102 protein-coding genes and 1 tRNA gene (2 of these 103 only partly in view) are annotated in these 113,307 nt (G+C 61.5%); 71 read left to right on the top strand and 32 right to left on the bottom strand.

Translation table 11 applies throughout. The annotated features are described in order from the left end of the window. The 3 genes in view from ACQ4WR_RS12495 to ACQ4WR_RS12485 are tightly spaced (at most 16 nt apart) and all read left to right on the top strand, a layout consistent with a single transcriptional unit that may run on beyond the window. Positions 1-620, top strand: the 3' portion of a protein-coding gene (locus ACQ4WR_RS12495; RefSeq protein WP_436487571.1) for an MgtC/SapB family protein. 121 nt of this gene lie to the left of the window's left edge; 620 of the gene's 741 nt are visible here — the last part of the coding sequence; its start codon lies off the left edge, out of view; its stop codon occupies positions 618-620. Positions 621-636: 16 nt separating this feature from the next. Then, complete coding sequence (locus tag ACQ4WR_RS12490; RefSeq protein WP_436487569.1) at positions 637-1,224, top strand: DUF924 family protein; 588 nt, start codon at positions 637-639, stop codon at positions 1,222-1,224. Between the two features lie 9 nt (positions 1,225-1,233). Next, positions 1,234-2,076: a Rossmann-like and DUF2520 domain-containing protein gene (locus ACQ4WR_RS12485; protein WP_436487568.1), complete on the top strand. Its 843-nt coding sequence runs from the start codon at positions 1,234-1,236 to the stop codon at positions 2,074-2,076. A 10-nt stretch (positions 2,077-2,086) separates the two neighbouring features. Here ACQ4WR_RS12485 and ACQ4WR_RS12480 read toward each other — a convergent pair whose 3' ends face one another. Further along, positions 2,087-3,571 carry a sensor domain-containing diguanylate cyclase gene (locus ACQ4WR_RS12480; RefSeq protein ID WP_436487566.1) on the bottom strand — a complete coding sequence of 495 codons (1,485 nt, stop codon included), beginning with the start codon at positions 3,569-3,571 and terminating at the stop codon, positions 2,087-2,089. A gap of 233 nt (positions 3,572-3,804) precedes the next feature. Here ACQ4WR_RS12480 and ACQ4WR_RS12475 point away from each other — a divergent pair, with 233 nt between their 5' ends. Next, on the top strand, positions 3,805-4,167 hold the full coding sequence (locus ACQ4WR_RS12475; protein WP_102292761.1) for a hypothetical protein: 363 nt from the start codon (positions 3,805-3,807) through the stop codon (positions 4,165-4,167). Positions 4,168-4,340: 173 nt separating this feature from the next. On the opposite strand, the gene ACQ4WR_RS12470 is transcribed toward ACQ4WR_RS12475, so the two are convergent. Further along, positions 4,341-4,922, bottom strand: a complete 582-nt coding sequence (locus ACQ4WR_RS12470) for a putative pterin-binding protein (RefSeq protein WP_102292760.1) — start codon at positions 4,920-4,922, stop codon at positions 4,341-4,343. 225 nt (positions 4,923-5,147) lie between these two features. Between ACQ4WR_RS12470 and ACQ4WR_RS12465 the strand changes: the two genes are divergently transcribed. After that, on the top strand, positions 5,148-5,729 hold the full coding sequence (locus ACQ4WR_RS12465; protein WP_436487564.1) for a porin family protein: 582 nt from the start codon (positions 5,148-5,150) through the stop codon (positions 5,727-5,729). 71 nt (positions 5,730-5,800) lie between these two features. Here the strand turns inward: ACQ4WR_RS12465 and ettA are convergent, their stop codons facing one another. Together ettA and rarD are read right to left on the bottom strand one after the other, a co-directional pair. Beyond that, entirely contained in the window at positions 5,801-7,468 is a 1,668-nt protein-coding gene (ettA, locus tag ACQ4WR_RS12460; RefSeq protein WP_436487562.1) for an energy-dependent translational throttle protein EttA, read from the bottom strand. Positions 7,469-7,563: 95 nt separating this feature from the next. Beyond that, positions 7,564-8,454, bottom strand: coding sequence for an EamA family transporter RarD (gene rarD / locus ACQ4WR_RS12455; RefSeq protein ID WP_102292757.1), 891 nt, complete (start codon positions 8,452-8,454; stop codon positions 7,564-7,566). A gap of 237 nt (positions 8,455-8,691) precedes the next feature. Here rarD and ACQ4WR_RS12450 point away from each other — a divergent pair, with 237 nt between their 5' ends. Both ACQ4WR_RS12450 and ACQ4WR_RS12445 read left to right on the top strand, forming a co-directional pair. Next, positions 8,692-10,569, top strand: coding sequence for a potassium transporter Kup (locus ACQ4WR_RS12450; protein ID WP_436487560.1), 1,878 nt, complete (start codon positions 8,692-8,694; stop codon positions 10,567-10,569). 156 nt (positions 10,570-10,725) lie between these two features. After that, positions 10,726-11,187 carry an FKBP-type peptidyl-prolyl cis-trans isomerase gene (locus ACQ4WR_RS12445; RefSeq protein WP_102292755.1) on the top strand — a complete coding sequence of 154 codons (462 nt, stop codon included), beginning with the start codon at positions 10,726-10,728 and terminating at the stop codon, positions 11,185-11,187. Positions 11,188-11,254: 67 nt separating this feature from the next. Here the strand turns inward: ACQ4WR_RS12445 and ACQ4WR_RS12440 are convergent, their stop codons facing one another. Genes ACQ4WR_RS12440 through ACQ4WR_RS12430 form a run of 3 tightly spaced genes read right to left on the bottom strand, consistent with a single transcriptional unit; the run spans position 11,255 to position 13,348 of the window. After that, positions 11,255-11,926 (bottom strand): Dph6-related ATP pyrophosphatase, encoded by a 672-nt coding sequence (locus ACQ4WR_RS12440; RefSeq protein ID WP_436487558.1) that lies wholly within the window; start codon positions 11,924-11,926, stop codon positions 11,255-11,257. Further along, positions 11,923-12,399, bottom strand: a complete 477-nt coding sequence (locus tag ACQ4WR_RS12435; protein ID WP_436487556.1) for a GNAT family N-acetyltransferase — start codon at positions 12,397-12,399, stop codon at positions 11,923-11,925. Before ACQ4WR_RS12435 ends, ACQ4WR_RS12440 begins: the two co-directional genes overlap by 4 nt. 40 nt (positions 12,400-12,439) lie before the next feature. Then, positions 12,440-13,348 carry a LysR family transcriptional regulator gene (locus tag ACQ4WR_RS12430; protein ID WP_436487554.1) on the bottom strand — a complete coding sequence of 303 codons (909 nt, stop codon included), beginning with the start codon at positions 13,346-13,348 and terminating at the stop codon, positions 12,440-12,442. Between the two features lie 108 nt (positions 13,349-13,456). Here ACQ4WR_RS12430 and ACQ4WR_RS12425 point away from each other — a divergent pair, with 108 nt between their 5' ends. Continuing rightward, positions 13,457-14,299 (top strand): type 1 glutamine amidotransferase domain-containing protein, encoded by an 843-nt coding sequence (locus tag ACQ4WR_RS12425; RefSeq protein WP_436487552.1) that lies wholly within the window; start codon positions 13,457-13,459, stop codon positions 14,297-14,299. Positions 14,300-14,356: 57 nt separating this feature from the next. Here ACQ4WR_RS12425 and ACQ4WR_RS12420 read toward each other — a convergent pair whose 3' ends face one another. Continuing rightward, positions 14,357-14,782, bottom strand: a complete 426-nt coding sequence (locus tag ACQ4WR_RS12420) for an organic hydroperoxide resistance protein (protein ID WP_035823589.1) — start codon at positions 14,780-14,782, stop codon at positions 14,357-14,359. A gap of 338 nt (positions 14,783-15,120) precedes the next feature. On the opposite strand from ACQ4WR_RS12420, the gene ACQ4WR_RS12415 reads away from it, so the two are divergent. Then, positions 15,121-16,386: a histidine kinase gene (locus ACQ4WR_RS12415; protein WP_102292749.1), complete on the top strand. Its 1,266-nt coding sequence runs from the start codon at positions 15,121-15,123 to the stop codon at positions 16,384-16,386. Further along, complete coding sequence (locus tag ACQ4WR_RS12410) at positions 16,373-17,155, top strand: LytR/AlgR family response regulator transcription factor (RefSeq protein ID WP_436487550.1); 783 nt, start codon at positions 16,373-16,375, stop codon at positions 17,153-17,155. The genes ACQ4WR_RS12415 and ACQ4WR_RS12410 overlap by 14 nt, the downstream gene beginning before the upstream one ends. Before the next feature lie 81 nt (positions 17,156-17,236). On the opposite strand, the gene ACQ4WR_RS12405 is transcribed toward ACQ4WR_RS12410, so the two are convergent. The 7 genes from ACQ4WR_RS12405 to ACQ4WR_RS12375 all read right to left on the bottom strand — a co-directional run bounded on the left by ACQ4WR_RS12405 (position 17,237) and on the right by ACQ4WR_RS12375 (position 24,856). After that, a complete protein-coding gene (locus ACQ4WR_RS12405; protein WP_102292747.1) occupies positions 17,237-18,280 on the bottom strand; it encodes a histone deacetylase family protein in 1,044 nt (347 codons plus the stop codon). A 24-nt stretch (positions 18,281-18,304) separates the two neighbouring features. Beyond that, positions 18,305-19,906 (bottom strand): glutamate--cysteine ligase, encoded by a 1,602-nt coding sequence (gshA, locus tag ACQ4WR_RS12400; RefSeq protein ID WP_436487548.1) that lies wholly within the window; start codon positions 19,904-19,906, stop codon positions 18,305-18,307. A gap of 215 nt (positions 19,907-20,121) precedes the next feature. Continuing rightward, a complete protein-coding gene (prmC, locus tag ACQ4WR_RS12395; RefSeq protein ID WP_436487546.1) occupies positions 20,122-20,952 on the bottom strand; it encodes a peptide chain release factor N(5)-glutamine methyltransferase in 831 nt (276 codons plus the stop codon). A gap of 11 nt (positions 20,953-20,963) precedes the next feature. Further along, positions 20,964-21,434, bottom strand: a complete 471-nt coding sequence (locus tag ACQ4WR_RS12390; RefSeq protein WP_102292744.1) for a disulfide bond formation protein B — start codon at positions 21,432-21,434, stop codon at positions 20,964-20,966. Positions 21,435-21,637: 203 nt separating this feature from the next. After that, positions 21,638-22,714 (bottom strand): peptide chain release factor 1, encoded by a 1,077-nt coding sequence (prfA, locus tag ACQ4WR_RS12385; RefSeq protein ID WP_102292743.1) that lies wholly within the window; start codon positions 22,712-22,714, stop codon positions 21,638-21,640. A gap of 85 nt (positions 22,715-22,799) precedes the next feature. After that, positions 22,800-24,074, bottom strand: coding sequence for a glutamyl-tRNA reductase (gene hemA, locus ACQ4WR_RS12380; protein WP_102292742.1), 1,275 nt, complete (start codon positions 24,072-24,074; stop codon positions 22,800-22,802). A gap of 92 nt (positions 24,075-24,166) precedes the next feature. Continuing rightward, positions 24,167-24,856 (bottom strand): response regulator transcription factor, encoded by a 690-nt coding sequence (locus ACQ4WR_RS12375; protein ID WP_102292741.1) that lies wholly within the window; start codon positions 24,854-24,856, stop codon positions 24,167-24,169. Between the two features lie 167 nt (positions 24,857-25,023). Between ACQ4WR_RS12375 and ACQ4WR_RS12370 the strand changes: the two genes are divergently transcribed. After that, positions 25,024-25,527 carry a hypothetical protein gene (locus tag ACQ4WR_RS12370; protein ID WP_102292793.1) on the top strand — a complete coding sequence of 168 codons (504 nt, stop codon included), beginning with the start codon at positions 25,024-25,026 and terminating at the stop codon, positions 25,525-25,527. Between the two features lie 44 nt (positions 25,528-25,571). On the opposite strand, the gene minE is transcribed toward ACQ4WR_RS12370, so the two are convergent. From minE to metE, 4 genes are all read right to left on the bottom strand, one after another. Continuing rightward, positions 25,572-25,823: a cell division topological specificity factor MinE gene (gene minE, locus ACQ4WR_RS12365; protein ID WP_034752886.1), complete on the bottom strand. Its 252-nt coding sequence runs from the start codon at positions 25,821-25,823 to the stop codon at positions 25,572-25,574. Position 25,824: 1 nt separating this feature from the next. Then, positions 25,825-26,640 (bottom strand): septum site-determining protein MinD, encoded by an 816-nt coding sequence (gene minD, locus ACQ4WR_RS12360; RefSeq protein ID WP_071325832.1) that lies wholly within the window; start codon positions 26,638-26,640, stop codon positions 25,825-25,827. 37 nt (positions 26,641-26,677) lie between these two features. Continuing rightward, positions 26,678-27,427, bottom strand: a complete 750-nt coding sequence (minC, locus tag ACQ4WR_RS12355; RefSeq protein ID WP_102292792.1) for a septum site-determining protein MinC — start codon at positions 27,425-27,427, stop codon at positions 26,678-26,680. A 251-nt stretch (positions 27,428-27,678) separates the two neighbouring features. Further along, on the bottom strand, positions 27,679-30,009 hold the full coding sequence (metE, locus tag ACQ4WR_RS12350) for a 5-methyltetrahydropteroyltriglutamate--homocysteine S-methyltransferase (protein WP_436487543.1): 2,331 nt from the start codon (positions 30,007-30,009) through the stop codon (positions 27,679-27,681). A 118-nt stretch (positions 30,010-30,127) separates the two neighbouring features. On the opposite strand from metE, the gene ACQ4WR_RS12345 reads away from it, so the two are divergent. The 5 genes from ACQ4WR_RS12345 to ACQ4WR_RS12325 all read left to right on the top strand — a co-directional run bounded on the left by ACQ4WR_RS12345 (position 30,128) and on the right by ACQ4WR_RS12325 (position 35,544). Next, positions 30,128-31,036 (top strand): LysR family transcriptional regulator, encoded by a 909-nt coding sequence (locus ACQ4WR_RS12345; RefSeq protein ID WP_102292739.1) that lies wholly within the window; start codon positions 30,128-30,130, stop codon positions 31,034-31,036. A 48-nt stretch (positions 31,037-31,084) separates the two neighbouring features. After that, positions 31,085-31,651 (top strand): phasin family protein, encoded by a 567-nt coding sequence (locus ACQ4WR_RS12340; protein WP_102292738.1) that lies wholly within the window; start codon positions 31,085-31,087, stop codon positions 31,649-31,651. Positions 31,652-31,858: 207 nt separating this feature from the next. Beyond that, positions 31,859-33,037 (top strand): acetyl-CoA C-acetyltransferase, encoded by a 1,179-nt coding sequence (locus ACQ4WR_RS12335; RefSeq protein ID WP_076564895.1) that lies wholly within the window; start codon positions 31,859-31,861, stop codon positions 33,035-33,037. Positions 33,038-33,248: 211 nt separating this feature from the next. Continuing rightward, the gene (gene phbB / locus ACQ4WR_RS12330; protein ID WP_035823615.1) at positions 33,249-33,989 is read left to right on the top strand and encodes an acetoacetyl-CoA reductase; all 741 of its coding nucleotides are present in this window, start codon (positions 33,249-33,251) and stop codon (positions 33,987-33,989) included. A gap of 118 nt (positions 33,990-34,107) precedes the next feature. Then, positions 34,108-35,544, top strand: a complete 1,437-nt coding sequence (locus tag ACQ4WR_RS12325) for a tetratricopeptide repeat protein (protein ID WP_436487541.1) — start codon at positions 34,108-34,110, stop codon at positions 35,542-35,544. Here the strand turns inward: ACQ4WR_RS12325 and ACQ4WR_RS12320 are convergent. Next, on the bottom strand, positions 35,481-36,101 hold the full coding sequence (locus ACQ4WR_RS12320) for a LysE family translocator (RefSeq protein WP_258002777.1): 621 nt from the start codon (positions 36,099-36,101) through the stop codon (positions 35,481-35,483). The two genes, ACQ4WR_RS12325 and ACQ4WR_RS12320, sit on opposite strands and share 64 nt — an antisense overlap. Positions 36,102-36,254: 153 nt before the next feature. Here ACQ4WR_RS12320 and ACQ4WR_RS12315 point away from each other — a divergent pair, with 153 nt between their 5' ends. From ACQ4WR_RS12315 to ACQ4WR_RS12300, 4 genes are all read left to right on the top strand, one after another. Beyond that, the gene (locus tag ACQ4WR_RS12315) at positions 36,255-36,737 is read left to right on the top strand and encodes an Lrp/AsnC family transcriptional regulator (protein ID WP_102292735.1); all 483 of its coding nucleotides are present in this window, start codon (positions 36,255-36,257) and stop codon (positions 36,735-36,737) included. Positions 36,738-36,814: 77 nt separating this feature from the next. Beyond that, entirely contained in the window at positions 36,815-37,771 is a 957-nt protein-coding gene (gene pip / locus ACQ4WR_RS12310; protein ID WP_436487539.1) for a prolyl aminopeptidase, read from the top strand. 112 nt (positions 37,772-37,883) lie between these two features. Then, entirely contained in the window at positions 37,884-38,324 is a 441-nt protein-coding gene (locus ACQ4WR_RS12305; RefSeq protein WP_071325824.1) for a DUF2721 domain-containing protein, read from the top strand. A gap of 46 nt (positions 38,325-38,370) precedes the next feature. Continuing rightward, positions 38,371-38,826 (top strand): hypothetical protein, encoded by a 456-nt coding sequence (locus ACQ4WR_RS12300; RefSeq protein ID WP_092798744.1) that lies wholly within the window; start codon positions 38,371-38,373, stop codon positions 38,824-38,826. 24 nt (positions 38,827-38,850) lie between these two features. Here ACQ4WR_RS12300 and ACQ4WR_RS12295 read toward each other — a convergent pair whose 3' ends face one another. Continuing rightward, positions 38,851-39,450 carry an SRPBCC family protein gene (locus tag ACQ4WR_RS12295; protein WP_102292733.1) on the bottom strand — a complete coding sequence of 200 codons (600 nt, stop codon included), beginning with the start codon at positions 39,448-39,450 and terminating at the stop codon, positions 38,851-38,853. Between the two features lie 172 nt (positions 39,451-39,622). Between ACQ4WR_RS12295 and ACQ4WR_RS12290 the strand changes: the two genes are divergently transcribed. Further along, positions 39,623-41,668: a 2,4-dienoyl-CoA reductase FMN-binding domain-containing protein gene (locus tag ACQ4WR_RS12290; protein ID WP_436487538.1), complete on the top strand. Its 2,046-nt coding sequence runs from the start codon at positions 39,623-39,625 to the stop codon at positions 41,666-41,668. A 59-nt stretch (positions 41,669-41,727) separates the two neighbouring features. Here ACQ4WR_RS12290 and ACQ4WR_RS12285 read toward each other — a convergent pair whose 3' ends face one another. The 3 genes from ACQ4WR_RS12285 to ACQ4WR_RS12275 form a co-directional block, all read right to left on the bottom strand. Then, positions 41,728-43,440 (bottom strand): cation:proton antiporter domain-containing protein, encoded by a 1,713-nt coding sequence (locus ACQ4WR_RS12285; protein WP_436487536.1) that lies wholly within the window; start codon positions 43,438-43,440, stop codon positions 41,728-41,730. A 212-nt stretch (positions 43,441-43,652) separates the two neighbouring features. Continuing rightward, on the bottom strand, positions 43,653-44,774 hold the full coding sequence (locus ACQ4WR_RS12280) for a beta-ketoacyl-ACP synthase III (RefSeq protein WP_436487535.1): 1,122 nt from the start codon (positions 44,772-44,774) through the stop codon (positions 43,653-43,655). Positions 44,775-44,977: 203 nt separating this feature from the next. Then, positions 44,978-46,429: a S41 family peptidase gene (locus ACQ4WR_RS12275; protein ID WP_436487534.1), complete on the bottom strand. Its 1,452-nt coding sequence runs from the start codon at positions 46,427-46,429 to the stop codon at positions 44,978-44,980. A gap of 327 nt (positions 46,430-46,756) precedes the next feature. Between ACQ4WR_RS12275 and ACQ4WR_RS12270 the strand changes: the two genes are divergently transcribed. From ACQ4WR_RS12270 to ACQ4WR_RS12260, 3 genes are all read left to right on the top strand, one after another. Beyond that, positions 46,757-47,335: a hypothetical protein gene (locus ACQ4WR_RS12270; RefSeq protein ID WP_436487533.1), complete on the top strand. Its 579-nt coding sequence runs from the start codon at positions 46,757-46,759 to the stop codon at positions 47,333-47,335. A 433-nt stretch (positions 47,336-47,768) separates the two neighbouring features. Then, positions 47,769-49,841 carry a M13 family metallopeptidase gene (locus ACQ4WR_RS12265; protein WP_102292727.1) on the top strand — a complete coding sequence of 691 codons (2,073 nt, stop codon included), beginning with the start codon at positions 47,769-47,771 and terminating at the stop codon, positions 49,839-49,841. Positions 49,842-50,142: 301 nt separating this feature from the next. Next, on the top strand, positions 50,143-52,212 hold the full coding sequence (locus ACQ4WR_RS12260) for a M13 family metallopeptidase (protein ID WP_102292726.1): 2,070 nt from the start codon (positions 50,143-50,145) through the stop codon (positions 52,210-52,212). A 183-nt stretch (positions 52,213-52,395) separates the two neighbouring features. Here the strand turns inward: ACQ4WR_RS12260 and ACQ4WR_RS12255 are convergent, their stop codons facing one another. After that, entirely contained in the window at positions 52,396-52,959 is a 564-nt protein-coding gene (locus ACQ4WR_RS12255) for a c-type cytochrome (RefSeq protein WP_102292725.1), read from the bottom strand. Between the two features lie 199 nt (positions 52,960-53,158). Here ACQ4WR_RS12255 and ACQ4WR_RS12250 point away from each other — a divergent pair. Then, positions 53,159-53,234: transfer RNA gene (locus tag ACQ4WR_RS12250), tRNA-Arg, on the top strand. 177 nt (positions 53,235-53,411) lie between these two features. Here ACQ4WR_RS12250 and ACQ4WR_RS12245 read toward each other — a convergent pair. Next, a complete protein-coding gene (locus tag ACQ4WR_RS12245; RefSeq protein WP_436487531.1) occupies positions 53,412-53,930 on the bottom strand; it encodes a hypothetical protein in 519 nt (172 codons plus the stop codon). A gap of 482 nt (positions 53,931-54,412) precedes the next feature. Between ACQ4WR_RS12245 and ACQ4WR_RS12240 the strand changes: the two genes are divergently transcribed. The 9 genes from ACQ4WR_RS12240 (at position 54,413) to ACQ4WR_RS12200 (ending at position 61,583) form a co-directional block, all read left to right on the top strand. Beyond that, positions 54,413-55,828 (top strand): replication initiation factor domain-containing protein, encoded by a 1,416-nt coding sequence (locus ACQ4WR_RS12240; RefSeq protein WP_436487530.1) that lies wholly within the window; start codon positions 54,413-54,415, stop codon positions 55,826-55,828. A gap of 58 nt (positions 55,829-55,886) precedes the next feature. Further along, on the top strand, positions 55,887-56,189 hold the full coding sequence (locus ACQ4WR_RS12235; RefSeq protein WP_332870872.1) for a hypothetical protein: 303 nt from the start codon (positions 55,887-55,889) through the stop codon (positions 56,187-56,189). 428 nt (positions 56,190-56,617) lie between these two features. Then, a complete protein-coding gene (locus tag ACQ4WR_RS12230; protein WP_436487528.1) occupies positions 56,618-56,827 on the top strand; it encodes a major coat protein in 210 nt (69 codons plus the stop codon). Positions 56,828-56,838: 11 nt separating this feature from the next. After that, on the top strand, positions 56,839-58,284 hold the full coding sequence (locus ACQ4WR_RS12225) for a hypothetical protein (protein WP_436487526.1): 1,446 nt from the start codon (positions 56,839-56,841) through the stop codon (positions 58,282-58,284). 6 nt (positions 58,285-58,290) lie between these two features. Continuing rightward, the gene (locus ACQ4WR_RS12220) at positions 58,291-58,623 is read left to right on the top strand and encodes a DUF5455 family protein (RefSeq protein WP_436487524.1); all 333 of its coding nucleotides are present in this window, start codon (positions 58,291-58,293) and stop codon (positions 58,621-58,623) included. A gap of 103 nt (positions 58,624-58,726) precedes the next feature. Next, positions 58,727-58,954, top strand: a complete 228-nt coding sequence (locus ACQ4WR_RS12215) for a hypothetical protein (protein ID WP_436487522.1) — start codon at positions 58,727-58,729, stop codon at positions 58,952-58,954. A gap of 22 nt (positions 58,955-58,976) precedes the next feature. Beyond that, entirely contained in the window at positions 58,977-59,990 is a 1,014-nt protein-coding gene (locus ACQ4WR_RS12210) for a zonular occludens toxin domain-containing protein (RefSeq protein WP_436487520.1), read from the top strand. Between the two features lies 1 nt (position 59,991). Then, positions 59,992-61,236, top strand: a complete 1,245-nt coding sequence (locus tag ACQ4WR_RS12205; protein ID WP_436487518.1) for a type II secretion system protein GspD — start codon at positions 59,992-59,994, stop codon at positions 61,234-61,236. A gap of 47 nt (positions 61,237-61,283) precedes the next feature. Continuing rightward, positions 61,284-61,583 (top strand): type II toxin-antitoxin system MqsA family antitoxin, encoded by a 300-nt coding sequence (locus tag ACQ4WR_RS12200; RefSeq protein ID WP_436487516.1) that lies wholly within the window; start codon positions 61,284-61,286, stop codon positions 61,581-61,583. A gap of 63 nt (positions 61,584-61,646) precedes the next feature. Here ACQ4WR_RS12200 and ACQ4WR_RS12195 read toward each other — a convergent pair whose 3' ends face one another. Next, positions 61,647-61,838, bottom strand: coding sequence for a hypothetical protein (locus tag ACQ4WR_RS12195; protein WP_436487515.1), 192 nt, complete (start codon positions 61,836-61,838; stop codon positions 61,647-61,649). 268 nt (positions 61,839-62,106) lie between these two features. Between ACQ4WR_RS12195 and ACQ4WR_RS12190 the strand changes: the two genes are divergently transcribed. The 4 genes from ACQ4WR_RS12190 to ACQ4WR_RS12175 all read left to right on the top strand — a co-directional run bounded on the left by ACQ4WR_RS12190 (position 62,107) and on the right by ACQ4WR_RS12175 (position 65,650). After that, on the top strand, positions 62,107-62,382 hold the full coding sequence (locus tag ACQ4WR_RS12190; RefSeq protein ID WP_436487513.1) for a HigA family addiction module antitoxin: 276 nt from the start codon (positions 62,107-62,109) through the stop codon (positions 62,380-62,382). A 346-nt stretch (positions 62,383-62,728) separates the two neighbouring features. Then, complete coding sequence (locus ACQ4WR_RS12185; protein WP_436487511.1) at positions 62,729-63,694, top strand: ABC-three component system protein; 966 nt, start codon at positions 62,729-62,731, stop codon at positions 63,692-63,694. After that, complete coding sequence (locus ACQ4WR_RS12180) at positions 63,681-63,926, top strand: ABC-three component system middle component 6 (RefSeq protein WP_436487509.1); 246 nt, start codon at positions 63,681-63,683, stop codon at positions 63,924-63,926. Before ACQ4WR_RS12185 ends, ACQ4WR_RS12180 begins: the two co-directional genes overlap by 14 nt. Positions 63,927-63,943: 17 nt before the next feature. Continuing rightward, complete coding sequence (locus tag ACQ4WR_RS12175; RefSeq protein ID WP_436487507.1) at positions 63,944-65,650, top strand: DUF2326 domain-containing protein; 1,707 nt, start codon at positions 63,944-63,946, stop codon at positions 65,648-65,650. 6 nt (positions 65,651-65,656) lie between these two features. Here the strand turns inward: ACQ4WR_RS12175 and ACQ4WR_RS12170 are convergent, their stop codons facing one another. Then, positions 65,657-66,637 (bottom strand): site-specific integrase, encoded by a 981-nt coding sequence (locus ACQ4WR_RS12170; RefSeq protein WP_436487505.1) that lies wholly within the window; start codon positions 66,635-66,637, stop codon positions 65,657-65,659. Positions 66,638-66,954: 317 nt separating this feature from the next. Between ACQ4WR_RS12170 and ACQ4WR_RS12165 the strand changes: the two genes are divergently transcribed. The 21 genes from ACQ4WR_RS12165 to ACQ4WR_RS12065 all read left to right on the top strand — a co-directional run bounded on the left by ACQ4WR_RS12165 (position 66,955) and on the right by ACQ4WR_RS12065 (position 95,828). Then, positions 66,955-67,419 (top strand): helix-turn-helix domain-containing protein, encoded by a 465-nt coding sequence (locus tag ACQ4WR_RS12165; protein WP_436487503.1) that lies wholly within the window; start codon positions 66,955-66,957, stop codon positions 67,417-67,419. 203 nt (positions 67,420-67,622) lie between these two features. Beyond that, a complete protein-coding gene (locus ACQ4WR_RS12160) occupies positions 67,623-67,997 on the top strand; it encodes a VapC50 family PIN domain-containing toxin (RefSeq protein ID WP_436487501.1) in 375 nt (124 codons plus the stop codon). 379 nt (positions 67,998-68,376) lie between these two features. After that, on the top strand, positions 68,377-71,076 hold the full coding sequence (locus tag ACQ4WR_RS12155; RefSeq protein WP_436487499.1) for a TonB-dependent receptor: 2,700 nt from the start codon (positions 68,377-68,379) through the stop codon (positions 71,074-71,076). A 187-nt stretch (positions 71,077-71,263) separates the two neighbouring features. Next, positions 71,264-72,616 carry an MFS transporter gene (locus ACQ4WR_RS12150; protein WP_102292722.1) on the top strand — a complete coding sequence of 451 codons (1,353 nt, stop codon included), beginning with the start codon at positions 71,264-71,266 and terminating at the stop codon, positions 72,614-72,616. 165 nt (positions 72,617-72,781) lie between these two features. Next, the gene (locus tag ACQ4WR_RS12145) at positions 72,782-73,729 is read left to right on the top strand and encodes a glycoside hydrolase family 43 protein (RefSeq protein ID WP_102292721.1); all 948 of its coding nucleotides are present in this window, start codon (positions 72,782-72,784) and stop codon (positions 73,727-73,729) included. Between the two features lie 16 nt (positions 73,730-73,745). Further along, positions 73,746-74,822 carry an aldose epimerase family protein gene (locus ACQ4WR_RS12140; RefSeq protein ID WP_436487496.1) on the top strand — a complete coding sequence of 359 codons (1,077 nt, stop codon included), beginning with the start codon at positions 73,746-73,748 and terminating at the stop codon, positions 74,820-74,822. A 257-nt stretch (positions 74,823-75,079) separates the two neighbouring features. Next, the gene (locus tag ACQ4WR_RS12135) at positions 75,080-76,822 is read left to right on the top strand and encodes an IlvD/Edd family dehydratase (protein WP_034752921.1); all 1,743 of its coding nucleotides are present in this window, start codon (positions 75,080-75,082) and stop codon (positions 76,820-76,822) included. A 12-nt stretch (positions 76,823-76,834) separates the two neighbouring features. After that, on the top strand, positions 76,835-77,827 hold the full coding sequence (gene araD1, locus ACQ4WR_RS12130; RefSeq protein WP_436487494.1) for an AraD1 family protein: 993 nt from the start codon (positions 76,835-76,837) through the stop codon (positions 77,825-77,827). After that, positions 77,824-79,401, top strand: coding sequence for an aldehyde dehydrogenase (NADP(+)) (locus tag ACQ4WR_RS12125; RefSeq protein WP_436487492.1), 1,578 nt, complete (start codon positions 77,824-77,826; stop codon positions 79,399-79,401). The genes araD1 and ACQ4WR_RS12125 overlap by 4 nt, the downstream gene beginning before the upstream one ends. A 77-nt stretch (positions 79,402-79,478) precedes the next feature. Next, entirely contained in the window at positions 79,479-80,246 is a 768-nt protein-coding gene (locus ACQ4WR_RS12120) for an SDR family NAD(P)-dependent oxidoreductase (RefSeq protein ID WP_436487490.1), read from the top strand. Positions 80,247-80,434: 188 nt separating this feature from the next. Beyond that, positions 80,435-82,354 carry a glycoside hydrolase family 97 protein gene (locus ACQ4WR_RS12115; protein ID WP_436487488.1) on the top strand — a complete coding sequence of 640 codons (1,920 nt, stop codon included), beginning with the start codon at positions 80,435-80,437 and terminating at the stop codon, positions 82,352-82,354. A gap of 91 nt (positions 82,355-82,445) precedes the next feature. Then, on the top strand, positions 82,446-83,990 hold the full coding sequence (locus ACQ4WR_RS12110) for an alpha-N-arabinofuranosidase (RefSeq protein WP_436487486.1): 1,545 nt from the start codon (positions 82,446-82,448) through the stop codon (positions 83,988-83,990). 94 nt (positions 83,991-84,084) lie between these two features. Next, the gene (locus tag ACQ4WR_RS12105) at positions 84,085-85,641 is read left to right on the top strand and encodes a glycoside hydrolase family 43 protein (protein ID WP_436487484.1); all 1,557 of its coding nucleotides are present in this window, start codon (positions 84,085-84,087) and stop codon (positions 85,639-85,641) included. An 18-nt stretch (positions 85,642-85,659) separates the two neighbouring features. Continuing rightward, on the top strand, positions 85,660-86,700 hold the full coding sequence (locus tag ACQ4WR_RS12100) for an arabinan endo-1,5-alpha-L-arabinosidase (RefSeq protein ID WP_436487483.1): 1,041 nt from the start codon (positions 85,660-85,662) through the stop codon (positions 86,698-86,700). A 9-nt stretch (positions 86,701-86,709) separates the two neighbouring features. Further along, complete coding sequence (locus ACQ4WR_RS12095) at positions 86,710-89,067, top strand: beta-L-arabinofuranosidase domain-containing protein (protein ID WP_436487481.1); 2,358 nt, start codon at positions 86,710-86,712, stop codon at positions 89,065-89,067. A 165-nt stretch (positions 89,068-89,232) separates the two neighbouring features. Continuing rightward, positions 89,233-90,198, top strand: a complete 966-nt coding sequence (locus tag ACQ4WR_RS12090) for an ABC transporter substrate-binding protein (protein ID WP_436487479.1) — start codon at positions 89,233-89,235, stop codon at positions 90,196-90,198. A gap of 9 nt (positions 90,199-90,207) precedes the next feature. Continuing rightward, entirely contained in the window at positions 90,208-91,749 is a 1,542-nt protein-coding gene (locus ACQ4WR_RS12085; protein ID WP_436487477.1) for a sugar ABC transporter ATP-binding protein, read from the top strand. Beyond that, on the top strand, positions 91,746-92,837 hold the full coding sequence (locus tag ACQ4WR_RS12080; protein ID WP_102292712.1) for an ABC transporter permease: 1,092 nt from the start codon (positions 91,746-91,748) through the stop codon (positions 92,835-92,837). The genes ACQ4WR_RS12085 and ACQ4WR_RS12080 overlap by 4 nt, the downstream gene beginning before the upstream one ends. Beyond that, complete coding sequence (yjfF, locus tag ACQ4WR_RS12075) at positions 92,834-93,808, top strand: galactofuranose ABC transporter, permease protein YjfF (RefSeq protein WP_436487475.1); 975 nt, start codon at positions 92,834-92,836, stop codon at positions 93,806-93,808. Before ACQ4WR_RS12080 ends, yjfF begins: the two co-directional genes overlap by 4 nt. A gap of 5 nt (positions 93,809-93,813) precedes the next feature. Continuing rightward, positions 93,814-94,791, top strand: coding sequence for a glycoside hydrolase family 43 protein (locus tag ACQ4WR_RS12070; protein WP_436487474.1), 978 nt, complete (start codon positions 93,814-93,816; stop codon positions 94,789-94,791). Positions 94,792-94,886: 95 nt separating this feature from the next. After that, positions 94,887-95,828, top strand: coding sequence for a LysR family transcriptional regulator (locus ACQ4WR_RS12065; RefSeq protein WP_102292709.1), 942 nt, complete (start codon positions 94,887-94,889; stop codon positions 95,826-95,828). A 249-nt stretch (positions 95,829-96,077) separates the two neighbouring features. Here the strand turns inward: ACQ4WR_RS12065 and ACQ4WR_RS12060 are convergent, their stop codons facing one another. The 4 genes from ACQ4WR_RS12060 to ACQ4WR_RS12045 all read right to left on the bottom strand — a co-directional run bounded on the left by ACQ4WR_RS12060 (position 96,078) and on the right by ACQ4WR_RS12045 (position 100,679). Continuing rightward, the gene (locus ACQ4WR_RS12060; protein ID WP_436487471.1) at positions 96,078-97,343 is read right to left on the bottom strand and encodes a DUF6445 family protein; all 1,266 of its coding nucleotides are present in this window, start codon (positions 97,341-97,343) and stop codon (positions 96,078-96,080) included. Between the two features lie 115 nt (positions 97,344-97,458). After that, positions 97,459-98,190, bottom strand: a complete 732-nt coding sequence (locus ACQ4WR_RS12055; protein ID WP_436487469.1) for a hypothetical protein — start codon at positions 98,188-98,190, stop codon at positions 97,459-97,461. A 175-nt stretch (positions 98,191-98,365) separates the two neighbouring features. Then, positions 98,366-99,190 (bottom strand): hypothetical protein, encoded by an 825-nt coding sequence (locus ACQ4WR_RS12050; protein ID WP_102292706.1) that lies wholly within the window; start codon positions 99,188-99,190, stop codon positions 98,366-98,368. Between the two features lie 85 nt (positions 99,191-99,275). Continuing rightward, the gene (locus ACQ4WR_RS12045; RefSeq protein WP_436487467.1) at positions 99,276-100,679 is read right to left on the bottom strand and encodes a caspase family protein; all 1,404 of its coding nucleotides are present in this window, start codon (positions 100,677-100,679) and stop codon (positions 99,276-99,278) included. A 172-nt stretch (positions 100,680-100,851) separates the two neighbouring features. On the opposite strand from ACQ4WR_RS12045, the gene ACQ4WR_RS12040 reads away from it, so the two are divergent. From ACQ4WR_RS12040 to ACQ4WR_RS11985, 12 genes are all read left to right on the top strand, one after another. Beyond that, the gene (locus ACQ4WR_RS12040; protein ID WP_436487465.1) at positions 100,852-101,631 is read left to right on the top strand and encodes a hypothetical protein; all 780 of its coding nucleotides are present in this window, start codon (positions 100,852-100,854) and stop codon (positions 101,629-101,631) included. Further along, positions 101,628-102,659 (top strand): hypothetical protein, encoded by a 1,032-nt coding sequence (locus tag ACQ4WR_RS12035; protein WP_436487463.1) that lies wholly within the window; start codon positions 101,628-101,630, stop codon positions 102,657-102,659. Before ACQ4WR_RS12040 ends, ACQ4WR_RS12035 begins: the two co-directional genes overlap by 4 nt. A 25-nt stretch (positions 102,660-102,684) precedes the next feature. Continuing rightward, positions 102,685-103,572: a hypothetical protein gene (locus tag ACQ4WR_RS12030; protein ID WP_436487461.1), complete on the top strand. Its 888-nt coding sequence runs from the start codon at positions 102,685-102,687 to the stop codon at positions 103,570-103,572. Between the two features lies 1 nt (position 103,573). Next, a complete protein-coding gene (locus ACQ4WR_RS12025; RefSeq protein ID WP_436487459.1) occupies positions 103,574-105,187 on the top strand; it encodes a hypothetical protein in 1,614 nt (537 codons plus the stop codon). Beyond that, positions 105,162-106,073, top strand: coding sequence for a glycerophosphodiester phosphodiesterase (locus ACQ4WR_RS12020; RefSeq protein ID WP_436487457.1), 912 nt, complete (start codon positions 105,162-105,164; stop codon positions 106,071-106,073). Before ACQ4WR_RS12025 ends, ACQ4WR_RS12020 begins: the two co-directional genes overlap by 26 nt. A 216-nt stretch (positions 106,074-106,289) precedes the next feature. Further along, positions 106,290-107,315, top strand: coding sequence for a LacI family DNA-binding transcriptional regulator (locus ACQ4WR_RS12015; protein WP_436487455.1), 1,026 nt, complete (start codon positions 106,290-106,292; stop codon positions 107,313-107,315). Beyond that, a complete protein-coding gene (locus ACQ4WR_RS12010; RefSeq protein WP_436487453.1) occupies positions 107,315-108,802 on the top strand; it encodes a sugar ABC transporter ATP-binding protein in 1,488 nt (495 codons plus the stop codon). The genes ACQ4WR_RS12015 and ACQ4WR_RS12010 overlap by 1 nt, the downstream gene beginning before the upstream one ends. Next, positions 108,783-109,790: an ABC transporter permease gene (locus tag ACQ4WR_RS12005; protein ID WP_102295423.1), complete on the top strand. Its 1,008-nt coding sequence runs from the start codon at positions 108,783-108,785 to the stop codon at positions 109,788-109,790. Before ACQ4WR_RS12010 ends, ACQ4WR_RS12005 begins: the two co-directional genes overlap by 20 nt. A gap of 61 nt (positions 109,791-109,851) precedes the next feature. After that, entirely contained in the window at positions 109,852-110,820 is a 969-nt protein-coding gene (locus tag ACQ4WR_RS12000) for a substrate-binding domain-containing protein (protein ID WP_436487450.1), read from the top strand. A 95-nt stretch (positions 110,821-110,915) separates the two neighbouring features. Continuing rightward, positions 110,916-111,968 carry a sugar phosphate isomerase/epimerase family protein gene (locus ACQ4WR_RS11995; protein ID WP_102295420.1) on the top strand — a complete coding sequence of 351 codons (1,053 nt, stop codon included), beginning with the start codon at positions 110,916-110,918 and terminating at the stop codon, positions 111,966-111,968. Positions 111,969-111,977: 9 nt separating this feature from the next. Then, complete coding sequence (locus ACQ4WR_RS11990; RefSeq protein WP_436487448.1) at positions 111,978-113,129, top strand: Gfo/Idh/MocA family protein; 1,152 nt, start codon at positions 111,978-111,980, stop codon at positions 113,127-113,129. Between the two features lie 21 nt (positions 113,130-113,150). After that, positions 113,151-113,307 carry the 5' portion of a 2Fe-2S iron-sulfur cluster-binding protein gene (locus ACQ4WR_RS11985; RefSeq protein ID WP_436487446.1) on the top strand. 140 nt of this gene lie beyond the right edge of the window, so 157 of the gene's 297 nt are visible here — the first part of the coding sequence; the start codon lies at positions 113,151-113,153; the stop codon falls past the right edge of the window.

Below are 113,307 nucleotides of genomic sequence, written 5' to 3'. Positions count from 1 at the left end.
CCTACCACGGGCGCGCGGCGGGCATGCGCACCTACAGCCTGGTGTGCATGGCCTCGGCCGCGCTGACGGTGCTGGGCGGTTATCCGGAATTCTGGTACGGCGGCCATGGCGCCATCGTCGGCAGCGACCCCACGCGCGTCATCCAGGGCATCGTCACGGGCGTGGGTTTCCTCGGCGCCGGCGTCATCATGCGCGAGGGCTTCAATATCAGCGGCCTGACGACGGCCGCCTCGATCTGGGCCTCGTCCGTGATCGGCATCATGGTGGGCATCGGCTTTTATCTGTCGGCCATGGGCCTGGCCTTCCTGTGCGCGATGGCGATGATTTTCCTGTCAAAATTGGAAAACCTGCTGCCCTCGCGCCACGCGGTGGCCATCACCATGCGCTTCAAGCAGGGCTTTATCCCGCGCGAGGATGCGCTGCGGCGCATGGCGGCCAAGCGCGGCTACGACATCGCCGGCGGCTCGCTGACCATCGGCAGCACGGACGGCATGCAGGAGTGGCGCTTTGTCGCCATCGCGCATGGCAGGAACGCGGGCGCCAGCCTGTCGGCCATGTCGGCCGAACTGGCCGCTTTCGACGGCATCGCCGGCTTCCAGCTGTCGCATGCCCGCAATTGACACGCTACCGGGAAGAATGCACATGGACGCACAAGCGCAGGCAGTACTCGATTTCTGGTTTTTGCCAGCGGATAAGCCAGGCTACGGCCAGGCGCGCGCGGAATGGTTCCGCAAGGACGACAGTTTCGACGCGCGCATCGCCGGGCGGTTTGGCGCGCTGATCGACGCCGCCATCGATGGCGGCTTGCGCGACTGGGAAGCGACGCCGCATGGCGCGCTGGCGCGCATCATCGTGCTCGACCAGTTTACCCGCAATGTCCACCGCGCCACGCCGCGCGCGTTTGCCGGCGATGCGCAGGCGCTGGCCCTGGCGCTATTCTTGACCGAGCAAGGGTTGGACCAGCAGCTGCCGCCGATGCTGCGCGCCTTTGTCTATCTGCCGTTCGAGCATGCGGAAGACCTGGCCATGCAGGCGCGCGCCGTCGAACTGTTCCAGCTGCTGTCGCAGGCGCATCCGGGTTTCGAGAGCATGCTCGATTACGCCCAGCGCCACCAGGAAGTCATCGCCCGCTTTGGCCGCTTCCCGCACCGTAACGCCATCCTGGGTCGCGCTTCCACGCCGCAAGAGGTGGAATTCCTGCGCCACCCGGGATCGAGTTTCTAGATTGTTGCCATGAACGTTACCTTGAACATCATCGGCGCCGGCCACGTGGGCCGCGTGCTGGGCCGTTTGTTTGCGCAGGCCGAGGGCACGCAGGGTGGAAAAATCCTGGTGCAGGATGTGCTGACACGCTCGATGGCATCGGCGCAAGCGGCTGTCGCCTTCATTGGCGCCGGCACGCCTGTCGACAGTTATGCTGCCTTGCGCCACGCCGACGTCACCCTGCTGGCCGTGTCCGACGACCAGATCGGCCCCGCCTGCGCGGCCCTGGTGGCGGAAGGGCGCCAGGCGGGCGCCATCGTCTTCCACTGCAGCGGCGCGCTGGCCTCGAACGTGCTGCTGGCGGCCACCCAGGCGGGCGCCTCGGTGGCCAGTGCCCACCCGATCCGCAGCTTTGCCGATCCACAGCAGGTGGCCGCCACCTTTGACGGCACCTTTTGCGGCGTCGAGGGCGACCCGCTGGCGCTGGCCTTCCTCACGCCAGCCTTGATCGCCATCGGCGCGCGCCCCGTGCCGATCGATCCGGCCGCCAAGACCCTGTATCACGCCGCCGCCGTCTTCGCCAGCAATTACCTGGTGACGGTGCTCGACGCGGCCTTGCGCGCCTATCAGGCGGCCGGCATCCCGGAACCGGTGGCACGCGAGCTGGCCCAGCCACTGGTGACGGAAGCGGTGGCGAACGTGTTCCGCCTGGGGGCGGCGCCGGCGCTGTCCGGCCCCATCGCGCGCGGCGATTCGGCCACCGTGCAACGCCAGCAGCAGGCGGTGCAGCAATGGGATGCGTCCACGGGCGAGTTGTACCGCGCCCTGGTGGCGCCCACGCAGGACCTGGCCAGGCGCAAGTCGCGGCGCTGAACTGTCAAGGTCAAGCGGCGTGCACGCGGTTGCGGCCGTGATGCTTGGCCTGGTACAGCGCGCTGTCGGCGCGTGAAAAGAAGGCCGATTCGCTTTCGTCGAGCCGGTATTCGGCCACGCCCAGGCTGATCGTCACGGGCACCTGCGGCGCAGGCATGCCGAAATCGTGTCCTTCGACGGCGGCGCGCAGGTTTTCCGCCACTTCCAGCGCCTGCGCCAGGCTGCAGTCGTTCAGCAGCACCAGGTATTCCTCGCCGCCCCAGCGCGTGACGACATCGCTTGCACGCACGGTGGCGCACGCCACGCCGGCCACGCTGCGGATCACTTTGTCGCCCCACAGGTGGCCGTGGGTGTCGTTGACGCGCTTGAAGAAATCGATATCGAACAGGATGGCCGACATCGGCTGCGCCGTGCGCCGCGACTGCAGCATGGCGCGCTGGAACAGCAATTCCAGCGACTGGCGGTTCAACAGCCCGGTCAGGGCGTCCGTCGAGGCGATGCGCTCGATGCGGCGCTGGTAGCGGTTCACCGTCAGCAAGGTCAGCAGCAATACCAGCAGGGTCACGCCAAAACTGATGGCCAGGTTGAGGAAGAACACGCCCTGCAGCGACTTGACTTCGTCGCTGACATTCTGCTCGACCACCAGGTACCAGCCCAGTTCGGGAATGAAGCGCGAGTTGACGAGGATTTGCGCATGGCCCAGCTGGTAGGACAGGTGCGTGGGCGCGCTCCGCTGGTTGATGATCTGCCCGGCGATGGTATTGACGCCGGGCAGCTTGCGGATATTCCCGTGCCCGTTGCCCATGCTCTTGCCCGACAACACCAGGGTGCCGGCGCCATCGACAAAATAGATATTGCGGTGGAAGCGCGCCTGGTAGCGGTCGATGATGTGGCTCATGGTGGCCAGGGTCAGGCCGATGCCCGTGGCGCCGATGAAGCCGCCGTGGTAGTCATAGACGCGGTGGTTGATGAAGATGGTCATGCTGTCGCGGTTGGCCATGTCCACGTCGACATTCGTCTCATAGTCGCTGTTCTCCATGGCGCGCACGCGGTAGTACCAGATGTCGCGCGTGGCTTCCGGGCTGACGGATTTCAGGGTGCCTTCCGCGTAATAATATTTGCTGCTCTTGTCGGAAACGAGAAAGCTGGTGATGGCGCCGTATTTCTTCTTGACCTCGGCCAGGTAGCGCACGATCTGCGCCGGATCGCGCTCGCCGGCGAGCATCCAGTCGCGCACGAAGGTGTCGTGCGCCATCAGCGAGGAGATGAAGACGGGGCGCAGCATGTCTTTCTGGATTTCTGAATAGATATTGTCGCCCGTCAAAGGCAGGGTCTGGTCGGCGATGCCGTGCTCGATGGCCTTGCGCGAGGCCAGGTAGCTGGCCAGGCTGGTCGCCATGAAGCCGGCCCCGAGGATCAGGGTCAGGAGGATGAGCAGACGGTATTTGATCGACAGAAGACGCATGGAGACGAGGGGAGGGTGGCTGGCGGCCATCTTTACGCAAGCCAAAAGTATGCAGCAGGCCTGATATAGGTGCAATGATATCTAGCCTTATTGGCAATTTATGCTGGCGAACGCGACAAGATAACCACGACTTACCAAATAAAAGTGCCGATTTGTCGACAAAGATGCAAATAAGCAATAAGATTTGACGAGGGGAAGCATCGCGCATCACCCTGTCTTGCTGCCTGTTTCCGGCGCAGGGCGCCACGCGCAAGGAGTGTTGCATGTTATTTTTAAAAAGTACGTCCGTCAGCAAAGCCCCCGGCATTTATGAGGTCGACATCGCCGCTAAGCCACCTGGCAAGACTTTTGGCGTGTTCCTGGCCACCGATCCGGATCACCCGCCGCACGCCTTGCTGAGCCAGTTGAAGGCGCTCGGCTTCGAGAACACCTATAGTTCGCCCTACCTGCACAAGGATGGAGGCAAGGTGCTGGATGTGCATTTCCAGAAAGACGGCACCGATATTTTCAAGGGCTGGAAGACGGACGAGTGTACGCAGAACGTGGAAGCCATCACGGCCCTGTTCCTGGAACACGGCATCACCATCACGCCGCGCGTCATGTCGATGGCGGAAGCCTACGCTTAAACGCCGGTCAAAACCTGCTGCGCCGCGCGCTGTGCGGCAGGCCATGCTCACCGGCTCGGCGCCCCCGTGCTCAAGCACGGCTGCGCTTCGCGGCCACACATCACTGCAGCCCGCTACGGTGTTGCCTGGCGTGGCAAGCTGCCTTAGTCCACCTTAGTCCACCTTAGCCCACCTTAGCCCGCCTCTACGCCGATGTGATACAGCGCCCACGGGCAATGGCTGAAACGTTCGGCCAGGGGCAGCGCCGCCAGGGCCGGGATGCGGTCCGCATCGTGGATGGCCCACAGGGGGCCCAGGCCGCCAAGCGCCATGGCTTGCCCGTCAAGGTGGGTGGCGACGATCACGCGCTGCGTGCGCGCCTGCGCCATGCTCAGCGCCGCCGCATAGCCATCGACGGCGCGCAGCAGCAGGCGCACGGCATCGTCTTCGGGCGCGCCCGCCGCTTTCAATACGTCCACCAGCAGCGGTCCGCGCAAGGCGTGCGCCTTGCCATCGTATTCCAGTGTCGGGCGGATAGTGCGCGCCGGCAAGTTGCTCAACGCCGCGAAGTCGAATGCGCGCGCCCGTTCAAAACTGATCTTTTGCTTGTGCATCATCTGGTCGCGCACGGCATCGAACGGGCCGCGGTTGGGCTTGTCGATGCTGCCCGTGACGGTCAGCAGGGCCGGACCGCGCAGGCCGGCGGGCGCCGCCCGGGCGATGGCGGGCAGGGCCGCGCCAGCGATGGCGGCGGCGAGAAACTGGCGTTTATGCATGCACCTCTCCTGTTGACTGAAAATCGCTAATGGGCTTAAGTCTATCTTAAGTTCGCTCAACGGTGCGCTATTTGCCGTTATTGTCAGTTTGCAATCTCGGCTTACATCTTGTCACAGTTCTTACGCAATGGAGAAAGACGTAGCTTTTTTCGGCTGTTATTGTGTAGTCATCGCACTTCGCTGAACTGCGAATCCAGGCACGTCAACTAATTTGAGAGAGAGAACATGATGAAGAAGAATATCCTGTTTGCAATGATCGCTACCGTTACCGCATTTTCCGGCATGAGCGCCGCGCACGCCGAAGGCGCCTACGTGGGTGCTGGCATCACGGGCAACCGTTATAACTTCGATATTCCTGGCGCCACCAGTGCCGATAACCACAGCGGCTACAAGGCTGGCGGCAAGGTGTTTGCCGGTTATGACTTCGACCAGACCTGGGCCATCGAGGGCGGCTACGCCGATTTCGGCAGCAAGGATTACAGCTACGTCACCGGCGCCGGCAACGGCAGCGTGAAAACGGATTCGCACGGCTACTACCTGGCCGGCAAGGCCACCATGCCCGTGACCGACAAGGTCGGCGTGTTCGGCAAGCTGGGCGTGGCCAAGGTCAAGAATAGCCTGAGCGGTACGGGCCTGTCGACCGGCATCAGCGGCAATGACAAGACGGGCGTGTACGCTTCCGTCGGTGCCCAGTACGCGATCAACGAGAAAGTTTCGCTGACGGCGGAAGTGGAACACTTCGGCAAGAGCGCCGACCAGGGCCACAAGGCTACGGGCCTGGCTTTGGGCGCACGCTACAATTTCTAATGGTTTAGAAATATGCTGAAAAAAAGGCAGTCACCGCGAGGTGACTGCCTTTTTGCCTTCTTAGACGTACATTACGTCGTCAAAGGCTTGTAGCGAATACGTTTTGGTTTCGCGCCTTCTTCGCCCAAGCGTTTCTTCTTGTCCGCTTCGTATTCCTGATAGTTGCCGTCAAAGAAGGTCACTTGCGAGTTGCCTTCGAACGCCAGGATGTGCGTGGCGATACGGTCGAGGAACCAGCGGTCATGCGAGATGACCATGACGCTGCCGGCAAATTCCAGCAGGGCGTCTTCCAGCGCGCGCAGGGTTTCCACGTCCAGATCGTTCGACGGTTCATCGAGCAGCAGGACGTTGCCGCCCATTAAGAGGGTTTTCGCCAGGTGCAGACGGCCGCGTTCACCGCCGGACAGGTTGCCCACTTGCTTCTGCTGGTCCGAACCCTTGAAGTTGAAGCGGCCCAGGTAGGCGCGCGACGGCATCTCGAAACGGCCCACGGTCAGCATGTCGGCGCCGCCGGACACATCTTCAAAGACGGACTTGTTGTCAGCCAGGCTATCGCGGTTCTGGTCGACGATGGAGACGCGCGCCGTCTGGCCGATGGCCACTTCGCCGCTATCCGGGGTTTCCTTGCCTGTGATCATCTTGAACAGGGTCGACTTACCGGCGCCGTTGGGGCCGATGATGCCGACGATGGCGCCTGGCGGCACGGTGAAGCTCAAGTTATCGATCAGCAAACGGTCGCCGAACGCTTTCGACACGTTCTTGAACTCGATGACTTCATTGCCCAGGCGTTCGGCCACGGGAATGAAGATCTCCTGCGTTTCATTGCGCTTCTGGTATTCGTGCTCGGACAGCTCGTTGAAGCGGGCCAGGCGGGCTTTCGACTTGGCCTGGCGCGCTTTCGGGTTCTGGCGCGACCACTCCAGTTCCTTCTGCAGCGCTTTCTGGCGCGCCGATTCCGTCGCTTCTTCCTGCTTCAGGCGGGCTTGCTTCTGGTCCAGCCAGGTCGAGTAGTTACCCTTCCATGGAATGCCGTGGCCGCGGTCCAGTTCCAGGATCCACTCGGCCGCGTTGTCGAGGAAGTAGCGGTCATGGGTGATGGCCACCACGGTGCCGGGGAAGCGCAGCAGGAATTGTTCCAGCCAGTCGACCGATTCCGCGTCCAGATGGTTGGTCGGTTCGTCGAGCAGCAGCATGTCGGGCTTCGACAGCAGCAGCTTGCACAGCGCCACGCGGCGCTTTTCACCGCCGGACAGCACGCCGATGGTGGCGTCCCATGGCGGCAGGCGCAGCGCGTCGGCGGCCATTTCCAGCTGCAAGTTCAAATTGCCGCCGTCGGAGGTCGAAATGATCGCTTCCAGGCGTGCCTGTTCCGTGGCCAGGGCGTCGAAATCGGCGTCTTCCTCGGCGTAGGCGGCGTACACGGCTTCCAGCTTGGCTTGTGCCTCAAACACTTCGCCCAGGCCCGATTCGACTTCCTGGCGCACGGTTTTTTCCGGATCGAGCTGCGGTTCCTGCGGCAGGTAGCCGATGTTCAGGCCCGGCATCGGTACGGCTTCGCCCTGGATGTCGGTGTCGATGCCTGCCATGATTTTCAGCAGGGTCGATTTACCGGAACCGTTCAGGCCCAGCACGCCGATCTTCGCGCCTGGGAAGAAGGAGAGGGAAATATCTTTCAGAATCTGGCGCTTGGGCGGAACGATTTTGCCCACGCGATTCATGGTGTAGACGTAATTTGCCATTAGAAATCTCGGGTGATATACAAAGACGGACAGGATACGGTAAACGCCCGTTTCCGGCCAGCGCTGTGCGCTGCGGAAACGGACCCCATGGGCGGCTAGGCGGCGCTGGCGCTGCGCGCGCGGCGCGACGTCCACAGGCCTTCGGCCGCATACAGGCCCAGCGCCGTCCAGATGACGAGGAAGCCCAGCATGCGTTCCTGCGTGAATGATTCATGGAAGACCCACACGCCGATCAGGAGCTGGCCTGTGGGGGCGATGTATTGCAGCAAGCCCAGCACGGCCAGCGGCAGGCGCCGCGCGCCGGCGGCGAACAGCAGCAGGGGAATGGCCGTGATGGGGCCGGACGCCAGCAGCAGGGCGCGCGTGGCCGTGGAATCCGTATTGACGAAGCCGCTCTGGCCCTGCCAGCCCAGCCACAGCATATAGGCCAGCGCCAGGGGGAACAGAATCAGTGTTTCAAACGACAACCCTTCCAGCGCGCCCAGCGCGGCCGTCTTGCGCAGCAGGCCATAGCCGCCAAACGAGCCGGCCAGCAGCAGGGCGATCCAGGGAATCTGTCCTGCCTGCCAGGTGAGCCAGGCCACGCCGCAGGCGGCCAGGCCGATGGCCAGCCACTGCAGGCGGCGCAGGCGCTCGTGCAACAGCATAAAACCCAGCATGACATTGATCAGCGGCGTAATGAAATAGCCGAGGCTGGCGTCGACCACGTGGCCGTTGTTGACGGCCCAGATATAGATGAACCAGTTGGCCGACAGCAAGAACGCGCTGGCCACGAAGCTGGCCACCACTTTCGGCTGGCCGCGCAGGCTGGCCAGCCAGCCCCACTGGCGGCGGATGGTCAGCACGATACCCAGGAAGAGCAGCGACCAGACCATGCGGTGCGCAAGGATTTCCTGCGGTGCGACCTCATCAATGGCATGGAAGTAGAGTGGAAACAGACCCCAGCACAGGAAGGCGAGGGAGGCGTACAACATGCCTGGATTCATGATGGGGGCGCTGGAGAGTGGTCAGTCTGTCATTATCGCTGAAAACACAGGGGGCTGCCCGGCGCCGCTGGCGAGGCGTAGAATGGCAACAAATCAACGGCCGCAAGCCCGCGCGACATGGCGGAACGGCACAAAACAACGACCTTGGGGCAGCTGCGGAACCATGCAAAAATACTCTTGCTATTTGCTAATACCTATCATATTGTGCGATGCAACAAAACAAAAACGGGTGCAACCTTGACGTCGGAACACAAAAAAAGCGGCCTGGCCGGCATGACCCTGGCCGCCGTCGGCATCGTCTACGGAGACATTGGCACCAGTCCGCTGTACACCCTGAAGACGGTCTTTGACCCGGCCCACGGCCTGGCGCTGTCGCACGACAACCTGCTGGGCATCGTCTCGCTGATCTTCTGGGGCCTGACGCTGATCGTCTCGCTCAAGTACGTGACCCTGGTGCTGCGCGCCGACAACCGCGGCGAGGGCGGCATCATGGCCCTGATGGCGCTGGTGCTGTCGTCCGTCAGCCGCCTGTCGCGCTGGCATTTCCCGCTGATGGTGATCGGCGTCTTCGGCGCCACCCTGTTCTACGGCGACAGCGTGATCACGCCGGCCATTTCCGTGCTGTCGGCCATCGAGGGCCTGGAAGTGGCCACGCCCGCCTTCAGCCCGCATGTGGTGTGGCTGACGATGGTGGTGCTGGTGGCCCTGTACTCGGTGCAGTCGCACGGCACGGCCGGCATCGGCCGCTATTTTGCGCCCATCATGGTGCTGTGGTTCGCCGCGCTGGCCGGCATGGGCGTGGTCAACATCATCAAGTCGCCGCAGATCCTGGCCGCGCTGAACCCGATCCACGCGGCCACCTTCCTGATGAACAACGGCTTTGTGGCCTTTGTCGCGCTGGGCGCCGTGGTGCTGGCGCTGACGGGCGCCGAGGCGCTGTACGCCGACATGGGCCACTTCGGCAAGAAACCGATCCGCATGGCGTGGTTCCTGATCGCCTTCCCCGCGCTGGCGCTGAACTACCTGGGCCAGGGTGGCCTGCTGCTGGCGCATCCGGAAGCCGTCTCGAATCCGTTCTACCAGCAGCTGGGTGCCTGGAGCGTTTATCCACTGGTGATATTGTCGACCATGGCCACCGTGATTGCCTCGCAGGCAACCATATCCGGTACTTTCTCGATGACCAAGCAAGCCATCGCGCTGGGCTTCCTGCCGCGCATGCGCGTGCGCCACACGTCGGAAAGCGAAATCGGCCAGATCTATATTCCCGCCGTGAACTGGCTGCAGCTGTGCGTGGTACTGCTGGCCGTGGTCGGCTTCGGCTCCTCGGAAAACCTGGCCGCCGCCTACGGCATCGCCGTCACTGCCACCATGCTGTGCACCACCATCCTGACCTTCTTCGTCATCCGCTACCGCTGGAAGATGAATCTGGCCTTGTGCTGGGCCGCCACGGGTTTCTTCCTGATCATCGACGTCAATCTGGTGTCGGCGACGGCCCTGAAACTGTTCCATGGCGGCTGGTTCCCGCTGCTGCTGGGTTCGATTCTGTTCATCGTCATGCTGACCTGGAAGCGGGGCCGCCAGTTGGTGTTCCAGAACCTGGAAAAGCACGCGATCCCGCTCGACGATTTCCTTGCCTCGCTGTTCATCGCGCCGCCGCAGCGCGTGCCTGGCACGGCCATTTTCCTGCGCGGCGAAACGGACGGCGTGCCGCATGCGCTGCTGCATAACTTGCTGCACAACAAAGTGTTGCACGAGCGCGTCATTTTCCTCACCGTCTTCATGCATGAAGAGCCGTGGGTGGCGCCATCGGAGCAGGTGCGCGTGGTGGACCTGGGCCACCAGTGCTACCAGGTCAATGTGCACTACGGCTTCAAGGATGAACCGGACATTCCGGCCGCGCTGGCGCAGTGCGCGCAGCAGGGGCTGGACTTCGAGATGATGGAAACGTCGTTCTTCATCGCCCGCCAGACCATCATCTCCACGCCGGGACATGGCATGATGCCGTGGCGGGAGCACCTGTTCGTCACCATGTCGCGCAATGCGCGCACGGCGGCCGACTACTACCAGATCCCGAGCAACCGGGTCATCGAACTGGGCACGCAGGTGGAAATCTAGAGAATGTGGTGCTTGTGCCAATGTTGTATTGGCACACAAGCACCATCGTGCTTACGTCTGCTTACAAATGGGCTACGCGAGTCCTGTTAAACTCCAGCCCGTACCGGTCCGCACCGTACGGGGCCTCAGTCACACTCCAATATTTAAAGGGAAACCATGAAATCGGTATTTCAAAAGATTGCCACGCTCATTTGCGCCGTGGCCCTGGCCGCCTGCGGCGCCGCCGCAAACACGGAAAAGCCGGTCGTGCTTGACCCGAATACGCAAGTGAAAGAGTTTACTTTCCCTGACCTGGTGCCGGGCACCGGCGCCAAAGCGGAAGCGGGCGACACCCTGCGGGTGATCTACACGGGCTGGCTGTACGACGCGACCAAGCCGGACAACAAGGGCACGCAGTTCGACACGAGCCTGCCTGGCGCGTTTCCGTTTCCGTTGGGCAAGGGTCTCGTGATCTTGGGCTGGGAGCGTGGCCTGGTCGGCATGCAGGTCGGCGCTACCCGCCGCCTGTCCATTCCGTATGACCTCGGTTATGGCAAGGCGGGCAAGCCGCCCGTGATTCCAGCCTACGCCGGCCTGGTGTTCGACATCACGCTGGTGGAAGTGACGAAGGCCAAATAAGCCTGGGCATGGCAGGCACCGACAAGGGCGATTCCACGGAATCGCCCTTGTTGTTTTGGGGTCCCGTTCAGGCGGGCGCCAGTTCCTGGAAGTAGTAGGTGGCGCCACCGAGGTTGGCCGGCGCGTCATATTGCAGCACTTGCGTGCGGCGCAGCGCCACCGGGGCGCTGAAGGCGGGACCGTCATACACGAAGGTGTGGAATTCGCCGTTTTCGCCGCAGGCGTCGACGCCGGGCGGCAGATCGGCCAGGAAGGCGGCGTCGAACTCGCGCCCGCAAAATGCACGCGGCAGATGCTGGCCATTGATGCACACGACAATGGCCTTGAAACCGGCGGCAAGAAACTCGTCGACCAGCGCGCGGCGGTCGCCGCCCCACAGTGGCAGGTGCGCCGTCAGGCCGGCGACCGCGCAGACTTTTTCTTCCCAGTCGCGGTGCGGCTGCAGGTCGATGTCGCCAAAGATGGCGTGGTGTATGCCCTCGTCTTTCGCCGCGCGCAGCATGGCGATGAATTGTCCTTCATAGCTGGCCCAGCTGGCGTGATAGCGCCGCAGGCGCGCGCCCAGGCTGGCCGCCTGCGCCTCGAGCAGTTCCGGCGGCACGCCGTGCGAGCGCGACTTGCGGCCATCTTCATCCATGGCCGTGATCAGCAGCGGCACGTCCAGGCCGGCGTTGCGCGCGCGCCACAGGGCCAGGCAGGAGTCCTTGCCGCCGCTCCAGGAAATCAGGGCCGTCGTCATGCCGCCGCTCCCGGCGCCACCGCGCGCAGCATGTCGACGTGCTGTATGCCGTCTTCATCGTACGGCGCGCTGACGGTGACGAAGCCGAACGACTGGTAGAAGCGCTCCAGGTACTGCTGGGCGCCGATGCGGATGGCGTGGCCCGGATGCTGGCGCACGGCGCGCGCGATGCCTTCAGTCAGAAGCAGCTTGCCGGCGCCCGTGGTGCGCGCCTCGGGCGCCGTCAGCACGCGGCCCAGCGACATTTCCACATACTTGGCGCCCGGCGCCAGCACGCGCAGGTAGGCCGCCAGTCGGCGCTGGCCATCGACCGTCTGCCAGCCCAGCAGGTGCATGGCCGCCTGATCGTGGCCGTCGAGGTCCGGGTACAGGCATTGCTGTTCCAGCACGAACACGCGCTGGCGCAAGGCCAGCACCTGGTACAGGTCGTGGGGACCGAGTTCGTCGAACGTGTTCCATTGCCAGCTGATCATGGGGCATCCTTGATTGAGAGTGGCCGTGATTTTACCGGCTTCACGCCGCCGGCGTGGGATAGCGCTGCGCAAACCACTGCTTCAGGTGTTCGATGCAGCGCGTCACGCGGGGCGCCACCAGCTGGCGCGACGGGTAGATGGCGAACAGCGCCAGGCCGGGACGCTCCACCTCGGGGAACAGTTCGACCAGCGCGCCGCTGGCCAGTTCCTCGCGGCAGACGAAGGTGGGCAGGATGCCGATGCCCAGGCCGCGCAGGATCAGGCTGCGCATGAACAGGGTGTTGTTGGTGCGTACCCAGTTCGGCACTTCGATGTCGCTGTGCGGCCCCGCGTGGCGCAGGGGCCAGCGGCTGCCGAACAGGGCGTGGCTGTAGATGAAGCAGCGCTGGCGCGTCAGATCCGTCGGTTCCTGCAATGGGCCATGGCGTTCCAGGTAGGCCGGCGCGCAGCAGATGTGCAGGCGGTAGTCGTGGATGTGACGCGCCACGTAGCTCGAATCGGTGAGCGCGGTGGTGACGCGAAAGCCCAGGTCGTAGTTGGCCGCCGCCAGGTCCACGTATTCATCTTTCAGGTCGACGTCCAGGCGCAAGGCCGGCCAGTCGGCCATGAAATCGGCCAGGCCCTCGGCCAGTTCGCCCACGCCCAAGGTCAGCGGCGCGTTGATGCGCAGGCGGCCCGTCACGTGCGCCGTCGAGTGCGCCACCATGTCTTCGGCCTGGACCAGCTCGTCGAGCAGCTTGCGGCAGTGTTCCAGGTAGGCCGCGCCCGTTTCCGTCAGTGCCAACTGGCGCGTGGTGCGCGTCATCAGGCGCCCGCCCAGCTCCTGCTCCAGCTGGCCGATGCGCCGGCTCACATACGAGGCCGACAGGTCCAGTTCGTCGGCCGCCCGGCGAAAGCTGCCCAGCTCGGCCACGCGGCGAAACAGCTGCATCGCCTGCAATTTATCCATGTGTTGCCTTATTCAGTCGGATTACGCATCAGTGCTGTGCATTATTGATCATTTTTCCGCGATTTGATTCGGAATATGCTGGCGACCTCTCAACAGAAAGGCCACACCATGAAAAAATTACTCATCAGCAGCCTGTTGCTCGCCGCCTTTTCCACCGCCCAGGCGGCCGAGGTCCTCGTCGTGCTGTCGGATGCCAGCCACCTTGAGTTGCGCGACGGCAAGGTCTTCCCGACGGGCTTTTACCTGAATGAACTGATGCAGCCCGTGAAAAAGCTGCTCGATGCGGGCCACACGGTGACATTCGCCACGCCGCTGGGCCAGGCGCCCACGCTGGATGCCGGCTCGGATACGGCCGATTATTTTGCCGGCGACGTGGCGGCCCACGCGGCGCACAAGGCCTTGCTGGACCGGCTGGCGCTGACGCTGCCGGGCCGCTCGCCCGTGATCAGCCTGAAACGGGTGGAACAGATCGGTTACGGCCACTACGCGGCCGTGCTGGTGCCGGGCGGCCACGCGCCCATGCAGGATCTGTTGAAGGATGCCAGCCTGGGTGCCTTGCTGCGCCAGTTCCACGCGGATGGCAAGCCGACGGCGCTGCTGTGCCACGGCCCCATCGCGCTGCTGTCGGCCCTGCCCCGGGCGGGCACGTTTACGGCCGCGCTGCAGGCGGGCCAGACGCCCCCCGCACCGGCGGACTGGATCTACAGCGGCTACCGCATGACGGTGATCAGCAACGAGGAAGAGACGGCGGCGCAAGGCGCGCTGCAGGGCGGAACGATGAAGTTCTATCCGCAGTCGGGCTTGCAGGCGGCCGGCGCGCGCTATGTGCAGAACCGGGCGCCGTGGAGCAGCAATGTGGTGGTCGACCGCGAACTGATCACGGGACAGAATCCCGCATCGGCGCCGGCCCTGGCGGACAAGCTGCTGCAGGCGTTGCAGGTATCTCGCTAACGAAAAATCCCCGGCGGCGCCAGGGCGCGGCCGGGGAGGGAGTGCGTGCAGCAGGGATTACACGATCGTCAGGGTGACGTCGATGTTGCCGCGCGTGGCGTTCGAGTACGGGCACACGATGTGGGCGGCGGCGACCAGCGCTTCGGCGGCGGCGCGTTCCATGCCTGGCAGCGAGATTTTCAGTTCCACTTCGATGCCGAAGCCCGTGTCGATCGCGCCGATACCGACGTTGCCTTCGATCGACAGATCCGCTGGCAGGGCGATCTTGTCGCGGCCGCCGACGAATTTCATGGCGCCGATGAAGCAGGCCGAGTAGCCGGCGGCGAACAGCTGTTCCGGGTTGGTGCCGACGGCGCCATTGCCGCCCAGTTCTTTTGGCGTGGTCAGCTTGACGTCGAGCACATTGTCGGACGAGACGGCACGGCCTTCGCGGCCTCCGGTGGCGGTAGCTTGGGCGCGGTACAGGACTTGTTTGATCGACATGATGATTTTCCTCGGTGAGTTAAATAGTTAACGACTAAATAGTGTGCTACTTTTTCATGGGCTGTCGCCCCAGGATGTCCGTCTGCAGCAGCAATGCCGGCGTCCATGTGCTCAATATATATCGCGCGCTATTTAATTGCAAGCTATTTTATTCGGGCAGCTGCGGCACCTGACAAATCGTCGCGAACACCGCTGCCAAAGCGCAGCAGGTCTGGCCAGCTATATTGAACCTTTATTTTCTTGCCTTTGTCGCCATTAACGGTCTTCCATCGCATAATGGCCACCGCCGCCGGGGGTCTTGATTATGCTGGGCCCACTTCAATACCCAAGGAAAAATCATGACTAGCCTCTTCTTTATCCTGCGCATCACGCTGGCAACGATGCTCACCTACATCATCGCCACGGCTATCCTGGTCGAGAATTTTCTGCGCCATATCTTCGGCCAGACGGAAGGCTTTTTTGTCATCGTCGGCGCGCTGCTGGCCAGCGCCGTCATCACGAATGCGTTCTCGCATGTGCGCCGCGTGCGCCTGATCGCCGGGGCCGTCAATGCCAGCACCCTGTCGAGCCGCCAGCGGCGCCAGATCGAGATTCCGTTCGAGGCGGGCGAGGCATTCGACATGATCGACGCGGCCATCCGCGAACTGCCGGGCAGCGAAGTGGTTGAAAGCGCGCGCGACAGCCTGCAGGTGCAGGCCAGAGTGCGCCGCGCGGCGCCGTACACGGACACGGGCTTGCCGCGCATGCGCGTGCTGGGCTTCCTCGAGCCGCGGCCGAACCAGATCCTCGCCACCGTCACGCCGAATGGCGAAGCGGGCAGCGTGACGCTGATCTGCGAGCCGGCGCGCAATGCCTGGACGGACTGGTTCCTCGTCGACCATGGCAGCAACCTGGAAAACGCGGAAGCGGTGACGCGCGCCATTACCCGCCGGGTGGCGCAGCGGCGCCGCGGCGAACAGGCCGAGGCACGCCAGACGGTGACGGAAAAGGAACTCACGGTGGCCAAACTGAGCCTGCTGCACGCGCAGGTAGAACCGCACTTCCTGTACAACACCCTGGCCAGCGCGCAGCTGCTCACGCGCAGCGACCCGGTGCGGGCCGACGAAATGCTGGGCAACCTGATTTTGTACCTGCGCCACTCGCTGCCGCGCACCGAGCAATCCATGTCGACCCTGGGCACGGAACTGGAGCGGGCGCGCGCCTACCTCGATATCCTGAAAATCCGCATGGGCGCGCGCCTGAACCTGCAGATCGAAGTGCCGCAATACCTGCGCCAGGTGGAGCTGCCGCCGATGATGCTGCAAACCCTGGTGGAAAACGCCATCAAGCACGGACTGGAGCCGAAAAGTGGCGGCGGCACCGTGTGGATCATGGCGCGCAGCGGCAATGGCACGGTGATCGTCACGGTGGCCGACGATGGCAAGGGCTTCAGCGATGACGGCGCCGGCACGGGCATCGGCCTGCGCAATGTGCGCGAACGCCTGCGCCTGACGTATGGCGCGGCCGCGTCGTTTGCCATCCTGGCCAATTTCCCCGATGGCGTGACGGCCACCATCACGGTGCCCGACAGCACGGCGCAAGGAGTCTCGTATGGATCAGCATGAAATGACGTGCGTTATCGCCGAGGATGAAACCCTGCTGCGCGAGGCGCTGGTGGCGATGCTGGGCGAACTGTGGCCGGCCCTGCGCATCGTCGCCGCCTGCGATGACGGCGGCACGGCGCTCGACGCCATCGCGACCCTGCGGCCGGATATCGCCTTCCTGGATATCCGCATGCCGGGCCTGACGGGACTGGAAGTGGCGGCCGGCACCCTGGCCGCCAGCCCCGCCACCCAGGTGGTGTTCGTCACGGCCTACGACCAGTATGCGATCGACGCCTTCGACAAGGGCGCCGTCGACTATGTATTGAAGCCCATCGGGCGTGAACGCCTGCAGGCCACCTTGCAGCGCGTGCAGGCGCGTGCCACGAAGGGGAGCGTCAACGACGGCGCGCTGGCCGGCCTGCTGCAGCAATTGACGAGCGCCTTGCCGGCGGCCGCCAAGTCGCCGCCGCTGGTGTGGCTGACGGCCAGCAGCGGCAAGGATACGCGCCTGATCATGGTGGAAGATATCGCCTATTTTCAGTCCGACACCAAGTACACGGCCGTCATGACGGCGGAAGGCGAGGCGCTGCTGCGCAAGCCGATCCGCGAACTGCTCGACGTGCTCGATCCTGCCATCTTCAAGCAGATCCACCGTTCCACCATCGTCAACATGAAGATGGTGGCATCCGTCACGCGCGATGAAGTGGGGCGCGGCAGCCTGCGCCTGAAGACGCGGCCGGAAACCCTGGCCGTGAGCCAGCCGTTCATGAGTTTGTTCCGGAATATGTAGAGCTGCTAAAGCCGGGGTCAGACCCTCAACACCGCTAACGCCAGGCTCACCGTCAACGTGGACGGGGGGCTGACCCCAGAATTACTCCGCGGTTTCAAAACCCTCAAGCACATTGACCACATTGATGCCCAGTTCCTTCACCGCATAGCCGCCTTCGAGGATGAAGGCGGTGGGCAGATTCAAATGCGCCAGGCGTTCGCCCACGCGCAGGTAGTCGCCGCTTTGCAGGGCGAAGTGCGAGAGGGGATCGCCGACGAAGGTGTCCACGCCCAGCGAGACCACCAGCGCGTCGGGAGCGTACATATTGATGCGCAGGCAGGCCGTTTCCAGCGCGGCGAACCAGCTGGCCGTGCTGCTGCCGGCCGGCAGCGGCAGGTTGACGTTGTAGCCGCTGCCGGCGCCGCTGCCCGTCTCGTCGGCATGACCCAGGTAAAACGGATATTCAGTGCGCGGGTCGGCGTGGATGGAGGCGAACAGCACGTCATTACGCGCATAGAAAATGCTCTGCGTGCCATTGCCGTGGTGGTAGTCGATGTCGAGGATGGCGACCTTGCGGGCGCCATCGTCGAGCAGGTGCTGCGCAGCCAGTGCCGCGTTATTCAGAAAACAGTAGCCGCCGAAGAAATCGCTGCCTGCGTGATGGCCAGGCGGGCGCGTGAGGGCAAACGTGGCCCGCTCGCCCAGGCGCAGCGCGTGGGCCGCGTTGACGGCGCAGTCGGCGCCCGTCTTGGCCGCCGTCCAGGTGCCGGACGTCAGTGGCGTGCCATTGTCCATCGAGTACAGCCCCAGCCTGGCCGTGAAATTCTCCGGTTCGATATCGTGGCGCAAGGTGCGCACGGGCCAGACGGACGGCAAGGCGTCCTTGCCTGCGTTGTCCGGGTCGAGCGCCAGCCAGTCGTGCCAGGCATGGCGCAAGAAGTGCAAATAGCGTGGCGTATGGATGCGCTCGAGCGATGTCAGGGGCACGCCGTGCGGCGTGACGATGCGCCCCAGGTTGCGCCGTCCCAGTTCGGCCACCACCATGTCGGCCCGTTCCGGCGCCTCGAAGCAGGGCACCATCTCGCCGCGGAACCATTCGAAGCGGCCCCGGTGCTGGCCGTGCAGTTCATTGTAGAAGGTCAGCATGGCGCGCGCGCGGGGCAGGCAGGATCAGGTGTGCGAGCACAGGGTGCTGGCGCGGTAGGCGGCGACGAAATCGTCGAAGCTGCCGGCCGGTGCCGCCTCCATGGCGCGCTGCTCGGCCAGCGAGCTTTCCGCCAGCTGGTCGAAATACGCGCTTTGCTCGGGCGTGGGCGGATGCGCGCGGAAGTAGGCCGCATGGCGTTCGCTCTGGCGCAGGCCGAAGGCGGCAAACGAGCCGCCATTGACGCGCAGTTCGGCCAATACCCTGGCCGACGGCGTGGCGTCCGGGTCGGCCAGCTTGACGGCTTGCGCCGCCAGGCTGTCCGCATGCTGCGTGCCGCCGTGGCGCGCGTCGAGCAAGGCCGCCACGGGCGCGATACGCGCCAGCAGTTCCTCGCCCCACGCCTGCAGGGTGATGTCCTCGCCATCGCGGCGCAGGGTGAGGCCCGGCGTGCGGCCTTCCTTCACCGTGCGGGCGAAATTGTTGGTGTAGCAGGCGCTTTGCTCGGCCGAGATGGGGCCGCTGTCGTCGAGCGCGCAGAACAGCAAGAAGGCGTCGAGGAAGCGGCCCGTTTCCAGGCTGATGCCCACCGGCTCGAACGGGTCGACGTCCATGCAGCGCACTTCGATGTACTGCACGCCGCGCAGGCACAGGGCCTGGATCGGGCGCTCGCCCGTGCGGATCACGCGTTTCGGACGGATGGTCGAATAGTACTCATTTTCTATCTGCAGCACGTTGGTGGAGAGCTGGATCCACTCGCCATCTTTTTTCGTGCCCAGCGTTTCGTACGGCGCATATGGGTCGTTGACGGCGTGCGTCAGCGCATTGACGTAGTCTTCCAGGCTGTTCTCGTGCGGACGCAGGCCGGACTGGGCGTCGTTCTGGTAGCCCAGGTCGCTCATGCGCAGGCTGGTGGCATACGGCAGGAACAGGGTGTCGTCGGACAGGGTGTCGAGCTTGTGCGCGCGGCCGCGCAGGAAACCGGCGGACAGGGCCGGCGAAGCGCCGAACAAATACATCAGCAGCCAGCTGTAGCGGCGGAAATTGCGGATCGTCGCCAGATAGCTTTCCGACTGCACGTCTTTCGGCGAGGCAGCTGCCTGCGTGGCGCTGGCGCTGGTCTCCGGGTTGCCGTGCAATACCTGCCACAGCTGTTCGTCGAGCGAATAGTTGTAGTGGATGCCGGCGATGCATTGCATGGCCTTGCCATAACGCAAGGCCAGGCCGCGCCGGTAGACGTGCTTGAGCATGCCCATGTTCGAGCTGCCGTAGTTGGCGATCGCGATGTCCGCTTCGGGCGGCAGCTGGCACGGCATCGACTGGCTCCACAGCAGCTCGTCGCCAAGGCGGCTGTAGGCGTGGCGGTGCACGGTGTCGAGCTTGTCCAGGGTGGTGGCGATGTCGCTTTCCGCCGGCGTGATGAATTCGAGCAGCGCTTCGGCGTAGTCGGTGGTGATTTCAGGGTGCGTCAGCGCCGAGCCCAGGGCGGCGGGGTGGGGCGTGGAAGCCAGATGGCCGGCGCGGTCAACGCGCAGGGTTTCACGCTCGATGCCGCGCAAGCCGCCCAGCAGCGCGCGGTTGGCATCTTCGGTCAGCAATGCCAGGCGGCGAGTCAACAGGTTGGGCAATTTGAGCTTCCTTTCTTGTGCAGCATATAAATAATTTGTGCTGAGATTAACCGAATTTTGGCAAATGCGTCGGCGCCGGCCCAAAAAACGCCGCGTCGCCAGCGTCCGTCCCGGGCAACGGAGACGGCGCTTCGGTCAGGAAATCGCTTGATATTTTAACAAACTGCGGGGGATCTGGCGCGTCGCTGGATCAAGCGCCGCGCACAGGAAGTGGGTCAGCCGAGGCGCGCGCCGCTGACCCGCTCGATGCCGGCCAGGTCGCGCCAGCTCTGCACTTTGCCGTAGCCGGCCTCGGTCAGCAAGGCGCGCACGTGGGCCGCCTGGTCATAGCCGTGCTCCATCAGCAGCCAGGCGCCGGCCGCCAGGTGGCGCGCGGCGCCGGCGACGATGGTGCGCAGGGCCGACAGGCCATCGGCATGGTCGGTCAGCGCGCCGGCTGGCTCGAAACGCAAATCGCCTTCGGCCAGGTGGCGGTCGCCGCTGGCGATGTAGGGGGGATTGGAGACGATCAGGTCAAACTTTTCCGTGCCCAGCGCCTCGAACCAGTCGCTGGCCATGAAGGTGATGTTGACGCCGTTGGCGCTGGCATTGCGGCGCGCCACGGCCAGCGCCGCGCTGCTGACGTCGAGGGCCGTGACGACGGCGTCGGGCCGCGTATGCGCGAGGGCGACGGCGATGGCGCCGCTGCCGGTACCCATGTCGAGCACGCGTCCGCCGGGCGGCAGGCGCTCGAGCGCCAGTTCCACCAGCACTTCCGTGTCGGGACGGGGAATCAGCACGGCGTCGCTGACGGCAAAAGGCAAGCCGAAGAATTCGCGCTGGCCGACGATGTAGGCGATCGGCTCGCCCTGCAGGCGGCGTGCCAGCAAGCCGGAAAGGCGCTCTGCTTCATCGTCAGTGAGCACGCGCTCCGATTGCGTGATCAGGCTCACGCGCGACAGGCCCAGCGCGTGGCCCAGCAGGATGCGGTTGTCGAGCGGGTCGAGCAGCGGTCGGATTTGCAGGGCGCCGACAGTGCTGCCGGCGGGAATCAAGGTTTCTGGCATGGTGCTTTCAATTATTTCTTACGGCGCAACAGGGTCCACAGCAGGCCGATGGCAAAAATGGCGAACCAGACAAATGCCCATTGCGGGATCGACAGGCCGAAAAACGGCTCGCCGGCGCTTTCGCAAGCGCCATAGGATTCAAACATGAAGGGCATGAGTTCGGCCGTGAAGACCTTGTTCAGCGCCGTTTCCACGGGGTCGATGCCGCAGGAAAAGCCGGGGTTGGCCAGCACGTACAGATGCTTGGCGCCCACGCCCAGGCCGCCCAGGGCTGCCAGCAGGCCGATGCCGGCGCCGATTTTGGGCCGCTTCGCGGCCGCGCCGGCCAGGCAGGCGATGCCGATGGCGAGGAACAGGTAGCGCTGGATCACGCACAGCGGGCAGGGCGCCATGTTCATGGCATGCTGCAAATACATGGCCACGCCGAGCATCAGGAAACACAGGGCGGCGATCAACAGGAGGACGGTGCGTGAATTTTTCATGGGCGACACGGTGAGGTGGATGGGGAAAAGCGTTACGCATTCTCGCACAAGGGCCGATTTTTATTGCTTAGCCGCTACTTAAAGCTGTCGGCTTACGCGCTGCGCGCTAAGCCGACCTACAAACTTCAACCCAAAGGCAGAAGCCGGGGTCGGACCCTCAGGGACTCGGCGTCCCCGTCCGACCCCGGCCCTTGTTTTAGGGGTTAATCCCCTAGCGCCGCCAGCAGCTCGGCCTGGTGTTCCGCCGCCAGCGCATTCGTCAGCTCCGTCAAATCCCCATCCATGATGAAGTCGAGCTTGTACAAGGTCAGATTGATGCGGTGGTCCGTCAGCCGGCCTTGCGGGAAGTTGTAAGTGCGGATGCGCTCGCTGCGGTCGCCCGAACCGATCAGGCTCTTGCGCGTGGCCGCTTCCTTTGACTGCTGTTCCCGCAGTTGCACGTCCTTGATGCGCGCGGCCAGCACTTTCATGGCTTGCGCCTTGTTCTTGTGCTGGCTGCGGTCATCCTGGCATTCCACCACGATGCCGGTCGGCAAGTGGGTGATGCGTACGGCGGAATCCGTCTTGTTGATGTGCTGGCCACCGGCGCCCGAGGCGCGGTAGGTGTCGATGCGCAGGTCGGCCGGGTTGATGTTGACGTCTTCGACTTCATCCGCTTCGGGCATCACGGCCACCGTGCAGGCCGAGGTGTGGATGCGGCCCTGCGTTTCCGTGGCCGGCACGCGCTGCACGCGGTGGCCGCCCGATTCGAACTTCAGCTTTGAATACGCGCCATTGCCGACCACGCGCACGATCACTTCGCGGTAGCCGCCCAGGTCGGAATCGGACGAGGACACCAGTTCCACCTGCCAGCGGTTGCGTTCGGCAAAGCGCGTGTACATGCGCAGCAGGTCGCCGGCGAACAGGGCCGATTCATCGCCGCCCGTGCCGGCACGGATTTCCAGGAAGATGTTGCGCTCGTCGTTGACGTCCTTCGGCAGCAGCATGGTCTGCAATTCGCGTTCCAGCTGCGCCATGGTGGCTTTCGCCGTTTCGATTTCTTCCTGGGCGAATTCCTTCATGTCCGGGTCCGCCAGCATTTCCTGCGCCGTGGCGATGTCGTTGCCCGCTTCCTGATAGGAACGGTACAGCGCCACCAGCGGGCCCAGTTCGGCATGCTCGCGCGTCATCTTGCGGTAGCTGTCCATGTTCGACGTGGCGTCCGGGTGCATCAACAGTTCGTCGAGTTCAACCAGGCGGTTCGCCAGTTGATCGAGTTTGGCCAGCATGGATGGTTTCATAGCGATTCGCGGTAGAGAGTGTAGGGATGAAGCAGGCCCGGCAGGCGGGCAGGGTGGCCGCGCGCAGGCGGCCAGCGGGGCGGCGCTAACGGCGGGGGCGGAACAGTTTTGGCAGCAGGGTGGCCAGTTGCTTGCGCTCGTCGCCTTGCGCGTGGTGCAGCGCCTGCTGCGGGCCGTGCAGGAACTTGGCCGTCAAGCCTTTCGACAGCGCTTCCAGGACGGCGTCGATGTCGGCGCCCTTGGCCAGCATCTTGCGCGCCCGTTCCACTTCCATCAGGCGCAGCGCTTCGCTGTTTTCATGCAAATGCTGGATGACGGGCACCATGGCGCGGTCATCGACCCAGCTCATGAACGATTGCACGCGCGTCTCGATGATCGACTCGGCTTGCGCCACGGCCGCCTGCCGGCTTTCCAGGCCCGTCTGCACGACCTTGCCCAGGTCGTCGACCGTGTACAGGAAGACGTCGTTCAGGCGGCCCACTTCCGCTTCGATATCGCGCGGCACGGCCAGGTCGACCATGAACATCGGCTTGTGGCGGCGTGCCTTGATGGCGCGCTCGACCAGGCCCAGGCCCAGCAGCGGTAACGAGGAAGCCGTGCACGAGATGACGATGTCGAACCGGTGCAGCTGCTCCGGCAAGTCCGCCAGGCGGATGGCCTTGCCGCTGAAGCGGTGCGCCAGTTCTTCGCCCCGCTCCATGGTGCGGTTGGCGATGGTGATGCTTTTCGGGTTTTGCGCCGCGAAGTGCGTGGCGCACAATTCAATCATTTCGCCGGCGCCGATGAACAGCACGTTCTGCTCGGCGATCTTGTCGAAGATGCGCTGCGACAGGCGCACGGCGGCGGCCGCCATGGAAACGCTGTGGGCGCCGATTTCCGTGCTGCTGCGCACTTCCTTGGCCACCGAAAAGCTGCGCTGGAACAACTGGTGCAGATACGTGCCCAGGCCGCCCGCCTCGTCGGCCGTGCGGATGGCGTCCTTGATCTGCCCGAGGATCTGCGTTTCGCCCAGCACCATCGAATCGAGCCCGGAGGCGACGCGGAAAGTGTGGCGCACGGCGTCGTGCTGCGGCAGCATATATAAGTGGGGGCGCAGCTCGCTGTAGTTCAGCTGGTGGTAGTCGGCGAGGAAATGCGCGCCCGCGTCGAGCGGATTGGGCACATGGCTGGCCGCATACAGCTCGGTACGGTTGCAGGTCGAGAGGATGGCCGCTTCGTCGTTGTCGCGCAAGTCGATGCGCTGGAACCAGGTGCGCGCCGCCATCACCGCCTGGCCCAGATGCTCAGGCGCAAACGCCAGCTGTTCGCGGAGCGACACTGGGGCGGTGGTGTGGTTGAGGCCGACGGCGAGCAGTTGCATTTCAGGGCTGTTGGGAATTCTTATGCCGACATTATAGCGCTTTGTGCCCGATCTTTGAGCAGTCCGGCTGTTTTCGCCCTGCAGCGCGCCTGTCACCCCCCGAGTTTTTCCAGGCGATAGCCATAACTGTAGACGGGCACCAGGCGGTAGCCGTGTTCCGGTTTCAGCTGCAGCTTGTTGCGCACGCGCGAGACGTGGGTGTCCATGGTGCGCGAAGGCAGGGCCGTGTCGCGCTGCCACACGGCTTCGTGGATGTAGGCGCGCGACAGGGGGCGGCCCAGGTTGCGGAAGAACAGCAGCGCCAGGGCGAATTCCTTGTGCGTCACGTCCAGCACTTCACCGCCCATCAGCAGGCGGCCGGGGCGGGTTTCAAACGTATATTGACCGAATTGCAATTGCTCGGCGCCATTCTGCGCCGGATAGGCCACGCGCAGCAGCGCCTGCGTGCGCAAGGTCAGTTCACTGCGCCGCAGCGGCTTGATCATGTAGTCGTCGGCACCGGCCGTCATGCCCGCCACCACATCGTCTTCGCCCGAGCTGTTGGTCATAAACAACACAGGCGCCTTGGGCGCCAGTTTTTCGCGGGCACGGCGCAGCACTTCGGCACCGTCCAGGTCACTCACATGCCAGTCGAGGATGAGCATGTCGCAACTGTCCTTGCGCAGCTGCCCCAGCATTTCCTTGCCACTCTGAAACTCGTGGCAGGCATGGCCGGCGGCCGTGAGCACCTGGCAGATCAGTTCTGCCTGACTATGGTCGCTATCGAGTACGGCAATTCGCATGATTGGCTGGTATGTGTAGCAACAAACAGACGGTCTGTTCTGCTTATCGTAATGTTAAGGAATGCTCAAGTGAAATATAACAGAGATTGCAACTGTGTCCAGTGAAATCGGCAGGCCCGCCCTTTACGCTACACTTGCCGATACACCCTCAGCGCGGAGAAATGGCGATGCTAGACAACAACACCACCGATTGGACCCTGATACCGGCCAGTCTTGCCGACATCGAACAGGTGCGCGAGCGCTGCCGGCGCCTGGTGCAGCGGCGCGCCATGATGTCGGCCGGCGCCTCGGCCATTCCCATTCCCGGCATCGACCTGATGTCCGATGTGGGCCTGTTTTCCATGCTGATCAACGATATCAACCACGAATTCGGCCTCACGCCCGAGCAGATCGAGCGCCTCAACCCGCAGTTCAAGATGATGGCCTACCGCGCGGCGGTGGGCATGGGCGGCATGCTGGTGGGAAAGCTGGTGTCGCGCGAACTGATTTTGCATCTGCTCAAGCGCAGTGGCGTCAAGATTGCCACCAAGCAGGTGGCGCGCTTCGTGCCGTTTGCCGGCCAGGCGGTGGCGGCGGCGATCGGCTATGCCGTGTTCCGCCAGATCGGCAACCAGCACGTGAATGCCTGCGCCGCGGTGGCGCAGGAGTTGCTCACGGTCAGGCCGAAGTAGCCTGGAGCGCCCATCCCGGGCGTGGCCAGGAGGGGCGTGGTGCATCAGGCGTCCGGCAGGACCACGTTGACGTCGAGCACTTCCAGGTTGCCCTGGCGGTCCAGCGAGATCTTGATGTCGTCGGCATTGACCTTGGTGTACTTGGAAATGACGGCGATCAATTCCTTGTGCAGGGCGGGCAGGAAGTCCGGACCATCGCGTCCGCTGCGTTCGCGGGCGATGATGATCTGCAGGCGTTCCTTGGCCGCGGTGGCCGTCTTCGGCTTGGGGGGGAACAGGAAAGAAAGCAAGGCCATATCACTTCGCCCCAAAAATACGCTGGAGTAATCCAGGCTTTTCATAGTTGGTAAAGCGCAACTCGACATCTTCGCCGAGGAAACGCGAGACCACGTCTTCATAGGCTTGCGCCACGTCCGTGCCCTTGAAATGGATGGCCGGATTGCCCTGGTTCGAGGCAGCCAGCACTTGTTCCGATTCAGGGATGATGCCCACCAGCGGGATGCGCAGGATTTCCTGCACGTCCTGGTAGGACAGCATTTCATCCGATTCCACGCGTTTCGGCGAGTAGCGGGTGATCAGCAGATGTTCCTTGACCGGCTCGCCGCCCGTCTGCGCGCGGCGCGACTTGGCTTGCAGGATGCCGAGGATGCGGTCCGAATCGCGCACCGACGACACTTCCGGGTTGGTGACGATGATGGCTTCATCGGCAAACGTCAGCGCCATCAGCGCGCCATGCTCGATACCGGCCGGTGAATCGCAGATGATGAATTCGAAGCCCATGTTGATCAGGTCGTTCAACACGCGTTCCACGCCTTCTTCCGACAAGGCATCCTTGTCGCGCGTTTGCGAGGCCGGCAGGATGAACAGGTTGTCGCAGTGCTTGTCCTTGATCAGGGCCTGGTTCAGGGTCGCTTCCTTGTTGATCACATTGATCAGGTCGTAGACCACGCGGCGCTCGCAACCCATGATCAGGTCGAGGTTGCGCAGGCCCACGTCGAAGTCGAGCACGGCTGTCTTGTGGCCACGCATGGCCAGGCCAGTGGAAAAACTGGCGCTAGAGGTCGTCTTGCCGACACCGCCCTTGCCGGACGTCACAACAATAATTCTTGCCACAAATAATCCTTTTCAGATATCTCTTGAATTGTGCAGCTTAAGAGCGGTTCACGGGAGTGACCGGATTGACAGAGTGTATATCGATTCTGTCACCAGCCAAACGAATTTGCGCGGGTCCCCGCGCCATTTCTGCAGGGAAACCATCTTCAAACGTGCGGTACACACCGGCGATCGACACCAGTTCCGGTTCCATGGCCAGCGCGAAGATGCGCGCCTGGGCATTGCCCGAGGCGCCGGCCAGCGCGCGGCCGTACAGCGAGGAATACACGTGGATGCTGCCGTCGGCGATGATTTCGGCGCCATTGTTGACGACGGCCGTGATGATCAGGTCGCAGCCGCGCGCATAAATGCGCTGGCCGGCGCGCACCGGCGTGTCAACCACCATCACCTGTGCTTCGGCGCCGGACTGGGCGGCGGCCGTCGGCGTATCCTTCGGGCCATCCTTGGGCGGCGCATCGTCGCGCGTCTTGCCGCTGTCGAGGCTCAGGCCTTGCGCCAGGATGGCCTCATGCATCTCGGCCGGCGCATTGCGCACGGCCACGGCATTCAAACGGTATTTTTTCAGCAGGGCCACCAGGGCGGCCCAGTCGACCGGTTCGCTGCCCGGCGGCAGGGCGGCCACGTCCAGCACGGCCAGGTCGTCCTCGAAAAAGTCCGCCACGCCTCCCGTCATGTCGTGCAAGGCACTATCGAGTGCCTGCGTAGCGGCGCTATGCACAATGGCGGAGACAGCGACGACGGTGGAAATCTTGATTTCGATAGGCTTCTGCGACGGGCTTTTGGACATAAACATTTATCAAAGTGAAACTGCGGCAGGCCGACTTTTCCGTGCGGCAACAATAGAGAGCAGTAAATTTCTTGCATTCTACTGCAAAAAAATCGCCGTCAGGGGCCTGGCGTGTGCTATTCCGCAGGGCAACAGGTACTTCCTGTCAAAAAACCGGGGCGGCGCAACGGAAAACCGCTGCGCCGCCCCGAAAGCCGCCGAGAATGCGCCCTGGCGGCGCTGTCCTGCATCAATTCTGGATCGATCCTGGATCAAGCCGCGCGCATCTGCCGGGCCGCCGCGACCATGTTTTGCAAGGCCGCTTCCGTTTCCGCCCAGCTCCGCGTCTTCAAGCCGCAGTCCGGGTTGACCCACAGCTGGGCCGGTGGAATCACGGCGCTGGCTTTTTGCAGCAGGCGCAGCATGTCGCCGGTGGCGGGGATGCGCGGCGAGTGAATGTCGTACACGCCGGGGCCGATGTCGTTCGGATACTGGAAATCGCCAAAGCCTGTCAGCAGCTCCATGTCCGAGCGGCTCGTCTCGATGGTGATGACGTCGGCATCCATGGCGGCGATCTGCGGCAGGATGTCGTTAAATTCTGCGTAGCACATGTGCGTGTGGATCTGCGTCGCGTCGCCGGCCGCCGAGGCGGCGATGCGGAAGGCGCGCGTGGCCCAGTCCAGGTACGCATCCCACTGGCCGCGGCGCAGCGGCAAGCCTTCGCGGATGGCCGGTTCGTCGATCTGGATGATGCCGATGCCGGCCGTTTCCAGGTCGGCCACTTCGTCGCGGATGGCCAGGGCGAGCTGCAGCGCCGTTGTCGCGCGCGGCTGGTCGTCGCGCACGAACGACCATTGCAAGATGGTGATGGGGCCCGTCAGCATGCCCTTCATCGGCTTGTGCGTCAGGCTTTGCGCGTGGACGGTCCAGGCGACGGTCATGGCGGCCGGGCGCTGCACGTCGCCATAGATGACAGGCGGCTTGACGCAGCGCGAGCCGTACGACTGCACCCAGCCCAGGCGCGTGAAGACAAAGCCGTCGAGCTGCTCGCCGAAATATTCGACCATGTCGTTGCGCTCCGCTTCACCATGCACCAGCACGTCCAGGCCCAGCGCTTCCTGGCGCCCCACGGCATGGGCAATTTCGGCGCGCATCTGCTGTTCGTAGTCGGCGCGTGCCAGCTCGCCCCGCTTGTAACTGGCGCGGGCGGCGCGGATGGCCGCCGTTTGCGGGAAGGAGCCGATGGTCGTCGTCGGAAAGGCGGGCAGCTGGAAGCGCGCGCGCTGCACGGCCTGGCGCAACGGGAAGCTGGAATCGCGGCGGTCGACGGTAGGCGACAGCGTTTGCAGGCGCTGCGTGACCGGCGCACGGTGCACGCGGGCGCTGTCGCGGCGGCTGGCGCTGGCTACGCGCGCGCTGGCCAGCGCGGCGTCATCAGCATGGCCTTGCAGCGCGCCCTTGAGCAGGGACAGTTCCGCCAGCTTTTCCGTGGCGAACGCCAGCCAGGGCTTGATGTCGGCATCGAGCTGCGTTTCCGCCTCCAGGCTGAACGGCACGTGCAGCAGCGAGCACGACGGCGCCAGCCACAGCTGGCCAGTGCGCCTGGCCGCCAGCGGCCGCAGCACGGCCAGGGCGGCGTCGAGGTCGGTACGCCAGATATTGCGCCCGTCGACGATGCCGACCGATAGCACCTTGTGCGCGGGCAGCCAGTCCGTCACGCTGGTCAGTTCATGCGGCGCGCGGATGCCGTCGACATGCAGGCCGGCCACGGGCAGGCGGCAGGTCAGGCTGAGGTTTTCTTCCAGCGGCGAGAAATACGTGGCCAGCAGGATATTCACGCCCACCTGGTTCAGCTGCCAGTAGCTGCTTTCAAAGGCGCTGCGCCAGGCGTTGGGCAAGTCCAGGCCCAGGATCGGTTCATCGACTTGCACCCAGGCCACGCCTTGCTGCTTCAGGCGGTCGAGCAGGGCGCCGTAGACGGGCAGCAATTGTTCCAGCAGGGCCAGGCGGTCGAAGCCGGGTGTCTTCTCCTTGCCCAGCCAGAGAAAGGTGAGGGGGCCGATCAGGGCCGCCTTGACCTGGTGGCCCAGCGCCTGCGCCTCGGCCACTTCCGCCAGCAGCCGTTCGCACGCCAGCGAGAAACGCGTCTGCGGCGACCATTCGGGCACCAGGTAATGGTAGTTGGTGTCAAACCACTTGGTCATTTCCAGCGCATGTTGGCCGCCATCGGGGGCCGCATGGGCGTGCTCGGCCTGACAGCAGCCGGCCTGTTCGGCCTGCACCGCGTGGGTCGCCGCGCCACGCGCCATGGTGAAATAGCGCGACAAGGGCGATTGCTGCGCCTCAAAGTGAAAACGCGCCGGCTCGCAGCCCAGCAGCTGGATATGGCTGGCCATCTGGTCGTAAAAGGCGAAGTCGCCCACCGTGACGTAGTCCAGGCCGGCGTCCCTTTGCTGCGCCCAGTGGCGCGCGCGCAATTGCCGGCCTGTGGCTTCCAGGGCCGCCTCCGGCAGTTCGCCGCGCCAGTGGCTTTCCAGCGCGAATTTCAGTTCGCGCGCGGCGCCGATACGGGGAAAGCCAAGAATGTGGGTGTGAACGGTCATGATGTCATCGAGATTTAATGTGGATGCGCTAGAGTGTGCGGCAATCTGATCTATAATCAAAACGAAACCTTTTACCGATTAACATGAAAATAATTCACGTTCACCCCGTCATTTCCCGATGCTAGAAATCCGCCACCTGCGCACCCTGAGTGCCCTGCGTTCGTCCGGCAGCCTGGTGCGCGCCGCGCAGCTGCTCAACCTGACCCAGTCGGCGCTGTCGCACCAGATCCGCCTGCTGGAAGAGCGCTACAAGGCGCCCTTGTTCGAGCGCAAGTCGATGCCGATCGCGTTTACGGCCACCGGCAGCCGGCTGCTGGAACTGGCCGACAAGCTGCTGCCCGAGATCGAGCTGGCCGAGCGCGACGTGGCGCGCCTGTCGCAAGGGGACACGGGACAGCTGCGCGTGGCGCTCGAGTGCCATACCTGTTTCGACTGGCTCATGCCGGTGATGGATGCGTTCCGCCAGCGCTGGCCGGAAGTGGAGATCGATCTTGTTTCCGGCTTTCACAGCGAGCCGGCGGAATTGCTGCGCTCGGGCGAGGCGGATCTGGTGATCGGCTCGCCATACGGTCCCGACTTCACCGTATTTCCCCTGTTCCGTTTTGAAATGCTGGTGGTGATGGCGCAGAAACACCGGCTGCAGGCGCAGCGCCGCCTGACGGCGGCCGACTTTACGGGCGAAACCTTGATCACTTATCCCGTGCCGGAAGAGCGTATCGACCTGATCCGCGAAGTGCTGCGCCCGGCCGGCATCGTTTTCGAGCGCCGCACGGCCGAATTGACGGTGGCCGTGCTGCAGCTGGTGGCCAGCCGGCGCGGCATCGCCGCCTTGCCCAACTGGGCCATCAAGAATTACGTCGATTACGATTATGTGGTGGCGCGCCCGGTGGGCGAGCATGGCCTGTGGAGCGACCTGTATGTGTCCGTGCCGGACCATCTGCAGGACAAGGCCTATGTGCGCGACTTCGTCAGCGTGATACGCGAGCAGTGCGCGGCTGCGCTCGATGGTATCAAGTTGTTGTCTTGATCAACGTTGAATTGGAAACAAACCAACAGAAAAGCTTGAGATATATCAATGTTCAGCAATGAACCACCGCTTACAGTTGAGCACTGTGCGGCGCAACATGGCACCGCCTTCACATTGGAGAGGAACACGATGTTTTCATTTTCCGAGCAATGGACACTGGCCGGCAAGGCCGTGGTGGAAGCGCAATTGATCAGCGCGCAAGCGTATGCCCAGGCCGCGTTTGACAGCGGCGCCAGCGTACTGGATTTGCAGCTCGACGCCGCCCGCACGGCGCTGGCCGCCGCTGCGGTAGCGGGCAATCAGCTGCTGTCGGCGAAAGACCCGCAAGCGCTGCTGCAGTTGTCGCGCACGCAGTCGCAACTGGCGATCGAACGTATCGGTGCATATGGTCGCCAGGCAAAGGATGTTGCCCAGGAAACCCAGGAGAAATTCGACACGGTGACAAAGGGTGAGTTTGCTGCATCGCGTCAAAAATTTGGCGAGCTGTTGCAGGTGGTAAAGCAAACCCCCGTGCCCCTGATTATTCCCTTCAATAATTTTCTAAAAACCCCTTTCGGCGCTGCCGATGAAGGGTATGATAAAAATAAAAACACGCGTCCTGCTCGGCAGGCGTAAGCGCGTCGCGGCCCGGGCAGCGGCTATCCGCCGCGCCAGGCCGCCCGCCGCCACCGCAGGGCAGGCACACATCGCCGCCGCCTGCGGTGCGGCGCTGGAACTGTGGCGCATGCCACGCTAGAATGAAACACAGCCTGCTGTGTCTTCCTGGATTCATTGGATTCTATTAACACCATGGCCGTCGTGGCCAGCATATCGGAGAAATAAATGGATGATGTCGTAATCGTGGCCGCTGGCCGTACCGCAGTCGGCAAATTCGGTGGCAGCCTGGCCAAGATTCCTGCGTCCGAACTGGGCGCGCATGTAATCAAGGGCTTGCTGGCACAAACCGGCATCGACCCGAACCTGATCGGCGAAGCGATCCTGGGCCAGGTACTGACGGCCGCCGTCGGCCAGAACGCCGCGCGCCAGGCCGTCATCAAGGCTGGCCTGCCGAGCAGCATCCCCGCATTTACCATCAATAAAGTCTGCGGCAGCGGCCTGAAGGCAACGCACCTGGCGGCGCAAGCGATCAAGTGCGGCGACGCCAACATCATCATCGCCGGCGGCCAGGAAAACATGAGCGCCTCGCCGCATGCGATGAACGGTTCGCGCGACGGTTTCCGCATGGGCGACTTCAAGATGATCGACACCATGATCGTCGACGGCCTGTGGGACGTGTACAACCAGTACCACATGGGCATCACGGCGGAAAATGTCGCCAAAAAATACGAAGTGACGCGCGCCGAACAGGATGAGTTCGCGCTGCAGTCGCAACTGAAAGCGGAAGCGGCCCACAAGGCGGGCAAGTTCAAGGATGAAATCCTGCCGCTGGAAATCGCCAACAAAAAAGGCACCGTCGTCTTTGACAGCGACGAATACATCAAGCCGGGTTCGACCCTGGAATCGCTGGCCGGCCTGCGCCCCGCGTTCGCCAAGGACGGTACCGTTACCGCCGGCAACGCCTCGGGCCTGAACGACGGCGCCGCCGCCGTCATCATGATGTCCGCTTCGCAAGCCAAGGAACTGGGCCTGAAGCCGCTGGCACGCATCAAGGCCTACGCCTCGTCGGGCCTGGACCCTGCCGTCATGGGCATGGGCCCCGTTTCCGCTTCGCGCCTGTGCCTGAAAAAAGCCGGCTGGACGCATGAAGAGCTGGACCTGATGGAAATTAACGAAGCGTTTGCCGCGCAGGCGATTGCCGTCAACAAGGAAATGGGCTGGGACACCAGCAAGATCAACGTGAACGGCGGCGCGATCGCCATCGGCCACCCGATCGGCGCCTCGGGCGCGCGCATCCTGGTCACCCTGATCCACGAAATGATACGCCGCGATGCCAAGAAAGGCCTGGCAGCGCTGTGCATTGGCGGCGGCATGGGTGTGGCCCTCGCCATCGAACGCGACTAAGTTGCTGGCACCGCACCCAAGCTACTGCGCGGCGCGCTTTGCGGCCTGCGATGCTCACCGTGCTCCAGCACGGTTGCGCTTCTTAGCCGCAAATCATCACCGCTCGCTACGCCTGGATGCGGTGCGGTAGGCCGCCGTGACGCGGCGCTTTCGGGCGACTGCATTTAAATTATTAACTTTTTAGCAACAGAACGACACTGAGGGGATGAAAATGGCAAGAGTTGCATTGGTAACTGGTGGCATGGGTGGTCTGGGCGAAGCGGTCTGTTTCAAACTGGCGGCGCTCGGCTATCGCGTGGTGACCACGTATTCCCCAGGCAATCCGAAGGTCGCGGAATGGCTGGCGACGACCAAGGACATGGGCTACGACTTCAAGGCGTATCCGTGCGACGTGGCCGACTACGATTCGGCGGCCGCCTGCGTGGCGGCCGTGGAAGCGGAAATCGGTCCTGTCGACGTGCTGGTGAACAACGCCGGCATCACGCGCGACATGACGTTCAAGAAGATGGACAAGCCGAACTGGGACGCCGTGATGGGCACCAACCTGGACTCCGTGTTCAACATGACCAAGCCTGTCTGCGACGGCATGGTGGAACGCGGCTGGGGCCGCATCATCAATATCTCGTCCGTGAATGGCCAGAAGGGTGCTTTCGGCCAGACCAACTACTCGGCGGCGAAGGCTGGCATGCACGGCTTCACCAAGTCGCTGGCGCTGGAAGTGGCGCGCAAGAATGTCACCGTTAACACCATCTCGCCAGGCTACATCGGCACCAAGATGGTCATGGCGATTCCGCAGGAGGTGCTCGACAGCAAAATCATCCCGCAAATTCCAATGGCGCGCCTGGGCAAGCCGGAAGAAGTGGCGGGCCTGGTGGCGTACCTGGCTTCCGACGAAGCGGCATTCGTCACGGGCGCCAACATTTCCATCAACGGCGGCCAGCACATGTCGTAATCGTTGTTGAGGTAAAACAGAAAAGACAGCCGCGGCTGTCTTTTTTTATGCTTGCAAGCAAAACAAGGGGATGGCGGGATTTGCCTTAGAATCAGCATTTCTTCATAGCATTATCTCCATGTCCCTGCTTCCTGTTTTGCGCCGCGCCAGCGCGGTGGCCTTCCTTTTCCTCGGTGCCGGCGCGGCCCAGGCCAGCGTTGCCTTGCACCTGGCGGTGAGCACCGAGCGCGAACACAAGCCGGGCGTGAGCACCAGCCTGCCGGCGCGCGAGACGCAGGACAGCGACGTCGTGCTGGGCGAACAGTTCATCAGCATCCGCGAAGGCCAGTCGCTCACCGTGCTGGACTTTGCCACGCGCCGGCGCCATGTCGTCGACACGGCCGCCGGCACCTATGCCAGCTATTCGCTGTTCGACGCCGTCGGCTTTCGCGCCATCGAGCTGCGCCACCGGCAAGGCATCGCCGGCATCCTCAAGGCGGGCGGCGTGGCGCAGCATGCGCCGTCGCCCGTGTATGAAGAGCAGGCCTTGTCGGTGCCGGACGGCCAGCGGCGCGGCCCTTTGCAGCCGCAGGTGCAGGAGGGCACCGTGCTGTGGTCGCTGGAGCAGCAGCCCTTGCTGAACCTGGCCATCGCCGGCAGCCCCGTCAGCGATGACGTCGCGCGCACCTTCGCCCAGTATGTGCGCTACACGTGGGGGGCGCACCCGCTGGTATTGAAGATGCTGGCCGGCGGCAAGCGCATTCCCGCCGACTTCACCCTGCATTACCAGGAAGTGGCGGGCAGCGTTACGCGGCGCTTGCGCGTCAGCGGACTGAATATGGACGCGCCCGCCACGTACTCGCTGGCTGCCTACCGGCCTCGTCCGCTCATGGCCGACGCGCCCGCGCTGGAACGAGTGCTGGCGCAGGCGGCGTTGCTGCCGCCGTTGGGATCCCAGGCGCATCCTGCGCTGCGCGCCGAGGCGGAAAAGCAGTTTGCCGCGGAAAAGCCTTTCGACGCATTCCTGACCATGCTGGAAGACCATTTTTCCACGGGCGCGCTGGTCGAAAAACTCTCGCGCCAGCAGCAACTGGCCATGCAGGCGTGCCAGCCCATCCATGACTTGACGCGCGGACTGCTGGCCAAGGACAAGGAGGGCATCGCGGATGCGCTGGCCACCGTGCAGGGCTTGCGCCAGCAGCATGGCCAGGGGCAGCCGGTACTGGCTTTGTTCGAGGGAAATTTGCGTGCCAAGCTGGGGCAATGGCCGCAAGCGACAGCGTTGTATCTGCAGGTGTTGCAGGCAAAACCGCATATGGCGGCCGTGTACCAGGACCTGGGCGACGCGCTCTACGCGCAATTCGATGCGCCCAATGCCTGGCGCAGCTGGGATGCGGGCCGGGCCATGGCGCCGGGGTTGCGGCAATTTCGCAAGATCAACGATCTTGAACGGGACTTGCTGCGCAATTACCCTGACTTCTTTGCCGGCGGCACGCCGCTGGCGCCGGCAGATCAGCCCAGCACCAGCCGCCCGGCCAGCAGGACGAAGACGGTGGGCAGCACGAACTTGCCGTAGGGCGAGGGCTTGCCGCGCAGGCGGCGCGCCAGGCGCGCGGCCAGCACGGCGTACATGGCGTCGAACAGCAGGCCGACCAGGACCAGCACGGTGCCCAGGCGCAGGTATTGCATGCCGACGCTGTCGCTGCCAACGACGAATTGCGGCAGGAACATGCTGCAAAACAGCAGCGCCTTCGGATTGAGCAGATTGGTGAGGAAGCCGCGCACCAGGCTGGCGCGCGCGCTGTGCGCCGTGGCGGGGGCTTGCGCCTCGGGCGTGGCGGTGTTGGACAGGGCCGACTGTAGCAGGCGCAGCGCCAGGTACAGCAAGTAGGCGGCGCCCGCCCATTTGACCCAGCGCAAGGCTTCCGGATGCGTGACCATCAATGCCGCCAGGCCCGCGCCCGACAGCCCCACGTGCACGGCGCGCGCGCCGGCGATGCCCAGCGCCGTCACCAGCGCCGTGGCCACGCCGCGCGCGGCGCCCGTCGCCAGCACCAGCGCCATGTCGGGACCCGGTAATAAAAAGGCGCCGGCCAGTGCCAGCAGGTACATCAGGAAGGTAGAATCGGACATGCGCCAGCCATAAAAGAAAGCGGGAGCAACCGCACTGTGCAGCATGCTCGCCGGACCCCATTATCTTCTTGCTGAGATGAAATGTGCTTGCTTTTCCTGCCCGGCATACCCTAGTATTAGGGTAGATTCCACTCGTATTGAATTAAAATTTAGATGAAAATTTCAGAAGTGAGCCTCGACGCCACCGATTTGCAGATACTCAGGCTGTTGCAGGATGAAGGACGGCTATCCAATGCGCGCCTGGCCGAGCGCCTGAAGCTGAGCGAAACGCCCGTCTGGCGCCGTTTGCGCCGCCTGGAAGAGGAAGGTTTTATTACCGGCTACCAGGCTTTGCTTAACCGCAAGAAACTGGGGATCGGCCTGGTGGCGTTCGTGCGCGTGGTGTTTGCCAACCACGGCAATGAACAGCCGTCGCAGTTCGAGCAAGCCATCGCCACGATTCCCGAGATCTTGTCCTGCCACAACGTGGCGGGCGAAGCCGATTATTTCCTGCAAGTGGTGGCGCGCGACCTGGAAGCGTATGGCGAATTCGTCTCCACGGTGCTGCGCCGCCTGCCGGGCGTGGCGGAAATCCAGTCCAGCCTGTCGATGCGCGAAATCAAGTCGTCGAACCGCCTGCCCTTGCTACTGGCCTGAGGCGCCGCCGGCGCACTATAATTGGAACAGTTGCCAGGACATGTGCCTGGCCCCTGACTGCCATTCTAAGGACCGCCATGCCAGATACCCTGTCGCCATTATTTCCCGCCCTGTCGCCGAACCGGCACGGCATGCTGGCGGTCGATGACATCCACACCATTTACTGGGAAGAGTGCGGCAATCCGGACGGCATCCCCGTGCTGTTCCTGCATGGCGGTCCCGGCGCGGGACTGTCGCCGCAGCACCGGCGCTTCTTTGATCCGCAGCGCTACCGCGTGATCCTGTTCGACCAGCGCGGCGCCGGCAAGTCCACGCCGCTGGGCGAATGGCGCAACAACACGACGCAGCTGCTGATCGCCGATATCGAACGCCTGCGCGCCCAGTTCGGCATCAGCCAATGGCTGGTGTTTGGCGGCTCGTGGGGTTCGACCCTGGCGCTGGCGTACGGCCAGGCGCACCCCGAGGCGTGCCTGGGCTTCGTGCTGCGTGGCATTTTCCTGTGCACCCAGGCGGAAATCGACTGGTTCATCGAAGGCGTGCGCTGGTTTTATCCGGAACTGTATGCGGAATTCGCCGCGCCGATTCCGCCGGAAGAGCGGGGCGATTTGCTGGCCGCCTATGTCAAGCGCATCCTCAGCAGCGACCCTGCCGTCTACTGGCCGGCGGCGCGCGCCTGGAGCCGCTTCGAGGGCCGCCGCGTGTACCTGATGCCGCAGCCCGAAGATGCGCCGAACGATGCGCTGGACCTGGGCGTGGGCCGGCTCGAATCGCATTACATGGCCAACCTGGGCTTCATGGACGAAGACCAGTTGATCCGCGACATGGGCCGCATCTCGCACTTGCCAGCTGTCATCGTGCAGGGCCGCTACGATGCCATCTGCCCGCCGCTGTCGGCCTACCGCCTGCAGCAGGCCTGGCCGGGCGCGGAACTGGAGATGATCCCCGACGCGGGCCACGGCGCGCTCGAGCACGGCATCGCTTCGGCGCTGGTGCGCGCCACCGAGCGCTTCGTACCGGGACGCGGCTTCGCATGACGTTACACCATGCCGGTTGGCAAAGTCGCCAGCCGGCATGCGCCACCTGCTACACTATGGCCTGGACTGGCGCCACGGTCGGGCGCCGGTGTGAACCCACGACTTTTTATCCATGAACATACAGATCGGCGACATCGGCCATATCATCCAGCTGGCGATCGCGCCGGTTTTCCTGTTGACCGGTATCGGCACCATGCTGGTCGTGCTGACGAACCGCCTGGGCCGCATCATCGACCGCACACGCGTGCTGGAAGACCGGCTCGACATCGGCTACAACGATTTCTATATGGATGAGCTGGATACCTTGTACAAGCGTACCCACCTGATCAATTATTCGATTTCCCTCAGTACGGCGTGCGGTTTCTTCGTCTGCGTCATCATTGCCATGCTGTTTTTGGGCGATATTCTGAACCTGACCCTGGACAAATACATCGCCGCCTTCTTTGTGCTGGCCGTGATTTGCCTGATTGGCTGTTTTATTTATTTACTGCGCGAAATTTACCTGGCCGCGACGGCCCAGCGCATCCGGCGCCATATCCGCCCGCCACGCTAGGCGGTGCTTGCGCCGGTTTACCCCACTATTGAAGAACGAGTCCAGCATGCACGATTACAAACGCCCCCCCACACTGCACCGCTACGGCCAGCGCAGCGAACTTGAACTGGCGCTGAGCCTGGGCCAGTTCCGCCTGACGCCGGCGGGCAATTGTTTGACCCTGAGCTTTTCGCAGGTATGGGACAAGCAGCTGTTCGACTTGTTCGCGCCAGCCGATGCCTGTCTGATCATCCACAATACGGAAGAGTTCGGCGAACGCCTGCACCGCGCCGTGCAGCGCACCTTGCCCAGCTGGGCCGGCATCGACGGCATCGTCGAGTATGGCCAGCGCGCCGCCCTGGGCGCCGCGTTCACCAAGACGCGCGCCGAAGCGGCGGAACAGGAATGGCTGTTCGCCTGGCGCTCGATGCAGCCGCAGGCCAGCCTGAATCCCGTTACCGTGAAACTGGGCAGCCTGGAAAACTTCGCGGAAATCCGCGACCGCGACACCTATTTGGCCTGACCTTTGGTCTGATACTGGTCGGCGCTAGCCGGCCTTGTTGGCATGCTGGCTGTCGATGCGCGCCAGCACGGCCGCCATCATGCGCTCGATATCGCCGCGTATCATGGTCGTGCCCAGCATGCCGGGCACGTAGAAACCCGGCATCAGCCGGCTGCTGAAAACGATGCGCGTGCCGCCCGTCTCGGGTACGGGAAACAGATTCCAGCGCGACTCATAATGACGCATGTCGCCTGAAATGAGGTCGATGTCGATGGCTGTCGGCGGCGTTTCGATGGCCCGCACCACCAGGTGGATCGGGTGGTTCATGAACAGGAAGCGCGCCATGCCCTGCTGTTCGATGATGACTTCATTGCCGTTGCGCGACAGCACGCGGCAGGAGCTCAGGTCCGGCACGAATTCACTCATGCGCTCGTAAGTCGTCAGGGTCTTCCACACGGACGCCGGCGGCGCCAGCACGCTGCCGCTGGCATCGACTTCATACATGCGCTGCCCGTCGACCTCGATGCGCTTGACGTCAACCTTGAGCTTGTCCAGGCGGGGAGCTTGCGTCTGCGTCTGCGCAGGGGCGGCCAGCGGGGCGGCAACGGCGCACAGCAACAGCAGGCAGGGGAAGAGTCGCGTCATGCTACCTAGCCTACGGGAAAGTTGCGCCCGGCACAAGCTGCGCGCACCGGCTAAGTGCGCCAGCGTCCGCACGCGATGGCCGATTTAGAACTCCCGGTCTAGAGAAATACGCTGCGGCAGCGGGCAATGCTTGTTACCGTACGGCCTGCATACCACCTCTATCGGACCGACCATGACTGCCTACCCCCACTTGCTGGCCCCGCTCGACCTGGGTTTCACCACCTTGCGCAACAGAGTCATCATGGGCTCCATGCACACGGGCCTGGAAGACCGCTTTTATCATTATGGCAAGCTGGCCGCGTTTTACCGCGAGCGGGCGCGCGGCGGCGTGGGGCTGATCGTCACGGGCGGCATCTCGCCGAACCGCCAGGGCTGGCTGCTGCCGTTCGGCGGCACCTTGAATTTCCTCGGCGACGTGCCGAACCACCGCAAGGTGACGCGCGCCGTGCACGAGGAGGGCGGCAAGATCGTCATGCAGATCCTGCATGCGGGCCGCTATGGCTATCAGCCGTTCGTCGTTTCCGCCTCGGTGAAAAAATCGCCGATCTCGCCCTTCCGCCCGCGTGCGCTGAGCGAGCGGGGCATCGAGCGCACCATCTGCGATTACGTGCGCTGCGCGCGCCTGGCGCAAAAGGCCGGCTACGACGGCATCGAGGTGATGGGCAGCGAAGGATATTTATTGAACCAGTTCCTGTGCGCGCGCACGAACCTGCGCCAGGACCGCTGGGGCGGCAGTATCGAAAACCGCATGCGCCTGCCGGTGGAGATCGTGCGCCGCATCCGCGCCGCCGTCGGGCCCAACTTCATCATCATGTACCGCCACTCCCTGCTCGACCTGGTCGAAGGCGGCAATACCTGGGATGACGTGGTGGCGGTGGCCAAGGCGCTGGAGCAGGCGGGCGTGACGATCCTGAACACGGGTTTCGGCTGGCACGAGGCGAGGGTCCCCACCATCGTCACCTCGGTGCCGCGCGCCGCCTTTGCCAGCGTGGCGGGCCGATTGCGCCGCGAAGTGAGCATTCCCGTGGTGGCCTCGAACCGCATCAACATGCCGCAGGAAGCCAACGCCATCCTGGAACGGGGCGACTGCGACCTGGTGTCGATGGCGCGGCCCTTCCTGGCCGACCCGTTCTTTGTCGCCAAGGCCGCCTCCGGGCGCACGGATGAAATCAACACCTGCATCGGCTGCAACCAGGCGTGCCTGGACCACACGTTCGCCAACAAGCGCGCCAGCTGCCTGGTCAACCCGCGCGCCTGCCATGAAACGGAACTTATTTACGCGAAAAAAGCCGTGCCGCGCCGCGTCGCCGTCGTCGGTGCCGGGCCGGCGGGCTTGTCCGCCGCCTGCGTGGCGGCCGAATGCGGGCACCACGTGACCCTGTTCGACAGCAGCGACAGCGTCGGCGGCCAGTTCAAGGTGGCCATGCAGATACCGGGCAAGGAAGAATTCACGGAAACCATCCGCTATTTTGCGCGCCGGCTGGCGCTGCTGGACGTCAAGCTGCGCCTGGGCCAGCGCGTGACGCGCGAGCAATTGCTGGCCGGCGGCTACGACGACGTGATCGTCGCCACCGGCATCAAGGTGCGCCTGCCGGCCATTCCCGGCATCGGGCACCCGAAGGTCTTGACGTACCTGGACGTGCTGCAAAGCAAGCAGCACGTCGGCGCGCGCGTGGCCATCATCGGTGCGGGCGGCATCGGCTTTGACGTGGGCGAGTATCTGCTGCATGACCCGGCGCATCCGCTGCCCCAGCCTGTGGCGACCTGGGCGGGCGAATGGGGCGTGGACTTGAATGCGGCCACCGGTGGCGGCCTGGTGTCCCCCGTGGCGCCCGATCCCGTGCGGCAGATCTTCCTGCTGCAGCGCAAGACGTCCAAGGTGGGTGCGGGGCTGGGCAAGACCTCGGGCTGGGTGCACCGCGCGGCGCTGGCGAGAAATGGCGTGGCCATGCTGGCCGGCGTGAGCTATGACAAGATCGACGACCAGGGCTTGCACATCACGGTGGGCGGCGAACAGCGCCTGCTGGCGGTGGATAACGTGGTCATCTGTGCGGGACAGGACAGCCTGACGGAACTGATGCCGGAAACGGACAAGGACGGCAAGCCGCTGGCGGCGGGCGGGCCGCGCTTCCATAAAATCGGCGGCGCCGCGCTGGCGGCGGAACTCGACGCCAAGCGGGCGATACGCGAAGGGGCGGAGCTGGCGGCGAGTTTGTAAAAAGAAAGCCTGCCGGCTGGGAGCGGGCAGGCTTTGCTGGACAGGGGGAGGGCGCCGGCTTAATGTCCGCCATGCCCCTTCTTCGCCGCATCAAAACTCTGCAGCACGTGCTCGGCCATGCCATTCGCCAGTTCGTGTTCGCCAATGAACACCTTGCCGGCGTTTTCCGCGCGCAGCAATTCCGCTTCTTCCTCGCTGTGCGTGCGCACCACCGTCATGATGTGCGGGTTCAGCGCGCGCGCCGTCTCGATCATGGCGCGCACGTGGAAGGTGTCCGGTGTGGCGATGACGAGCATGGTGGCGTGCGTGATGTGCGCCTGGATCAGCACGGCCGGTTCGCCCGCATTGCCGGCCACGGCCGGTATGCCCTGCTTGCGCAGCTGGTCGACGATTTCACGGTTTTCCTCGGCCACGACAAAGTGGATGCCCCGCTCCATCAGGGCGGCGGCGATGCGCCGGCCCACGCGGCCATAGCCGACCAGCACGATCTGGCCCGAGAGTTTTTCCTGCGGCACCGTCATCGGCAGTTCGGCCAGCGGGTCCGTGGTGCGCTCGAACTTGCGCGCGAAATCGCTGTTGTTCATCACGCGCAGCAGCGGCTTGGCCATGCTGAAGACCAGCGGGTTGAGGGCGATCGACAGGATGGCGCCGGCCAGGATCAGGCTTTGCCCTTCCTGCGGCATCAGGCCCAGGGACAGGCCCAGCGCGGCGAGAATGAACGAGAATTCACCGATCTGCGCCAGGCTGGCCGAGACGATGATGGCCGTCTTGGGCGGATAGCGCAGGGCCATGACGAGCAAGAAGGCGGCGATCGACTTGCCGAAGATAATGATGGCGCACACGGCCAGCACTTGCAGCGGCTTGTCGATGAGGATGTTGGGCTCGAACAGCATGCCGACGGAAACGAAGAACAGCACGGCGAACGCGTCGCGCAGGGGCAGGGATTCTTCCGCGGCGCGGTGGCTCAGCTCGGATTCGCGCAGCACCATGCCGGCGAAGAAGGCGCCCAGCGCGAACGACACGCCAAACAGCTTGGTCGAAGCGTAGGCGATGCCGACGGCAGCGGCGATCACGCACAGGGTAAACAGTTCGCGCGAACCGGTACGCGCCACTTGCCACAGGATCCACGGGAACAGCTTGCGCCCGACCACCAGCATGAAGATGATGAAGCCGGCCACTTGGCCCAGGGTCACGGCCAGGGTGTGCCACAGGCTGACGGCCGCGGCATCCGGCGCGGCCTTGCCACCCAGCACAGTGGCGAAGGCCGGCAGCAGCACCAGCACCAGCACGGTGACGAGGTCTTCCACCACCAGCCAGCCGACGGCGATGCGGCCATTCAGGGAATCGAGGATGCCGCGTTCTTCCAGCGCGCGCAGCAGCACCACGGTACTGGCCACCGACAGGGCCAGGCCGAAGATCAGCCCGCCACCGAGGGTCCAGCCCCACCAGTGGGCCAGGCCCATGCCCATCGCCGTGGCGACACCGATCTGCAGGATGGCGCCAGGCAGCGCAATCTTGCGCACGTCCCATAAATCCTCGATGGAAAAGTGCAGACCGACGCCGAACATCATCAGCATCACCCCGATTTCCGCCAATTGCCCGGCTATTTCCGCATCCGCCACAAAACCGGGCGTGGCCGGTCCGATGATGATGCCGGCGGCCAGATAGCCGACCAATGCCGGCAATTTCAGGCGCGCGGCGATAAAGCCGAAGATGAGGCCGAACCCGAGGGCGGCGGCGATGGTGGTGATCAGACTGATGTCATGGGGCATGCGGGGTGGGTTCCTTATGGCGGCGTGCGGATGGAAAAAAGATGTTGCTCAGGGGGTAAGTATAAACGCAACAAAGCTGCGGCTGGAATAATCCTGCCGCTTTTTTTGAAAAAAACCTGCGCCACATCTTCGTGCAGGTGGCCGCGAACGCACCGCTATCGGCCATGAACAGCGCCTAATTCAAGGAATCAGGCGCTGTTACACGGATGCGCTCAGACCTTGCGTACGATCACGCAGCCGATGGAGTAGCCGGCGCCGAACGAGCAGATGACGCCCGTGGCGCCCGCCGCCATGTCATCCTGATATTTATGGAAGGCGATGATGGAGCCGGCCGACGAGGTGTTGGCGTAGGTGTCGAGAATCACGGGCGCTTCGTTCGCTTCCGCGTCGCGGCCCAGGATCAGGCGCGCGATCAGCAAGTTCATGTTCAGGTTGGCCTGGTGCAGCCAGTAGCGGGAGACTTGCGCCACCTCCACGCCGGCCTTGGCCAGGGTCGCCTTGATCATTTCGGCGGCCATCGGGCACACTTCCTTGAAGACCTTGCGGCCTTGCTGGCGGAACAGTTTGTCGGCCTTGCCCACGCCGGACTCGTCAAAACGGTTGAGGAAGCCGAAATTGTTGCGGATGGCGTTCGAAAAGCGCGTTTTCAGTTCCGTGCCGATGATCTCGAATTGGTGCTGCGATACGGCCGTGTCTTTCGCTTCGACGACGATGGCGGTGCAGGCATCGCCGAAAATGAAATGGCTGTCGCGGTCGCGCCAGTTCAGGTGGCCGCTGGTGATTTCGGGATTCAATACCAGCACGGCGCGCGCCTGGCCGCTTTGCACGGCGGCCACGGCTTGCTGGATGCCGAAGGTAGCCGACGAGCACGCCACGTTCATGTCGAAACCATAACCGTCGATGCCCAGCGCGTCCTGCACTTCGACGGCCATGGCCGGGTAGGCGCGCTGCATATTGCTGCAGGCCACCAGCACCATGTCGATATCGGCTGGCGTGCGGCCGGCGCGCGCCAGCGCATCGCGCGCGGCGGCGACCGCCATTTCAGCCTGCAGCGACAATTCGTCATCGCCGCGTTCGGGGATGCGCGACACCATGCGCGTCGGATCGAGGATGCCCTCTTTTTCCATCACATAGCGCGACTTGATGCCGGAGGCCTTTTCGATGAAGGCCACGCTCGACAGGTCCAGCGCCGTCACCTCGCCCGCGGCAATCGCGTCGGCGTTATCGGTATTGAACTTTTCCGCGTAGGCATTGAAGCAGGTGACCAGTTCTTCGTTGGAGATCGAAAATGGCGGCGTGTACAGTCCGGTACCGCTGATGACGACTTGTTTCATGGTTAAACTTTCAAATTTGGCAATCGACGTGGCGCCGATAAGTGAAGCAAATTTTACACAAACGTGCTCGACTGTAGAGAGTTTCGTGTTGCCGGGAGCGGCGATGTGTTGCGCCAGCTTGATTTTTGTCGCGTGGACGGGATAACGGGGCATGGTGCCCCCGCTGGGTGGGGGCAGACCCGGCGGGTCTGCCCCCAAATTGCCTACTTTTTCTGTTCCTTCTTGACGTCGGCCTGCACCACCACAGGCTCGGCCTTCGCCAGTTGGACCGGCAAACCCTTCAAATGGTTCAGCGCCTGGTTCAGCTGGAAATCGTCCTTGCTGCCAAACTCCAGCGGCTTGCGGGTTTTTTCCAGGGCCAGGATGCGCAGCTGCTCTTCCATCTCGTCGTTGACGGGGGCGGCCTTCGCGCCGTCGTTGGCGCTGCCCTGGTCGCGGTCGTTGCTCAGGTGCTTGGTCAGGTCGGCTTCGCGGATGCGCAGGCCGTTCAAGCCGTCGCCGTCCGCGTTTTCATCGACCAGCAGGTCGGGCACGATGCCCTTGGCCTGGATCGAACGGCCATTTGGCGTGTAGTAGCGCGCCGTCGTCAGCTTGACGGCCGTGTCCGCCGTCAGCTGGCGGATGGTTTGCACGGAACCCTTGCCGAAGGTTTGCGTGCCGATGATGGTGGCGCGCTTGTAGTCCTGCAGGGCGCCGGCGACGATTTCCGAGGCCGAGGCCGAACCTGTGTTGACGAGCACCACCAACGGTACTTTCTTGATGGCCGCCGGCAGTTTCGCCAGCGCATCGCCTTCCGAGCGGAACATATAGTATTCGGCGCGGCCGTAGAACACCTGCTTCGAATCGGGCAACTGGCCATTCGTCGAGACGATGGCCGCATCCTTGGGCAGGAAGGCGGCCGACACGCCGATGGCGCCCTGCAGCACGCCGCCGGGATCGTTGCGCAGGTCGAGCACCATGCCCTTCAGGTGCGGGTCTTGCTTGTACAGCGCCGTGATCTGCGCCGCCATGTCGTCCACCGTCGGTTCCTGGAATTGCGACACGCGCAGCCACGCATAGCCCGGCTCGACCATTCTGGCCTTGACGCTCTTCTGGTGGATTTCCTCGCGCGTGATGACGAAGGACAAGGGTTGCGCTTCATCCTTGCGGGCGATGGTGATGGCGACCTTGGTGCCCGGTTCGCCACGCATGCGCTTGACGTTGTCGTCCAGTGCCACGCCCTTGACGGGCTGGCCGTCGAGGCGGGTGATCAGGTCGCCAGCCTTGATGCCGGCGCGGTAGGCGGGCGAATCCTCGATGGGCGAGACGATCTTGATGTAGCCGTCTTCGCTCAGGCCAATTTCAATGCCCAGGCCGACAAACTTGCCTTCGGAGCCTTCGCGCAGCTCGGCGTAGGCTTTCTTGTCCAGGTAGGCGGAATGGGGGTCGAGCGAGGCGACCATGCCGGAAATGGCTTCTTCCAGCAGTTTCTTGTCTTCCACCGGCTCGACATAATCGGACTTGATCAGGCCGAACACGTCGGCCAGCTGGCGCAACTCTTCCAGCGGCAGGGGCGGTTCGACGGTTTTTTGTGCCATCGCGGAAAATTGCAGCGATACGGCGACACCAGCCACCACGCCCAGGCCGATCAAGCCGGTATTTTTGAGTTTGCCCATCTTTGCACCTTTGCTGCGGTAGTGTCTTGCGCCAGCGCCAGTCCCCGTGGAGCGGCGCTTTCCTGAAAGTATAGACCTGAATCCCGGCTGGCGTTGGCAGGCCGGGGAAAATGGGTTCCATGGGCAAGTGTAGGGCGTAAACGGCGGCGGCCAGCTTGCCAAGTGTTGCGGTTTTGTATGCGATGTATAGTTAGTCTTGAGGGGAGTAAGCATTTGTAAGAGTCGAAAAAAAGCGTGTGCGGCGGCCCTATAGTGGATTCGCATTCTCGACCCGAAGTGGTTTTGCCTGCGTCTTCGGACGCAGGCTTTTTTTTCGCCGGAGCCCCCATGCCATCGTTGACCTTTCCCCCTGCCTTGCGCCGCCTCTGCCTGGCTTTGCTGCTGGGCACTACGGCTTTGACAGCCTCGGCCGTGCCGATCGCCGACATGCGTCTGGAAGACTTGCTGCCCATGGCGCCCGATTTCAAGACGGAATTGAAGCTCAATGCCAATCAAAGCACCTTGTGGCAGCAGGTGGAAGGCAAAACCCGCCAGCTCTTGCGCGAACGCAAGGCGCGCCGCGAACGCCTGCAAGCGGGCGTGGCGCAGGGCTTGCAGGCGCCCGGGCTGGAACTGCGCGACCTGGCGGGAGGCCTGGACAATGAGGGCGCGCTCAGCCTGGCCGAAGACAAGCAGGTACGCGAGTGGTGGCTGAGCGTCAACGACGCGCTGGACGAACGCCAGCGCCAGATGGTGGCCCAGTTCATTGCCGGGCAAATGGCGCGCGTCATGGATGCGGCCGTGCCGCGCGGCGAGTCGCGCGGGGCGCCGCCTGGCGAACACGGCGCACGCAAAGGCGGCGGCAAGGGCGGCATGGGCGTGAGCATGGGCGCCGGCGGCGCGGGCATGAATGTCCCCGGCAACTGATCGGCTGGCAGTGTTGTGGTGAAAGTGTTGTAAGCGCCGCCACGGATTTGTTAGTCAATTGTTGTGCTTATGTATCGTAAAGTAAAAAAATGCCTGCGCCGCAGCCTGCGGCCAGGCGTGGAGCATTCGCCTCCAGCCGCGCCGCGCCCGCCATGCTGGCGCCTGTCTGCCGGACAGCCAGGCGCCGGCACCCATCCCAGCCTTGCCAGCGGCGCGGCAGGCGCATACTGTCTGGCGTCATTGTTGTCTAACCAAGTTTATACAGGGCTGGCTGAGCGCGCGCATTGTGCCGCCGCCGGGGCGCCGGGGATGGTCAAGCCTTGTGTTGGCGTGCTACATTTCTGAAGCGCCTGGCGCGGCGGGCTCTTCATATGAGGCACTCCGCCAGAGGCTACCCGCCTGATCTCTTTGACATGCCCCATAAGGACAATCCGTGAACCGATACCTCTTAAGCAGTCTGACCCTGTCCCTGTTGGCTGCGTTTGCCAACGCCGCCGAACCGGCCACCGCCGCTGCGGCACCGACCGTCGCCCCGGCCGCGCCTGCCGCCGCCGGCGTTGTCTCCGGCATCGACGTGCAGTACATCGACCCCGCCGTGCGCGTGCAGGATGATTTCTTCACCCATTTGAATGGCAAGTGGCTGGCCACGACCGAGATCCCAGCCGACAAATCGAGCTGGGGTTCGTTCGCCAAGCTGCGCGACGACACGACGCCGCAATTGCGCGGCATCATCGAAGCCACGCAGCAGGACAAGAACCGGAAAGCCGGCTCCGAAGCGCAGAAAATTGGCGACCTGTACGCCAGCTACATGGATGAAGCCAAGCTGGACGCGCTGGGCGTGAAGCCGCTGGCGGGCGAACTGAACCGCATCCGCTCGCTGCGCGACAAAAAGGGTGTACCGGCCCTGATCGCCCACCTGAGCCAGAATGGCGTGGGCGCGCCGTACGCCGTCTACATTGGCCAGGATGCGCGCGCGTCGACCAAATATGCCGCGTATGTCAGCCAAAGCGGCCTGGGCATGCCCGATCGTGACTACTACCTGGAAGCCAAGCAGGCGGGCGTGAAGGAAAAATACCAGGCGCACGTGGAAAAAATGCTCGGCATGGCCGGCGACAAGAACGCTGCCGCGCACGCCAAGGCGGTGGTTGCCCTGGAAACTGCCCTGGCCGAAGTGCAATGGACCAAGGTCGAGAACCGCGACCCGGTAAAACGCTACAACAAGACCGATATCGCCAAGCTGAACGACCTGACGCCGGGCTACGACCTGAAAGCGGGTCTGGCTGCCTCGGGCATCGCCAACAAGGTCGATTACGTCATCGTCAACCAGCCGAGCTACCTGGCCGGTTTCAACAAGGTGCTGGCCGCAACCGACCTCGACACCCTGAAGGCCTACTTCGAATGGCACTTGCTGCGCAGCTATGCCAGCTACCTGTCGAAGAACTTTGTCGATGAGAACTTTGCCTTCTACGGCACGGTGCTCAGCGGCGTGACGGAAAACCAGCCGCGCTGGAAGCGTGGCGTGGGTTCGGTCGAGGCCGTATTGGGCGAAGCGGTGGGCAAGCTGTATGTGGCGCAATATTTCCCGGCAGAGCGCAAGGCGCACATGCAGGAGCTGGTGAAAAACGTGCTGGCCGCCTACAAGGAAAGCATCGATACCCTGGACTGGATGAGCCCGGAAACCAAGAAGGAAGCGCAAGCCAAGCTGGCCAAGTTTACACCGAAGATCGCTTACCCGAACGTCTGGCGCGATTACTCGAAGCTGCAGATCGTGCAGGGCGACCTGGTGGGCAACATGATGCGCGCCGCCAACTTCAATTCGGCACGCCAGGTGGCCAAGCTGGGCAAGCCGATCAACCGCGAAGAGTGGGGCATGACGCCGCAAACGGTGAACGCCTATTACAGCTCGACGATGAATGAAATCGTCTTCCCCGCTTCCATCCTGCAGCCGCCGTTCTTTGACGCCAATGCGGACGACGCCGTCAACTATGGCGCCATCGGCGCCGTCATCGGCCATGAAATCAGCCACGGCTTCGACGACAAGGGCAGCCAGTCCGATGGCGACGGCAACCTGCGCGACTGGTGGACGCCGGCCGACCGCAAGAACTTCGCCGCCAAGGCCGACGCGCTGACCAAGCAATACGATGGCTACAGCCCATTGCCGGGCTACAACGTCAACGGCGCGCTGACCCTGGGCGAGAACATCGCCGACAATTCGGGCGTGGCGATCGCGTACAAGGCGTACAAGATCTCGCTGGGCGGCAAGCCGGCACCCGTGCTCGATGGCTTGACGGGCGACCAGCGCTTCTACATGGGCTTTGGCCAGGTGTGGCGCAGCAAGATGCGCGAAGCGCAGCAGATCGTGCAGATCAAGACCGACCCGCATTCGCCGGGCCAGTACCGCGCCAATGGCACCATGGTCAACCAGCCTGCCTTCTATGAAGCGTTTGGCGTGAAACCAGGCGACAAGATGTATGTCGCCCCGGAAAACCGCGTCATCATCTGGTAAGTGCCATTGAGATTTAGCTAAGCAGGTCGGATTAGCGGGGCCGCCGAGGCGCGCAAGCGCGTAATCCGACAATACCGCCGGTGCTAACAATGTTGTCGGCTTACGCCCTCTGGGCTAACCCGACCTAGCCATGTAAACGTTATCTTGTCACAACAAAAAAGACCACCGTGCGTGGTCTTTTTTACATTCTGGCAAAAGTTATTTCTGCCGTTTCGGCCGGTATGCTACAGTCAAAAACCGGGCCAGAAGCCTTGGGCGTTCTGACCCTTATATTCCACACAATACAATATTGAGGATTACCGTGAATCGTTATTTGTTAAGTGCATTGACCCTGAGCTTGCTGGCTGGCGTGTCCGGCATGGCTGGCGCTGCTGATACCGCCAAGAAAGCCGTTGCCACCACGGCCGCCGCGCCTGCCGCGCTGACCTCCGGCATCGCCATCGAATACGTCAACCCTGCCGTGCGCGCGCAGGACGACCTGTTCCAGCACCTGAACGGCAAATGGCTGGCCGAAACCGTGATTCCTGCAGACAAGTCGAGCTGGGGCAGCTTTGCCAAACTGGCCGACGATACGCAAACCCAGCTGCGCGGCATCGTCGAAGGCGCGGCCGCCGACAAGGCCCGCGCGGCCGGTTCGAACGCGCAGAAAATCGGTGATTTTTATAGCAGCTTCATGGACGAAGCCAAGCTGGAAAGCCTGGGCCTGACGCCCTTGAACGCGGAACTGGCGAAAATCGCCGCGCTGCAGGACAAGGCGGAACTGCCGGCCGTGATCGCCCATTTCAGCAAGCTGGGCGTGACTTCGCCTTACGACTTCGGCATCCATCAGGACGCCAAGGATTCCACCAAATATGTGGCCGACATCGTGCAAAGCGGCCTGGGCCTGCCTGACCGCGACTACTACCTGGAAGCAGGCAAGGCCGACACGCGCGCCAAATACCTGGCCCACGTGGAAAAAATGCTGAGCCTGGCCGGCGACGCGAACGCAGCCGCCAATGCCAAGGCTATCCTGGCGCTGGAAACGGATCTGGCCAAGGCGCAATGGAGCAATGTGCAGAACCGCGATCCCGTCAAGACTTACAACAAGGTGGAACTGGCGAAACTGGCGGAAGTGGCGCCAGGCTACGACTGGGCCCGCTACCTGAAGGACACGGGCATCGCCGGCAAGGTCAATTATGTGATCGTCAGCCAGCCCAGCTACCTGAAAGGCTTTGCCGAGATCGCCAACAAGACCCCGCTGGAGACGTGGAAAGCGTACTTCCAATGGCATTTGCTGCACGCCAATGCCGGCTACCTGCCAAAAGCGTATGTGGATGAAAACTTTGCCTTCTATGGCACCACCCTGACGGGCGTGACGGAAATGCGTCCGCGCTGGAAGCGTGGTGTGGGCGCCGTCGAAGGCGCGCTGGGCGAAGCCGTGGGCCAGCTGTACGTGGAGCAATATTTCCCGGCCGAGCGCAAGGTGCGCATGGAAGCGCTGGTGAAAAACCTGATGACGGCCTACCAGCAAAGCATCGACAAGCTCGACTGGATGAGCCCCGTCACCAAGAAACAGGCGCAGATCAAGCTGGCCAAGTTCACCACCAAGATCGGCTATCCGAACAAATGGCGCGATTATTCCGGCCTGGACGTGAAGGCGGACGACCTGGTGGGCAACATCCAGCGTTCGCACCTGCTGAACTACAACCGTGAATTGAACAAGCTGGGCCAGCCGATCGACCGCGACGAGTGGGGCATGACGCCACAGACCGTCAACGCCTATTACAACCCGGAACTGAACGAAATCGTTTTCCCGGCTGCCATCCTGCAAGCGCCGTTCTTCGACGCCAACGCGGATGACGCTGTCAACTACGGCGCCATCGGCGGCGTCATCGGCCATGAAATCAGCCACGGCTTCGACGACCAGGGCGCCCAGTACGACGGCGACGGCAACCTGCGCGACTGGTGGACCAAGGCCGACCATAAAAACTTCGCCAAGAAAACCAAGCAGCTGGTGGCGCAGTACAACGGCTTTAGCCCCATCCCTGGCCACCATGTGAATGGCGAGCTGACCCTGGGCGAGAACATCGCCGACAACTCCGGCGTGGCCATCGCGTATAAAGCGTACAAATTGTCGCTGAACGGCAAGAAAGCCCCGATCATCGACGGCTTCACGGGCGAACAGCGCTTTTACGCGGGCTTTGCCCAGGTCTGGCGCATGAAGATGCGCGAAGCGCAGCAACTGGTCTTGCTGAAAACGGACCCGCACTCGCCAGGCCAGTTCCGCGCCAACGGCACCATGCGCAACCAGCCCGGCTTCTATCAAGCCTTCGACGTGAAGCCGGGCGACAAGATGTACCTGCCGCCAAAAGACCGCGTCATCATGTGGTAACAGCAGTGCCAACGCGCTAGCGCCGAGCCGCCCCGCTATCAAGCCGGGCGGCTTTTTCACTTCCGTCGAGAACGTCGCGTAAGTCGGATGAGCGAAACGCGTAATCCGACAAATCGCCTGCTTATGCGCAGGCGAAAAAAAACCGCCCATCCGGGCGGTTCCTGGTTCAGCGCGCCGGCTGAATTATTTGGCAGGCTCGGCGGCAGGAGCGGCAGCGCCGTCAGCGGCTGCGGCAGGTGCCGGCACTTCCGGTTCCTTGAACTTGCCGCCCGACGCGTTGGCGATGTAGACGACGGCGCGCGCCACTTCCACATCGTCGAGGTCTGGATTGCCGCCCTTGGCCGGCATGGCGCGCAAGCCTTCGATGGCGTGCTTCAGGACGGTATCGTAACCCTGCGCCAGGCGGGCCGACCAGCCGGCCGCATCGCCAAATTTCGGCGCACCGGCCACGCCGGCGCCATGGCATGCCACGCAGGTGGCCGTGTACACGGCTTCGCCGCTTTGCAGCACTTTCGGACCGCTGGCATCCTTGAAGGTATAGCCGGCATTGGCCACGGGACTGAGGCGCTCGGCAATGGCTTCCGGCGACTGGCTGTCCGTGCCCGCGCCCGTCAGTTTTTGCGCCGTGACGAACTGCACCAGCAGGATGATGCCGATGACGGTGATGAGAAAGAAGCCAGCTACGGCGGCAAGCAATTGTTTAGGCGTTTTGATCGCTGATTGTTGTTCGTTATGTGCGTCGCTCATGATGTCCTTAGTCCAGATTTGAAACTGATGGCCGTGTAAGGTAGCATTTTTACATGCCTGGATGTAAACCTTTATGAAACCCACAATTATAGGCACAAAAATTGAGCAGTGACATGCAATTGCCGGCGATACGACAGTTTCCGTAGACGTAGGTAAAGAAAAACGGTATCCTTCGCATCACTTCAGAAATTCCCCCTACGCGGCTGTAGCTCAGTGGATAGAGTATTGGCCTCCGAAGCCAAGGGTCGTGGGTTCGATCCCCGCCAGCCGCACCAGTTTTTTCCTAAAAAATCAACGACTTAGCTGCTGCATTGATTAGCGATGTAATGCATTGTTTCGTTTATTTTGGCACACTCACTGTGCCAAAATTGTGCCAGTTAATTTGTTTTCTAAATGACAAATCTTCCTAAGCCCAAATTTCTGGGCCTATCAACATCAATCAGTTGCACGGGTTAGACTTTTTCAGTCTTGTTTCGTTGCTCTGTTGCCCGATTTTCTTCCTCAATTCGCAACATTTCAATCTCATTTCTTCTGAGACGCTTGAGCTCTTTGAGCCGGTCATCGGATGCACGCTGTTCTTCTTCCGTCATTAAATCTCCACTTCCATGCACTTTCATCTGCAAGTCCATGCAATGACTGAAATAGTCATCAAAACGCTTCTGATCTTCGTGTGCTGGTAGCTCTGGGAAGCACTTTGAACCTGAATGCCGCGGGTAAGTATGGCCAAAGTCTTGATCTGTGAGGCCACTGGCCAGCCAGAAAGCATATCGAGGGAAAAGTCTTGCAACTGCCTGCACCATGTCGCCACCTGGCGTTGCATCTGTTCTGCGCAAGAATGTTTGCCACGTTCCTCTCGGTATTCCTGTCTGTTCCTCAAGCCACCCTATGCGGCCTTTTACTGGAACTTTGTACTCAATGATGTACCGGAGGCGTTTGCTGATGCCTTCATACCTAGAAGGAAAATTTTTCATTTTTCAACTCTTAGATGCTCGTGTGAGCGGAATTTTCCGCGAAACCTGGAATTTGTAATGGATACATCAAAATTTGCTTGACCGCAAATTCTGTTTTGAATTATATTTGTAGTCAATTGAATTGTTTATGATTTTTTTGAAGTTAAATTCAGTGCTAGCGACAATATTTATGTTCCATGAAAGCGGATTATGCATCAAACAGAGTCTATTGACAGTCAACGATTACCTGAAATTTTAGCCGTTGAACATCTTGCATCATTGATTCATAAGTCCCCAGCGAGCATTCGTAGTGACGCATCGCGTAAACCTGAATCCCTTCCTCCGATTTGCCGCTTGCCAGGAAATAAGCGTCTTCTCTTTCGTTTGGAGGATGTTCGTGCTTGGTTGGCCAAGCACGTGCAACAACAACCTCTCCCTTTCATTGCTCCAGTAATTCTGTCTCCAAGACGGCCCGGACGCCCTCGTAAGACCGAGGTACGCGCATGAGGCCGGTACGTAACACCCTTATCAAGGGGCGTCGCAAGGAGGCATTCAGCCCCTATGCAGAAGCATCCGGTTGTTCCACTCAGGCTCGCTCCGTTAAATCGCAGATTTACGGTGTCGGAAAACCTGCGGCCGCATGCTCCGACCGTTCCGTCAGCGCGCCAGCGCTGCCGGTGCGGATCGGTGCAGAGGCCGAAAGTGCCGGGTTAGTGCCGCAAATAGCGCATGTAAGCGCCGCCGGATGCCCCCCCATTAATAACATGGGGGAAAACTTAGAAAGCGCCGAATCTGAGGCCTGGTCGAGCATCTGTGACGAAGACTTGGGTGAAGTCGAGCTGGTAATGACAGATAGCGGAAAGATCAAGTCGGTGATGGTTCGTCGTCCATCAGCAGCTCAAACCTGCGTGATCGACTGGATCAATTTTTCGGTATTGGAAGATACCTGGTTCAAGACCGCACGCGAGCAGCTTATTTCTGATGATCAGATCATTGTTGAAGCCAGTCGGCAACTCGAAAAAATTTTCGGCTTCGGCATAACGGCCAATCGCGGTAAGGGCATGAACTTTTACCGTGACTCATGGGTCCTTGGAGACGATATGGGCTTCGTTTGCTTCGGGAGCCAGCGCTCGACAATGTTGATTACGTTGACTGGTCAGGGGTGCTTGAATGCCGTTGCTGGTTGGGAAAAGCGGCTATACGATTTCCTCACGAAAACGGCAATCAGGCCCACTATTTCCCGCATCGATCTTGCGCACGATGATCTTGATGGCTCCTACCTGTCCGTTGATTGGGCAGAGCAGCAGTGGTGGGATGGCGGATACAGTTTTAAAAAAGGTGGACGTCCTCCTGAGATTCAAGAAATTGGAAACTGGAAACGTCCTAGCGGCAAGGGACGTACTCTGACGATAGGTCAGCGCACTTCCAGCAAATATTGCCGCTTCTATGAGCGGGGTAAAAAAGAGGGCGACAAGTTGTCCTTGTGGTGCCGCTGCGAGATTGAGTTTAAAAATACGAATACGATTATTCGACCCGACGTATTGCTTGACCCGAGCTCGTTTTTTGTCGGTGCATATCCGTGTTTGGCAACGTTTGCCACCGTCGAAACGCCCGCCCGCATGGAAGTGAAGGCACGCGCCCAGCACATTACCGTGCATGACTCTATCGCTGTGACGAAGCGCCAGTACGGCAAATATATCCGTGTCTTTCGGGCGTTGTTCGGGGACAAGGAAACGCTCGATCTGATTACCAATGAGGACGAAAACGCTTTTCCAAAGCGACTGAAACCGTTCCTCAGTTTTGCAGACACCGGACCAGCTCCCGTTCACGTCGAGCCGCCTCCGTATGTCCCATCATTTTTCCATTTTATTAACACCGTCCCATCTTTCGGCCTCAATGGGGAACACGGTTTTGCGTAGGCCATGAAAAACGTAAGGGTACCCAATGAAATTTAGCTCAACCATCAAAGTAACAGGCATGAAGTTCTCCAAAGGCAAGATGGATAACGGCACAGAATTTGACAGCACCAAGGTGTATGTCGAGACCGAGCTGGACACCAGCAAAGACACTGCCATGGGGACTGCATGCGCCGAATACGGGCTGGGCAAGGCCGACGAATACCAGAAATACAAACACCTCGCCGATGCACTTCCGTTCATGGCTATTGCCGACATGGAGATTGTCACGAACGGGAAAACGCAGAAGACCATCATTCATGCATTGAAGCCGATCGAGCCTGCAAAGCCTTCCGGCCAGGGCGTCAAAAATGTGGCCGCATAGGCCGGAAGTCAAGTTCATCGTCCAGGACAAGGAATCTGCATTGTTTTTAATGCCTTGTGAAGGGGATGTGGGCTTCACTCCCTGGGCGCATGAGGCGGGACGATTTGAGGGCCTTGCTGAGGCGGTCGATACTGCCGCTTTGAACTGTCATGAGGGTTTTTTCGTAACGGAAGTTCTACCAAGTATGTGATCTGCAGGGGGAGCCATGCTTTCTGATTATCCGATTCAGGATATCGCGCTGGTCGTGTCGTGCGTGGTTATCTGGGCACTTGGCTTTCAGGCCGGGTTGAGTCTCCGATGACCGCGCAGGACGCAATTGAATTGGGCGGTTTATTGCTCGCCGTCTATGCCGGCGGTTTTTGTTGCGGCTTCATTGTCAACTATTTCCGCAGGTTTCTTGAGCAAATTTAAACATGGATGATATACAAATGAAAAACAAATTGATCGCTGGTTTTGTTCTGTCGATTGCCGCGGCTGGCTCTGCAATGGCTGAAATACCGGCTTCGGTTGCGACTACGGTTGCATCGATTTCCGCTGATGGCAAGAGCATGTTTGACACCGTGTTTCCGGTGGTCGGCGTTGTCATCGGTCTGACCGTGGTACTTAAGCTGTTCAAACGTTTCGTCGCTAAAATCTAAGGCACCTCATCATGCGCGTGCCACTGTTCAGCAAAAAACGGCTAGCAGCCCTAGTCCTTTGTTTCGTCTTCGTCGCTCCATTGGCGCATGCGATTCTTCCGGCCTTCGCTGCGGCTTGGCTGATCAGTGGCACCAATATGCTCATTACCGACATTGTTATGGCCCAAATCGGGGTTATCAGCGGTTGGCTATGGTATGAGTGCAACGGTTTTACCTCTATCGGAGCCTGCAAGGCTACTACACCAGCGATTGATCCTACTGCCGTCGATAATGCGTTCGGCAAAAAGCCCATCGTCGTTAAGCTTAACCCGGACTCCACTCGCAAGAATCCAGACACGAAAAAATGGGACAACCCGGCTAATGGAGGCCGTGATGCTACTCCTAAAGCCACGTTTCCACTGGCTGAAGCTTTGCCCGGAAATGGATCACTAGGTGCTGTTGCCAGTGCTGGAGTTGGCTCGTATCAGTACTCCCAAAATAATGGAACGACAGTTACGCAGTATGACGTTATCCAGACATACCAGCCTGGCATGGTTCAGACTGCTGCCGATACTGCGGCGAAAAATAGCACGGCCTCGGCACATGTTGGTTGGTCGTGGTCTGGTGGATACTTCATATCGGCTAACGATTGGCGGGCTGTCTGGTACAAGACTGTCGCTACTCCCACATGTCCCGCAGGTTATTCATTAAGCGGCACTACCTGTAATTTAGCCAATGCTACTCAGGTGAAAAAGCCAGCAAGTACAACTTGCGAGGTTTTGTACAGCGCCGGTACTCAGACCTTTGATTTTGATTCCGCAAACCCCAATTGCGATGGCCTCAAGGAGTCGCTCGTATCAGGAAAAAAGCTCTCTTCGCCGTCGAATTCCACAGGGGAAAAGATGAGTGCTGAGCCCACTGCTAACGGAGGGTTCAACATTTGTCAGACCCAGCAGGACGGGTCTTGGAAATGTGTCCAGACTGGTCCGTACAATCCCGGCACTGGTGGCTACCCGGGGCAGACGGGCACCAGTGGTACTGGCGGTACTCCTGGCGACACTGGAACCGGCCCAGGAACAGGTACAGGTTCCGGCACAGGAACGGGTACAGGCACAGGCACTGGCTCCTCGTCCGGCGGTTCATGTGGTGGTGCATCGCAGGTTAAGTGCGGCATCGATGATTCCGGTCTAGATGGCAAGACCGCAGATACAGACACCTCAATTGCCGGTGTTCAGGCTGCTCATGAAGGTGTCTTGGGGGCTATCCAATCTCACATGCCCACTGCATTCAGTTGGAACTGGGCCATCCCAGTTCAGCCAGTTGCCTGTAGTGCGCTGTCGTACAACGTACTTGGAATGGCTTTCGTTATCGATTGGTGCAAGTACGTTCCTATGATGCAGCAGGCTATATCGTTTCTCGCCTACTGTTTCACCGCTTTGCATTTGTTCAAAATTATCACGCGGCCAGCACGTCGCTAAGGAGTCATGATGCAGTTGCTCGGCAGTTTTTTTATCGGTCTTCTTGGTAGTCTTTTCGAATTCTTCGTTAAGTATCTTGGCAAGCGCCTTTCGCTGGTGATCGCGGTCATTACCTTTCTTGGTGGGTTGGCTGCAGCCTTCTTCACGGCCATCTTTGCCCTCATAACGACGGTCCAATATGCGATCAGTGACTATTCGATTTCATTCGCCATTGCTGTGCTCTGGCCCGCGCATGTTTCCGTTTGCATATCCGTCATTTTCAGCGCAGAGATAACTCGGTGGGTGTATGACCGCTCCACGTTTTATGTCGGCCTTTTCTGGGAGTCTGCAGGCCGTTAGGTGGAAACATGGATGCATTGGTCAGCCCATGCTGTTCCAGATGTGTAGGGATGTGGTTGGTAAAGCTAATCCCTGTACTTACTAATTTTTATTGGAGTCGCTTATGGCAATTATCGTGTTTCGTGGACGTCTCGGCGAAGGAATGAGTTACCACTCCTTTGCTCGAGTAACAGGTATGGAAGTTCGTCTTCAACAACTGCATAAGCTCGAAGGCAGAATGCAGGATTTTCGCCGCTGGTGCATTGCACTTGGGGAAACCAAGCATGTAAGCGTTGTTGATGCTCATCTTACGCTCATACGTCAGAGAATTGATGAGCAACGCTATGACTAACAATTACTCGTTTGGATGTTAAGTGGCCTTCTACATTGTTACTGGAAAACTTGGAAGCGGTAAGAGCTTGATATGCGTTTCCAAGATCAAGGAAGCGCTTCTAAATGGTCGTCGGGTCGCCACCAACCTCGACATTTTTGTCGAGAAAATGCTGCCGGTAGACTGCCGCCGAATTTCGCTCACGCGCCTTCCTGATTTACCCTCGCTTGCTGATCTCGATGCACTGGGGCGTGGCTCCGAATCGTTTGCTGATGAGGATAAATTCGGCATGATCGTTCTTGATGAGGCATCCGGTAGTTTCAATGCTCGTGAGTGGGCTGACAAGTCACGACAGGGGATGATCGACTGGCTCAAGCATGCGCGCAAACTTCGCTGGCACGTGTACATCATTGTCCAGACAGAGGGCATGCTCGACAAGCAGATACGCGACGCCTTCGGTGAACATCTTGTCACCTGCAAGCGCATGGACCGGCTTGCTATTCCGTTCGTCGGGCTGCTTGGCAAGCTTGCCGGCTTCAATATTCGACCGCCGAAAGTTCATGTCGGTATTGTTCGGTATGGCCTTGGCCAGCGCGACCCCGTCGTCGACCGCTGGTTCTTCCGTGGCACTGGACTGTACAAGGCATACGACACGGAGCAGAAATTCGATGCCGCTACGTCGCCAGGACGATTCTCGTATTTGGCGCCTTACTCTCTCGTGGGACATTCAATGAACAAATTCCAAATCGCGAAAGCCATCGCAGCCATGTACGTCGGGTCGGCTCTTGTCATCGGCGCGTTGTTCAGTTGGTCGGCTAGCTGGTGGCTCTATAAGGGTAGTCAAAATGATCTTCTCAAGCACGGCTCAGCCACGCTTAACCAGTTCAAGACGGGTGACGTTGACAACTCGATTTCGATCGATGGTGTCATGTTTCTTGATAACGTTGTTGTCGCATACCTCAGCGATGGCAGGGTAATACGTACTACCGACTTCGCGAGAGACGATGGAGGCATTCGTGTCAAGGTCGGCTCTAAATGGATTTACAAAAAGGACTGATATGAAAAATCTCATTGCGGCTGCTGTGTTCGCCATGACAGCCTTGTCGGCAACCGCCAAGCCCATTGCATTTAACTTCTCCAAGGTAGATCTCAATAAGTTTCTCGACGCAACCTATGGAGAGGTGCTTCACAAGAACTATGTTCAGACGCCAGAGCTGATGGCTCAGGGCAAGAAGGTATCTGTGCGTATTTCTGTCAAGGAATCCGAGCTGTTACCCTTCCTCGTCGGTTTTCTCGATCAGCTTGGTGTAGAGCAACGTGAAACTGGCGGTGTCGTCTATCTCGCCCCTAAGTCGTTAGCTGCCCCCCAGGCTCTGCACGGTAGTTCGCTACCCGCTATGCCAGTCGACCTTAATTCTCCGCTTCCGGTAGCGTTCGGTGGCTTGCAACCAGTATCAACTGCACCTCTTGTTAGAAAAGATTACGACGTATACACGCCTGTGGCGCGTACTGGGGAATTCATCTGTGCGTTCGTTGGCGCGATGTTCTCCCCCGGCGCCTGCCACGTTTCCGGACCTGTGGTCGTCCTCAAGCTTGATACTGAGGACATGGACAAACTGCATCCGCTTCTTGAAAAAATCGACACTGTTGCTGGTCGCGTTAAGATCAATGCTACGTTTGTAGAGGTGACCAGCACCGGTCGTGATGGCTTTGGAATGTCGGTTCTTGCTAACGTTCTCGGTTCGCAGTTGGGCGTCACTCTCGGGACTCCATCTTCGGCTGCTGCTATCTCGCTCAAGGGTACGAATTTTTCGGCTGTTATTGACGCCATCAAACGTGACAGTCGATTCAAACAGATCGCAGCTCCTTCGGGCGCTGTCTACTCGGGCGAGCGATTCAGTATAGTAACTGGCGAGGATGTTCCGACCCTTGGCGATATCCAGCTGGACAACAAGGGCAACACTTCTCAGGCAGTCGTCTACCGCCCATCCGGCGTTATCCTCGATGTAGTTCCGCGTGTCGTACGTGGCCCAAACGGTTCACGTGTTGAGGCCGTTATCAAGGCACAGGTGTCTTCGTTCGTCGCTACGACCAACGGCGTCAACGGCAGTCCTACTCTCAGCAAGCGCGAAGTTCAAACCGTCCAGTTGCTTGACGATGGCGAGGTAGTTGTATTAGGTGGACTTAATACATCAAAGACGACAAATTCCACGGCAACGCTCTTTGGCCTTCCGTTTGGGCACGCTCATCAGGCTGATTCGACGGAGCTGTTGCTAATCCTTACAGCGTCAGTCGATCGATAACCTACTCACTTTCGCGTGCGAAAGTGAAGTGAAAAAGGAGTAAAAAAATGGCATGCAAGCAGAGTAGGTGGTATGGCGAGCCGAACGAGCCTCAAGTTTTTACGTGTGAAACTACAGACTTGGGGTGTCCTTCTTGCGGGTGCGCGGTCCTAGTGCCAGACACAAGAGATTGGCGATATGAGTGGGATGGATATGAAACCTTGATTCCTGCCGTAAAGGGGTTATTTTGCCCAGAATGTAATGATGTTGTGACGTGCGATGAGCATAGCGTGCGTCTTGAGGACCTTATGCTTGTGTTTCGGAAGGGGGTTGTTGAAGGGCGGCGCAAGCCATCTGGTTACATCTAAACTGAATTTGCTCGTCGCTTCGTTTTATAAATGAGGCGTATGAAGCCATGTGGCGAGAGCATGCTATCCGTGAAGAAGGGGGAAGGCTAGATCGAGAGGCATCATGAAGTGTTTAGCTTCATACTCTTCGATCATCGTGGCGAGAGCGTCCAGGCGGTCACCTTCTAGCGTGCCTAATTTGGCCATCATAAGTGACTCGATTTCTTGCAGTGCTTTACTATAGTCAGCTGGCGTGTTGATGGGTTCAATGCTCATAATCATCTTCAAATTGTCTGCACGTATATTCATACTACCCTCGGGTAACGGCCTTCTGCAAGCCGGCCGTGGAGTGTGCTCACTGAAAAAAGGGCGATTTGAGGCCCGCGAGGGCTGGAGCGAAGCGGAACCCTTTTTGTCTCACGGTGGCATGTAGGAGCGTTTTGGCCGGTCGTCCCGGCCAGCGACGATGCCGGCCGGTTGTTGTCGCAAGTTTGGAGCTCCGTATGCTCAGGGGCGTGGCTCAATAGCAGAAACGGAGTTCATCATGTTCAAGAACGGTATGCGTCCTGTTCACCCAGGCGAGATCCTGGTGGAGGACTACATCAAGCCCATGGGCCTCAGCGTGCGTGCTGTGGCTTTGGCCCTGCATGTTCCGTATTCGCGTGTCCGCGAGATCACCAAAGGCGTGCGTGGCGTGAGTGCTGACACAGCCTTTCGCCTAGAACGATATTTTGGTAGCGAGGCTCAAGGCTGGTTGAACCTGCAAAGCGCATTCGACCTTCGTGACTCCGAGATATCTGTCGGAAAAAGCGATCCTTAGGGAGATTAATCCTCTCGTCCTGGCGGCTTGGCTCAAGGACAATCGTCCACAGCAGTACCCACGGTATAGGCGACTGGCCTGGTGTGCCGTGAAGGTCGGTATCAGGAGGCGCGATTCACGGTGGCATGTAGGAACGTTTTATCCGGTTATCCTAGCCAGCGACGATGCCTGTCGATTGTTGACTGATGATGATACCCCTGAGCATCAGTACACTGTATGCATGCACAGTGCTTGACGTGTACAATCCATCTTAAACGCTTGAAGAATGTCTCAGGGTCTGGATGCGCATGTACAATCGTATGCTAGCAAACATCAACCTCGCCGGCACTTGTCGGTATGCATCCCAATGAATCTTCAAGAAAAAATGATAGCGCGCATATTGTTCAAGAACAAAGTTCTGTCAGCGGATGCGCAGGTGTTTGAGAACTTGTTTACCTCAATCTTCGGGTATGCACGTCCTGATTTTAGGCAAGTGAAGCCACAAGGTAATTTAGGCGATCGAAAGAACGATGGGTTTGAGCCTGCGTCAGGTCGCTACTATCAGGTTTACGCACCTGAAAACGTCCAAGAAAAAGAATCTTCAGCTATCAAGAAGCTGGAGGGAGATTTTGATGGACTGAAGTCTTTCTGGGCTGGAATATATCCAGTTGGTATCAAAGAGTATTTTTTTGTACTAAACGATAAGTATAAGGGTGCGTACCCTACAACTTACCAAGCACTGGCTGAGTTGCAAAAAAAGCACTGCCTAGATAAGGCCGAAGTAATTGCTTGCAAGCATCTGGAGGATGTCATTTTTGATGAACTTCAGGAAGAGCATGTTTACACAATTGTAGGCTTTTTGCCTGATACCACCACTATCGTAAAGCTTGACTACTCGGTATTAACAGAAGTGGTCGCACACGTTTTGGCTAATACCCCAAATAACGCGGTGCAAGGGAAGTTAGTCACACCAGAGTTTGAAACAAAACTTGTTTTTAATGATTTGAAAGTTGCCGCAAGTTTCTTAAAAGCAGGCTCCTACCAAGACAATGCAGTTGAATCCTTCTTTAAATTGAACGCGAATTTTGCTCGGCACGCAGTTCGTCAGTCGTTGAACGACATGTATATAAATGCCAAAACACAGGGTTTCGTCTCGGATCCTATCAGTGGCTTGACTGCACAAGATCAGATCTATTTTGATGTGCTTGCAAGTGCTACTCCCAATTCATTTTCGGGAGATAAGAGGGCTACTCCAAAGGCTGTACAGGTATTACTTTCTTACTTTTTTGAAAGCTGCGATATTTTTGAGGAACCAATAAATGTTACTTCCTGACAAACATATTGGGATGAGCGAGTCTTTGCTCGGTCTAGGAGCGTATCTACTTGGATTACTCCGTCAACCACAGACTGTTGATGCGATTTGGTTTGAATATCGTAAGGCCCGTGATTCGGGTATTTATTCTGCGCATCATACATTTGAGAATGTAGTACTTGCACTTGATGTTCTTTTTGCTATTAAGGCCATAAATCTTTCTAACAATGGGTTGATAGAAAAATGCGCTTAATCAGTCTTGCAGCGAACATGGCTTCTTTTAAAACTGTCGAGTTTAACTCTGACGGTTTGACTTTGGTCGTGGGTGTAAAAACAACCGTGAGCGAAAGCAAGGTTGGCAAGACAGATAAGACTTACAATGGGGTAGGTAAGTCTCTTCTGATTGAAATAATTAACTTTTGCTTAGGTAGTAACAAAAATGACCCGTTTGGAAAATCTCTTCCTGGGTGGGAGTTTACGCTTACTTTTGAGCTGGATAGAGCGCAACATACGGTAAGTCGCAATACACTTTCTCAAAACAAAGTCTATCTTGATAATGTCGAAACGACTTTAAAAAAGTATAAAGAGTTTTTGGAACAGAGGCTTTTTTCTATTCCTGAAGATGCTACAGGTCTTAGTTATCGCTCACTGATTTCCAAGTTTATCCGGATAGGTGGTGCCAGCTATACCAAACCAGATGAAACTGCGTCAGATTATAGTCCTTATGAATCCTTGATACGGAATTGTTTCTTATTGGGCTTGGATACTGAGCTAATTGTTGAAAAAAACAGTTTGCGAAAAAAATATTTAGAAATTGATGGATTAATAAAAAGCTTTGAAAAAGATACCGTGATTCGGGATTTCTTCAAAGGTGATCTTGATGTAGATATTACTTTGACTGAGGCAAATGAGGAAATTTATCGTCTGGAGGAAGAGCTTCGGCGATTTGAAGTTGCAGCGAATTATTATGACATTCAAAAGGAAGCCGATCGTTTAGCCGACACTTTATTTGATCTTAAAAATAATGTTGTGCTAGTTAGAAATGCTATCGATAGCATAGATGCGAGTCTAAGGCAAAAACCTGATGTTGCTATTGAGAAAGTTTTAAATGCTTATCAGGAAGTAATTCAATCATTTAAGCCGGACACAATCCGACACTTAGATGAGGTTGAACGTTTTCATAAAACACTGTTAGAAAACCGAATTGCTAGGCTTTCCAGGGATAAACTAAAGTTTTTGAAGCAGCTGAATGATACAGAGCAAGAGATAATTAAAGGGCAAGCTAATCTTGACCAAAAAATAGCCTTGCTGGGAACTAGCCGAGCTTTAGATCAATTTGTTGCTATTACAAACCAAGTTAGTGCATTGAAGGCTGAAGCTCAAAAGCTGAAAGACTTTAAAGAGTTGAAGCAAAAGTACAGCGACATGTTGGCCAATATAAGTAGTAATTTGAGCGCGGGCATTATCAAGACAAATGCATATCTTGGTGAGTGCAGTGCTGAGATTGAAGCTAAGCTTGGTCCATTCCGTACTCTTGCGAAGCGATTTTACCCACGGGCCCCTGCCGGTATTACATTGCGCAACAATGAAGGTGATAACCAAATTCGGTTTGACATGGATGTTCGAATACAGAATGATGCTTCTGATGGTATTAATGAAGTGCGCTTGTTTTGTTTCGATATGACCTTATTACTTGCCAAATCTCATCAAGTTAGATTTATTGTGCATGATAGCCGCTTGTATAGTGATATCGACCCGCGTCAACGTGCAGTTTTATTTAAGACTGCCCATGAAATGACAAAAGGTGCTGGCCTACAATATATAGCGACGCTGAATCAGGATCAAATCGAGGGTATGGCGGATCAGTTCAGTGATGAAGAGATGGCCGTTGTAATCAATAATAATGTTCGCGTCCGTTTGAAAGATGACTCCCCTGAGAGTAAATTGCTCGGAATTCAAGTCGATTTGCATTATTAAGGAAATCTAGCCAATTTTTTTGGCTAGATCTTCTGCCTTTAGGTGAGTATATCGTTTTAGCATTTCCAAAGTCTTATGGCCGGTAATAGCGGCCACCTCCATCACATTTAGCCCCTTTTCAAAAAGCCGGCTCGTTGCTTCATGTCTCAGATCGTGAAATCGGAGACCTATGATGTTTGCCCGATGTTTCTCGCAGGCCCGTTCGAAGGCTTGACTCATGGATTCGGCTTGTAGCGAAAATATTCGGCCCTCCTTTTTCATTTCTAGCTCTGATAGTGCTTTGACGGCAGCTTTTGATAGGGGAACCGTGCGAGGCACATCTGTCTTCGTTTTTGGTAAATGGGCCGTCTGTCTCTTTAGGTCAGTTTCTTCCCAGCACAGCGAAGCAAGCTCATTTCGACGCATGCCCGTTTCGACCGCTAAAGTGATTATTGTTCGGAGTTCAGCGGATTTGGTAGTCTCAAGAATCTTGCTTATTTCTGCCTGCGTGACCCTACGATCACGTCCCCGTGGTTTGGTGGGCTTACGCACTTGGGCTGTAGGAAGTCCACCAGGGAGAGCTATGCCCCAATCCATGGATGCCGTTTTTAGAACACGATTCAATAGGTTTATTTCGTGAATCACCGATTGCGGTCCGACGACTTGCAAGCGATTGTCTCGAAACTTAGCCACTTGGAAAGAGGTTAAGCTGGCTAAACGGTAGCTACCGAATGCTTCGATTAGAGTCTTGATACGCGATTTGTCAGACTGTTCGCTACGCTTGGTTGGTAGCACTTCAATGGCGAATCGTTGCAGCACGTCCTTGACCAGTGTAGCTTCTGCCTCGGTGCGAGATACGAACACACCGCGCTCCATCTCGGACTCAATGATGGTTGCCCAGCGTCTGGCGTCGGCCTCTTTTGTAAATGTCTTGGTCTGAGCAGGATAGCCGCGCTTACGAATTTGTACGTGGTACTGGCCTTCGCCTTTTTTACGGATGGTGGGCATAGTGTTTGTTGGCAGCATTGAAATGAGGCAACAGTGTGCCAAAATTGTGCCAATAAAGGTGAAATATATCGTTAAGGCCCATGGATACTAGTGCTAATTTGGGCCTCCGAAGCCAAGGGTCGTGGGTTCGATCCCCGCCAGCCGCACCAAGATGTTCCCGTTGTTTCCCGATATTTCCTCCTCTACTTTGTTCGCAGTTGATGGGCCGGCCTGTGTCCGTTCGCGCTCCTGCATTGACGTCGCGTAAATTGTTATATTATTTAGGTTGCGTTTATTGCGTTTGCTTCGTAAGCTTGAATGGAAAGTAGGAGGATGCCATGTCGACTGTGATCGATCGTCTGGACAATAAAGAAGATCTGGAACTGGTGAAGGTGGCACAGCGGTGCTTGGTTAGTGCGCTCGATCATTCGCGCGCCGTGCAGATTGCCGTTCTGGAAGAGGGGGCGCAGGACTTGGGCGATGCCCCCTTGCTGCGCTTGCCGCCGAATGTGGTGCGCCTGTTTGCCGACGTGCTGGGCACCTTGGCGCAAGGGAAGGCCGTGACGGTCATGCCCAAAGAACTGGATGTAACGACTCAGGAGGCGGCGATGTACTTGAATATGTCGCGGCCCTATCTGGTGCGGTTGCTGGAGGCGGGGAAAATTCCTCATCACAAGGTGGGTACGCACCGCCGGTTGCGCTTCGAGGATGTGGTGCAGTACAAGGATGAGCGTAAACGGCGCTCGGAACAGGCCTTGCAGGCCTTGGCAGATCAGGCGCAGGAGCTTGAACTGGGGTACTGATGGCCGGATACTATCGTTACACTGCCGTCCTGGATGCCTGTGTCTTGTATCCGGCGCCGTTGCGCGATCTCCTGCTGAGTCTGGCTGCGGATGGTATCTTCAGCGCCCGCTGGACAGCGCAAATACAGGATGAGTGGTAGCGTAATTTGCTGCTTAAGCGGCCGGATCTCGAGCCTTCCGCGTTGGCGCGGACGAGCGCCCTGATGACGCAAGCGGTCGAAGACGGCTTGATCGAGTCTTATGAATACCTGATAGATGCCTTGGTCTTGCCGGATCCCGACGACCGGCACGTGCTGGCGGCGGCCATCGTGGGACATGCCGATGCCATCGTCACCTTCAATCTCAAAGACTTCCCGGCCACGCTCATGCGCGGGCATAACCTTGAGGTATTGTACCCCGATGATTTTCTGGTGGCGCAGTATGAACTGGCCCCTCTGCGCACGCTCGCAATCGTCAAGGAAAACCGGGCACGATTGCGGAAACCACCCCGATCCGCAGCTGAATTGATTGCTACCTATGAAGCGCAAGGCTTGTCCCAGTTCGTGACATTGCTGCGTTCCTCGATGACTTCGCTATAACGTTGCGCCTTGCTGCAAAAACCCCAGGCACGCCGGCGGCGCCGCCCCCGACGAGGCCAGATTCTAGCCCGTGATTGCGATCCCATTCTGCTACCGATGCGGTGCCCAATCCGCATCCTGCATCTTGGCGGGCGCCTGTTTGCCGATGACACACCAGCGCTGCCAATTTTTTTGGCATGCGCTTGCCGAAACCGCCCACGACGCCCCTGCCGTTGTCCGTTTACAACCCTCCCAGTGCTCCAGCTGCCGATATCGAAATTGATATCAAAACAGTGGAAAAATTGATTGGAGAGATTATCGTCCAGCCCCTAAGATAAACGCCGAGCATGCGTTCGACATGCAAGCCGTATAAAAATATCAATACAATATCTGGAGATTCATGATGTCTTACGCCACCGGCCCGCTCGCGGCCATTCCCCCTCGTCCATTCACCTTGAAGGCAGCTGTTGCTGCACTGGCCGGTATCGGCTTGCTGAGCTCTGCCTCGGTCTGGGCGCAGGCGGATGCCGTGCCGGCCCCCGTGGCGCCAGCGGCCGAGGTGGCCGCGGTGGCGCCTGCCGCCGTGCCGCAAGCGGAAGGCGAAGTGTCGGTCGTGACCGTCAGCGGCGTGCGCCGCTCGGCGCAAAACTCGCAGCAGATCAAGATGCGCTCGGACCAGGTCATCGATTCCATCGTGGCCGACGATATCGGCAAATTCCCCGACAATAACGTGGCCGAGACCCTGGCGCGCGTGTCCGGCATCCAGATTCGCCGCGATTCGGGCGAGGCCAGCGCCGTCATGATCCGCGGCTTGCGCGATGTCACGACCCTGCTCAACGGCCGCGAACTGTTTACCACCACGGGCCGCTACGTCAACCTGGCCGACATTCCCGCCACCATGCTGCAGCGCGTGGACGTGTATAAATCGCAGGGCGCCGACCAGGTCGAGGGCGGCGTGGCCGGCATCATCGACGTGCGCACCAACCGTCCGTTTGATTTCAAGGATTTCACGGCCAGCGTCAACACGCGCGCCATGTACAGCGACAAATCGAAGGCCACGGACCCGAACGTCAGCGGCATGGTATCGAACCGCTGGAAAACGGGCATCGGCGACGTGGGCGCCTTGTTCGGCCTGTCGCAGCAGCAACACCGCTACCACGAGGAACGCGCGTTCAATACGGCGCCCGTGGACAAAAGCTACTTTTCGCCGGGCCTGACGGCGCCGGATCAGGTCGGCTTGCTGCCGATCAAGGGCGACCGCCGCCGCACCACCGCCAATGCCGCGCTGCAATGGCGCCCGAACGCCGATGTGGAACTGTACGCGGAAGGCATGGCTACGCGTTTCCTGCTCGACTCGGAATCCGATTACTTCGTCGGCCTGCCATGGTGGGGCACGCCCGTGTCCGCCACCAAAATTCCCGGTACCGACCAGCTGCAAACGCTGACGTCGACCAACGTCAACACCATCATGTCGACGCAGGCGAACAAGAGCGAATCGAAGACGCACCAGTTCGCCGTGGGTGGCTTGTGGGAAATCAATCCGGAATGGCGTTTCACGTCGGAACTGGCCAGTACCAAGAGCACGTTTAACTGGCGTAACCCCATTCTCGACGCCATCACGCAAGTGCCGAACGCCACCATCAATACCAATCTGAACGGTACCCTGAACGTCGATTACAGCGGCATCGACCTGAAAGACCCGTCAAATTACTATCTGAAGGGCTTTTTCGACCGCTACGGCCAGGATGAAGGCAGCTCGAACGACTTGCGCGCCGACCTGGCCTACACGCCCGGCGCCGGCGGCTTCTTCAAGGAAATCAGCGTTGGCGTGCGCGGCGTGAAACGCGAAGCGCAATCGATCAAGAGCTATGAAGGCAATGCGGAAGCACCGGACGTGTCCGGCGCAGCATTTCCCTTCAACCGCCAGAGCGTGACTTCGATACCCGGCCTCAATTGCCTGTCGGAGCCGATGTCCAGCGGCGGCCCCAACTATGGCCTGAAGCAGTGGTACACGCCGTGCGCCAGCTTCCTGATCAATAACACGGGCGCCCTGCGCGAAGCCATCACGGGCAGCAGCGCCGCGCGCACCCTCGACCCAGGCTCCTTCTTCAAGGATACGGAAAAAACCTATTCCATCTACAGCAAGGCCAAGATCGCCTTCAAGCTCGGTGAATATCCGGTCGATGGCACCCTGGGCGTGCGCGTGGTGCGCACCGAGCAAAGTCTGCAGGGCAACAGTTCACAGGATGGCGTGTATACGCCCGTCATCAGCGACACTTCCAGCACCGATGTGCTGCCGAGCGTGGCACTGAAGATCAAGCTGCGTTCCGACCTGATCGGCCGTTTCGCGGCGGGCCGCACCATCAGCCGCCCCGGCTTTGCCCAGCTGAACCCTGGCGTGGCCCTGGTCAACTCGACGGAAACGGTCAAAGCCACGGGCGCGGGCGGCAATCCGAATCTGAAACCGGTGACGGGCGACAATTTCGATGCCGCCCTGGAATGGTATTTCGCCCCGGCCGGCTCCGTGAACGCCACCGTGTTCCATCACAAGTTCGACGGCTATATCCAGCAGCGCATTTCCAGCGAAACCATCGGCGGCAAGGTGTACGACGTGGACCGCCCTTACAACACGGGCGCCGGCAAGCTGCAGGGCCTGGAAATTGGCTATCAGCAGTTTTATGACGGCTTGCCGGGCATCTTGAACGGCCTGGGCTTGCAAGCGAACGGCACCTACATGAGCGGCAAGACGGACGACGAGACGGGCAGCCATGCCATCACGGGCGTGTCGCGCTACGCCTACAACCTGGTCGTGCTGTACGAAAAAGACGCGTGGTCGGGTCGTTTGGCCTACAACTGGCGCTCGAAATTCATCGACAGCTACAACCAGGGCGGCCCCGGCCTGGACCTGAAAGTGGCGGCCACGGCCCAGCTCGACGGTTCGCTGTCGTACAAGATCAACGACCAGTTCACCTTGACTCTGGATGGAAATAACTTGCTCGATACCAAGTTCAAGGATTACTGGAACGAGCCGGGCGTGTATGCGCGCGATACGCGGCGCTACGACCGCACCGTCGGCCTTTCCCTGCGCTGGAAAATGTAAAACGTCCATGGCTGCGTCGCATTGCCTCACCGTACTTTTCGTACTGTCGTCGGCAATGCGCCTTGCCCTGAACGTTTTACCGGAGTGAAAAGCAGTATCCAAGGGCGTTGCCATGGTTTCGGCCGGCAGCGCCCCTGTCAGTTGGGCAGTCAGGCACGATTCATCATAAAAAGAATGGACGGAAAGCATGGAGACGCAAAAATTATCTACCGTTGAAAAGGTCGGCTTCGGCGCTGGCGACATGGCGCTGAATGTCGTCATCTCGTCGATGATGTTGATCATCACCTTTTTCTATACCGATATCTATGGCTTGAAAACCAGCGACCTGGCCCTGCTGTTCGTGGCCGTGAAAGTGGTGGGCGCCATCGCCGACCTGGTCATGGGGCAGATCACCGACCGCTACAGCTTCGCCTCGGGCCGCTATCGGCCATACCTGCTGTGGCTGGCAGTGCCATTCGGCGTCAGCGTGTTTTTCGTCTTCACCACGCCGGAATGGGGCTATGACGCCAAGCTCATCTGGGCATATTCCACGTATATCCTGATGACCATCATGACGGCCGGCGTGGGCATCCCCTACATCTCGCTGATCAGCGGCCTCACCAGTGACCCGCACGAGCGCCTGTCGGCCAACGGCTACCGTTTGTTCTTCGCCAAGATCGGCGCCTTCATGGTGACCATCGTCGTGCCGATCCTGTCGCAGCGCTGGGGCGGCGGCAACCCGGCCGTGGGCTATCAGGCGGCCATGGCCGTGATGGCCGTGATGGGCGTGGCCCTGTTCCTGTTCTGCTACTTCACCACCACCGAGCGCGTCGTCCACGTGGTCGAAAAGCAATCGCTGCTGGAACAGCTGCAAGTGCTGCTGAAGAATGACCAGTGGCTGGTGCTGTGCGGCGTGTGCGTCACCGGTACGGTGGGCTACGTGGTGCGCGGTTCTGTCGCTATTTACTATGCGAAATATTATCTGGGCGGCGACACGGAAACCGTGGCGGCCTTCTTGACCACGGGCGTGGTGGCGGCCATCCTGGCCATGATCGCTTCGACCTGGATCACCAAGTTCTATTGCAAAGTAAAACTGTTCCGCTATTCGCAAATTGGTGTGGCGCTGATCAGCCTGGCGATCTATTTCTTCGTCAAGCCGAGCGACACGGTGCTGGCCTTCGCCCTGTATTTCCTGCTGTCCTTTGTGGTGGACTTGCATGCGCCCGTGTTCTGGTCGGCCATCGCCGAGACCATCGATTACGGCCAGGTGAAAACGGGCAAGCGCGTGTCCGGCTTCGCCTTTGGCGGCATCTCCGTCTGCCAGAAGGCGGGCATGGCCGTGGCGGGTTTCCTCGTCGGCATGTTGCTGTCGTATTTCGATTACCAGCCGAACCATGAGCAAACGCAATTCGCCCTGAACGGCATCGCCCTGATGCTGTCGATCATCCCCGGCTTCTTCCACCTGCTGATGGGCCTGCTGATGTTCAAGTACCGCATCAGCGATGACTACTACCGTGGCGTGAAAGTGGAAATGCACAAGCGCGGCTACGTGGCTGCGTGAGGACACCTGAGCTAACCTGCTGCGCGTCGGTATAGGCGGCCTGCGATGCTCACCGTACTGGAGTACGGTTGCGCTTCTCAGCCACCTCTCCCTTCCGCTCGCTACGGTTTGCTCAGGTGTTGTAAGGCAAACTAATTTAATCTGATGAAATGATTTGGAGTGCTTATGGCTGAAGTCCTGACCCCGCTGATCGAACAACGCGCCGATCCGCACATTTACCGCCACAGCGACGGCTATTATTACTTTACGGCTTCCGTGCCGCAATACGACCGTATCGAGCTGCGCCGTGCCGACAGCATCGCCGGCCTGGCCGATGCGCAGCAAGTCGCCGTCTGGCACAAGCCGGAGACGGGCCCGTACAGCGAGCTGGTGTGGGCGCCCGAGCTGCACTTCAACCAGGGCGCCTGGTATGTGTATTTCGCTGCCGCACCGAGCCGCGAGATCAAACATAAGCTGTTCCAGCACCGCATGTATGCGATCCGCAATACCAACGCCAACCCGCTCGAAGGCGAGTGGGAATTCATGGGCCAGGTCGACACTGGCATCGACACCTTCTGCCTGGACGCCACCACTTTCGAGCACCATGGCCAGCTGTATTACCTGTGGGCACAGAAAGATGTGGCCATCGAAGGCAATTCCAACCTGTACATCGCGCCGATGGCCACGCCATGGCAGCTGGGCGGCCCACCCGTGATGCTGAGCAAGCCGGAATTCGACTGGGAAATCCGCGGCTTCTGGGTCAACGAAGGGCCATCCGTGCTGAAGCGCAACGGCAAGATCTTCATCAGCTATTCCGCCAGCGCCACGGATGAAAACTACGCCATGGGCTTGCTGTGGGCCGATGACACGGCCGACCTGCTCGATCCAGCGGCGTGGAGCAAGTCGCCCGAACCCGTGTTTGCCACCTGCTACGAGCACGGCATCTACGGCCCTGGCCACAACAGCTTTACCACGGCCGAAGATGGCGACGGTGTATTGCTGGTGTACCATGCGCGCACCTACACGGAAATCGTCGGCGATCCTTTGTGGAACCCGGACCGCCATACTTTTGTCAAACCGCTGCGCTGGGATGCGCAGGGCATGCCCGTGTTTGGCCGTTCATCGACCCTGTAAACCTGGACCCCACGCCATGACCTCAGTTGATTCCGCTTCTGTTTCAGTGACGCAAGCACCGTTCGGCATCTTGCCTGACGGCGCCCACGTCAGCGTCTTTACCCTGAGCAACCGCCAGGGCATGCAAGTCAAGGTGCTGGACTTTGGCGCCATCATCAGCGAAATCCACGTGCCGGACCGCAATGGCACCTTTGCCGACGTGGTGCTGGGGTTTGAGCGCATCGAACCCTACCTGCACAATGCAGCCTTCCTGGGCGCCGTGATCGGCCGCTTCGGCAACCGCATCGCGGAAGGGCGCTTCAGCCTGGATGGCAACGATTATCAGCTGGCCGTGAATAACCCGCCGAATCACTTGCACGGCGGCCTGCAGGGCTTTCACCAGGTCATGTGGCACGCCGAGCCGTTCACCAGGGACGACGCCGTCGGCGTCACGTTCACGCGCAGCAGTCCGGACGGTGAAGATGGCTATCCCGGCAAGCTGGACGTCACGGTGGTGTACGAGCTGGACAACGACAACGCGCTGAGCCTGCGCTACCACGCGATGACGGACCAGGCCACCCCCATCAACTTGACCAATCACAGCTATTTCAACCTGGCTGGGCAGGGGCATATCCTGGGCCACGAGCTGTCGATCAACGCGGACCGCTACCTGCCCGTCGACGCGGGGTCGATCCCCACGGGCGAACTGGCGGACGTGGCCGGCACGCCATTCGACCTGCGCCAGCCCACCGTCATCGGCGACAGCATCGACTTGCCGCATGAGCAGATCCGCATCGGCCGGGGCTACGACCACAACTTCGTGCTGAATAAACAGGCAGGTCAGTTGCTGAACCTGGCCGCCAAGGTGCGCGATCCCGCCTCGGGCCGGGTGATGCAGGTGTACACGCAGGAGCCGGGTATCCAGTTTTATTCCGGTAATTTCCTCGACAGCAGCCAGTACGGCAAGCTGCGCGCCATCAGCTACCGCAGCGCGCTATGCCTGGAAACCCAGCATTTCCCCGATGCGCCGAACCAGGCGCATTTCCCCAGCACCATCCTGCGTCCGGGCGCGGTCTATCAGACGGAAACCGTCTATCGGTTTTCCGCAGAATAATCGTCGCAGCTCCCTGCGGTCTGACCCGGCGGGCGAATATGCCCGATGGGCAGATTCCGATCCCGAAGGGATAAACCAGCCCACGCCCTGCCGCCATGCGCTCGCAGGGCGTTTTCATTGGTGCATGCCGATATCGTTTTCGATATCGGAACGCTATAAAAATTGATTGGAAAGGCATGGCAGGATTCTTTAGTATTCCAACATCGCTGCCCGGGCTGACGACATTAGATCCGGCATGGCACAACCAGGAGAATTGCATGTCTGAGACAAAAAAGAAGGTTGCCCTGCGCTCCGCCGAGTGGTTCGGCTCGCAGGACAAGAATGGCTTCATGTACCGCAGCTGGATGAAAAACCAGGGCATACCTGACCACGAGTTTCATGGCAAGCCCATCATTGGCATCTGCAATACCTGGTCCGAGCTGACCCCGTGCAATGCGCATTTCCGCCAGCTGGCCGAACACGTCAAGCGCGGCATCCTGGAAGCCGGTGGTTTCCCGGTGGAATTCCCCGTGTTCTCGAACGGCGAATCGAACTTGCGCCCAACGGCCATGCTGACGCGCAACCTGGCGTCGATGGACGTGGAAGAATCGATCCGCGGCAACCCGATGGACGCCGTCGTGCTGCTGGTCGGCTGCGACAAGACCACGCCAGCGCTGCTGATGGGCGCGGCCAGCGTCGACATCCCCACCATCGTCGTCAGCGGCGGCCCCATGCTGAACGGCAAGCTCAATGGCAAGGACATCGGTTCCGGCACGGCCGTATGGCAGCTGCACGAGCAGATGAAAGCCGGCTCCATCACCCTGCATCAGTTCATGTCGGCCGAGTCGGGCATGTCGCGTTCGGCCGGTACCTGCAACACCATGGGCACGGCCTCGACCATGGCCAGCATGGCCGAAGCGCTGGGCACGTCCCTGCCGCACAACGCCGCGATCCCCGCCGTCGATTCGCGCCGCTACGTGCTGGCGCACATGTCGGGCATCCGCATCGTTGAAATGGTGCACGAAGACCTGCGCCTGTCGAAAGTGCTGACGCGCGAAGCGTTTGAAAACGCCATCAAGGTCAACGCCGCCATCGGTGGCTCGACCAATGCCGTGATCCACCTGAAAGCCATCGCCGGCCGCATCGGCGTGCCCCTGGAACTGGAAGACTGGACCAAGGTCGGCCGTGGCACGCCAACCATCGTCGACCTGCTGCCGTCGGGCCGTTTCCTGATGGAAGAGTTTTACTATGCGGGCGGCTTGCCGGCCGTCATACGCCGCCTGGGCGAGGGCGATTTGCTGCCGCACAAGAATGCCTTGACCGTCAACGGCAAGTCGCTGTGGGACAACTGCGTCGAAGCGCCGATCTACAACGATGAAGTGGTGCGCACCTTGGACAACCCCTTGCTGGCCGATGGCGGTATCTGCGTGTTGCGCGGCAACCTGGCGCCACGCGGCGCCGTGCTGAAACCATCGGCCGCCTCGCCGCACCTGATGCAGCACCGTGGCAAGGCCGTCGTGTTTGAAGATTTTGAACATTACAAGGCGCGCATCGTTGATCCGGATCTGGATGTCGATGCGAACTCCGTGCTGGTCATGAAAAACTGCGGCCCGAAAGGCTATCCGGGCATGGCTGAAGTGGGCAACATGGGCTTGCCGCCAAAACTGCTGGCGCAAGGCATCACCGACATGGTGCGCATCTCGGATGCGCGCATGAGCGGCACCGCCTACGGCACCGTAGTGCTGCACGTGGCGCCGGAAGCCATGGCCGGCGGCCCGCTGGGCATCGTCAGGGATGGCGACATGATCGCCCTCGACTGCCATAACGGCAGCCTGAACATCGACATCAGCGACGCGGAAATCGCCGAGCGCCTGGCAGCCCGCGAACTGGGCAGCGCGCCAGGACCGAAGAGCGGCTACCAGCAGCTGTATATCGAACACGTGTTGCAGGCCGACGAAGGCTGCGATTTCGACTTCCTGGTCGGCAATCGCGGTTCCGCCGTGCCGCGCCACTCACATTAAGCGGAGAGAATCATGCTGTTGCTGCAATTTACGAATGAACACGGCGGCCGCCTCGTCGGCCTGCTGCAAGACGACCAGATCCGCGTTATCGAAGGCTACAACACGAGCTATGCGCTGGCGCAAGACGCCATCCGCAAGAAGGTCAACCTTGCCGAACTGGTCAACGCCACGGTCGGCAACACCACGCACCTGTATGCGGACGTGGCCGGCAGCGGCCGCCTGCTGCCGCCGCTGGACCACGCGGATGAGGCGCACTGCTACGTGACGGGCACGGGCCTGACCCACCTGGGCAGCGCCGGCGCGCGCGACGCCATGCACAAGAAAATCGGCGGCGATGCGGAGTCCCTGAGCGACTCCATGAAAATGTTCCGCCTGGGCGTGGAAGGCGGCAAGCCTGCCGCCGGTACGGCCGGCGCACAGCCGGAATGGTTCTACAAGGGCGACGGCTCCATCGTGCGCGCTGGCGGCCAGCCGCTGCGCATGCCGGACTTTGCCCTGGACGGCGGCGAAGAGCCGGAAATCGCCGGCCTGTACGTGATCGGCGACGACGGCCAGCCGTATCGCGTCGGCTACGCCATCGGCAATGAATTCTCCGACCACGTCACGGAACGCCAGAACTACCTGTACCTGGCCCACTCCAAGCTGCGTGCCTGCAGCGTGGGACCGGCCTTGCTGGTGGGCGAATTGCCTGCGCACATAGACGGCACCTCGCGCGTGCTCGACGCGGCGGGCAATGTGCGCTGGGAAAAAGCCTTTGTCAGCGGCGAAAACAATATGTCGCACACGATCGCCAACCTGGAACATCATCACTTCAAGTATCCGCTGTTCAAGCGCCCTGGCGACGTGCACGTGCACTTCTTCGGCACGGCCACCCTGAGCTTTGCCGATGGCGTCAGCGTGCAGCCGGGCGAAACCTTTGAAATCGAAGCGCCGGCCTTTGGCCCTGCCCTGCGCAACCGCCTCGATGTCTTCCCAACCGAATTTGCGAAAGTGAGCACATTATGAGTTTTATCATCACCGGTGATGCACTGATCGGCGGCGTTGCCGTCAAAGGTAATGGCGGCTCCTTCGAAGCCTGGGACCCGTCCGCCCGCGCGCACATCGCGCCTGCCTTCCACATGGTCGACGCCGCGCAAATCGACGAAGCCTGCCTTTTGGCGCAAGCCGCCTTCGACCCGTTCCGCGCCACCACGGATGCGGAACGCGCCGATTTTCTCGATACCATCGCCGCGCAAATCATCGAACTGGGCGACGAGCTGATCGTACGCGCCATGACGGAAAGCGGCTTGCCGCGCGCGCGCCTGGAAGGCGAACGCGGCCGCACGGTGGGCCAGCTGAAACTGTTCGCCGGCTTGCTGCGCGAGGGTTCCTGGACAGATGCGCGCATCGACAGCCCGCTGCCGGACCGCGTGCCGCCACGCCCGGACTTGCGCTTGCGCATGATCGGCCTGGGCCCCGTCGCCGTGTTTGCGGCCAGTAACTTCCCGCTGGCCTTCTCGGTGGCCGGTGGCGATACGGCCTCGGCCCTGGCTGCCGGCTGTCCCGTCGTCCTGAAAGCCCACTCGGCCCACCCGGGCACGTCGGAGCTGGTGGCGCGCGCCATCGTCAAGGCGATTGCCATCTGCAAGCTGCCCGCCGGCGTGTTCGCCTTGCTGACCGGCACCGGTAACGGCATCGGCCAGGGCCTGGTGGCCCATCCGGCCATCCAGGCCGTCGGTTTCACGGGTTCGCGTTCGGGCGGCATCGCCCTGATGAAAGTGGCGGCCGAGCGTCCACAGCCGATACCCGTCTATGCTGAAATGAGCAGCATTAATCCCGTCTTCGTGCTGCCGCAAGCGCTGGCTGCCCGTGGCGCGGCGATCGCCAGCGGCTTTGCCGCCTCGCTGACCATGGGCGTGGGCCAGTTCTGCACCAATCCCGGCCTCGTGCTGGGTTTGGAAGGCGCTGACTTTACCGCTTTTGCGGCCGCCGCCGCCGACGCGCTGGTGCCGGCGCCAGCGGCCACCATGTTGACCGCTGGCATCGCCAGCAGCTATGCCAAGGGCGTGGCCGCGCTGGCGCAGCACGCCGACGTGACACCGCTGGTGCAAAACGCGGGCGAAGAAGGCAAGGGCGCCGCCGCCCTGTTCGTCACCTCGGGCGAGGCCTTCCTGGCCAAGCACGACCTGCGCGATGAAGTCTTCGGCCCGGCTTCCCTGCTGGTGGCGTGCCGCGACATGGAACAATTGCTGGCGATCACGGAAAGCCTGGAAGGCCAGCTGACGGCCACCCTGCAGATGGATGCGGGCGACCTGGAAGACGCGCGCCGCCTGTTGCCCGTGCTGGAGCGCCGCGTGGGCCGCATCCTGGCCAACGGTTTCCCGACGGGCGTGGAAGTGTCGACGGCCATGGTGCACGGCGGCCCGTTCCCGGCCACCTCGGATGGCCGCAGCACCTCGGTAGGCACGGCCGCCATCAACCGCTTCCTGCGCCCCGTGTCCTACCAGAACCTGGCGCAGGACTTGCTGCCGGAGTCGCTGCGCGACGATAATCCGCTGGGCATCTGGCGCCGCAAGGACGGTGTATTGGGCAAGGAATGACAGCACGGCGGGCCGTATATCATGCGGCCCGCTGTTGTTGCGCGTAATACCTAAAAAAATAAACAGGTGGAGACAAGATGAAGCAATTGGCGAAATATGGCAGCTTGCAGGGCAAGCGCGTGTTCATTACGGGTGGCGGCAGCGGCATCGGCGAATCCCTGGTGGCGGAGTTTGCCGCCCAGGGTGCCGTGGTGGCGTTTGTCGATATTGCCCGTGAAGCGAGCGAGGCCCTGTGCCGCCGCCTGGCCGAAGCGGGCATGACGGCGCCCCTGTTCCGCCATTGCGACATCACGGATATCCCCGCGCTGCAAGCCGTCATGGCCGAACTGGCCGACAAGCTGGGCGACTTCGATATTCTCGTCAACAATGCCGCCAACGACCAGCGCCACCAGGCGCAGGATGTCACCCTGGAATACTGGAACGAGCGCATTGCCATCAACCAGCGCCCGATGTTCTTCACTTGCCAGGCCGTCTTCGAGGGCATGAAACGCCAGGGCGGCGGCTCGATCATCAACGTCAGTTCGATTTCCTGGCACATGAAGTCGGGCGGCTACCCCGTGTACGCCACCACCAAGGCGGCTGTCGTCGGCTTGACGCGGGGCCTGGCGCGCGATTTCGGCGCGCATAACATCCGCGTCAATACCGTCACGCCCGGCTGGGTCATGACGCAGCGCCAGATCGACCTGTGGGTCGACGACGCGGCGGAACTGGAAATCAAGAAAAGCCAGTGCCTGCCCAATAAACTGATGCCGCAGGACATCGCCGCCATGGTGCTGTTCCTTGCCTCCGATGACGGCGCCATGTGCTCCTCCCAGGAATTCATCGTCGACGCCGGCTGGGTCTGACAAAACGTCCAGGGCGTTGTTGCAGGGTCTTGCCGTACGTTCGTACTGTCTTCGACCTCTGCGCCTAGCCCTGGGCGTTTTGTCGGGTGCGGGCCTTCCCGCAGCCCAATCGCTACCTCCATTGCAGCACCGCTCTTGCCGCCCCAACCCCGCGGCAGGAGAGGCATCGCCACATCCGGAAGCTGAACATGAAAATTCTCGTTTGCAGCATCGCCCTCGTTTGCGCCAGCGCCGCCAGTGCGCAAGGCACGCAGGCATTGCACAGTCCCGACGGCACCTTGCACGTCGAGGTCGCGCCCGGCCCGGCTGGCAGCATCACCTACGCCGTGCAGCGCGCTGGCATGCCCGTCATCCTGCCGTCGGCCCTGGGCCTGCAGTTTGCCGGCCTGGACCTGTCGCGCCAGCTGACCCTGGAGCCAGGCTCGGCCATCACGCCCGTGTCCGAGCGCTATACGATGGCCACGGGCAAGCGCCGTGTCATCGACTATGCGGCCAACGAGCAGCGCTTCAGCGTGAAAAATGCGCAGGGGCACGCCATGGACGTGGTGTTCCGCGTGTCCAACGATGGCGTGGCCTTCCGCTATGTGCTGGACCAGGTGCCTGGCAGGGCCGGGAGCATGTTGCAGGAAAGCACGGCGTTCCGTTTTGCACCGTCCACGCGGGCCTGGCTGCAACCGATGCAGGTGGCGCAGACGGGCTGGATGAACACCAATCCCGCCTACGAAGAACATTACCGCATGGATATCCCGGTGGGCACGCCGTCGCCGCTGGCGGCCGGCTGGGTCTTTCCGGCCCTGTTCAAGTCGGGCGACACCTGGGTGGCGCTGACGGAAGCGGACATGGATGGCAGTTTCCACGCCTCGCGCCTGCAGGCGCATTCCAGGGGCGGCGTCTACCGCATCGGCACGCCGATGGCGGCCGAAGTGGCGCCAGGCGGCGCCTTGCTGGCGCAGGCGGCCACGGGCTTGCGCTCGCCATGGCGCGTGCTGGCCATCGGCAGCCTGGCCACGGTCATGGACAGCACGCTGGGCACTGACCTGGCCGCGCCCGCCATCGCCTTCGACGCGGCCAAGGTGCTGCCCGGCCATGCGGCCTGGAGCTGGGGCTTGCTCAAGGATGACGCTACCGTGTATGCGGTGCAGAAACAGTTCATCGATTACGCGGCCGACATGCGCTGGGACTACGTGCTGGTCGATGCGGACTGGGACCGCCAGATCGGCTACGCGAAAATCGCCGAACTGGCCGCGTATGCGGCAGGCAAGAATGTAGGCCTCTTCCTCTGGTACAACTCCTCGGGCAGCTGGAACAAGACCACTTACTCGCCGAAAGGCAAGCTCTTGACTCAGCAGCAGCGCGCAGCGGAATTTGCGCGCCTGGCCGGCATGGGCATCAAGGGCATCAAGGTGGATTTCTTTGCCGGCGATGGCCAGTCGATGATTGCCTATTATTTGGGCATCCTCAACGATGCGGCGCAACATGGCTTGCTGGTCAATTTCCATGGCGCCACCTTGCCGCGCGGCTGGGCCCGTACGTATCCGAACCTGATGACAGCCGAAGGCGTCAAGGGACTGGAGTTCACCACCTTTGAGCAGCGCGACCAGGATGTCATGCCCGCGCACGCGGCCATGCTGCCGTTTGCGCGCAACCTGTTCGACCCCATGGATTTCACGCCCATGGTATTTGGCGACGTGCCGAATATCCGCCGCGCCACGCGCAACGGCTTCGAACTGGCCCTGCCCGTGCTGTTTTTGTCGGGCGTGCAGAACTTTGCCGAAGTGCCTGCGGGCATGGCCAGCGTCCCTGCCTATGTCAAAACCTTCTTGCAGGAACTGCCGCGTAGCTGGGATGACAGCCGCTTCCTCGATGGCGTGCCCGGCCAGTATCTGATGCTGGCCCGCAAGGCAGGCGAGCGCTGGTATGTGGCCGGCATCAATGCCCAGGATGCGGCGCAGACGTTTACCGTGGACTTGTCCTTCCTGGAAGGCAAGCGCGGCGCCCTGATCACGGACGGCGCCAGCGAGCGTGCATTCAGCCAGCAGGAAATTGCGGCCGGCAAGGCCGTCATCACGATCAAGCCGCATGGCGGCTTTGTAGCCGTATTTAACTAAACCCCAAAAGCAGATACCGGGGGCGGACCCTCAGGGCCCGACCCCGGCTTCTGCACTTGGGTTGTATGAAATTAAAACAACAGGAGACAGCATGAAACTCGTCAATACCAGCATCCTGGCCTTGAGCCTGGTCGTCAGCAGCGCCTTTGCCGCCCCCGTCAATGTCACCATCGACGTGGCCAAGCCGGGTCCCGTGATCAACAAGAACGTCTACGGCCAGTTCGCCGAGCACCTGGGCACCGGTATCTACGAAGGCATGTGGGTCGGCCCGGACTCGCCGATTCCGAACACCAAGGGCTGGCGCAACGACGTGCTGGGCGCGCTCAATCAGTTGCATGTGCCGCTGGTACGCTGGCCGGGCGGCTGCTTTGCCGATGAATACCACTGGAAGGACGGCATCGGCGCGCGCGACAAGCGCCCGACCAAGGTCAACACGAACTGGGGCGGCGTGGAAGAGTCGAACGCCGTCGGCACGCACGAATTCTTCGACCTGGCCGAACTGCTGGGCGCACAGACCTATATCAATGGCAACCTCGGTTCCGGCACGCCGCAGGAAATGTCCGAATGGCTGGAATACATGACCTCGGACAGCAAATCGACCCTGGCCGAACTGCGCCGCAAGAATGGCCGCGCGCAGCCGTATAAAGTCGATTACTTTGGCATCGGCAACGAAGCCTGGGGTTGCGGCGGCAATATGCGTCCGCAGTACTACACCGACCTGTACAAGCACTATCACACCTTCATGAAAACGCCGGAAAGCGCGCGTCCGAAATTCATCGCCAGCGGCGGCAATGACGACGACATCAGCTGGTCCGATACCCTGAGCCGTGAAATCAAGCCGAACATGATGGACGCCATCAGTTTCCACTACTACACGGTGCCGACGGGCGTGTGGGAAAAGAAGGGCGCCGCCACGGGCTTTGGCGAAGATGAGTGGATTTCCACCCTGAGCCGCACCTTGCGCATCGATAGCTTGATCAAGAACAATATCGCCGCCATCGACAAGAACGACCCGTCGAAAAAGACCGGTCTGTACGTCGATGAATGGGGCACCTGGTACGACGTCGAGCCAGGCACCAACACGGGCTTTTTGTTCCAGCAAAACAGCTTGCGCGATGCGCTCGTTGCCGCCCTGAACTTCAACATTTTCCATGCGCACGCCGACCGTGTGCGCATGACGAATATCGCGCAAATGGTCAACGTGCTGCAGGCGATGATCATCACGGACAAGGACAAATATTTCCTCACGCCCACGTATCACGCCTTCCAGATGTACGTGCCGTTCCAGGACGCCACCTCCCTGCCGGTTGCCATCGCCGGCAATGGCAAGTACAGCCTGGGCAAGTTCAGTATTCCTGAAGTGAGCGCCTCGGCCGCGCGCGCCAAGGATGGCAAGGTATACCTGTCGCTGGTCAACACGAACCCGCACAAGGCTGTCGACGTCAACGTGGCCCTGGCTGGCAAGAAAGTGGCCAGCGTGAATGGCCGCGTGCTGACCGCAGGCAAGATGGATGCCGTCAACAGCTTTGCCCAGCCGCAAGCCGTGCAACCGGTGGCGTTTAATGCCAAGGCGCAAGGCGGCAAGCTGACCGTGTCGATCCCGGCCAAGGCCGTGGTGGTGGTCGCCGTCGAGTAAGCCGCCAGCTTCCTGTTGTCTACTCTGTGCCGGCGCGGGAGCTTACCCGCGCCGGCCAGCCGCATCGTGCTGCACGCTGTAGAGAAAGTACTCCATGAACAGAAGAGAAGCTGTACTGGCGCTCGGTAGCGCCATGGCCCTGGCCGCCTGTGGTGGTGGCGGCTCCGATAGCGCGCCGGTGGTGTCGGTCACGCCGCCCGTCGTGCCCCCTGTCGTCCCGCCCGTGGTGCCGCCCGTCGTCACGCCGCCCGAGGTCGTGCCCCCCGTACAAGGCGCCATCACCTTTATCAATGCCTCCGTGCATGACCCGTCCGTCATCAAGGTGGCCGATACGTATTATGTGTTCGGTTCCCACCTGGCGGCCGCCAAGTCCACCGACCTGATGAACTGGAGCAAGATTGCCGAAGGCGTCAACGCCAGCAATCCCCTGTTCAACAATGTCGTCACCAGCCTTGCCGATACCTTTGCCTGGTCGCAAGTGACCGGGCTGTGGGCGCCCGATGTCATCCAGCTCGACAATGGCAAGTTCGCCATGTACTACAACAGCTGCAAGGGCGATTCGCCCCGATCCGCCATGGGCCTGGCCCTGGCCGATGCGGTGCAAGGCCCGTACGTCAACCAGCGCATCTTTTTGAAATCGGGCATGTGGGGCCAGGTCAGCGAAGATGGCGTGACCATCTACGATGCGCTGACGCAACCGAACGTGGTCGACCCGAACACCTTCCGCGACGCGGCGGGCAAGCTGTGGATGATCTACGGCTCGTACTCGGGCGGTATTTTCATCCTCGCCATGGACCCGGCCACGGGCTTGCCTGTCGCGGGGCAGGGCTATGGCCAGCACGTGATCGGCGGCAACCATAGCCGCATCGAGGGCGCCTACGTGCTGTACAGCCCGCAAACGCAGTATTACTACCTGTTCACTTCGTTCGGCGGCCTGGACGCGAACGGCGCCTACAATATGCGCGTGGCCCGCTCGCGCAATCCGGACGGTCCCTACGTGGACGCCAAGGGCAAGGACATGCGGCAAGTCAAGTCGAATCCCGCCCTGCCGCTGTTCGACGACGCCTCCATCGCGCCTTTCGGCCAGAAGCTGATGGGCAACCATCAATTCGCGCTGGCAACAGGCGAGACGGGCACGCCGCTGGGATATGTGTCGCCAGGACACAATTCGGCCGTGTACGATGCCGCCACGCAGCAGTATTTCCTCATCTTCCATACGCGCTTCCCGAACACGGGCGAGCTGCACGAGATCCGCGTGCACGAGCTGTTCATCAACGCCGATGGCTGGCTGGTGGCCGCACCCTTCCGCTATGTGCCGCTGAGTAAAAGCGTCACGCCGCTGACGGCGCCAGTGACGGCCACGGAAGTGGCGGGCAGCTATAAACTGATCAACCATGGCAAGGATATTTCCACGGCGCTCAAGCTGTCGCAATCCATCACCCTGCTGGCGAACGGCACCATCACGGGCGCGCATACGGGGACGTGGCAGCACCAGGGCAGCAACCTGATCGCCATCACCCTGGCGTCCGGCGGCTTGTTCAATGGCGTGCTGTCGCGCCAGTGGAATGGCAATGCGAACGCTTTTGTCGTCACGTTCACGGCGCAGTCCATCGATGGCGTGTCGCTGTGGGGCGCCCGCACGGGCAATTAATTACAAGTAAAGGAACACATGATGCAAACGCTCAAGCGCGGCCTGGCCGCTGTTACCGCCACCCTGATGGCGCTGTCCTGCCATGCCGCGCAAGTGAGCGTGCACGACCCCGTGATGGCCAAGGAAGGCGACACGTATTATTTGTACAGCACGGGTCCCGGCATCACTTTCTACAGTTCCAAAAACATGGTGGACTGGCAGCCGGAAGGGCGCGTCTTTGCCGGCCAGCCCACGTGGGCGAAAACAGCCGCGCCATCGTTCGACGACCATGTGTGGGCGCCCGACGTGCAGTTTCACAACGGCAAATATTACCTGTACTACTCGGTGTCCGGCTTCGGCAAGAACACCTCGGGCATTGGCGTGACCGTCAACACTACCCTGAATCCCCGCTCGCCCAACTACCGCTGGGTCGACCAGGGCATGCTGCTGCAATCGGTGCCCGAGCGCGACGAATGGAACGCCATCGATTCGAACATCATTACGGACAAGCAGGGCACGCCGTGGATGTCGTTCGGCTCGTTCTGGAACGGCATCAAGCTGGTGAAACTGAACGCCGACTGGAAAACGATTGCGGAACCGCAAGAGTGGCACTCGCTGGCGCGCCGCGTGCCGCTGCCGCCAAAAAGCGGCGAATTCAAGCCGGCGCCGGAAGAAATCGAAGCGCCGTTCATCTTCCAGCGCGGCGACGAGTATTTCCTGTTTGTCTCGTGGGGCCTGTGCTGCAAGAAAGCCGACAGCACCTACCACCTGGCCGTGGGACGCTCAAAAAGCGTGACGGGGCCCTACCTGGACAAGGATGGCCGTGACATGGCGCAGGGCGGCGGCACGGTGCTGCTGAAGGGCGACAAGGATTGGCAGGGCCTGGGCCACAACAGCGCGTATACCTTTGACGGCAAGGATTACCTGGTGCTGCACGCGTATGAAACGGCGGACGACTACTTGCAGAAACTCAAGATCATGCCCATGACGTGGGACAAGGATGGCTGGCCGCAAGTCGATCCGCGCGACTTGAACCGCTATCAAAGCCGCCAGTTGCCTGCCGCTACCGCCAAACCGTAAGGACGCACCGTGAAAAAAACCTTGTTGACGCTGGCGCTGGCCGCCGGCGGGCTGGTCACGCCTGTGCCGCAGGCGGCCGAGCTGTTTCCCCTCTCGGCCGTGCGCCTGGGTGCCGGGCCGTTTCTCGATGCGCAGACGACGGACCTGCATTACCTGATGGCCTTCGACCCGGATAAATTGCTGGCGCCGTTTCGCCGCGAGGCGGGCCTGCCGCAGCCCAAGCCCGGCTATGGCAACTGGGAAGCGACGGGCCTGGACGGCCACATGGGCGGACATTATCTGTCGGCGCTGGCCCTGATGTTCGCTTCCACGGGCGACGCGCAGGTGCGCGAGCGCCTCGACTACGTGCTGGCGGAATTGCAGAAATGCCAGGAAGCCAATGGCAATGGCTACCTGGGCGGCATTCCCGACGGCAGCGCCGCCTGGCAAGCCGTCGCGAAAGGACAGATGCAGGCGGACACTTTCTCCGTCAACGGCAAGTGGGTGCCATGGTACAACCTGCACAAGGTGTACGCGGGCTTGCGCGACGCCTACCAGCAGGCGGGCAGCGAACAGGCGAAAACCATGCTGATCGCCTTGTCGGACTGGGCCGTCAAGCTGTCGGACGCCTTGAGCGACGAGCAGATGCAAGCCATGCTGCGCGCCGAACATGGCGGCATGAATGAAGTGCTGGCCGACGTCTACACGATGACGGGCGAGCAGCGCTACATGGACCTGGCCGTGCGCTTCTCGCACCAGGCCATCCTGCAGCCCCTGGTGGCGCAGCAGGACAAGCTGACGGGCCTGCATGCGAATACGCAAATCCCGAAAGTCATCGGTTTCGAGCGCATCGGCGCACTGACTGGCCGGCGCGACTGGCAGCAGGCGGCGCAGTTCTTTTGGCAAACCGTGCACGACAAGCGCACGGTGGCCATCGGCGGCAACAGCGTCAAGGAACATTTCCACGACGAACACGACTTTAGCTCGATGGTGGAGGAAGTCGAAGGACCGGAAACCTGCAATACCTACAATATGCTCAAGCTCACCGAGCAATTGTTCCAGCGCGACGAACAGGTGAAATACACGGATTACTACGAACGCGCGCTGTACAACCACATCCTGTCGTCGCAGCGCCCGGGCACGGGCGGCTTCGTGTATTTCACGCCCATGCGCCCGAACCACTACCGCGTGTATTCGGAAGTGGACAAGGGCATGTGGTGCTGCGTGGGTTCCGGCATCGAAAGCCAGGCCAAGTATGGCGAGTTCATCTACGCCCACGAGGGCGACGCGCTGTACGTGAACCTGTTCATGGCCTCCACCCTGGACTGGCAGGAGCAGGGCGTCACCATCGTCCAATCGACACAGTTCCCCGACCAGGACACGACGCGCATCACAGTGCAAGGCAACAAGACCTTCAGCATGAAGATCCGCTACCCGCGGTGGGTGGCCAAGGGCAAGCTGCGCGTCAAACTCAATGGCAAGGCCATGCGCGTGCACGGCGCGCCGGGCGAGTACGTGACCATCACGCGCGCCTGGAAGAGCGGCGACAGCGTGGACGTGGTGCTGCCGATGCGCACGCGCCTGGAACAGATGCCGGACCAGTCGAATTACTATGCCGTGCTGCATGGCCCCATCGTGCTGGCCGCCAAGACGCAGCCGTTCGCCAACGAGCAACTGAATTATTTTGCCGACGACTCGCGCATGGGGCATATCGCCCAGGGGCAAGTCTGCCCGCTGGAATCGTCGCCCCTGTTCGTCAGCGACACCAAGGAGTTCATGCACAAGATCAAGCCCGTCAAGGGCCAGCCGCTGACGTTTACGGCACCCGGCCTGATCCAGGGCAAGGATGCGGCGACCTTGAAACTGATTCCGTTCTTCCGCCTGCACGATGCACGCTACATGCTGTACTGGCCCGTGTCCACGCCCGCCAACCTGGCGCAGCTGCAGGAAAAGACCCGGCAGGCGGAAGCGCAGCGCCTGGCCCTCGATGCGCTCACCATCGACCAGGTGGCGCCCGGCCAGCAGCAGCCGGAATCGGACCATTTTTTCCTGGCCGAAGGGGGAGAGAACGGCGTCAACAAGGGCATGCACTGGCGCCACGCCACAGGCTGGTTCAGTTATGTGTTGAACGACCCGCAAGGCGAGGCGGCCACCCTGCGCCTGACCCTGTCCACCCTCGATGCGGGCCGGACCTTCGACGTGCTGGTGAATGGCACGAAGCTGCAGACGGTTGCCGTGGCGGCCGACGCGCCGCAGGAGCTGCATACGTTTGACATCGCCATTCCCAAGGCGCTGGTAGCGGCGGCGAACGGCAAGCTGGTGGTGAAATTTGTCGCCGGCAAGGACTCCGTGGCCGGTGGCTTGTACGGGCTGCGCCTGCTGCGCTGAGCCGCAGGAGCGAGCCGGGACGCCATCCAGTGATACGCAAATCGGTATCGCAAGCGAAAAAGAATTGATTGGATGGCTATGTTGCTTTCTCCTACCATGGGTTCATAAAAACCGCCCATCCGGCATCCGGCTGTGATGGTATTCCAATAAAAACTGGAGACAAGAATGACATTGACACGCCGCACCCTCCTCGCCAGCGCCATGCTGCTGGCAAGCACCTTCGCCACTTCCACCGCCTTCGCCGCCAAGCCCCTCGTCATGGGCTTTTCGCAAGTGGGCGCCGAGAGCGAATGGCGCACCGCCAATACCGTCTCCATTAAAGATGCTGCCAAGAAAGATGGCGTCACCCTGAAATTTGCCGATGCCCAGCAAAAGCAGGAAAACCAGGTCAAGGCGCTGCGCTCCTTCATCGCGCAAAAGGTCGACGTCATCGCCTTCTCGCCCGTGGTCGAGTCGGGCTGGGATACCGTGTTGCGCGAAGCCAAGGCCGCCAAGATTCCCGTCATCCTGACGGACCGCGCCGTCAATGTGGCCGACAAGTCGCTGTACGTGACCTTCATCGGTTCCGACTTCGTGGAAGAGGGCCGCCGCGCCGGCCAGTGGCTGCTCGAGCACGCCAAGAAGACCCCGGATGCCACCCTGAACATCGTTGAACTGCAGGGCACGGTCGGTTCCGCGCCCGCCATCGACCGCAAGGCGGGCTTCCTGGAAGTGGTAGGCAAGAATCCGAAGATGAAGATCATCCGTTCGCAAACGGGCGACTTTACGCGCGCCAAGGGCAAGGAAGTGATGGAAGCGTTCCTGAAGGCGGAAGGCAAGAAGATCAACGTACTGTACGCCCACAATGACGACATGGCCATCGGTGCCATCCAGGCCATCGAGGAAGCGGGCATGAAGCCGGGCAAGGACATCATCATCATTTCCATCGATGGCGTCAAAGGCGCGTTCGAGGCCATGATCGCCGGCAAGCTCAATGTCACCGTGGAATGCAGCCCGCTGCTGGGCCCGCAACTGATGTCCATCGCCCGCGATGTGGTGGCCGGCAAGCCCGTGCCGGCGCGTATCACGACGGTGGAAGGCGTGTTCCCTGCCGAGGTGGCCGCGAAGGAATTTCCTAACCGTAAATACTAAGCTTGCCGCATGATGAATACGCAAGCGCATCAAGACGCCGCGCCAGCTCCCTTGCTGGAGTTGCGCGGCATCAGTAAATCCTTTCCCGGCGTCAAAGCCCTCAGCAATGTCGCCCTGCGCCTGTATCCGGGCGAAGTGCATACCCTGATGGGGCAAAATGGCGCCGGCAAGTCGACGCTGATCAAGGTGCTGACGGGCGTGTACACGCCCGACAGCGGCCAGATCCTGCTCGACGGCAAGCCGATCGCCCCGGCGTCCACCTCGGATGCGCAGCTGCTCGGCATCAGCACCGTGTACCAGGAAGTCAATCTGTGCCCGAACCTGTCGGTGGCGGAAAACATTTTTATCGGCCGCTATCCGCGCCGCTTCGGCGGCATCGACTGGCGCAGCATGCAGCAGCAGGCGCGTGCCTTGCTGCAGCAATTGCAGATCGATATCGATGTCACGGCGCAACTGTCCAGCTTTCCGCTGGCCATTCAGCAAATGGTGGCCATTTCGCGCGCGCTGAATATTTCCGCACGCGTGCTGATCCTGGACGAACCCACGTCCAGCCTCGACGAGGCGGAAGTCAATCTGCTGTTTTCCGTGCTGCGCCGCCTGCGCGAGCAGGGCATGGCGATTCTGTTCGTGACGCACTTCCTCGACCAGACCTACGCCATTTCCGACCGCATCACCGTCATGCGCAATGGCGAGCGCGAAGGCGAGTATGCGTGCAGCGAACTGTCGCGCCTGGCGCTGGTGAATAAAATGATCGGCGTGGCAGCCGATACGCAGGAGCAAGAGCTGAACCTGGCGCAGGAAGCGGGCGCGGCCAGCTTTGGTCCCACGGTGCTGGAAGCGCAGGGACTGGGCCGCAAGGGCGCCTTGCTGCCCATGGATTTCCACATCCGCCAGGGTGAATTGCTGGGCCTGGCCGGCTTGCTGGGCTCGGGCCGCACGGAACTGGCGCGGCTGCTGTTTGGCGCCGACAAGGCCGACTCCGGCAGCATCATGGTGCATGGCAAGCCGCGCCACTTCAGCGTGCCGCGCGATGCGATTGCGGCCGACATCGGCTTTTGCTCGGAAGACCGCAAGCACGAAGGAGCGATCTTGTCGCTCTCCGTGCGCGAAAACATCATTCTTGCCTTGCAGGCCCGCACGGGCTTGCTGCGCGCCATTCCCTTCAAGCGCCAGCAGGCGCTGGCCGATGAATATGTGAAGGCGCTGGGCATCAAGACGGCCAGCATCGAGACGCCGATCGGCAGCTTGTCTGGCGGTAATCAACAGAAAGCCTTGCTGGCGCGCTGGCTGGTGACCTCGCCGACCATGCTGATCCTCGATGAACCGACGCGCGGAATCGACGTGCGCGCCAAGCAGGAAATCATGAGCTATGTCAGCAAGCTGTGCCGCAAGGGCATGGCAATTTTGTTCATCTCGTCCGAATTGCCGGAAGTGCTGCGCTGCAGCGACCGCATTCTCGTCATGCGCGACCGCAAGGCCTGCGGCGACTATGCGCGTGGCGAGCTTGACGACAGTTCCGTGCTGCAAGTGATCGCCGGAGAGACAGCATGAGCATGACCACACCGCCGTCCGCGGCGCCCATCGAGGCGGTACGGGCGGCCTCCACCACGGATTCCTCCATTGTGCATAGCGTTTTACATCATCCATTGAGCCGGCCCCTGGCCGCGCTGTTTTTGCTGCTGCTGGTCGATTTCTTCGCCATCCCCGGCTTTTTCCACCTGGAAGTGCGCGATGGCCACCTGTACGGCAGCGTGATCGACATCGTCAACCGCGCCGCGCCGCTGATGCTGGCGGCGCTGGGCATGACCCTCGTCATCGCCACGCGCGGCATCGACATTTCCGTCGGTGCCGTCGTGGCCCTGTCCGGCACCGTGGCCGCCATGCTGATCGGCGGCACCATGGTGATGGACAACGGCGTGCCCACCTATGTGAGCAACATTCCCATGGGCTGGGCGCTGGCGGCGGCCCTGGGCGCGGCCCTGCTGTGCGGCGCCTGGAATGGCGTGCTGGTGGCGGGCCTGGGCTTGCAGCCCATCGTCGCCACCCTGATCCTGATGGTGGCCGGGCGTGGCCTGGCGCAACTGCTGACGGATGGCCAGATCGTCACCGTCTACTACCAGCCCTTCTTCTTCATTGGCAGCGGCTATCTGTTCGGCTTGCCGTTTTCCCTGTTCCTCGTCGCTGCCGTGTTCATCATCACGGCCGTGCTGATGCGCAAGACCGCCTTGGGCCTGTTCATCCAGGCCGTCGGCATCAACCCCGTCGCCGCGCGTCTGGCGGGCATTAAGACGGCCACGCTGATCTTTTTTGTCTACGTCTTTTGCGCCGCCTGCGCGGGCCTGTCGGGCCTGATGATCAGTTCGAACATCAAGAGCGCCGACGCGAACAACGCGGGCCTGATGCTGGAACTCGACGCCATCCTGGCCGTCACCTTGGGCGGTACTTCCTTAGCCGGCGGCAAGTTCAGCCTGGTGGGCAGCATGATCGGCGCCCTCATCATCCAGACCCTGACCTACACCATCTATTCGCTGGGCGTGCCGCCGGAAGTGAACATGGTCGTCAAGTCGGTCGTCGTCTTCCTCGTCTGCCTGTCGCAATCGTCGGAATTCAAGCAATTGCTGCATCGGAGAAAAGCATGAAGGGCTTGCTGCACACCCCGTATTTCACCTCGCTCGTCACTGTCCTGCTGCTGGTGGTGATGCTGGGCCTGGGAGGCGCCGCCTACCCTGGCCTGCTGTCGACGCAAGTCATTTTTAACTTGTTGATCGATAACGCCTTTTTGCTGGTGATCGCCGTCGGCATGAGCTTCGTGATTGTTTCCGGCGGCATCGATTTGTCCGTCGGCTCCGTGCTGGCCCTGTCGACCATGATTGCCGCCTGGCTGCTCAACGTGGCGCACTGGCCGCCGACCCTGGTGATCGCCACCGTGCTGGCGCTGGGTGCCGTGTTTGGCGCCAGCATGGGCGCGCTGATCCATTATTTCAAGTTGCAGCCTTTCATCGTCACCCTGGCCGGCATGTTTCTGGCACGGGGCCTGTGCTACCTGATCAGCATCAATTCCATCACCATCGACGACCCGCTGTTCGTTGCCATGTCGCAGACCCAGCTGAGCTTCCTGGGCGGCTTTGTCTCGCCGGGCGTGGTGATTGCCGTGGCGACCTTGCTGCTGGCCATCTGGCTGGCGCACGCCACGCCGTTCGGCCGCGCCGTGTACGCGATCGGCGGCAATGAACAGTCGGGCCTGATGATGGGCTTGCCAGTGGGCCGCACCAAGGTGCTGATCTACGCCTTCAGCGGCTTCTGCGCCTCGCTGGGTGGCGTGCTGTTCGCCTTCTACATGCTGTCCGGCTATGGCTTGCATGCGCAGGGCACGGAACTGGACGCGATCGCCGCCGTCGTCATCGGCGGCACCTTGCTCAGCGGCGGCTACGGCTATGTGGCCGGCGCCCTGTCCGGCGTGCTGGTGCTGGGCACCATCCAGACCCTGATCGCCTTTGACGGCACGCTCAGTTCCTGGTGGACGAAGATCGTCATCGGCGGCCTGCTGTTTGTCTTTTGCGTCGTGCAAAGACTGATGGCCATGGGCCAGAAAAATACCAACGGGAGTTAACTTTTATGTTGAAGCAAAAAACACGTGCCGCGGCCATCGGCATGGCGGCAGCGCTCGCCTGCGCCACATTCGGCGCGCAGGCGGCCAATCCGATCGTGAAAAATATCTACACGGGCGACCCGGCCGCGCTGGTCGACAATGGCAGAGTCTATCTGTACGTGGGCCACGATGAAGCCAGCGCCACGGACACGGATTACCGCATGCATGAATGGCGCGTGTATTCGTCGTGCGACATGGCGAACTGGACGGATCACGGCTCGCCCGTGCGCTTTTCCACCTTTGCCTGGGCGGGAAAAGATGCGTGGGCCGGCGACATCGTCAAGCGCGGCAGCAAGTATTATTTCTACTCGACCGTCGACCATAAAAGCATCCCCGGCAAAGCCATCGGCGTAGCCGTGTCCGACAGCCCGACAGGCCCGTTCGTCGACGCGCGCGGCAGCGCCCTGATCACCAACGACATGACGAAGCAGACGGCCATTCCTTGGGACGATATCGACCCGGCCGTCTTCATCGATACGGATGGCCAGGCCTATATTTACTGGGGCAACACGGTCTTGAAGTATGCGAAGCTGAAAGCCAACATGACGGAGCTGGACGGCCCGATCCTCACCTTCGGCATGGATGCGTTTACGGAAGCGGCGTACATGCACAAGCATGCGGGCACGTATTACCTGTCGTACTCGCGCAACTTCCCGGAAGAAACGGCGTATTCGACGGGGCCGACGCCCACGGGTCCGTGGCATTTCCGCGGCACCATCATGGACAAGAACGCCGTGGTGAAAACCATTCACCAGGCCATCATCGAGTTCAACGGCAAGTCCTACATCTTCTATCACAACGATAAATTGCCCGGTGGCGGCGAATACCGCCGCTCTGTCGCCGTGGAAGAACTGAAATACAAGCCGGACGGCACCATCGAGTTCATCCACCAGACGCAGCAGGGTCCGGCGGCGAACCCCGGCGCGGCCTGCAAGGCCGGTTAAGCAGGCGTTGTTTTCACGTACAAAAAGGAGAAATACCGATATCTATAATATCGGTATCAGCTAGAAACTGATATCGATCATGATATGATTTATTCATGGATACCCTCAACCCCAACTGGTTCTTGCGAGCCCGCCTGAAGACGCGGCAATTGCTGCTGCTGATCGCCCTTGACGAGCAGCGCAACATCCATCGCGCGGCGGAAGAGTTGCACATGACGCAGCCGGCCGCGTCCAAGCAAATCAAGGATCTGGAAGAGATGCTCGACGTGCGCCTGTTCGACCGCTTGCCGCGCGGCATGGAGCCGACCATCTACGGCGAGACGATGATACGCCACGCGCGCATGGCCTTGACCAGCCTGTCGCTGGCGCATGACGACATCGTGGCCCTGAAGTCGGGCCTGACGGGCCAGGTGGAAGTGGGGGTCATCATGACGCCGGCCATGGCCTTGTTGCCGCGCGCCATTGCGCGCATCAAGCAGCAGGCGCCGCTGATGCGCATCGGCGTGCACCTCGAGCACAGTAATACCCTGATGGACATGCTGCAGCACGGTACCCTCGACTTCATGATCGGGCGCATCCTGGAAAAGGAAAGCAGCGCAGGGCTGATCTACGAGGAATTGACGGAAGAGCCGGCCAGCGCCGTGGCGCGCAATGGCCATCCGCTGCTATCGCGCAAGAATCTGCAACTGAAAGACCTGGCGGGCCAGCCGTGGATCTTGCCGCCGCAAGGCAGCATCCTGCGCCACCGCTTCGACATGATGTTCCGCCGCGCCAGCCTGGAACCGCCTGTCGACGTCGTCGACACGACCGCCTTGCTCCTGATCACGTCCTTGCTGCAGCAGACGGATTCCCTGCACGTGATGCCGACGGAAGTGGCGCACTACTACGCATCCCTGAACGTGCTGAGCATCCTGCCGATCGAACTGCCGTGCAAGATGGATGCCTTCGGCATCATCCGCCAGCAGGATCATTTGCTGTCGCCCGGGGCGGATATGCTGTTAAAAGCCGTACGCGCCACGGCCGCTGACATGTACTGAATCGTCGCTGTGGGAGCTGTGTCGGATTACGCGTTCCGCTAATCCGACCGACGGTCAACAACCACATGTATTGAATCGATGCCGTGGTGCTTGTGTCTGTGCGCACCACTGCTGCGGACATGTGTTGAATTGTCGCTGTAGGAGCTGTGTCGGATTGCGCGTTCCGCTAATCCGACCTGCGGATGGCACGGTAACAGGTAGGTCGGATTAGCCCGCAGGGCGTAATCCGACAATGCCCGCGCAGCATGCTCAATCGGGCACTTCAAAGAAGAACAGCTGCACCAGGCGGCCATTCTCCGGCGTGTCGCCAAACACATTGCTGATCGAGTGAAAGTAGTGTCCCTTGTAGACGATCAGGCGGTTGTGGCGCATGGGTACTTCCAGCAGCGCTTGCCAACTGTCGCGCTGTTCCTGCAGGTCATTGAATTTCTGCACTGTGCTGTTTGGCAGCCAGCGTTTTTGGAAATCCTTGAAGCTGGCGTAGCCACCCGCTTTCACGTCGGCCTCCGGTAGTCTCCGGTACCAGCCGCTGGGCTGGTGGCGCCAGAAGGTGGTGCCGCCCTGGCACTGCTCGGGCGGGTTCAAATACAGCACGCCCGCGTAGAAATTGAAATTGTTGCCCGTCTCGTTGTCCACGTGGATATCCGTGCGCGCCATGGCGTCCGCATAGCTGAGGCGGTAGGAGCCGTTGTCGGGCGAGATGAAACGGATGGGGCGGCCTAGCGCCGTGGCGATGCGTTCCATGATGGCTTGACTCGGCTGGCCATCCGTCTGGCTGCCCGGATAGTTCTGTCCCGCATAGCGCTGCTGCGCGAACGGCAGCGTCAACGCCTGCGCGCGCCAGGCGGCCGGGTCGGGCAGGAAATCGTCGAGGATGTGCAGGTCTGTTTCGCGCAGGAAGTCTTGCAGCCCGGCGGCCACCTCCGGCACGCTGGACTGTTCGCTGCCCGCTGGCGCAGGGTGGGCAAAGCCGATGCGGCAGCTGTCCGCCAGCGCCGGGTGCAGCGCCAGGGCTTGCGCGTAGCGGGCCAGCGCCAGTTCCTGCTGCCCCGTGCGGTAGTACAGCTCGGCCAGGCCCTGCAGGGTTTGCCAGCGTTGCGGGCGCAGCGCGTGGGCGCGTTCCAGTTCGGCGATGGTTTCCTGCAGGTGCTGTTTCCCCAGCAGCAATTCCGCATGGCTGATGGCGAAATCGTGCTCGTGCGGGGCCAGCCGCGCCGCCGTGGCATAGCTGGCCAGCGCCGCTGCGCTGCCCGTGCCGCGCAGCACATTGCCCAGGTTGTAGTGGAACAGGGCATTGTCCGGCTGCTGCTTGAGCGACAGTTTTAACAGGCCCAGGCCGATGGTGCCCTGGCCCAGCTCCAGCATCGCCAGGCCCTGGAAATGCTGCGCTTCGGCCAGGGCCGGGTCCTGCTTGTAGGCCGCCTGGTAGGCGTTGATCGCCTCGATCAGCTTGCCTTGCTGCTGCAGTTGCCGGCCCTTGGCCAGCTGTTGTTCCGCCAGTGTCTGTTCGCCCATGTCTCACTCTCGATGTCGTTGGCGAATAGTGTAACTGCAAGTGGCGAGGTCGTGAACCCAAAACGAAGGCCGGGGTCGGCCCCTCAGGGTTCGACCCCGCTACCTGACCTTGGGCTTACATCGCTTGTTGAACGGGAATTTCTTCCCCATTCAGCTTGATCGCCACCTTGACGATCTGCGCCTTGACCTGGTTGCTGGCCATGTCCGCTTCCTGGGCGTAGGCATACACGATGATGGCAAAGTCCTTGTAGCCGCTGCGCGCCGCTTCGATCTTGCGGGCCGCGTCCTGGTCCACTTTCAGCAGCGAGTAGCCATCGCCATTCGTGAACGCCAGCTTGTAGTCGCCGTTGTCGTACATGTAGTAATACGTGCCCGCTTCGGCGAACTTGGCGGGGAAGGCGGCCTTGTCCATCGCGTACGGCGACAGCGCGCCCTGGCCGTTGATCTGATAGCGCAGGTAGCGCTTGGTTTTCGCCTCATTGACCTTGGCGTCGATCTGCGGTTTCAGGGCGTCGAGCACTTCCTGTTTGCGGAAGGCATCGTTGCTGCCCGCATATTCGCGCGAGATGCGCTGCGCCACGGCCGCGTAGTCGGGCGGCACGCCGGACAGGGCGAGGTAGCTGTACATCAACTGGTTGCCGCTGGTGATGTCGACATAGCTCGATGTTGGCGTGGCGGCGTCCGCTTGCGGCAGGCTGGCGGCGGCCGCCTTCACTTGCGCCTTGGCGGCCAGGTCGGCGACATTCGCGGCGACGGGGGCGGAGGCCGCTGGTGCGGCGTTATCCGTTTTGCCGCAGGCGGACAGGAGGACGGCGATGGCGAGCAGGGCGGGGAGGGTGCGGTTCATGATATTTCCTTTAAGATCAGTTAAAAGGTAGTGACGGTGTTAATTTTTAGGGTTGTGAAAGTCACGGCAGCGCTGAAAACCGTAGCGAGCAAGCCCAATGCCGGGTTGAGTAGCGGAACCGTACTTTATGTACGGTGAGCAACGCCGACCCGGAAGTGGGCTGCGCAGTAGGTTTTCAGTGCTTGCCTCCCAAGCGTTTGTATTCGCCCACGCCGTAAGCGGCCAGGACGATGGATGCGGCCAGCACCAGGTAAAAACCGATGCCGAACGAGAGTCCTTGCCAGACCTGGCCCAGCATTTCGCTGGCCATCTGCTCTGCCATGCGGGCCGCGCGGGTGCCCATGATGCCGCCCATGGCGCTGCCCGCATCGCTGACGGCGCCCTTGATCTTGATGAACAGCAAGCTGCTGTGGATGACGATGAACAGCAAAGGAGCGCACTTGCCCAGCGCCGCTTTCGGGTGGCTGCTGGCCATGGTGGCGAAGCATCCGGCAATGGCCAGCAGGAAGAAAAATTGTGCGGAGGTAAAACCGCCGCCGCCATCGCGGGCAAAGCTCTCCAGGCTGTCGGCGGACAGGCCCAGCAGCTGCCAGTAGGTGCGCGAGACGCTGGCGAACAGGCGGATGCCGATGGTGTTGAAGATAAAGGCGCCGGCGATCAGGACGCCCAGGCTGGCCAGCACCTTGATGCCCAGGGCGGACACGGCCCGGCCCCACAGCTGCTGGCTTTTTTCGCGCGCCAGTTTCGCCGCGCCGGCCATTTCTTCCTGCGCCAGTTGCTGTGTCGCCACGGCGCTGACGGTGTCGAGGCTGCCTGTATCGTCAAAGCGCACGTCGACGACGGCGTTGATGGCGGGCGCCACGTCCGAGCGCCAGTGCGTGGCCACGTCGAACGCATGTTGAATGCCTGCCACGCTGACGGAACCTTGTCCGCTGGGCTGATAGGCGAGGATACGGCCACGTTGCGTGGCGCTGCTTGCTGCTGGGCTGGATGCGTGCATGGAATTTCCCTGAGAGCTGTCATGCTTTATTGCATGTACCCACGGATAACGGGGGCAGCTCAGGGAAATACAAAATTTTTTCAGATTATTTTTTGGGCGGCTGCATCAGGTCCTTGGCGGCGCCCTGGTAATCCTTCATCAAGCCCATGAAGGCGTCCTGCAAGTGGCGTGCCGCGTCCTGCGGCGGCGCGCCCGTGCGCCGCGCCAGGTCGAATTTATACGCATGGGCGGGGCTGTAGCCGGCCTGCGATGCGGCGTCGAGCAGCACGCCCGCGCGTTTCAACGAGGCCGGGTCGCCCTTGACCATCAGCAATTCCGCCAGATAGGTCTGGGCGATGGGAAAGTCCTTGGCGGCGGCTTTTTCCAGCCACTGCATGCCCGCCTTCGGCTGCTTGATGCCGGCGTCGCCGCCGCCGATGCCGTAGCCGAGCGCCGTCAGCGCGACCAGGTCGCCCGTGCGTGCGCGCTTTTCCAGCTGCTGGCGGGGAAACGGCCGTGCCGCGATCTGCATGCGGATTTCATAGTTGATCTCTTGCAGCACATTGCCTGGCCACACTTTCGCACTGGGGGCCGTGCTGGCCACCGCCGGGGGCACCGGGGCTGGCGCGGGCGCCGGAGCGCGCATGCCGCTGTTGCCTGCGGCCAGCACACCAGGTGCTGGCTGGCTGACGCCCTTGCCGCTGCCCATGTTCAGCACCAGGCGCGCCGACGTTTCGCCGAACGACACGCGCGGTTTTTGCACGTCGTGCGTCATGGCGGCAACCCTGGCCGCCACTTGCGAAAATACATCGCCCATGGGCAAGCCCGGTGCATCGAGCGCGTCGAGCAGGGCGCTGGTGTACGGGCTGTTGCGCGAATCGGGCGACCAGAAATCGCGCGCCAGGGCGCCGGGGCCGGCCGAATAGGCGATCACCACGCCGCGCGGCGCTTGCGTGTCGGCAAAGCCGTGGCTGGCCGCATTGCTGCCGCCGGGCACAGGCACGGTGGCACCGCCGCGCGTATATTCCTGGCGGCAGGCGTCGAGGATCAGCACGGCGCCGCGCGCGCCCGTGCGCTGCAGGTCGCCCGCCAGGCTGGAAACGGACACGCCCTGCGCGGCAATGGCCGACGCGCTCAGCGCGTTCATGTTCGCGCCCAGCGGCAGCACATAGTTCGCTTCGCCTGCCTGCGCGCCGTGGCCCGCGTAAAACACCAGGGCGATGTCGGCGCCGCGCGCCTGCGTGGAAAATTGCGCCGAGGCCTGTTGTAATTGCGCCGCCGTGATGTCCGTGCGCAGCAGCACTTCAAAGCCCAGGCGGCGCAAGCGTTCGGCCATGGCGCGCGCATCGTTGACGGGGTTCAACAATGGCTGCGGATACGCGGCATTGCCGATCACCAGCGCGATGCGCTTGCCGGGGGCCGCTGGCGCGCTGGCCTGCACGGCGGCCTGCGCCAGGTTGGCGCAAAGTAAACAGAACAGGCTCAGGAACAAGGGAATCAGGCGTTGCATCGGCGGCTCGGAAATTGTCGTGGAAGTAACAAAAGTTAGCGATTTCCAGTGTGGTATGAGAAAATTGCTCGAATGCATTTTACCTGACTGACAAGTTTGTCTTGTTGTCCAGCGTATTTCTTCTTTACCGGCGAGCCTTGCTTCCGGCCAGTGGCGCGCGCCGCCCCCACACATGATCGGACCGGCTGTGCAATCGGAACAATTTGAACCTATTCATGCTTTCTGGACCCGCCGCCAGCAGCTGACGCAAGGCGAACTGGGCGAGTTTTACCAGCGCGTCATCGCCGCGCTGACGCCATGCCGCCCGCGCGAGGCTGCATCGCTGGGCGAGTCCCTGGCCGACCTGCGGCACCAGTTCTTCATTGAAAAAGTCCTGCACGGCGACAGCGATGCGGCGCCCCATCACGTGGGCGCCCTGTTCCTGTACTTCAAGCGCTTCATCATCGACCAGCTGCGCAAGCAGCGCGATGACGACGATGCCGATGCGCAAGAGGGCTGCGACCTGCAGGCGCCCGACTCTTATGCCGAGCCGCTGCGCGACTACCAGCTGACGCCACTGCAAGTGCGCGACGCGGCCGACCTGTTCATCACGACCTTGCCGCATGACTTGATCTTGCTGCTGCGCCATTGCGGCTGCGGCGGCATGCCCGTCAAGGAACTGGCCGAACAGATCGCGTCGGCGCATTACCACGGCGGCAAGCTGGGCCTGGTGCACAAGCAGAAGGGCGAGGCCAATAGCGCGGGGCGCCAGGTGGTCGAACCGGCCCACCGCGCCACCCTGCTGGGCAGCTGGGTCTTGAACCTGCTCAAATTGCGCGTGGGCGATGGCCTGGCGGCACGCGACCTGCAGGCGGCGCAAATAGTTTTGGATATTTTGTGCCTGGCCGCGTTATCCCTGCACATGGACCCCGCGTCCACTCCCTCGAACCCCGATGAAAGGCCTTCGGCATGAATGCATTGACGCCCACGCTGGCCATCGTTGCCGCGCGCCTGCCGTCTCCTCCATCGTCAGTCGACATGCTGGACGGCGAGGTGGCCGGCGCCACCCCCGACTGGCGCGGCGTCGCCGTGCCGGAACACGTGCAGCAACGCTTTGCGCGCCGCAGCGACGCCGCGCCGCTGGCTGCGCGGCCCATCGCCGGCGGACAAATCCACCTGCTGGCGCGCTGTCCCGGCTTTGGCGCCGTGCTGCTCGATGCCTGGGACAGCACGCGGCAGCGCTGGCGCGGCTGGCTCGTCACGCCGGACACAGCGTATGCGGACGCCTGCGGCCTGGTGGTCGAGGCGCGCGACGCGCCCGTCGATCCGCGCGCCGGCCTGGTGCTGTGCGACATGCCGCTGAGCGTGGCCGTGACGGACCTGGGCGCCTGCCTGGGCATGTTCAGCCAGGAACGCGTGCAGGCGGCGCGCTGGCTGGAAACGCATGGCCGCGCGAATGGCGCCACGGCGGCGCCCGGCGTGATCGCCCGCGTGGCCTTGCCCGGCGGCGACTATGCGCTGACTGGCACGCCCTTGTCGAGCGAACTGGGCAAGGATGGCCGCGTGGCCTACCGGCAATTACTGCGCCAGGGGCTGCAGCAATTGCAGATTACCGTGGCCACGCCGGCGAGCGATACCGTCGTGCCCGTGAAACCGGTGCAGGCGGCCAATGCGAACCGCTGGCTGAAGATTGTCACGGTCGTGGCCGCCAGCGTGATGGTGGTGCAGTCGGCCTGGCTGTTCCTGCCGAAAGAGCAGGCCGTGGTCGGCAATGCGGAATTCCGCAGCGGCGGCAGCGGCGTCGAGACGGGCGTGCGCCTGCGCGTGCTGTTCCGCGCCGATGCAACAGAGGCGGAGATCCGCACCTGGCTGCAGCGCGAGCAGCTGGAAATCGTTGCCGGACCGGACACCCTGGGTGCCTTCACCCTGCTGTCGCGCGACCGCCAGAAAGTCTTGCCGCCGCCAGGCCCGGGTAATCCGCTGGCCGTCGTCAATCCCTGAATTTAATAAGAGAAAGTTATCAAGCATGGCAACGTATAAAAATTTTGCATCCGCGCACTGGCGCAAGTGGATCGCTGGCGTGGCCGCCGGCGTCCTGTTGACGGGCTGCGCCATGACGCCGAATGGCCGTGGCGGCGTGATGGTAGGCCTGGATACGGCCGAGCTGTTCGGCACCCCGGTGTCCACCTTCCGCTTGCGCGACGGCACGGAAGGCACCTTGCGCAAGGATCCGAAAGGCAAGTATTCGATCAAGCTGTCGCAGGCGTTCCGTGTCGTGCCGCTGGACAAGGCTGTCACGGCCCGCGTGGCGCGCGTGGAAAACGTGGGCGAGCGCACCGTGGTGATCGTCGAAACGCAGGAGCGCGGCTGCGCCTACCGCTATGAAGTGCTGGCCTTCCAGGGCACGGACGTGCTGCAGTGGACGGTGGGCAACTGCAAGGACCGCCCCCGCGTGGAACTGGCAGCCGATGGCCGTTCGCTGAATATCGATTTCCCCAACTACAACCGGCTGTCGCGCATGGTCTACACGGACAGCCGTTTGCTCAACGCCAGCGTACCCGTGCCGCCGGGCGTCGATACGCGCGCGCAGCCGTTTGCCGACGACGCCTTGCGCGCCACCGGCCCCGTCATTGCCAACCTGCCCGGCAGCGAAGGCAACGGCGGGCGTGTGATCCCCGCGCCGCCAGCGGCCGCGCCGGCCAGCGCGCCGGCGCCAAAAACCACTAGCCGCGCCGCCAGCCGCAACCGCCGCCAGGTGGCGCAGGAAGCAGCAGCGCCGGCACGCACGGTGCCGTCCGCCCCCGCCATGACGGCGCCGGCCGCGCGCGCCGCCGACAGCGCATCGCGCGTGCCGGCCGCCATGAGTTTCCAGACGGAAGAAATCAAGCCCGTTGTTCTGGACTTGAGGAAATAAGATGGCCGCAAGTTTGCGCAGTCTGCAAATCCGGCAGACTTTGATCCTGATCGTCCTGACGATCGTGTATTTGTGCTTCGAGCTGGGCTTCAATGCCCGCCTGCTCGACGTGGTGGGTGGCAACGTCAAGCCGGAAGACGTGGAAGGCGTGGAGTTTTATGGCCGCAGCCTGTCGGGCATCGCCGCCGCGCTGGTGGTGCTGCAGCTGATGTGGCGCCGGCGCCTGAAAAATGGCGGCAAGGGCGGCAGCGGCCCCGGCTGGTTGAAGATCATCGTCTGCTGCGTGGTCACGGCCGGTGTCGTCTTCGGCGTGCTGAAAACCACGGTGAACGTGCTGGTCAATACGCGCGATGCGGAATTTCGCCGCATGGCCTTCAATACCACCTTGCTGCAGCGCTCGCTGGTAGGCGGCAGCTTGCAGCTGCAGGGCCTGGTCGACGATCCCACCCTGTTCGCGAAACCGGAAGGCAAGTCGTTCCTGGCGCTCTTCCCCTTCCTGGCCGTGTCCGTCAAGCACCTCGATGAGCGCATGGGGCCGGCCAAGGAGCAATTGGTGCGCGCCAATGTGCGCCAGGTGGCCGGCGGGCCATCCGGCTACTATGACAAATACCAGGAGGCCATGCGCGAACTGGCCGGCAAGTGGGAATTGTATGCGGGCATCATTCCCGATAGCGATGCCGGCTTGCGCGCCAAGCAGCAATCGTCGTGGGAAGAATACCGCAACAGCCTGTCGCGGCGGGGCTGGCAGCCGCATTCGGTGCCGATGCGGCGCCAGGCGGCCGTGGTCAGCAATGTGCGCAAGAAAGTGCCCGTGCCCGCGAACTGGAAAACCGACGATGAGCGGGGCTTCCGCGCCGCCGTGAAGCGCCGCTACACGGCCGAGGCGGCCAGCAAAGGCGTCACGCTGCGTGGCGAACGCATCCCGCCGGGCCTGCCGTTTGCCGCCTTTGTCGCCCGACCGGGCGTGCAGGCGGAATTGCGCGACGCCTTGAAATTGCCGGCCGGCGCCACGGTGCAGGCCGCGTATGCGAATCCGGCCGAGTTCGGCCGTCTGTTCGACCAGTTCCTCGACCGCCAGACGGCGGAAAAGCTGGTGGAGTACCGCGCCAGCCGCACGGATTTCGAGCCGGGCGGCAGGTTCTTCCACGAGGGCAAGGAAGCGGCGCGCGCCGCCATCGTGCCGCCCGTGGCCCTGTTCTTCTCGCTGCTGGGGGCCATCGGCCACTTCTCGAAATTGCTGTACCTGATCGCCACCGTCGTATTATTGCTGCTGGCCATGCGCCGCGGCGAGCAGGCCGGGGGCGATGGCCAGCTGAGCCGCCGTTCCGCCTGGATCGCCACGGGCGTGCTGGCGACGGCCTTCGCGGGCACCTGGGGTATCTTGTCGGTGCTCGACAATAACGTCACGCGCAGCGAGCTGTTTACGCAAATGCTGGACTGGACGCGCCAGCCCGAGCCCGACAGCACGCGCTGGAACATCGCCGGCAAGGCCATTCTCGCCAATATCACGCACGTGGTGGCCGTGGGCCAGGGCTACAGCTACCCCGTCAACGAAGCGATCCGCATTCATGTTTTGCAAGGAATTCACTATGGCTATCATCCGGGACAAAAATAAGGCGGCCGCGCTGGCCTTGCTGCTGTGCATGGTCAGCACGGCCGTGCACGCCGATTGCCAGGGCATGAAGGTCCACGCCCACCGTGGCGCCGGCAATGCGCCGGAAAACTCGCTGAGCGCCCTGCGCAACACCTATTTCGGCACCTGGGACGGTGTCGAGACGGATTTGCAATTGCTGGGCGACGGCAACTGGGTCGTGCACCACGACCTGTTGACGGGCAGGGTGGTCGATACGGGTTCGCCCCGTACCGTGAAACAATTGACGGCGGACGACTGGCGCGCCGCCAGCATGAAGAACCGTGGCGTGGCCACGCCGGAAACGCCGCCGTTCGTCACCGATATCGCCGACCTGGCCACGGCCTTTCCCGGCAAGACCTTGAATGCGGAAATCAAGGATGTCGTGCCCTCGTGTGCGCCGATCGGCGCGCTGGTGGCGCAATTGCGCGGCGGTATCAAACACGGCAACTGGTTTTTGACCTCGGGCGTGCCGAACAACCTGGCATGCGCGCGCCGCGCCGACCCGCAGGGCTACCTTGGCTTGCTGGTGTTTGACGCGCGCAATGCGCAGGCGGCCGGCACCAACCGGGTCAGCCGCTACCTGGCGAAAAATGCCCGCGCGCCCAAGCTGGACAAGCCCTGGCTGCAGCGCGTGCAAAAGCAGATCGGCATGCCCGTTGGCGTGCACGTGGATGCGCGCAGCCTCGACGCGAATCCGAACCTGCTGGCCGACGCGGCCACCCTGAACATGCCCGTCTTCGTCTACGCCGTCGATGGCGACTCGGCGCTGGCGGCCTCCCTGTTGCGGGCGCAGCAGCGCAGCCACCGCTGGCCCAGCGGCGTGATTCTCGACGGCAATCCCGAGACCTTTTGCGGCATGCTCAAATAAGTTTTTCCCTGGCCTGTTGCGCGGCCATTTTGCCGTGCAGCAGACGCCATTCCCTTGCTCTGCACGGCAGCGTTTGACGGTTCGCATCGGGCCGATTTTTGCGCCTTGCCTGTGCATTTCCTGCCTGTTTTTTGCGCACCGCAACATCGATAATGTTTGCATCAGGAGCGCCGCTGGCTTATAAATGTAATCGATTACATTTTATTGAAGAGCACCATGCCAGCAGCCGTTCCTTCGCCGTTACCGACTGAAACCGTCTCCATCAGCGCCGTTGCCGCGCATGCGGGGGTGTCGGTGGCCACTGTCTCGCGCGTGATGAATGAGCAGAGCGGGGTACGGGCGCCCACGCGCGACAAGGTGCTGGCGTCGGTGGCCGCGCTGGGCTACCGCATGAACCACCTGGCGCGCAGCCTGCGCACGGCGGAGAGCCGCATGCTGCTGACCATGGTGCCCGACGTGGGCAACCCGTTCTATGCGCAGATCGTGCGCGGCATCGACACGGTGGCGCGCGAGCATGGCTATTTCGTCTTGCTGTGCGACACGGGCGCCGACGCCGGGCGCGAGCGCTCGTATTTCGACTTGCTGCGCATGCACCGCGCCGATGGCGCCATCTGCCTCGATCCGGACACGGTGCAGCATGCGCTGTCGCATGAGTCCGCCAGCCTGCCATGGGTGGCGTGCTGCGAATTCGACCCCGGCGTGGCCGTGCCCTATGTCGGCATCGACAACCACCGCGCCGCCTCCGACGCCGTCGCGCATCTGCTGGCGCGCGGCCACACGCGCATCGGCCTGATCAATTCGGACGAGCGCTACCTGTACGCGCGGCAACGCCAGCAAGGCTACCTGGACACGCTGGCGGCGGCCGGCCAGCCCGTGCAGCCGCAGTGGGTGCACACGGTGCAAAGCCTCGACTATGCGGCCGGCACGCAGGCGGCGCTGGACATGATGGCGCAGCCCGATGCGCCGACGGCCATCTTTGCCGTCTCCGACACCCTGGCCATCGGCGTGCTGAGCGCGCTGCGGCAGCTGGGCAAGCGCGTGCCGCAGGACGTGGCCGTGATCGGCTTCGACGATATCGCCATTGCCGCGCAGATCGATCCCGGCCTCACGACGATTGCGCAACCGATGCGCGAGCTGGGCGAGACGGCGGCGCGCCTGCTGCTGCAACGGCTGGCGGACCCGGCGGCCAGTGTGCCTGGCGTGCTGCTGCAACACCAGTTAATTTTGCGAGGGAGTGCATAGTGAGCGTTGCCGTCGGTTTTGAAGGGGTCTGCAAGGATTTCGGCCCCGTGCGCGTTTTGCATGGCGTCAGTTTTACCCTGTCGCCGGGGCGCGTGTATGGCTTGCTGGGCGAAAATGGCGCCGGCAAGTCGACCCTGATGAAAATTCTCGCCGGCTACGAAGGCGTGAGCGAAGGGCAATTGCTGATCGATGGCCAGCCCCAGCGCTTTGCCAGTTCGCGCGCGGCGGAGTCGGCTGGCATCGTGCTGATCCACCAGGAATTCAACCTGGCCGAACACCTGACGGTGGCGCAAAACATGTTCTTGGGCCATGAAAAGACGCGCGGCTGGCTGTTGGACGAGGCCGCCATGGGGGAAGAGGCGTCGCGCTATCTGAAACAGGTGGGCCTGGACGTCTCGCCCGATACAAAAATCCGCGACCTCATCGTCGCCGAGAAACAGCTGGTGGAAATCGCCAAGGCCCTGTCGCGCCGCGCCCGCTTCCTGATCATGGATGAGCCGACCGCCACCCTGACGTCTTCGGAAACCCAGCGTTTGTTTGCCGTGATGGCGCAGCTGAAAGCGGACGGCGTGACCATCCTCTACATTTCCCACAAGCTCGATGAAGTCGAGCGCAACACGGACGAGGTCATCGTCATGCGCGACGGGCGTTTTGTCACGCGCGAGCCGACGGCCAGCCTCACGCGCCAGCAGATGGCGAACCTGATGGTGGGACGCGAATTGTCCGACATGTTCCCGGCCAAAGTGGTGCTGTTGAAAGACGCTCCCGTGTTGCTGAAAGTGCAGGGCTTGTGCGTGCCCGGCTGGGCGAAAGAGCTGTCGTTCGAGGTGCGCGCCGGCGAGGTATTGGGCTTTGCGGGCCTGGTGGGCGCGGGGCGCACGGAATCGTTCGAGGCCTTGCTGGGCTTGCGTCCGCGCAGCGCGGGTGTGATCCATCTCAATGGCCAGCCCGTGGATATCCGCACCCCCAAGCAAGCCATGCAGCACGGCATGACGTATCTGAGCGAAGACCGCAAGGGCAAGGGCTTGCACGTGAACCTGGGCTTGCGTGAAAACCTCACCATGATGACGATGGAGCGCTATGCGCGGCCGTGGCTCGATGTGGCAGGGGAAAAAGCGGCGCTGGCCAAGGCCGTGGCGGACTTCAATATCCGCACGGGCGACCTGGACAGCCGCGCGCGCATGCTGTCGGGTGGCAACCAGCAAAAGCTGGCGCTGGCGAAATACCTGCACTCTGACCCGCGTGTCGTCGTGCTGGACGAGCCGAGCCGTGGCGTGGACGTGGGCGCCAAGCGCGACATATATTTCCTGATCCACCGCCTGGCCGCCGAAGGGCGTGCCGTGATCGTGATTTCATCCGAACTGATCGAATTGATCGGCCTGTGCCACCGGGTCGCCGTGATGCGCGCCGGCACCTTGCAGGCCACCCTGTCTGCTGACCACCTGACTGAAGAGGAGTTGATTGCCCATGCAACCGGCACGCACTGATACGAGCGTATCCCCCCTGGCCCAATTCGGCGCGCGCATCAAGGGCTTTGGCCCCGTGCTGGGCCTGTTATCTCTGTGCATCGCGGGCACCTTGCTCAATGGCGACTTCGCCACTGTCGACAACCTGATGAACGTGCTCACGCGCACGGCGTTTATCGGCATCATCGCCGTCGGCATGACTTTCGTGATTATTTCCGGTGGCATCGATTTGTCCGTCGGCTCGATGGCGGCCCTGATCGCCGGCTGCATGATCTATTTCATGAATGCGCTGGCGCAAGGCGCGGGCGGCGACCTGGCGCCCATCACCATGCTGGTGCTGGGCATTGCCATGGCCCTGGTCCTGGGCGCCGGTTTTGGCCTGATGCATGGCTTGTTGATCAGCAAGGGAAATATCGAACCGTTCATCGTGACGCTGGGCACGCTCGGCATCTTCCGCGCAGTGCTCACCTACCTGGCGGACGGCGGCGCGCTGACCCTGGACGCTACCCTGTCCGAGCTGTACAGCCCCGTCTACTACACGAGCGTGCTGGGCGCGCCGATACCCATCTGGATCTTTCTGTTCGTTGCGGCGGCCGGCGCCATCATCCTCAACCGTACGACCTTTGGCCGCCATGTGCAGGCGATTGGTTCCAACGAGCAAGTGGCGCGCTATGCGGCCATCAATGTCGACCGGGTCAAGATTGCCACCTACATGCTGCTGGGCGTCTGCGTGGGCATCGCCACGGTGCTGTACGTGCCGCGCCTGGGCTCGGCCACGCCGACCACGGGCCTGCTGTGGGAACTCGAAGCCATCGCCGCCGTCGTCGTCGGCGGCACGGCGCTGAAGGGGGGAGAGGGGCGCATCGTCGGCACCGTGATCGGCGCCATCCTCTTGTCCGTGATCAGCAATATCCTGAATTTGACCAGCATCATCAGTGTCTACCTGAATGCCGCAGTGCAAGGCGTGGTGATCATCGCCGTCGCCTTCCTGCAGCGAGGCCGCAAATAAAACAAGAGCGGCGTTCTGAAAGGGCAGCCAACGGGCGCCCACAACCTTGGAGGAGAGCAGCATGAAGAGCTTTAGACGGGTAGCAGGGATGGCAGTGCTGGTGATGCAGGCGTGGGCGCTGCCGATGGGGCACGCGCAGGCGGCGGAGAAGCTGGTAGTCGGCGTGGCCATTCCCACGGCCACGCACAGCTTTACTTCCGGCATCGTCTGGTGGGCGAACCAGGCCAAGGCGGAACTTGAGAAAGCGCATCCGGGGCTGAAAATCATCGTCAAGACGGCCGCCACGGCGCCCGAACAGGCGAACCAGCTGCAGGACATGTTGACGGTGAATAAGATCAACACCTTGGTGATCTTCCCCATCGAGTCGGCCTCGCTGACGCAGCCCGTGGCGCAAGTGAAAAACAAGGGCGTGTACGTGACGGTGGTCGACCGCGGCTTGACGAACACGCAGTCGCAGGATGCCTACATCGCCGGCGACAACACGGCGTTTGGCAAGCTGCCGGCCGAGTACCTGGCGAAAAGCCTGAATGGCAAGGGCAATATCGTCGTGCTGCGCGGCATGCCGACCACCCTGGACAACGAGCGCTTTGACGCGTTCAGTGCCGTCATGAAAGGCCATCCCGAGATCAAGGTGCTGGACGCCAAGTACGGCAACTGGAACCGCGACGATGCCTTCAAGGTCATGCAGGATTATCTGACCCGCTTCAAGCACATCGACGCCGTCTGGGCCGCCGATGACGACATGGCCATCGGCGTGCAAAAAGCCATCGCGCAAGCCAAGCGCACGGACATCAAGCAAGTGTTCGGCGGTGCGGGCGCCAAGGGCGCCGTGAAAAAGATCATGGACGGCTCCGACCCGCTGATCGTCGCCGATGTGTCGTACTCGCCGAAGTTCATGTACGACGCCATCAAACTGACGACGGAAGCGCGCCTGAAAGGTGATAAATTGCCGGCCAACACGATCATCCCCTCGGTGCTGATCACGCGCGAGAATGCCAAGCAGTTTTACTTTCCGAACTCGCCTTTTTGATTTAAGTCATAACCCGAAGGGCAAGAATCCGGGGGCGGACCCTGAGGGTCCCACCCCGGCACTTTGCCTCAAGGGTTAATTTTTACAGGATACCCATGAAAACCATCCAGGGCCCGGCCATTTTCCTGGCCCAGTTTCTCGGCGATGCGCCGCCGTTCGATTCGCTCGAACACCTGGCGCAATGGGCGGCCGGCCTGGGCTACAAGGGCTTGCAACTGCCGACGGCGCCGCGCCTGTTTGACCTGGAACAGGCGGCGGCCAGCCAGCAGTATTGCGATGATGTGACAGCCTTGCTGGCGCGCCATGGCTTGCAGGTGACGGAACTGTCGACGCATTTGCAGGGCCAGCTGATCGCCGTGCATCCCGCCTACGACGCGCTGTTCGACGGCTTTGCGCCCGAACATGTGCGTGGCGATACGGCTGCGCGCACGGCCTGGGCCACGCAGCAACTGCTGTGGGCGGCTAGCGCCTCGCAGAGGCTGGGCTTGACGGCGCACGTGACGTTTTCCGGCGCGCTGGCCTGGCCGTATCTGTACCCGTGGCCGCAGCGTCCGGCCGGCCTGGTGGAAACGGCGTTCGCCGAACTGGCCAAGCGCTGGCTGCCCATCCTCGATGCATTCGACGCGGCGGGCGTGGACCTTTGCTATGAGCTGCATCCAGGCGAGGATTTGCATGACGGCGTGACTTTCGAGCGTTTTCTTGCCGCCGTCAACGATCACCCGCGCGCCTCGATCTTGTACGACCCCAGCCACTTCGTGCTGCAGCAGCTCGACTACCTGGCTTTCATCGACATCTATCACGCGCGCATCAAGGCGTTTCACGTCAAGGATGCGGAATTCCGGCCCAACGGGCGCCAGGGCGTGTATGGCGGTTATGCCGACTGGCAAGACCGGGCCGGCCGCTTCCGCTCGCTGGGCGATGGGCAGATCGACTTCAAAGCGATCTTTTCCAAGATGGCGCAGTACGATTTCCCGGGCTGGGCCGTGCTGGAGTGGGAGTGCTGCCTGAAGCACCCGGAAGATGGCGCGGCTGAAGGGGCGCGTTTCATCCGCGAGCACATCATCCACGTGGCCGAACACGCGTTCGACGATTTTGCAGGCAGCGCGGTTGACCAGGATCAAATTCATCACTTGCTTGGCTTGAAATAAGGAGACGACATGCAGCGACGTTTACGGCTGGGCATGGTAGGGGGCGGGCAGGGCGCGTTCATCGGTGCCGTGCACCGCATCGCGGCGCGCATCGATGACCAGTACGAACTGGTGGCGGGTGCCCTGTCGTCCGATCCGCAGCGCGCCCGCGACAGCGGCGCCGCGTTGCACCTGGCGCCAGAGCGCTGCTACAGCGACTACCGCGCCATGGCGCAGGCGGAGGCGGCCAGGGCGGACGGCGTCGAGGCCGTGGCCATCGTCACGCCGAATCACCTGCACGCGCCCGTCGCCACGGCTTTCATGCAGGCGGGCATCCACGTGATCTGCGACAAGCCGCTGGGCATCTCTCTGGCGGAAGGCCAGGCACTGGCGGCGCTGGCCGAGCAAAAAAACCTGCTGTTTGCGCTCACGCATACCTACAGCGGCTATCCGCTCTTGCGCCATGCGAAAGCCATGGTCGAGGCGGGCGAGATCGGTGAGTTGCGCCTCGTGCAAGTCGAGTATTCGCAGGACTGGCTGGCCGACGCGATCATTGCAGGAGGCATGAGCGAAGGCAACTGGCACAACGACCCGCTGAAAGCCGGGCCTGGCGGCACCCTGCTCGACGTCGGCTTGCATGCCTACCACCTGGCGCAATTCGTCAGCGGATTGACGCCGCAGGCCGTGCTGGCGGAACTGTCGACGTTTGTACCGAACCGTAGCCTCGATGACCACGTGCAAGTGATGCTGCGCTATGCCAACGGAGCCAAGGGCACCCTGTGGGCCAGCCAGGTGGCGACCGGTTGCGAAAACACGGTGCGCCTGCGCCTGTTCGGCAGCAAGGCGCAGCTGGATTTCGACCAGGAACAGCCGAACCAGCTGTGGTGCACGCCGCAGGGCGGCAACCGCCAGCTGTTGCGTCCGGGCCGGGTCGACAGTGCGGCCGCGCGCCACGCCACGCGGGTGCCGGCTGGCCATCCGGAAGGCTATCTGGAAGCGTTCGCGCAGCTGTATCTGGATGCCGCCCTGGCCATCCGCGCGCTGCAGGCGGGCTTGCCCGTGCCCAGGGAAGCCAGCTGGCTGCCCACTGTCAACGATGGCGTGGCGGGACTGGCCTTTGCCGAAGCCGTGCTGCGCAGCCATGCGGCGGGTGCCAGCTGGACGGCGCTGGCGGACTGTTAAACTGGGCGCATGAGCACGCCCTTGACCACCCCTACTTTCACCATCACCATCGTCCCGCAAGGCTGGCAATTCCCGGCCGAGGCGGGCACAACCTTGCTGGCCGCCGCCGAGCTGGCCGGCATCCGCCTGCTCAGCTCCTGCCGCAACGGCACCTGCCGCACCTGCATCTGCCATATGC

The sequence above is a fragment of the Janthinobacterium amylolyticum genome (assembly GCF_051380655.1).
Lineage (GTDB): Bacteria > Pseudomonadota > Gammaproteobacteria > Burkholderiales > Burkholderiaceae_D > Janthinobacterium.
The sequence above is the reverse complement of the archived record's forward strand: the minus strand, read 5'-3'. Positions and strand labels throughout refer to the sequence as shown.

Coding starts and splice junctions, on each gene's coding strand:
- ACQ4WR_RS12255 (WP_102292725.1), bottom strand. CDS start 52,959: ATGAGCGACGCACATAACGAACAACAATCAGCGATCAAAACGCCTAAA.
- ACQ4WR_RS12195 (WP_436487515.1), bottom strand. CDS start 61,838: ATGAGCATTGAACCCATCAACACGCCAGCTGACTATAGTAAAGCACTG.
- ACQ4WR_RS12185 (WP_436487511.1), top strand. CDS start 62,729: ATGAATCTTCAAGAAAAAATGATAGCGCGCATATTGTTCAAGAACAAA.
- ACQ4WR_RS12420 (WP_035823589.1), bottom strand. CDS start 14,782: ATGTCGATCAAACAAGTCCTGTACCGCGCCCAAGCTACCGCCACCGGA.
- ACQ4WR_RS12135 (WP_034752921.1), top strand. CDS start 75,080: ATGTCTGAGACAAAAAAGAAGGTTGCCCTGCGCTCCGCCGAGTGGTTC.
- ACQ4WR_RS12390 (WP_102292744.1), bottom strand. CDS start 21,434: ATGAAAAATTCACGCACCGTCCTCCTGTTGATCGCCGCCCTGTGTTTC.
- ACQ4WR_RS12055 (WP_436487469.1), bottom strand. CDS start 98,190: ATGAACCGCACCCTCCCCGCCCTGCTCGCCATCGCCGTCCTCCTGTCC.
- ACQ4WR_RS12225 (WP_436487526.1), top strand. CDS start 56,839: ATGCGCGTGCCACTGTTCAGCAAAAAACGGCTAGCAGCCCTAGTCCTT.
- ACQ4WR_RS12180 (WP_436487509.1), top strand. CDS start 63,681: ATGTTACTTCCTGACAAACATATTGGGATGAGCGAGTCTTTGCTCGGT.
- ACQ4WR_RS12165 (WP_436487503.1), top strand. CDS start 66,955: ATGTCGACTGTGATCGATCGTCTGGACAATAAAGAAGATCTGGAACTG.
- minC (WP_102292792.1), bottom strand. CDS start 27,427: ATGTCCAAAAGCCCGTCGCAGAAGCCTATCGAAATCAAGATTTCCACC.
- prfA (WP_102292743.1), bottom strand. CDS start 22,714: ATGAAACCATCCATGCTGGCCAAACTCGATCAACTGGCGAACCGCCTG.
- ACQ4WR_RS12340 (WP_102292738.1), top strand. CDS start 31,085: ATGTTCAGCAATGAACCACCGCTTACAGTTGAGCACTGTGCGGCGCAA.
- ACQ4WR_RS12285 (WP_436487536.1), bottom strand. CDS start 43,440: ATGCCCCATGACATCAGTCTGATCACCACCATCGCCGCCGCCCTCGGG.
- yjfF (WP_436487475.1), top strand. CDS start 92,834: ATGAAGGGCTTGCTGCACACCCCGTATTTCACCTCGCTCGTCACTGTC.
- ACQ4WR_RS12470 (WP_102292760.1), bottom strand. CDS start 4,922: ATGCATAAACGCCAGTTTCTCGCCGCCGCCATCGCTGGCGCGGCCCTG.
- ACQ4WR_RS11995 (WP_102295420.1), top strand. CDS start 110,916: ATGAAAACCATCCAGGGCCCGGCCATTTTCCTGGCCCAGTTTCTCGGC.
- ACQ4WR_RS12410 (WP_436487550.1), top strand. CDS start 16,373: ATGGATCAGCATGAAATGACGTGCGTTATCGCCGAGGATGAAACCCTG.
- ACQ4WR_RS12440 (WP_436487558.1), bottom strand. CDS start 11,926: ATGACGACGGCCCTGATTTCCTGGAGCGGCGGCAAGGACTCCTGCCTG.
- ACQ4WR_RS12040 (WP_436487465.1), top strand. CDS start 100,852: ATGATCGGACCGGCTGTGCAATCGGAACAATTTGAACCTATTCATGCT.
- ACQ4WR_RS12490 (WP_436487569.1), top strand. CDS start 637: ATGCACATGGACGCACAAGCGCAGGCAGTACTCGATTTCTGGTTTTTG.
- ACQ4WR_RS12465 (WP_436487564.1), top strand. CDS start 5,148: ATGATGAAGAAGAATATCCTGTTTGCAATGATCGCTACCGTTACCGCA.
- ACQ4WR_RS12150 (WP_102292722.1), top strand. CDS start 71,264: ATGGAGACGCAAAAATTATCTACCGTTGAAAAGGTCGGCTTCGGCGCT.
- ACQ4WR_RS12145 (WP_102292721.1), top strand. CDS start 72,782: ATGGCTGAAGTCCTGACCCCGCTGATCGAACAACGCGCCGATCCGCAC.
- ACQ4WR_RS12485 (WP_436487568.1), top strand. CDS start 1,234: ATGAACGTTACCTTGAACATCATCGGCGCCGGCCACGTGGGCCGCGTG.
- ACQ4WR_RS12205 (WP_436487518.1), top strand. CDS start 59,992: ATGAAAAATCTCATTGCGGCTGCTGTGTTCGCCATGACAGCCTTGTCG.
- ACQ4WR_RS12065 (WP_102292709.1), top strand. CDS start 94,887: ATGGATACCCTCAACCCCAACTGGTTCTTGCGAGCCCGCCTGAAGACG.
- ACQ4WR_RS12305 (WP_071325824.1), top strand. CDS start 37,884: ATGAACATACAGATCGGCGACATCGGCCATATCATCCAGCTGGCGATC.
- ACQ4WR_RS12215 (WP_436487522.1), top strand. CDS start 58,727: ATGGCAATTATCGTGTTTCGTGGACGTCTCGGCGAAGGAATGAGTTAC.
- rarD (WP_102292757.1), bottom strand. CDS start 8,454: ATGAATCCAGGCATGTTGTACGCCTCCCTCGCCTTCCTGTGCTGGGGT.
- ACQ4WR_RS12280 (WP_436487535.1), bottom strand. CDS start 44,774: ATGAAACAAGTCGTCATCAGCGGTACCGGACTGTACACGCCGCCATTT.
- ACQ4WR_RS12300 (WP_092798744.1), top strand. CDS start 38,371: ATGCACGATTACAAACGCCCCCCCACACTGCACCGCTACGGCCAGCGC.
- ACQ4WR_RS12140 (WP_436487496.1), top strand. CDS start 73,746: ATGACCTCAGTTGATTCCGCTTCTGTTTCAGTGACGCAAGCACCGTTC.
- ACQ4WR_RS12435 (WP_436487556.1), bottom strand. CDS start 12,399: ATGATCAGCTGGCAATGGAACACGTTCGACGAACTCGGTCCCCACGAC.
- ACQ4WR_RS12480 (WP_436487566.1), bottom strand. CDS start 3,571: ATGGCCGCCAGCCACCCTCCCCTCGTCTCCATGCGTCTTCTGTCGATC.
- ACQ4WR_RS12325 (WP_436487541.1), top strand. CDS start 34,108: ATGTCCCTGCTTCCTGTTTTGCGCCGCGCCAGCGCGGTGGCCTTCCTT.
- ACQ4WR_RS12110 (WP_436487486.1), top strand. CDS start 82,446: ATGAAACTCGTCAATACCAGCATCCTGGCCTTGAGCCTGGTCGTCAGC.
- ACQ4WR_RS12405 (WP_102292747.1), bottom strand. CDS start 18,280: ATGCTGACCTTCTACAATGAACTGCACGGCCAGCACCGGGGCCGCTTC.
- ACQ4WR_RS12315 (WP_102292735.1), top strand. CDS start 36,255: ATGAAAATTTCAGAAGTGAGCCTCGACGCCACCGATTTGCAGATACTC.
- ACQ4WR_RS12050 (WP_102292706.1), bottom strand. CDS start 99,190: ATGCACGCATCCAGCCCAGCAGCAAGCAGCGCCACGCAACGTGGCCGT.
- prmC (WP_436487546.1), bottom strand. CDS start 20,952: ATGCCAGAAACCTTGATTCCCGCCGGCAGCACTGTCGGCGCCCTGCAA.
- ACQ4WR_RS12060 (WP_436487471.1), bottom strand. CDS start 97,343: ATGGGCGAACAGACACTGGCGGAACAACAGCTGGCCAAGGGCCGGCAA.
- ACQ4WR_RS12160 (WP_436487501.1), top strand. CDS start 67,623: ATGACGCAAGCGGTCGAAGACGGCTTGATCGAGTCTTATGAATACCTG.
- ACQ4WR_RS12035 (WP_436487463.1), top strand. CDS start 101,628: ATGAATGCATTGACGCCCACGCTGGCCATCGTTGCCGCGCGCCTGCCG.
- ACQ4WR_RS12335 (WP_076564895.1), top strand. CDS start 31,859: ATGGATGATGTCGTAATCGTGGCCGCTGGCCGTACCGCAGTCGGCAAA.
- ACQ4WR_RS12200 (WP_436487516.1), top strand. CDS start 61,284: ATGGCATGCAAGCAGAGTAGGTGGTATGGCGAGCCGAACGAGCCTCAA.
- ACQ4WR_RS12270 (WP_436487533.1), top strand. CDS start 46,757: ATGCCATCGTTGACCTTTCCCCCTGCCTTGCGCCGCCTCTGCCTGGCT.
- metE (WP_436487543.1), bottom strand. CDS start 30,009: ATGACCGTTCACACCCACATTCTTGGCTTTCCCCGTATCGGCGCCGCG.
- ACQ4WR_RS12475 (WP_102292761.1), top strand. CDS start 3,805: ATGTTATTTTTAAAAAGTACGTCCGTCAGCAAAGCCCCCGGCATTTAT.
- ACQ4WR_RS12345 (WP_102292739.1), top strand. CDS start 30,128: ATGCTAGAAATCCGCCACCTGCGCACCCTGAGTGCCCTGCGTTCGTCC.
- ACQ4WR_RS12155 (WP_436487499.1), top strand. CDS start 68,377: ATGATGTCTTACGCCACCGGCCCGCTCGCGGCCATTCCCCCTCGTCCA.
- ACQ4WR_RS12175 (WP_436487507.1), top strand. CDS start 63,944: ATGGCTTCTTTTAAAACTGTCGAGTTTAACTCTGACGGTTTGACTTTG.
- ACQ4WR_RS12190 (WP_436487513.1), top strand. CDS start 62,107: ATGTTCAAGAACGGTATGCGTCCTGTTCACCCAGGCGAGATCCTGGTG.
- ACQ4WR_RS12415 (WP_102292749.1), top strand. CDS start 15,121: ATGACTAGCCTCTTCTTTATCCTGCGCATCACGCTGGCAACGATGCTC.
- ACQ4WR_RS12005 (WP_102295423.1), top strand. CDS start 108,783: ATGCAACCGGCACGCACTGATACGAGCGTATCCCCCCTGGCCCAATTC.
- ACQ4WR_RS12000 (WP_436487450.1), top strand. CDS start 109,852: ATGAAGAGCTTTAGACGGGTAGCAGGGATGGCAGTGCTGGTGATGCAG.
- ACQ4WR_RS12240 (WP_436487530.1), top strand. CDS start 54,413: ATGAGGCCGGTACGTAACACCCTTATCAAGGGGCGTCGCAAGGAGGCA.
- ACQ4WR_RS12030 (WP_436487461.1), top strand. CDS start 102,685: ATGGCAACGTATAAAAATTTTGCATCCGCGCACTGGCGCAAGTGGATC.
- ACQ4WR_RS12375 (WP_102292741.1), bottom strand. CDS start 24,856: ATGCGAATTGCCGTACTCGATAGCGACCATAGTCAGGCAGAACTGATC.
- ACQ4WR_RS11990 (WP_436487448.1), top strand. CDS start 111,978: ATGCAGCGACGTTTACGGCTGGGCATGGTAGGGGGCGGGCAGGGCGCG.
- ACQ4WR_RS12090 (WP_436487479.1), top strand. CDS start 89,233: ATGACATTGACACGCCGCACCCTCCTCGCCAGCGCCATGCTGCTGGCA.
- ettA (WP_436487562.1), bottom strand. CDS start 7,468: ATGGCAAATTACGTCTACACCATGAATCGCGTGGGCAAAATCGTTCCG.
- ACQ4WR_RS12370 (WP_102292793.1), top strand. CDS start 25,024: ATGCTAGACAACAACACCACCGATTGGACCCTGATACCGGCCAGTCTT.
- ACQ4WR_RS12080 (WP_102292712.1), top strand. CDS start 91,746: ATGAGCATGACCACACCGCCGTCCGCGGCGCCCATCGAGGCGGTACGG.
- ACQ4WR_RS12290 (WP_436487538.1), top strand. CDS start 39,623: ATGACTGCCTACCCCCACTTGCTGGCCCCGCTCGACCTGGGTTTCACC.
- hemA (WP_102292742.1), bottom strand. CDS start 24,074: ATGCAACTGCTCGCCGTCGGCCTCAACCACACCACCGCCCCAGTGTCG.
- ACQ4WR_RS12430 (WP_436487554.1), bottom strand. CDS start 13,348: ATGGATAAATTGCAGGCGATGCAGCTGTTTCGCCGCGTGGCCGAGCTG.
- ACQ4WR_RS12295 (WP_102292733.1), bottom strand. CDS start 39,450: ATGACGCGACTCTTCCCCTGCCTGCTGTTGCTGTGCGCCGTTGCCGCC.
- minE (WP_034752886.1), bottom strand. CDS start 25,823: ATGGCCTTGCTTTCTTTCCTGTTCCCCCCCAAGCCGAAGACGGCCACC.
- ACQ4WR_RS12425 (WP_436487552.1), top strand. CDS start 13,457: ATGAAAAAATTACTCATCAGCAGCCTGTTGCTCGCCGCCTTTTCCACC.
- ACQ4WR_RS12020 (WP_436487457.1), top strand. CDS start 105,162: ATGGCTATCATCCGGGACAAAAATAAGGCGGCCGCGCTGGCCTTGCTG.
- ACQ4WR_RS12320 (WP_258002777.1), bottom strand. CDS start 36,101: ATGTCCGATTCTACCTTCCTGATGTACCTGCTGGCACTGGCCGGCGCC.
- ACQ4WR_RS12230 (WP_436487528.1), top strand. CDS start 56,618: ATGAAAAACAAATTGATCGCTGGTTTTGTTCTGTCGATTGCCGCGGCT.
- ACQ4WR_RS12275 (WP_436487534.1), bottom strand. CDS start 46,429: ATGGGCAAACTCAAAAATACCGGCTTGATCGGCCTGGGCGTGGTGGCT.
- ACQ4WR_RS12220 (WP_436487524.1), top strand. CDS start 58,291: ATGATGCAGTTGCTCGGCAGTTTTTTTATCGGTCTTCTTGGTAGTCTT.
- ACQ4WR_RS12045 (WP_436487467.1), bottom strand. CDS start 100,679: ATGCAACGCCTGATTCCCTTGTTCCTGAGCCTGTTCTGTTTACTTTGC.
- ACQ4WR_RS12025 (WP_436487459.1), top strand. CDS start 103,574: ATGGCCGCAAGTTTGCGCAGTCTGCAAATCCGGCAGACTTTGATCCTG.
- ACQ4WR_RS12445 (WP_102292755.1), top strand. CDS start 10,726: ATGAAATCGGTATTTCAAAAGATTGCCACGCTCATTTGCGCCGTGGCC.
- ACQ4WR_RS12125 (WP_436487492.1), top strand. CDS start 77,824: ATGAGTTTTATCATCACCGGTGATGCACTGATCGGCGGCGTTGCCGTC.
- phbB (WP_035823615.1), top strand. CDS start 33,249: ATGGCAAGAGTTGCATTGGTAACTGGTGGCATGGGTGGTCTGGGCGAA.
- ACQ4WR_RS12120 (WP_436487490.1), top strand. CDS start 79,479: ATGAAGCAATTGGCGAAATATGGCAGCTTGCAGGGCAAGCGCGTGTTC.
- ACQ4WR_RS12170 (WP_436487505.1), bottom strand. CDS start 66,637: ATGCCCACCATCCGTAAAAAAGGCGAAGGCCAGTACCACGTACAAATT.
- araD1 (WP_436487494.1), top strand. CDS start 76,835: ATGCTGTTGCTGCAATTTACGAATGAACACGGCGGCCGCCTCGTCGGC.
- ACQ4WR_RS12105 (WP_436487484.1), top strand. CDS start 84,085: ATGAACAGAAGAGAAGCTGTACTGGCGCTCGGTAGCGCCATGGCCCTG.
- ACQ4WR_RS12100 (WP_436487483.1), top strand. CDS start 85,660: ATGATGCAAACGCTCAAGCGCGGCCTGGCCGCTGTTACCGCCACCCTG.
- ACQ4WR_RS12070 (WP_436487474.1), top strand. CDS start 93,814: ATGTTGAAGCAAAAAACACGTGCCGCGGCCATCGGCATGGCGGCAGCG.
- ACQ4WR_RS12085 (WP_436487477.1), top strand. CDS start 90,208: ATGATGAATACGCAAGCGCATCAAGACGCCGCGCCAGCTCCCTTGCTG.
- ACQ4WR_RS12235 (WP_332870872.1), top strand. CDS start 55,887: ATGAAGTTCTCCAAAGGCAAGATGGATAACGGCACAGAATTTGACAGC.
- ACQ4WR_RS12245 (WP_436487531.1), bottom strand. CDS start 53,930: ATGAAAAATTTTCCTTCTAGGTATGAAGGCATCAGCAAACGCCTCCGG.
- ACQ4WR_RS12015 (WP_436487455.1), top strand. CDS start 106,290: ATGCCAGCAGCCGTTCCTTCGCCGTTACCGACTGAAACCGTCTCCATC.
- ACQ4WR_RS12115 (WP_436487488.1), top strand. CDS start 80,435: ATGAAAATTCTCGTTTGCAGCATCGCCCTCGTTTGCGCCAGCGCCGCC.
- pip (WP_436487539.1), top strand. CDS start 36,815: ATGCCAGATACCCTGTCGCCATTATTTCCCGCCCTGTCGCCGAACCGG.